The organism is Isoptericola sp. NPDC056605, from assembly GCF_042792795.1.
Classification (GTDB): Bacteria; Actinomycetota; Actinomycetes; order Actinomycetales; family Cellulomonadaceae; genus Isoptericola.
Map to the genome: position 1 here is coordinate 204,096 of NZ_JBHTVT010000002.1, position 105,374 is coordinate 309,469.

At 74.8% G+C, this 105,374-nt stretch carries 90 protein-coding genes; 51 read left to right on the plus strand and 39 right to left on the minus strand.

The window, feature by feature from the left end:
• Positions 1-69: 69 nt before the first annotated feature.
• Entirely contained in the window at positions 70-1,347 is a 1,278-nt protein-coding gene (locus ACFQ8Y_RS03750) for a class I SAM-dependent methyltransferase (RefSeq protein ID WP_430548859.1), read from the minus strand.
• A 68-nt stretch (positions 1,348-1,415) separates the two neighbouring features.
• On the opposite strand from ACFQ8Y_RS03750, the gene ACFQ8Y_RS03755 reads away from it, so the two are divergent.
• Positions 1,416-1,751 (plus strand): SelT/SelW/SelH family protein, encoded by a 336-nt coding sequence (locus ACFQ8Y_RS03755; RefSeq protein WP_430548860.1) that lies wholly within the window; start codon positions 1,416-1,418, stop codon positions 1,749-1,751.
• Between the two features lie 88 nt (positions 1,752-1,839).
• On the opposite strand, the gene ACFQ8Y_RS03760 is transcribed toward ACFQ8Y_RS03755, so the two are convergent.
• Positions 1,840-2,247, minus strand: coding sequence for a DUF5997 family protein (locus tag ACFQ8Y_RS03760; RefSeq protein ID WP_430548861.1), 408 nt, complete (start codon positions 2,245-2,247; stop codon positions 1,840-1,842).
• 54 nt (positions 2,248-2,301) lie between these two features.
• Here ACFQ8Y_RS03760 and ACFQ8Y_RS03765 point away from each other — a divergent pair, with 54 nt between their 5' ends.
• Positions 2,302-3,246 (plus strand): LysR substrate-binding domain-containing protein, encoded by a 945-nt coding sequence (locus tag ACFQ8Y_RS03765; RefSeq protein ID WP_430584654.1) that lies wholly within the window; start codon positions 2,302-2,304, stop codon positions 3,244-3,246.
• Between the two features lie 34 nt (positions 3,247-3,280).
• On the opposite strand, the gene ACFQ8Y_RS03770 is transcribed toward ACFQ8Y_RS03765, so the two are convergent.
• A complete protein-coding gene (locus ACFQ8Y_RS03770; RefSeq protein WP_430548863.1) occupies positions 3,281-3,877 on the minus strand; it encodes a biotin transporter BioY in 597 nt (198 codons plus the stop codon).
• 301 nt (positions 3,878-4,178) lie between these two features.
• Between ACFQ8Y_RS03770 and ACFQ8Y_RS03775 the strand changes: the two genes are divergently transcribed.
• Positions 4,179-5,075, plus strand: coding sequence for a hypothetical protein (locus ACFQ8Y_RS03775; RefSeq protein ID WP_430584655.1), 897 nt, complete (start codon positions 4,179-4,181; stop codon positions 5,073-5,075).
• A 13-nt stretch (positions 5,076-5,088) separates the two neighbouring features.
• Here ACFQ8Y_RS03775 and ACFQ8Y_RS03780 read toward each other — a convergent pair whose 3' ends face one another.
• On the minus strand, positions 5,089-6,645 hold the full coding sequence (locus ACFQ8Y_RS03780) for an ATP-dependent DNA ligase (RefSeq protein ID WP_430584656.1): 1,557 nt from the start codon (positions 6,643-6,645) through the stop codon (positions 5,089-5,091).
• On the opposite strand from ACFQ8Y_RS03780, the gene ACFQ8Y_RS03785 reads away from it, so the two are divergent.
• Positions 6,616-7,551 (plus strand): metallophosphoesterase family protein, encoded by a 936-nt coding sequence (locus ACFQ8Y_RS03785; protein WP_430548866.1) that lies wholly within the window; start codon positions 6,616-6,618, stop codon positions 7,549-7,551. The genes ACFQ8Y_RS03780 and ACFQ8Y_RS03785 overlap by 30 nt on opposite strands.
• On the opposite strand, the gene ACFQ8Y_RS03790 is transcribed toward ACFQ8Y_RS03785, so the two are convergent.
• Positions 7,548-8,309, minus strand: coding sequence for an ABC transporter permease (locus tag ACFQ8Y_RS03790; protein ID WP_430548867.1), 762 nt, complete (start codon positions 8,307-8,309; stop codon positions 7,548-7,550). The two genes, ACFQ8Y_RS03785 and ACFQ8Y_RS03790, sit on opposite strands and share 4 nt — an antisense overlap.
• Positions 8,310-8,352: 43 nt before the next feature.
• Positions 8,353-9,312, minus strand: a complete 960-nt coding sequence (locus tag ACFQ8Y_RS03795) for an ATP-binding cassette domain-containing protein (RefSeq protein ID WP_430548868.1) — start codon at positions 9,310-9,312, stop codon at positions 8,353-8,355.
• Between the two features lie 63 nt (positions 9,313-9,375).
• Here ACFQ8Y_RS03795 and ACFQ8Y_RS03800 point away from each other — a divergent pair, with 63 nt between their 5' ends.
• The gene (locus tag ACFQ8Y_RS03800; RefSeq protein WP_430548869.1) at positions 9,376-10,044 is read left to right on the plus strand and encodes a TetR/AcrR family transcriptional regulator; all 669 of its coding nucleotides are present in this window, start codon (positions 9,376-9,378) and stop codon (positions 10,042-10,044) included.
• Positions 10,045-10,063: 19 nt separating this feature from the next.
• Here ACFQ8Y_RS03800 and ACFQ8Y_RS03805 read toward each other — a convergent pair whose 3' ends face one another.
• The gene (locus ACFQ8Y_RS03805; RefSeq protein WP_430548870.1) at positions 10,064-10,921 is read right to left on the minus strand and encodes an aldo/keto reductase; all 858 of its coding nucleotides are present in this window, start codon (positions 10,919-10,921) and stop codon (positions 10,064-10,066) included.
• Positions 10,922-10,980: 59 nt separating this feature from the next.
• On the opposite strand from ACFQ8Y_RS03805, the gene ACFQ8Y_RS03810 reads away from it, so the two are divergent.
• Entirely contained in the window at positions 10,981-11,865 is an 885-nt protein-coding gene (locus ACFQ8Y_RS03810) for an aminoglycoside phosphotransferase family protein (protein ID WP_430584657.1), read from the plus strand.
• A 78-nt stretch (positions 11,866-11,943) separates the two neighbouring features.
• Here ACFQ8Y_RS03810 and msrA read toward each other — a convergent pair whose 3' ends face one another.
• Entirely contained in the window at positions 11,944-12,618 is a 675-nt protein-coding gene (msrA, locus tag ACFQ8Y_RS03815) for a peptide-methionine (S)-S-oxide reductase MsrA (protein ID WP_430562350.1), read from the minus strand.
• A gap of 106 nt (positions 12,619-12,724) precedes the next feature.
• Between msrA and ACFQ8Y_RS03820 the strand changes: the two genes are divergently transcribed.
• The 3 genes from ACFQ8Y_RS03820 to ilvA all read left to right on the plus strand — a co-directional run bounded on the left by ACFQ8Y_RS03820 (position 12,725) and on the right by ilvA (position 15,988).
• Positions 12,725-13,339, plus strand: a complete 615-nt coding sequence (locus ACFQ8Y_RS03820) for a YdeI family protein (RefSeq protein ID WP_430562349.1) — start codon at positions 12,725-12,727, stop codon at positions 13,337-13,339.
• A gap of 162 nt (positions 13,340-13,501) precedes the next feature.
• Positions 13,502-14,761 (plus strand): AI-2E family transporter, encoded by a 1,260-nt coding sequence (locus ACFQ8Y_RS03825; RefSeq protein WP_430548874.1) that lies wholly within the window; start codon positions 13,502-13,504, stop codon positions 14,759-14,761.
• Entirely contained in the window at positions 14,762-15,988 is a 1,227-nt protein-coding gene (ilvA, locus tag ACFQ8Y_RS03830) for a threonine ammonia-lyase (RefSeq protein WP_430548875.1), read from the plus strand.
• Between the two features lie 31 nt (positions 15,989-16,019).
• On the opposite strand, the gene ACFQ8Y_RS03835 is transcribed toward ilvA, so the two are convergent.
• Complete coding sequence (locus ACFQ8Y_RS03835; protein WP_430584658.1) at positions 16,020-16,868, minus strand: helix-turn-helix domain-containing protein; 849 nt, start codon at positions 16,866-16,868, stop codon at positions 16,020-16,022.
• Between the two features lie 89 nt (positions 16,869-16,957).
• On the opposite strand from ACFQ8Y_RS03835, the gene melA reads away from it, so the two are divergent.
• The 8 genes from melA to ACFQ8Y_RS03875 all read left to right on the plus strand — a co-directional run bounded on the left by melA (position 16,958) and on the right by ACFQ8Y_RS03875 (position 23,920).
• Positions 16,958-18,391, plus strand: a complete 1,434-nt coding sequence (melA, locus tag ACFQ8Y_RS03840; protein ID WP_430584659.1) for an alpha-galactosidase — start codon at positions 16,958-16,960, stop codon at positions 18,389-18,391.
• A gap of 97 nt (positions 18,392-18,488) precedes the next feature.
• Positions 18,489-19,802 (plus strand): ABC transporter substrate-binding protein, encoded by a 1,314-nt coding sequence (locus tag ACFQ8Y_RS03845; RefSeq protein ID WP_430584660.1) that lies wholly within the window; start codon positions 18,489-18,491, stop codon positions 19,800-19,802.
• Complete coding sequence (locus ACFQ8Y_RS03850; protein ID WP_430548879.1) at positions 19,786-20,757, plus strand: carbohydrate ABC transporter permease; 972 nt, start codon at positions 19,786-19,788, stop codon at positions 20,755-20,757. Before ACFQ8Y_RS03845 ends, ACFQ8Y_RS03850 begins: the two co-directional genes overlap by 17 nt.
• Positions 20,754-21,653, plus strand: a complete 900-nt coding sequence (locus ACFQ8Y_RS03855; RefSeq protein ID WP_430548880.1) for a carbohydrate ABC transporter permease — start codon at positions 20,754-20,756, stop codon at positions 21,651-21,653. The genes ACFQ8Y_RS03850 and ACFQ8Y_RS03855 overlap by 4 nt, the downstream gene beginning before the upstream one ends.
• A 71-nt stretch (positions 21,654-21,724) precedes the next feature.
• Positions 21,725-21,883 (plus strand): hypothetical protein, encoded by a 159-nt coding sequence (locus tag ACFQ8Y_RS03860; RefSeq protein ID WP_430548881.1) that lies wholly within the window; start codon positions 21,725-21,727, stop codon positions 21,881-21,883.
• Positions 21,883-22,272 (plus strand): YciI family protein, encoded by a 390-nt coding sequence (locus tag ACFQ8Y_RS03865; protein ID WP_430584661.1) that lies wholly within the window; start codon positions 21,883-21,885, stop codon positions 22,270-22,272. The genes ACFQ8Y_RS03860 and ACFQ8Y_RS03865 overlap by 1 nt, the downstream gene beginning before the upstream one ends.
• Entirely contained in the window at positions 22,272-22,616 is a 345-nt protein-coding gene (locus ACFQ8Y_RS03870; protein ID WP_430548883.1) for a YciI family protein, read from the plus strand. The genes ACFQ8Y_RS03865 and ACFQ8Y_RS03870 overlap by 1 nt, the downstream gene beginning before the upstream one ends.
• Positions 22,613-23,920: an RNA polymerase sigma factor gene (locus tag ACFQ8Y_RS03875; protein WP_430584662.1), complete on the plus strand. Its 1,308-nt coding sequence runs from the start codon at positions 22,613-22,615 to the stop codon at positions 23,918-23,920. Before ACFQ8Y_RS03870 ends, ACFQ8Y_RS03875 begins: the two co-directional genes overlap by 4 nt.
• A gap of 86 nt (positions 23,921-24,006) precedes the next feature.
• Here ACFQ8Y_RS03875 and ACFQ8Y_RS03880 read toward each other — a convergent pair whose 3' ends face one another.
• From ACFQ8Y_RS03880 to ACFQ8Y_RS03900, 5 genes are all read right to left on the minus strand, one after another.
• Positions 24,007-24,411: an ectoine synthase gene (locus ACFQ8Y_RS03880; protein ID WP_430584663.1), complete on the minus strand. Its 405-nt coding sequence runs from the start codon at positions 24,409-24,411 to the stop codon at positions 24,007-24,009.
• Positions 24,412-24,456: 45 nt separating this feature from the next.
• Entirely contained in the window at positions 24,457-25,716 is a 1,260-nt protein-coding gene (gene ectB / locus ACFQ8Y_RS03885; RefSeq protein ID WP_430549033.1) for a diaminobutyrate--2-oxoglutarate transaminase, read from the minus strand.
• Between the two features lie 170 nt (positions 25,717-25,886).
• Positions 25,887-26,522 (minus strand): diaminobutyrate acetyltransferase, encoded by a 636-nt coding sequence (gene ectA / locus ACFQ8Y_RS03890; RefSeq protein ID WP_430584664.1) that lies wholly within the window; start codon positions 26,520-26,522, stop codon positions 25,887-25,889.
• A gap of 286 nt (positions 26,523-26,808) precedes the next feature.
• Positions 26,809-27,291: a transcription elongation factor GreA gene (gene greA / locus ACFQ8Y_RS03895; RefSeq protein ID WP_429764557.1), complete on the minus strand. Its 483-nt coding sequence runs from the start codon at positions 27,289-27,291 to the stop codon at positions 26,809-26,811.
• Between the two features lie 193 nt (positions 27,292-27,484).
• Entirely contained in the window at positions 27,485-27,928 is a 444-nt protein-coding gene (locus ACFQ8Y_RS03900; protein ID WP_430548887.1) for a DUF4307 domain-containing protein, read from the minus strand.
• A 107-nt stretch (positions 27,929-28,035) separates the two neighbouring features.
• On the opposite strand from ACFQ8Y_RS03900, the gene mca reads away from it, so the two are divergent.
• From mca to ACFQ8Y_RS03915, 3 genes are read left to right on the plus strand one after another with little or no spacing between them, the layout of a single operon-like run.
• A complete protein-coding gene (gene mca / locus ACFQ8Y_RS03905; protein WP_430549034.1) occupies positions 28,036-28,911 on the plus strand; it encodes a mycothiol conjugate amidase Mca in 876 nt (291 codons plus the stop codon).
• On the plus strand, positions 28,908-29,270 hold the full coding sequence (locus ACFQ8Y_RS03910; RefSeq protein ID WP_430548888.1) for a hypothetical protein: 363 nt from the start codon (positions 28,908-28,910) through the stop codon (positions 29,268-29,270). The genes mca and ACFQ8Y_RS03910 overlap by 4 nt, the downstream gene beginning before the upstream one ends.
• Positions 29,267-30,232 (plus strand): carbon-nitrogen hydrolase family protein, encoded by a 966-nt coding sequence (locus ACFQ8Y_RS03915; protein WP_430548889.1) that lies wholly within the window; start codon positions 29,267-29,269, stop codon positions 30,230-30,232. The genes ACFQ8Y_RS03910 and ACFQ8Y_RS03915 overlap by 4 nt, the downstream gene beginning before the upstream one ends.
• 45 nt (positions 30,233-30,277) lie before the next feature.
• Here the strand turns inward: ACFQ8Y_RS03915 and ACFQ8Y_RS03920 are convergent, their stop codons facing one another.
• Entirely contained in the window at positions 30,278-31,051 is a 774-nt protein-coding gene (locus ACFQ8Y_RS03920; RefSeq protein ID WP_430548890.1) for a hemolysin III family protein, read from the minus strand.
• 258 nt (positions 31,052-31,309) lie between these two features.
• Here ACFQ8Y_RS03920 and ACFQ8Y_RS03925 point away from each other — a divergent pair, with 258 nt between their 5' ends.
• The 4 genes from ACFQ8Y_RS03925 (at position 31,310) to hemQ (ending at position 34,690) form a co-directional block, all read left to right on the plus strand.
• A complete protein-coding gene (locus ACFQ8Y_RS03925) occupies positions 31,310-32,071 on the plus strand; it encodes an isoprenyl transferase (RefSeq protein ID WP_430548891.1) in 762 nt (253 codons plus the stop codon).
• A gap of 79 nt (positions 32,072-32,150) precedes the next feature.
• Positions 32,151-32,645: a MarR family winged helix-turn-helix transcriptional regulator gene (locus ACFQ8Y_RS03930; RefSeq protein ID WP_430548892.1), complete on the plus strand. Its 495-nt coding sequence runs from the start codon at positions 32,151-32,153 to the stop codon at positions 32,643-32,645.
• 115 nt (positions 32,646-32,760) lie between these two features.
• A complete protein-coding gene (locus ACFQ8Y_RS03935; protein WP_430548893.1) occupies positions 32,761-33,906 on the plus strand; it encodes a ferrochelatase in 1,146 nt (381 codons plus the stop codon).
• Positions 33,907-33,925: 19 nt separating this feature from the next.
• Complete coding sequence (gene hemQ, locus ACFQ8Y_RS03940; protein ID WP_430548894.1) at positions 33,926-34,690, plus strand: hydrogen peroxide-dependent heme synthase; 765 nt, start codon at positions 33,926-33,928, stop codon at positions 34,688-34,690.
• A gap of 7 nt (positions 34,691-34,697) precedes the next feature.
• On the opposite strand, the gene ACFQ8Y_RS03945 is transcribed toward hemQ, so the two are convergent.
• The 3 genes from ACFQ8Y_RS03945 to ACFQ8Y_RS03955 form a co-directional block, all read right to left on the minus strand.
• Positions 34,698-35,579 carry a putative protein N(5)-glutamine methyltransferase gene (locus ACFQ8Y_RS03945; protein WP_430549035.1) on the minus strand — a complete coding sequence of 294 codons (882 nt, stop codon included), beginning with the start codon at positions 35,577-35,579 and terminating at the stop codon, positions 34,698-34,700.
• Entirely contained in the window at positions 35,576-36,877 is a 1,302-nt protein-coding gene (locus ACFQ8Y_RS03950) for a Glu/Leu/Phe/Val dehydrogenase (protein ID WP_430548895.1), read from the minus strand. The genes ACFQ8Y_RS03945 and ACFQ8Y_RS03950 overlap by 4 nt, the downstream gene beginning before the upstream one ends.
• A gap of 246 nt (positions 36,878-37,123) precedes the next feature.
• Complete coding sequence (locus ACFQ8Y_RS03955) at positions 37,124-37,717, minus strand: biotin transporter BioY (protein ID WP_430584665.1); 594 nt, start codon at positions 37,715-37,717, stop codon at positions 37,124-37,126.
• Between the two features lie 216 nt (positions 37,718-37,933).
• Here ACFQ8Y_RS03955 and ACFQ8Y_RS03960 point away from each other — a divergent pair, with 216 nt between their 5' ends.
• Positions 37,934-39,220 carry an Nramp family divalent metal transporter gene (locus ACFQ8Y_RS03960; RefSeq protein ID WP_430562338.1) on the plus strand — a complete coding sequence of 429 codons (1,287 nt, stop codon included), beginning with the start codon at positions 37,934-37,936 and terminating at the stop codon, positions 39,218-39,220.
• Positions 39,221-39,228: 8 nt separating this feature from the next.
• On the opposite strand, the gene ACFQ8Y_RS03965 is transcribed toward ACFQ8Y_RS03960, so the two are convergent.
• The gene (locus ACFQ8Y_RS03965; RefSeq protein WP_430584666.1) at positions 39,229-40,074 is read right to left on the minus strand and encodes a helix-turn-helix domain-containing protein; all 846 of its coding nucleotides are present in this window, start codon (positions 40,072-40,074) and stop codon (positions 39,229-39,231) included.
• A gap of 53 nt (positions 40,075-40,127) precedes the next feature.
• Between ACFQ8Y_RS03965 and ACFQ8Y_RS03970 the strand changes: the two genes are divergently transcribed.
• The 6 genes from ACFQ8Y_RS03970 (at position 40,128) to ACFQ8Y_RS03995 (ending at position 49,203) form a co-directional block, all read left to right on the plus strand.
• On the plus strand, positions 40,128-43,670 hold the full coding sequence (locus ACFQ8Y_RS03970) for a proline dehydrogenase family protein (protein ID WP_430584667.1): 3,543 nt from the start codon (positions 40,128-40,130) through the stop codon (positions 43,668-43,670).
• A gap of 142 nt (positions 43,671-43,812) precedes the next feature.
• Entirely contained in the window at positions 43,813-44,394 is a 582-nt protein-coding gene (locus tag ACFQ8Y_RS03975; protein ID WP_430584668.1) for a hypothetical protein, read from the plus strand.
• Positions 44,388-45,389 carry a hypothetical protein gene (locus tag ACFQ8Y_RS03980; RefSeq protein WP_430584669.1) on the plus strand — a complete coding sequence of 334 codons (1,002 nt, stop codon included), beginning with the start codon at positions 44,388-44,390 and terminating at the stop codon, positions 45,387-45,389. Before ACFQ8Y_RS03975 ends, ACFQ8Y_RS03980 begins: the two co-directional genes overlap by 7 nt.
• A gap of 69 nt (positions 45,390-45,458) precedes the next feature.
• On the plus strand, positions 45,459-46,328 hold the full coding sequence (locus ACFQ8Y_RS03985; protein ID WP_430548902.1) for a patatin-like phospholipase family protein: 870 nt from the start codon (positions 45,459-45,461) through the stop codon (positions 46,326-46,328).
• Entirely contained in the window at positions 46,325-47,368 is a 1,044-nt protein-coding gene (locus tag ACFQ8Y_RS03990; RefSeq protein ID WP_430584670.1) for a 1-acyl-sn-glycerol-3-phosphate acyltransferase, read from the plus strand. The genes ACFQ8Y_RS03985 and ACFQ8Y_RS03990 overlap by 4 nt, the downstream gene beginning before the upstream one ends.
• 209 nt (positions 47,369-47,577) lie before the next feature.
• Positions 47,578-49,203, plus strand: coding sequence for an APC family permease (locus ACFQ8Y_RS03995; RefSeq protein ID WP_430584671.1), 1,626 nt, complete (start codon positions 47,578-47,580; stop codon positions 49,201-49,203).
• Positions 49,204-49,270: 67 nt separating this feature from the next.
• Here ACFQ8Y_RS03995 and ACFQ8Y_RS04000 read toward each other — a convergent pair whose 3' ends face one another.
• The 7 genes from ACFQ8Y_RS04000 to ACFQ8Y_RS04030 form a co-directional block, all read right to left on the minus strand.
• Complete coding sequence (locus ACFQ8Y_RS04000) at positions 49,271-52,426, minus strand: hypothetical protein (protein ID WP_430584672.1); 3,156 nt, start codon at positions 52,424-52,426, stop codon at positions 49,271-49,273.
• 246 nt (positions 52,427-52,672) lie between these two features.
• Complete coding sequence (locus ACFQ8Y_RS04005; protein WP_430549036.1) at positions 52,673-53,677, minus strand: LacI family DNA-binding transcriptional regulator; 1,005 nt, start codon at positions 53,675-53,677, stop codon at positions 52,673-52,675.
• Positions 53,678-53,692: 15 nt separating this feature from the next.
• On the minus strand, positions 53,693-55,249 hold the full coding sequence (locus ACFQ8Y_RS04010; protein WP_430584673.1) for a glycoside hydrolase family 1 protein: 1,557 nt from the start codon (positions 55,247-55,249) through the stop codon (positions 53,693-53,695).
• Positions 55,250-55,339: 90 nt separating this feature from the next.
• The gene (locus ACFQ8Y_RS04015) at positions 55,340-56,263 is read right to left on the minus strand and encodes a carbohydrate ABC transporter permease (RefSeq protein WP_430565062.1); all 924 of its coding nucleotides are present in this window, start codon (positions 56,261-56,263) and stop codon (positions 55,340-55,342) included.
• Complete coding sequence (locus ACFQ8Y_RS04020) at positions 56,260-57,405, minus strand: carbohydrate ABC transporter permease (RefSeq protein WP_430584674.1); 1,146 nt, start codon at positions 57,403-57,405, stop codon at positions 56,260-56,262. The genes ACFQ8Y_RS04015 and ACFQ8Y_RS04020 overlap by 4 nt, the downstream gene beginning before the upstream one ends.
• A gap of 110 nt (positions 57,406-57,515) precedes the next feature.
• Positions 57,516-58,841: an ABC transporter substrate-binding protein gene (locus ACFQ8Y_RS04025; protein WP_430548909.1), complete on the minus strand. Its 1,326-nt coding sequence runs from the start codon at positions 58,839-58,841 to the stop codon at positions 57,516-57,518.
• Positions 58,842-59,049: 208 nt separating this feature from the next.
• Positions 59,050-59,571: a DUF2505 domain-containing protein gene (locus ACFQ8Y_RS04030; protein ID WP_430548910.1), complete on the minus strand. Its 522-nt coding sequence runs from the start codon at positions 59,569-59,571 to the stop codon at positions 59,050-59,052.
• Between the two features lie 63 nt (positions 59,572-59,634).
• Between ACFQ8Y_RS04030 and ACFQ8Y_RS04035 the strand changes: the two genes are divergently transcribed.
• On the plus strand, positions 59,635-61,113 hold the full coding sequence (locus ACFQ8Y_RS04035; protein WP_430549037.1) for a sensor histidine kinase: 1,479 nt from the start codon (positions 59,635-59,637) through the stop codon (positions 61,111-61,113).
• A 109-nt stretch (positions 61,114-61,222) separates the two neighbouring features.
• On the opposite strand, the gene ACFQ8Y_RS04040 is transcribed toward ACFQ8Y_RS04035, so the two are convergent.
• The 6 genes from ACFQ8Y_RS04040 to ACFQ8Y_RS04065 all read right to left on the minus strand — a co-directional run bounded on the left by ACFQ8Y_RS04040 (position 61,223) and on the right by ACFQ8Y_RS04065 (position 72,229).
• Positions 61,223-61,471, minus strand: a complete 249-nt coding sequence (locus tag ACFQ8Y_RS04040) for a WhiB family transcriptional regulator (protein ID WP_166849954.1) — start codon at positions 61,469-61,471, stop codon at positions 61,223-61,225.
• A 262-nt stretch (positions 61,472-61,733) separates the two neighbouring features.
• The gene (locus ACFQ8Y_RS04045) at positions 61,734-66,350 is read right to left on the minus strand and encodes an FtsK/SpoIIIE domain-containing protein (RefSeq protein ID WP_430584675.1); all 4,617 of its coding nucleotides are present in this window, start codon (positions 66,348-66,350) and stop codon (positions 61,734-61,736) included.
• 57 nt (positions 66,351-66,407) lie between these two features.
• Positions 66,408-69,044: an ABC transporter permease gene (locus ACFQ8Y_RS04050; RefSeq protein ID WP_430584676.1), complete on the minus strand. Its 2,637-nt coding sequence runs from the start codon at positions 69,042-69,044 to the stop codon at positions 66,408-66,410.
• A complete protein-coding gene (locus tag ACFQ8Y_RS04055; RefSeq protein ID WP_430584677.1) occupies positions 69,041-69,835 on the minus strand; it encodes an ABC transporter ATP-binding protein in 795 nt (264 codons plus the stop codon). Before ACFQ8Y_RS04055 ends, ACFQ8Y_RS04050 begins: the two co-directional genes overlap by 4 nt.
• 310 nt (positions 69,836-70,145) lie before the next feature.
• Positions 70,146-70,871, minus strand: a complete 726-nt coding sequence (locus tag ACFQ8Y_RS04060) for a response regulator (RefSeq protein ID WP_430548914.1) — start codon at positions 70,869-70,871, stop codon at positions 70,146-70,148.
• On the minus strand, positions 70,868-72,229 hold the full coding sequence (locus tag ACFQ8Y_RS04065; RefSeq protein WP_430584678.1) for a sensor histidine kinase: 1,362 nt from the start codon (positions 72,227-72,229) through the stop codon (positions 70,868-70,870). Before ACFQ8Y_RS04065 ends, ACFQ8Y_RS04060 begins: the two co-directional genes overlap by 4 nt.
• Positions 72,230-72,461: 232 nt before the next feature.
• Here ACFQ8Y_RS04065 and ACFQ8Y_RS04070 point away from each other — a divergent pair, with 232 nt between their 5' ends.
• Genes ACFQ8Y_RS04070 through purE form a run of 4 tightly spaced genes read left to right on the plus strand, consistent with a single transcriptional unit; the run spans position 72,462 to position 76,376 of the window.
• Complete coding sequence (locus ACFQ8Y_RS04070; RefSeq protein ID WP_079569979.1) at positions 72,462-73,145, plus strand: response regulator transcription factor; 684 nt, start codon at positions 72,462-72,464, stop codon at positions 73,143-73,145.
• A gap of 24 nt (positions 73,146-73,169) precedes the next feature.
• Positions 73,170-74,513 carry an ATP-binding protein gene (locus ACFQ8Y_RS04075; protein ID WP_430548916.1) on the plus strand — a complete coding sequence of 448 codons (1,344 nt, stop codon included), beginning with the start codon at positions 73,170-73,172 and terminating at the stop codon, positions 74,511-74,513.
• A 55-nt stretch (positions 74,514-74,568) separates the two neighbouring features.
• Positions 74,569-75,843 carry a 5-(carboxyamino)imidazole ribonucleotide synthase gene (locus ACFQ8Y_RS04080; protein WP_430584679.1) on the plus strand — a complete coding sequence of 425 codons (1,275 nt, stop codon included), beginning with the start codon at positions 74,569-74,571 and terminating at the stop codon, positions 75,841-75,843.
• On the plus strand, positions 75,840-76,376 hold the full coding sequence (purE, locus tag ACFQ8Y_RS04085; RefSeq protein WP_430548918.1) for a 5-(carboxyamino)imidazole ribonucleotide mutase: 537 nt from the start codon (positions 75,840-75,842) through the stop codon (positions 76,374-76,376). Before ACFQ8Y_RS04080 ends, purE begins: the two co-directional genes overlap by 4 nt.
• A gap of 86 nt (positions 76,377-76,462) precedes the next feature.
• On the opposite strand, the gene ACFQ8Y_RS04090 is transcribed toward purE, so the two are convergent.
• Both ACFQ8Y_RS04090 and ACFQ8Y_RS04095 read right to left on the minus strand, forming a co-directional pair.
• Positions 76,463-77,851 carry an LCP family protein gene (locus tag ACFQ8Y_RS04090; RefSeq protein ID WP_430584680.1) on the minus strand — a complete coding sequence of 463 codons (1,389 nt, stop codon included), beginning with the start codon at positions 77,849-77,851 and terminating at the stop codon, positions 76,463-76,465.
• A gap of 13 nt (positions 77,852-77,864) precedes the next feature.
• Positions 77,865-79,241: an LCP family protein gene (locus ACFQ8Y_RS04095; protein ID WP_430548920.1), complete on the minus strand. Its 1,377-nt coding sequence runs from the start codon at positions 79,239-79,241 to the stop codon at positions 77,865-77,867.
• A 195-nt stretch (positions 79,242-79,436) separates the two neighbouring features.
• Between ACFQ8Y_RS04095 and ACFQ8Y_RS04100 the strand changes: the two genes are divergently transcribed.
• The 5 genes from ACFQ8Y_RS04100 (at position 79,437) to ACFQ8Y_RS04120 (ending at position 85,153) form a co-directional block, all read left to right on the plus strand.
• Positions 79,437-81,128 (plus strand): ArnT family glycosyltransferase, encoded by a 1,692-nt coding sequence (locus ACFQ8Y_RS04100; RefSeq protein WP_430584681.1) that lies wholly within the window; start codon positions 79,437-79,439, stop codon positions 81,126-81,128.
• Complete coding sequence (locus ACFQ8Y_RS04105) at positions 81,125-82,132, plus strand: glycosyltransferase family 2 protein (protein ID WP_430564271.1); 1,008 nt, start codon at positions 81,125-81,127, stop codon at positions 82,130-82,132. The genes ACFQ8Y_RS04100 and ACFQ8Y_RS04105 overlap by 4 nt, the downstream gene beginning before the upstream one ends.
• Positions 82,129-83,292, plus strand: a complete 1,164-nt coding sequence (locus tag ACFQ8Y_RS04110) for a glycosyltransferase (RefSeq protein WP_430584682.1) — start codon at positions 82,129-82,131, stop codon at positions 83,290-83,292. The genes ACFQ8Y_RS04105 and ACFQ8Y_RS04110 overlap by 4 nt, the downstream gene beginning before the upstream one ends.
• Complete coding sequence (locus ACFQ8Y_RS04115; RefSeq protein WP_430584683.1) at positions 83,289-84,257, plus strand: lysylphosphatidylglycerol synthase domain-containing protein; 969 nt, start codon at positions 83,289-83,291, stop codon at positions 84,255-84,257. The genes ACFQ8Y_RS04110 and ACFQ8Y_RS04115 overlap by 4 nt, the downstream gene beginning before the upstream one ends.
• Positions 84,258-84,397: 140 nt before the next feature.
• Positions 84,398-85,153 (plus strand): class I SAM-dependent methyltransferase, encoded by a 756-nt coding sequence (locus ACFQ8Y_RS04120; RefSeq protein WP_430564268.1) that lies wholly within the window; start codon positions 84,398-84,400, stop codon positions 85,151-85,153.
• A 39-nt stretch (positions 85,154-85,192) separates the two neighbouring features.
• Here the strand turns inward: ACFQ8Y_RS04120 and ACFQ8Y_RS04125 are convergent, their stop codons facing one another.
• A complete protein-coding gene (locus tag ACFQ8Y_RS04125; protein ID WP_430584684.1) occupies positions 85,193-85,957 on the minus strand; it encodes a TIGR03089 family protein in 765 nt (254 codons plus the stop codon).
• A 162-nt stretch (positions 85,958-86,119) separates the two neighbouring features.
• On the opposite strand from ACFQ8Y_RS04125, the gene ACFQ8Y_RS04130 reads away from it, so the two are divergent.
• From ACFQ8Y_RS04130 to ACFQ8Y_RS04140, 3 genes are all read left to right on the plus strand, one after another.
• Positions 86,120-86,455, plus strand: coding sequence for a WhiB family transcriptional regulator (locus ACFQ8Y_RS04130; RefSeq protein WP_429733639.1), 336 nt, complete (start codon positions 86,120-86,122; stop codon positions 86,453-86,455).
• Positions 86,456-86,543: 88 nt separating this feature from the next.
• Entirely contained in the window at positions 86,544-89,936 is a 3,393-nt protein-coding gene (locus ACFQ8Y_RS04135; RefSeq protein WP_430584685.1) for a glycosyltransferase, read from the plus strand.
• Positions 89,933-91,603: a DUF5719 family protein gene (locus ACFQ8Y_RS04140; protein ID WP_430584686.1), complete on the plus strand. Its 1,671-nt coding sequence runs from the start codon at positions 89,933-89,935 to the stop codon at positions 91,601-91,603. Before ACFQ8Y_RS04135 ends, ACFQ8Y_RS04140 begins: the two co-directional genes overlap by 4 nt.
• Before the next feature lie 27 nt (positions 91,604-91,630).
• On the opposite strand, the gene ACFQ8Y_RS04145 is transcribed toward ACFQ8Y_RS04140, so the two are convergent.
• Entirely contained in the window at positions 91,631-92,110 is a 480-nt protein-coding gene (locus ACFQ8Y_RS04145) for a metallopeptidase family protein (protein WP_430548929.1), read from the minus strand.
• Positions 92,111-92,241: 131 nt separating this feature from the next.
• Here ACFQ8Y_RS04145 and ACFQ8Y_RS04150 point away from each other — a divergent pair, with 131 nt between their 5' ends.
• The gene (locus ACFQ8Y_RS04150; protein ID WP_429764601.1) at positions 92,242-92,598 is read left to right on the plus strand and encodes a DUF3499 domain-containing protein; all 357 of its coding nucleotides are present in this window, start codon (positions 92,242-92,244) and stop codon (positions 92,596-92,598) included.
• A 27-nt stretch (positions 92,599-92,625) separates the two neighbouring features.
• Here ACFQ8Y_RS04150 and manA read toward each other — a convergent pair whose 3' ends face one another.
• A complete protein-coding gene (manA, locus tag ACFQ8Y_RS04155) occupies positions 92,626-93,834 on the minus strand; it encodes a mannose-6-phosphate isomerase, class I (RefSeq protein ID WP_430584687.1) in 1,209 nt (402 codons plus the stop codon).
• 104 nt (positions 93,835-93,938) lie between these two features.
• Between manA and ACFQ8Y_RS04160 the strand changes: the two genes are divergently transcribed.
• Together ACFQ8Y_RS04160 and ACFQ8Y_RS04165 are read left to right on the plus strand one after the other, a co-directional pair.
• A complete protein-coding gene (locus ACFQ8Y_RS04160) occupies positions 93,939-95,381 on the plus strand; it encodes a phosphomannomutase/phosphoglucomutase (RefSeq protein ID WP_430584688.1) in 1,443 nt (480 codons plus the stop codon).
• Positions 95,378-95,566, plus strand: coding sequence for a Trm112 family protein (locus ACFQ8Y_RS04165; RefSeq protein ID WP_430548932.1), 189 nt, complete (start codon positions 95,378-95,380; stop codon positions 95,564-95,566). Before ACFQ8Y_RS04160 ends, ACFQ8Y_RS04165 begins: the two co-directional genes overlap by 4 nt.
• A gap of 12 nt (positions 95,567-95,578) precedes the next feature.
• Here ACFQ8Y_RS04165 and ACFQ8Y_RS04170 read toward each other — a convergent pair whose 3' ends face one another.
• Positions 95,579-96,925, minus strand: a complete 1,347-nt coding sequence (locus ACFQ8Y_RS04170) for a SpoIID/LytB domain-containing protein (protein ID WP_430584689.1) — start codon at positions 96,923-96,925, stop codon at positions 95,579-95,581.
• 225 nt (positions 96,926-97,150) lie between these two features.
• Here ACFQ8Y_RS04170 and ACFQ8Y_RS04175 point away from each other — a divergent pair, with 225 nt between their 5' ends.
• The 4 genes from ACFQ8Y_RS04175 to glf all read left to right on the plus strand — a co-directional run bounded on the left by ACFQ8Y_RS04175 (position 97,151) and on the right by glf (position 104,078).
• Positions 97,151-99,112: a peptidoglycan recognition protein gene (locus ACFQ8Y_RS04175; RefSeq protein WP_430584690.1), complete on the plus strand. Its 1,962-nt coding sequence runs from the start codon at positions 97,151-97,153 to the stop codon at positions 99,110-99,112.
• A gap of 62 nt (positions 99,113-99,174) precedes the next feature.
• Positions 99,175-101,049 carry a glycosyltransferase gene (locus ACFQ8Y_RS04180; protein WP_430584691.1) on the plus strand — a complete coding sequence of 625 codons (1,875 nt, stop codon included), beginning with the start codon at positions 99,175-99,177 and terminating at the stop codon, positions 101,047-101,049.
• Positions 101,050-101,059: 10 nt separating this feature from the next.
• Complete coding sequence (locus ACFQ8Y_RS04185; RefSeq protein ID WP_430584692.1) at positions 101,060-102,928, plus strand: glycosyltransferase; 1,869 nt, start codon at positions 101,060-101,062, stop codon at positions 102,926-102,928.
• Positions 102,929-102,941: 13 nt separating this feature from the next.
• On the plus strand, positions 102,942-104,078 hold the full coding sequence (gene glf / locus ACFQ8Y_RS04190; protein WP_430564259.1) for a UDP-galactopyranose mutase: 1,137 nt from the start codon (positions 102,942-102,944) through the stop codon (positions 104,076-104,078).
• A 74-nt stretch (positions 104,079-104,152) separates the two neighbouring features.
• Here glf and ACFQ8Y_RS04195 read toward each other — a convergent pair whose 3' ends face one another.
• A complete protein-coding gene (locus ACFQ8Y_RS04195) occupies positions 104,153-104,890 on the minus strand; it encodes a hypothetical protein (RefSeq protein ID WP_430584693.1) in 738 nt (245 codons plus the stop codon).
• Positions 104,891-105,374 lie beyond the last annotated feature (484 nt).

A 105,374-nucleotide genomic window follows, 5' to 3' on the forward strand; every position in this document is an offset into this window, starting at 1 on the left:
CGCCGAGGTAGTTCGTGACACCGTGTCACGAACTACCTCGGCGCGACCCGGACTACCTCGCCGTTCGGGTCAGCGGCGGCGCGACCGCGTGACCGTGAACTTCGGGTTCTGCGCGACGTGCACGGTGGGCCCGGCGGCGCGGGTCAGCGCGTCCCGGTAGTGCAGCGCGGTGTTGAAGACGCACCACAGCTCGCCGCCCTGGCGCAGCGCGCGGCCGGCCGCGCGGAACATGCGGTGGGCGGCGTCGGTGCGCACAGCCGTGCGGTCGTGGAACGGCGGGTTGAGCAGGATCAGGTCGACGCTCGCGGGCTCGAGGTCCTCGCCCGCGTCCCCGCGCAGCGCGACGACGCGCCCGCCGACGCCGTTCGCCTCCGCCGTCGCCCGGGTCGACGCGACGGCCGCGGCGGAGCGGTCCGTCCCGACCACGCGGGCCTCCGGGTACCGGAGCGCGAGCACCGTGGCGAGCAGGCCGCTGCCGCTGCCCAGGTCGACGGCGTCGTGCACGCGGTCGGATCCCGGCCACTTGTCCGCCGTCGTGAGCAGGAAGCGGGTGCCGAGGTCGAGGGTCGTGCCCGCGAACACCCCGCCGTGCGCGACGACGGTGACGCCGTCCGGGGGCGGCCCGCCGGCCGGGGTCGCGGCCGCGAGCAGCTCCCGGTCGCGCAGCACGGCGCGCGCGGGGAAGGCGGGGGCGGCGTCGCGTGCCTCCGGCCGGACGCCGGTCGCGACGAGCACCCGCGACTTCTGTCGCGCCAGCGTGGCGCGCACCTCGGTGAACGACGCCGCCAGCACGTCGTTCATCGCGCGCGTCATGTGCTTGACCCGCCCGCCGGCCAGCACGACGACGTCGTCCGCGGCGTGCCGGGCGATCGCCTCCGCGATCTCCGTGAGCTCGGCCAGCGAGCTCGGCAGCTGCAGGAGCACCAGGCGCGCGCCGCCCAGCAGGTGCTCGTCGACGCGGTCGCGGACGGCGATCTCCACGGTGGGCCGGTCCCCGCGCACGACGTCGAGGAGGTCGGCGTCGGCCATGTTCCGGTCGAGCGCCGCCTCGGCGGTCACGGTGTCGGCGCACGACCGCACGTCCGGGGCGCCGAGCGTCACGGCGCCGAGGGTGAGCGCGCCGAACCGGTCGCCGATGACGACGACGTCGCCCGGCCCTGCCGTGGCGAGCTGCGGAGCCGCTTCGTCGAGCAGCAGCCGGTCGGTCGCGTCGACGGCGACGGGGCCGTCCGGCCGCGAGCCGTCCTCGGGCCACGGGACGAGCGCGCCGAGGACGGCGGCCAGCCGCGCGGCGGGGTCGAGGGGTTCGGAGGGGGCGGGGGAGTCGGGCTCGGAGGCGTGGTGCACCCGACCAGTCTCCCCGACCCGGCCGGAACCGCCCGACGGTGCCCGGACCGGCGCCCTACCCTGGCGCCATGAGCGAAGCCACCGTGCCGGAGCAGACGTCGACCGCGCGCGTGTCGATCACCTACTGCACGCAGTGCCGGTGGCTGATGCGCGCGGCGTGGGTGGCGCAGGAGCTGCTGCAGACGTTCCGCACGCGGCTCGGCGAGGTCGCGCTGGTGCCGGGCACCGGCGGCGTCTTCCGCGTGGAGCTCGACCCGGGCGACGGCCGCGCGCCGGTGCTGCTGTGGGACCGCGCCGCCGAGGGCGGCTTCCCGGAGATCCCGCCGCTCAAGAAGGCGATCCGGGACGCCGTCGCGCCGGACCTCTCGCTGGGCCACACCGACCAGGTCCGGTCGACGCGATGACCTGATCAGTTCGGCAGGAGATCAATCTCTTCGGCACGACGAGCTGCCGAAGAGATCGATCTCCTGCCGAGCTGATCGAGAACAGGGGTCAGCGCGTGCGGCGGGCCTGGCGCTCGGCCTGCTCGGCTTCCCTGGCCTTGACCCGGTCCTCCTCCTCGCGCACCTTCGCGGCGGTCTCGCGCTCGGCGAGGAGCCACGCGGGCGGCTCGTCGCGCAGCTCGTCGATCTGCTCGGTGGTCAGCGGCTCGGTGATGCCGCCGCGCGCGAGGCCGGCGATGGAGATGCCGAGGCGGCCCGCGACGACGGGCCGCGGGTGCGGCCCCTGGCGGCGCAGCTCGTCGAGCCACTGGGGCGGGTTCTTCTCGAGCTCCTCGAGCTCGGCGCGCGTGATGCCGTGCTCCTGGAACTCGGGCGGGGTCGCGGGCAGGTACACCCCGAGCTTCTTCGCCGCGTTCGTCGGCTTGAGGACCTGCTGGGAGAAGGGTGTTCCGGCCATGGGCACCAGGGTAGTCGCGGCGGGCGGCGCGGCACGCCCACGTAGCCTGGTGCCGTGACCGACCAGCCGGGCGAGGCCCCTGACGACGCCATCGACGACGCCTTCGACGACGCCATCGACGACGCCATCGACGACGCCATTGACGACGGGCCCGACGACGGGCGTCCCGCCTTCCGTCTGGGGTACGTGCCGGGCGCGACGCCGGGCCGGTGGGCGCGCACGTGGCGGGACCGGCTCCCGGGCGTCCGGCTCGTCCTGGTCCAGGTCGACGCCGCCGACGCGGCCGCGGCGCTGGCCGAGCGGCAGGTGGACGCGGCGATCCTGCGGCTCCCGGTCGACGGCGAGGTGCTGCACGCCATCCCCCTGTACACGGAGCTGCCGGTGGTCGCCGTCTCGCGCGACCACCTCCTCGCGGCGACGACGGAGGACGAGGTCGTCACGGCCGACGACGTCGCGGACGACGTCGTCTGGTTGCCCGCGGACGACGTCCTGTACCCGGACGAGCCCGCGCCCGGGCGGACGCCGGAGGCGTACGACGACGGCGCGGGCGGCGTCGTCGAGCCGGAGCGGCCGGCGACGGCGGCCGACGCGATCGGGCTGGTCGCGACCGGGGTCGGCGTCACGGTGGTGCCCATGTCCCTGGCGCGCCTGCACCACCGCAAGGACGTCACGTACCGGGTGCTCGACGGCGGGCCCGGGGCGCCGGTCGGCCTCGCGTGGCTCGTGGACGGCCTGACCGACGACGTCCGCGACCTGGTCGAGGAGATGATCGGCATCGTGCGCGGCCGCACGGCGAACAGCTCCCGGGGCCGCGCCGCGGCCGGGCGGACGGACGCGAAGCCCGTGGAGGTCACGAAGCCGGCGAAGGGGCAGGGCCAGCGGGGCGGGGGCGGTTCCTCCGCCCAGGGGCGCGGCGGCGGTCAGCGCGGCGCGGCGCGGCGCGGCGGGGGCTCGCGGGCGTCGTCGCCGCGCAAGGGCCGCAAGCGCGGCGGCCGCTGAGGGAGCCGACCGCCGCGCCCGGTGGGCGCCCCGCTCAGCCCCTGCGCCGGGCGGCGAGCCGCTCCGCGCCCTTCCATGCCACGGGCAGCAGGCCGGCGACGACGGCGGCCTTGAGGAGGCCCGGCAGCACGAACGGGTAGAGCCCGTTGGCCAGCGTGCCCTGGAGGTCGAGCCCAGCGACGACGGCGAGCCACGGCAGACCGACGACGAACGTCACGCCGGTCCCGGCGACGAACGTGACGAGCGCCTTCGGGAACGTGCGCTCCCAGCTCCGCTCGGCGAGCCGGCCGACGAGGGCGGCGGCCGCGACGAAGCCGACGATGTAGCCGCCGCTGGCGCCCAGCACCACCGACATCCCGCCGCTGCCGTCGGAGAAGACGGGCAGTCCGGCCATGCCGAGCAGCGCGTACAGGCTCATCGACGCGGCCCCCCGGGAGGCGCCGAGCGTCGCACCGACGAGGAGCACCGCCATCGTCTGCCCGGTGATCGGGACCAGCGGCAGCGGCACGGTGACCTGGGCGAGGAGCGCCGTGAGCGCGGCGCCGCCGATCACGAGCCCGACGTCGGTGGCGAGGCTGCGCGGCAGCACCCTGTCGGCGAGCAGGACGGTGGGCGTGGCGACGGTGGTCACGGGGGACTCCTTCTCGGCGGGGTGGTGGACGCGGGCGACGTGCGGCTCGCACCGCAGCACCGACCGTCGACGCTAGCGGCCTGGGGCACGCGGCACAGAGGTGGGGATCCTCCGAGGTTCGTGCTGATTCGTTGTGGGCATCGCTCCCTGCGTCGCTCCCTGGTGCGGTCGGACGGGTCCGGTCGAGTCGTCCGGAAATTTCACCCTTCCGCCCAAAGGTCGGAATCGCTAGCATTCCGGCGCGGCCGGAGGCCGTACCACCTGCTGAAGCGGTCGATCCCGCCTGCCCCTTGGAGCGTTCGTGCGCACACCCGCCGTTCTCGGAGCCTCGCTCCTCCTCGTCGTCGGCCTCGCAGCCGGCCCCGCCGCCGCGCTGCCCGCGGGCCACGGGGACCGGGACGGCTGGGGCGGGACCGGGGACTCGCGCACGGGTGCGTCCTGGGACGGGGGCTCGGGCTGGGCCGACGGCGAGCGCTTCTCGTGGCCGGACGACACGCGATCCTGGGACGGCAACGTCTGCCCGGACATGGACGAGCCGAAGACGGACGTCGACGGCGAGAAGCAGACGATCACGCTGGTGGCGCCCGAGGGCTCGCTGATCTCCGCGTACTGCGTGAAGGCCGGGTCCGCGAGGCGGGGCGAGGGCCCCAAGATCGTGGAGCTCGACAAGCCCGTCGCCGAGGTGACGATCGCCTACCCGACCGGCGGCAAGTGTCGGGCGATCAGCCACTACGCCGTCGAGTACGTCGACGCCCCGAAGCCCTCCCCGAGCCCGTCGCCTTCGACGACGACCACGCCTCCCGCGACGCCGACCCCCACCCCCGCGCAGGAGACGACGGCCCCCGCCGAGGAGTCGCCCACCCCGGAGGTCACCACGCCGGCGCCGCCGGTGGAGCCGTCCCCGACGGCGTCGGAGACCGCGCCCGCCGTCGTCGCCGAGGAGGGCCCGTCCGACGGCGGGACGGTGGGCATGGGCGGTGCCGACTACGTGGACGACGAGACCGAGCCCGTCGAGGCCCGCACGCAGACCGTGGGCGGCAGCTCCGGCCGCGTGAGCGCGGACCTCGAGGCCGCGGCCGCCCCGGAGTCGCTGCCGGTCACGGGCGCGCAGCTGCTCGGCATCGTCATGGCCGCCGTCGCGCTCGTGGGTGCCGGCGTCGGCGTGCTGATCTGGACGCGCCAGCGCCGCACGAGCTGACGACCCCGCCGGCTCAGCCGGCGGTGCTCCCGGAGGCCGCCGCCAGGGCGCGCACGGTGTCCACCGTGTCCGCCTCGGCGGCGGTCTTGTCGTCCCGGTAGCGCACCACCCGCGCGAACCGCAGCGCCATGCCGCCGGGGTAGCGGGTGGAGCGCTGCACGCCGTCGAAGGCGATCTCGACGACCTGCTCGGGGCGGACCTGCACGACGTACGACGACCCGTCGGCGGGCGTCGTCGCCAGCTCGGTGAACCGGTCCGTCTGCCACGCCAGCACCTGGTCGGTCATGCCCTTGAACGTCTTGCCGAGCATGACGAAGCCGCCGGTGCCGGGGTCGCGCGCGCCGAGGTGGATGTTGGACAGCCAGCCCTGGCGGCGCCCGGAGCCCCACTCGACGGCGAGCACCACGAGGTCGAGCGTGTGCCGGGGCTTGACCTTGACCCAGCCGGCGCCGCGGCGGCCGGCGGCGTAGGGCGCGTCGAGGTCCTTGAGCACCAGGCCCTCCTGCCCGGCGGCGACGGTGTCGGCGAAGAACCGCTTGACCTCCCCGACGTCGGCGGAGACCAGCCGCGGCACCACGACCTCGGGTGGGAGCACCCGGTCCAGCACCTCGAGCCGCTCGGCCGCGGGCGCGTCGATCAGGTCGGTGCCGTCGTGGTGCAGCACGTCGAAGAACCGCACGCTGAGGGGCACGGCGGCGCTGCCCGCCTCGGCGTCGTGGCTGCCGGTGCGGGCGGCGGTCTCCTGGAACGGGCGGGGCCGGCCGGCGTCGTCGAGGGCGATCGCCTCGCCGTCGAGCACCACGGTGCGCACGTCGAGCGAGCGCGCGACGGCGACCACCTCGGGCAGCCGTTCCGTGACGTCGTCGAGCGAGCGCGTGAACACCACGACGTCGTCCCCGCGGCGGTGCACCTGCACGCGGATGCCGTCGAGCTTGGTGTCGGCGGCGACGGCGGCCCCCTCGAAGCGCTCCAGGGCGGCGGCGACGTCGGGCGCGGACGACGCCAGCATGGGGCGCACGGGGCGGCCGGGCTCGAGGCGGAACGCCTCCAGGGCGGGGGCGCCGCCGTCCAGCGCCGCCCGCGCGATGGGGCCGGTGAGGGCGCTGAACATCGCCGCGCGGCGCACCACCGGCAGCGGGACGTCGGCCGCGGCGGCGACGGCGTCCAGCAGCAGGGAGTCGAGCGCGCCCTGCCGCAGCTCGCCCAGCACGAGGCGCCGCACGAAGTCCTGCTCGTCGGCGGTGGCGCGCCCGAACAGCTCGTCGACGGCGGACCGGCGGGCGGCCTGGGAGCCGGCGCCCGCGAGCCGCTCGAGCCGGCCGAGGGCCGCGTCGACGGCGGCGGGGCTCAGGGTGGGCTCGGCGGCGGGCTCCGGCAGGCTGCCCAGCGTGCGCCAGCCCAGGCCGGTGCGGCGCTGCCGCGGCCTGCCCGAGAGGAACGCCGCGACGACCTCCACCTCGTCGCCGGGCTCCGCGGCGCGCAGCGCGTCCGCGAGCAGCTCGCGCTTGCGCAGCCGCGAGCGCGTCCCGGCGACGGCGGCGTGGGTGGTGACCAGCTCGGCGAGCAGCACCCGTCGATCGTCGCACCCGCCCCCGACGCTGTCGCGGCGCCGACGTGCCGCCGCCTGCTGCTGCGGGCGGAACCGCGTGCGTCCACGCCGTCGGGCTGGGAGCGTGACGGCATGGACGTGCGGAGGGGCGAGCTGGGCACCGTGGCGGTGCTCTCGGACGTGCACGGCGTGCTGCCGGTGCTGGAGGCGGTGCTGGACGAGCCGGACGTGCGCGCGGCCGACGCCGTCGTCGTGACGGGCGACCACGCCGCGGGGCCGCAGCCGGTGGAGGTGCTCGACCGGCTGCGCGCGCTGGGCGACCGGGCGGTGCTGGTGCGCGGCAACGCCGACCGCGAGCTCGTCGCGCACGCCCGCGACGGCTCCGGCGCGGTGCCCGACCCGATCGCCCCCTGGGCGGCGGCGCGGCTCCGGCCCGCGGACGTGGAGCTCCTGGCCGGCCTGCCGCACCCCGTCGAGCTGCGGGTGCGCGGGTTCGGGCGGGTGGTGGCGTGCCACGGGACACCGCGCGACGACGAAGAGGTCGTGCTCGTCGACTCCTCGCTCGAGCGGTGGGCCGAGGTGCTGGGCGGCCTCGACGACGACGTGACCACGGTGCTGTGCGGGCACACGCACATGCCGTTCGTGCGGCTGGTGGACCGCCGCCTGGTGGTGAACCCGGGCAGCGTCGGGATGCCGTACGGCCGCCCCGGCGGGTCGTGGGCGCTGCTGCGCGACGGCCAGGTGGAGCTGCGGCACACCGACCTCGACGTCGATGCCGCGGTGGAGGCGGTGGCGGCCGGCTCTGCCTACCCCGACGCGCGGGCGTGGGCGGACGAGTACCTGCGGTCGGCGGCGAGCGACGCCGACGCGCTGCGCGTGTTCGGACCGCGGGACGGGCGGCCCGTTCGCCGCGCCGGCGACCACTAGGCCCGGAGCCGCCCCATCGCCCGCACGCCGAGGACGATGCCGATCAGGGCCATGACCAGCGAGACCGCCAGCCCGATCGCGATGCTCGGGTCGGTGAGGTCGCCGGCGAACAGAGCACGCTGGGCGTCCACGGTGTGCGCCATGGGGTTGACACGCGACAGGGCGTACAGCCAGTCCGGGGCGAGGTGCATCGGCAGCAGCGCACCCGACGTGACGATCAGCGGCGTGTAGACCAGCGTGACGACGCCCCAGAACGCGTAGGCGTTGCGCAGGCCGACGCCGGCGGCCAGCGACAGCAGCGCCAACCCGGCAGCGAGGGCGGCGAGCTCGACGGCGGCCAGCAGCGCGCCGGCCACCGGCACCCGGAGGCCCATGGGCGCCGTCACGGCGACGATGACGAGCGCCTGCACCAGCACGGTCGCCATCACGCGCAGCACTCGTCCGGTGAGGATGGCGGTGCGGTGCGTGGGCGTCACGAGCAGGCGCTCCAGGGAGCCCGCGGCCCGTTCCTCCTGGATCCCGGAGCCGATGAACGCCGAGGTGCTGAAGGTCATGATCACGAGCATGCCGGGCACGAACCACTGCATCGTGCTTCCTGATGCGCCGTCGGGCGCAGCGCCTACCGCACCCGCCAGCGGGGCGAAGAGCAGCAGGAGCAGCAGCGGGTCGGCGAGGGACTCCACGTACGGCCAGGGGGTGCGCAGCTTCGCGCGGACGTCACGGTCGAAGAGGGTGGCGGTGTCGCTCAGGGCGGTCATGGGTCCTCCGTCGTGCGGTCGTGAGGGGTCGGGAGCGGGGCTCTCAGGCCACGGCCTCCTCGCGCAGCCGGCGCCCGGTGAGGGTGAGGAAGACGTCGTCGAGGGTGGGCCGCTGCACGCGGGTGCCGAGCATCCGCACGCCGGCGGCGTCCAGGGCCCGCACGACGTCGGGGGTCACGGTGTCGCCGGCCGCGATCCGGAAGCGCACGCCGTCGCCGTCGCGCTCGACGTCCTGGGCGCCGGGCAGCCGCGCCGCGACACCGGCGGCGGCGGGCACGTCGGCGGCGTCGGCGAGCTCCACCGTCACGAGGTCGCCGGACACCTTGCCCTTGAGCTGGTCCGGCGTCCCGTCGGCGATGATCTCGCCGTGGTCGACGACGACGACGCGGTCCGCCGCAGTGTCGGCCTCGTCGAGGTAGTGGGTGGTGAGCACCACGGTGGTGCCGTGCTCGGTGCGCATCCGGGCGACGTGGTCCCACAGGTGGGCGCGGCTGTGCGGGTCGAGCCCGGTGGACGGCTCGTCGAGGAATACCACGGGCGGGCGGTGCACCAGGCCGAGCGCGAGGTCCAGCCGCCGGCGCTGTCCGCCGGAGAGCGTGGCGACGTCGCGGTCGGCCAGCCCGGTCAGCTCCAAGTCGTCGATCAGCTCCTCACCCCGGCGCCGGGCCGCGCGCCGCGACAGGCCGTAGAGCCGGGCCTGCGCGGTGAGCTCCTCGATGACGCGCAGGCCGTCGAACGAACCGTTGCCCTGGCCGATGGACCCGATGCGGCGGCGCACCGCGACCGGCTCGCGGGAGACGTCGTGCCCGGCCACGGTCGCGGTGCCGCTGGTGATCGGGAGCAGAGTGGTGAGCATGCGCAGGGTCGTGCTCTTGCCCGCGCCGTTGGGTCCGAGCAGGGCGACGGTCTCGCCCTCCGCGACGTCGAGGTCGATCTCGCGCACGGCCTCGACCGTCTCGTGGTCGGTGCGGAAAGTGCGGGTCAGGCTGCGGGTGCGAATCATCGTCGGTCCCCTCGTCCTTGATCCATTACGTGGCGTAACGAAACTAAACTGTAGGGTGGGGGGATGTCAACGGACTTCTTCGAGACGTCGTCCGCCCGGGTCGGCCGGCCGCGGGACGCCGGGATCGACGACGCCGTGCTCACCGAGACCCTCGCCGCGCTCGACGACGTCGGGTACGCCCGCCTGTCGCTCGGCGAGGTCGCGCGGAGCGCTGGCACGTCGAAGCCGGCGCTCTACCGGCGCTGGCCCACGCGGCAGCGCCTCGCGCTCGCCGCGCTGGAGCGGCGGATCGGGCGCGTGGACCCGCCGGACACGTCGTGCACCATGTGCGACCTCGCCGAGTGCCTCGGCCTCTTCGTCGAGGCCTTCGAGCAGCTGCCGCCCGGCGTCCTCGCGCCCCTCCTCGCGGACACGGCCGACGACCCCGCGCTGCGCACCGAGTTCATGGCGCAGCTCTTCGACCCGCCGCGCGACGCCGTGCGGCGCACGCTGTCCGGCGCGCGTGAGCGCGGCGACCTACGGGCCGACCTCGACCTGGACCTCGCCGTCGACCTGCTCGGGTCGTTCGTGCACTACAGGGCGCTGTTCGGGCACGCGACGACGACGCCGGCCGAGATCGAGTCCGCCGTCGAGACGCTGCTGCAGGGGATCGCGGCCGACTACCCCGCGCTGTTCCGCGAGGCCACGGGGCACGATGTCGACGCTGAGGCCCACGCCCTGCACCACCCGTGAGGGCGCGACCGAAGCGGCGTCAGAGCTCCTCGTAGACCGCTGGGTCCTGGTCGGCGGTGCGGCCGTCGGGGCGGCCGAGGCCGGTGATGCGGGCCATCTCGTCGTCGGTGAGCTCGAAGGAGAACAGGTCGAGGTTGTCGGTCTGCCGCTGAGGGCTGGACGCCTTCGGGATCGGCACGACGCCGAGCTGCACGTGCCAGCGCAGGATGGCGCGCACGGGCGAGACGCCGTGGGCCACGGCGACCTCCGCGATCACCGGGTCCTCCAGCATGTCGCTCGCCCGGCCCAGCGGACTCCACGCCTCGGTGACGATGCCGCGCTCGGCGTCGGCCGCGCGCTGGGCGGCCTGCGGGAAGTACGGGTGCAGCTCGACCTGGTTCACGACCGGCGTCACGCCGGTGGCCTCGATGACGGCGTCGAGGTGCTCGGGCAGGAAGTTGGACACGCCGACGTGGCGGATCAGGCCGCGCTCGCGGCAGTCGACCAGCGCCTGGTACGCCTCGACGTACTTCCCGATCCGCGGGTTGGGCCAGTGGATGAGGTACAGGTCGAGGTGGTCGAGGCCGCTGCGGTACACCGACTCCTCGACCGTGGCGACGGCGTCGTCGTAGGCCTGGCGGCGGCCCGGCAGCTTCGACGTGATCAGCAGCTCCTCGCGCGGCACGGACGCCGCGCGGACGGCGCGGCCGACGGTGCCCTCGTTCTCGTAGCTGAACGCCGAGTCGATCAGGCGGTAGCCGGCGTCGATGGCGCGGGCGATCGCGTCGGCGCCGCCCGCGCCCTTGAGCTTGTACGTGCCGAAGCCGACGGCGGGGATCGCGGTGCCGTCGGCGGCGGTTCGGGTGGGGATGTCGGGCGTCGTGCGCTGCTCGCTCATGCCCCCATTCCACACCCGCGGCCCCGTCGGCCGTCCAGCGGGCGCCCTAGGGTGACCCCGTGATCACCGTGCCGCCGTCGTTCCGCGCCATGCCGCGCTGGTGGCACGACGACGCCGGCCGCGGCTGGCTGGAGGACCTGCCCTCCCGGGCGGCGGCGCGGTGCGCGGCCTGGGGTCTCTCCGTCGACGGCGAGGCCGCGCACGGCTCGAACGCGCTGGTCGTGCCCGTGCGCCGGGGCGACGAGCGGCTGGCCCTGCGGCTGACGCCGCCCGGGGACGACGTCGCGGCGGAGGTGCGCGCGCTGCGGTGGTGGGCCGGCCGCGGCACGGTGCTGCTCGTCGACGCCGACGAGGACGAGGGCGCCACGCTCCTGGAGCGGCTGGACGGCCGCCGGTCCCTGGCGGACGAGCCCCTGGACGCCGCGACCGAGGTGCTCGCCGGGCTGACGCGGACGCTCGCGGTGCCCGCCCCCGACGACGCGCCATCGACCGCCGCGATCGCCGCCGGCATGGCGGAGTCCTTCCCGCGCGAGTGGTCGGCGCTGGGCGAGCCGCTGCCGGCACGGCAGCTCGACGCCGCGACCGCGCTGGCCGCGGAGCGCGCGGCGTCGCCGACGTCGTCCCTCGCCGTCGACGGCGACCTGCACCACGCGCAGGTGCTGGCCGGCACGCGCGCACCGTGGCTCGTCGTCGACCCCGTGCTGTGGCGCGGCGACCCGGAGGCCGACCTCGCCCGCGTGCTGTGGACCCGCCTCGACGAGCTGCCCACCGAGGCCGCCGTCGTCGTCGCCTTCGACGCCTTCGTCCGTGCCGCCGGTGTCCCGCGCGAGCGGGCGCGCGCCTGGGTGGTGCTGCGCGCGACGTCCTACCTGCTGTGGGGGCTGACGCACGGCCTCACCGAGGACCCGGTGCGCTGCCGGCGGCTGCTCGACGTGTTCGCCTGACGCGCGGACGGCCCGCCCCCGGTGCGGGGACGGGCCGTGCGGGGACGGGCGGTGCGGTGCGGGCTCACCCCGCGCCTGTCAGGCGGCGTCGGGGTACGGGACGCCCGTCGTCGCGTGGCAGCGGTACCCGTGCGGGTTCTTGTCGAGGTACTCCTGGTGGTAGTCCTCGGCGTAGTAGAACGGGCCGGCCTCGACGGCCGGTCGCAGCTCCGTGGTGATCGGGTCGTAGCCCTTCGCGGCGAGCACCGCGGAATACCGCTCGGCCGTCTCGCGCACCGCCTGCTCCTGCTCCGGCGTGGTCCAGTAGACCGCCGACCGGTACTGGGTGCCGACGTCGTTGCCCTGCCGGAAGCCCTGCGTCGGGTCGTGCCGCTCCCAGAAGATCTTGAGCAGCTCGGCCTCGGAGACCCGCTCCGGGTCGTACGCCACCAGGGTCGTCTCGGTGTGCCCGGTGCGGGCCGTGCACACCTCCTCGTAGGTGGGGTTCGGCGTCGTGCCGCCCATGTAGCCGACGGCCGTGCTCACCACGCCCGGGACCTGCCAGAAGATCTCCTCGGCGCCCCAGAAACAGCCCATCGCCAGGTACAGCACCCGCGTGCCCTCGGGCCACGGACCCGTGAGGGACGTGCCGAGCACCGTGTGCGGGCGGGCGGCGGGCAGGACGGGCGACTCGCGCCCGGGCAGCGCGTCCTCCGGCGCCACCATGGTGGTCCTGCCGGAGCGGCCGAGCAGCTGGTCGAAGATCGAGTTCATCGGGTTACCTCCTTGGTCGGGACGTGTCCGTCCCGACATGCGCAACGACGGCGCGGGAGCAGGTGTTCCCTCGCTGGGACGGCACGAGTGGCGCTACGGTCCCGTCATGGCCGACGACCGCCCTGACCTGCCCGACCAGCTCGTGCTGCCCGACCCGGCGGGGTGGCGGGCATGGCTGGACGAGCACGAGGACGACACCCCCGACGGCGCGTGGCTGGTGCTGGCGAAGAAGGGCCGCCCGGCGCCGACGACGCTCACGCACGCGTCGGCGCTCGAGGAGGCGTTGTGCAGCGGGTGGATCGACGCGCAGATGCGGAGCCTGGGCGCCGACACGATGCTGCAGCGGTTCTGCCCGCGCCGGCCGCGCAGCCGGTGGTCGGTGCGCAACCAGGAGATCGTGGCCCGGCTGACCGACGAGGGCCGGATGCGGCCCCGCGGGCAGGCGGAGATCGACGCCGCGCGGGCGGACGGGCGCTGGGAGGCGGCCTACCACGGGTCCGCGCGGGCCGAGGTGCCTCCCGACCTGGCGGCGGCGCTCGCGGCCAGCCCGGCGGCGACGGCGATGTTCGAGGTCCTCACGTCCCAGAACCGGTACGCGATCCTGCACCGCCTGGGCGCCCTCAAGACGGCCGAGGCGCGCGAGCGGAACGTGGCGAAGTACGTCGCCATGCTGGAGCGCGGCGAGACCGCGTACCCGCAGCGCCGGCGTCCGACGGGCTGAGCGCGGGCGCCCGGCCCGACGCCCCGTCGCGCGGCTCACCGTGCGCCGGGGCGACCGATCTGTGGACGCGCCGTGAAGATCCCGGTCGGTGCCTGGGCACGCCGGCCCGGCGCGCGGGGGCGTCCTCGCGCGTTGTGACCGCAGGACACCTAGGGTTTCCGCGTGAGCTCGGAACGCACCTCTCCCTCCGGCGCGGACACCGTCCCGCTGAGCGTCCGCGCCGCGGCCTCCTGGTCGTGGCGCGTCCTGCTGATCGCCGCCGCCGTCGCCGCCTTCCTGTGGCTGCTCGCGGCGCTCAAGACGATCGTCGTGCCGGTCGCCATCGCGCTGCTGCTGACGATCCTGCTGGCGCCCGTGCGCCGGACCTTGCAGCGGTGGCACCTCAGCAAGGGCCTGGCGACGGCCGTGTCGATCGTCGGGCTGATCGTGCTGGTGGGCGGTCTCGTCACGCTCGCCGGCACGTCCATCGTCAGCGGCTTCCAGGACCTCGCCGACCAGGCCGTCGAGGGCTTCCGCCAGTTCACGACCTGGCTCGCCGAGGGCCCGCTGAAGCTCGACTCCGACCAGCTGTCCCAGTACGGCCAGCAGCTGCAGAGCTCGCTCGTGGAGAGCTCTGGCCTCGTCTCGGGGGCGCTGGGCGCCGCGACCACCGTGGGGCACGTTCTCGTCGGTGCGCTCATCGCCCTGTTCTGCACGATCTTCTTCCTGCTCGACGGCCGCACCATCTGGACGTGGCTCGTCAACCTGCTGCCCGTGCGGGCCCGGGAGAACGTGCACCAGGCGGGCCGTCGTGGGCTCGTCACGCTGTCGGCCTACGTGCGCACCCAGATCCTCGTCGCGTTCGTCGACGCCGTCGGCATCGGGATCGGGTCGGCGTTCTTCGTCCCCGCGCTCGCGCTGCCGATCGGCATCCTCGTCTTCGTCGGCTCGTTCGTGCCGATCATCGGCGCGATCGTCACCGGCGCCATCGCCACCGCCGTCGTGCTGGTGGCGAACGGCTGGGTCGCGGCCCTCATCATGCTCGGCATCGTGCTGCTGGTGCAGCAGGCCGAGAGCCACATCCTGCAGCCGTTCCTCATGGGCCACGCGGTGTCCCTGCACCCGGTGGCGGTGGTGCTCGTGGTCGCGGCCGGTAGCCTCGCGGCCGGCATCGTCGGCGCGCTGTTCGCGGTGCCGCTGGCCGCCGTGCTGAACACGATCCTGCTGTACCTGCACGGGCACGACAAGTTCCCCGAGCTCGGCACCGAGGACCATGTGCCGCTGCTGCGCAAACGCTCGCAGCTGCCCGGTACCCTGCTCTGGTCGGGTCGGGCGTCGTCGCAGGAGACGACGACGGGCGGCACCACGGACGCCAGCACGACCGGCAGCACGACCGTCGCCCCTGCCTCGCCCGACCCGGGCCCGGCAGGAGAGAACAGGTAAGTGGCAGCAGCACACCCCCCGATCGACCACGTCACCCTCGACGACGTCCGCGCCGCCGCGCGGCTGCTCGACGGCGTCATCACCCGCACCCCGGTGCAGGCGTTCCGCGCGATGTCCGAGGCCGCCGGCGCGCCGGTCGTGCTCAAGTGCGAGAACCTGCAGCGCGCCGGGTCGTTCAAGATCCGCGGCGCGTACACGCGCCTGAGCCGGATGTCCGACGAGGAGAAGGCGCGCGGCGTCGTCGCCGCCAGCGCGGGCAACCACGCGCAGGGCGTGGCGCTCGCGGCCCAGATGCTCGGCATCCACGCCATCGTCTACATGCCGGTGGACGCGTCGGTGCCGAAGCTGCGGGCCACCCGCGGCTACGGCGCCGAGGTGCGGCAGGTCGGCGAGAGCGTGGACGACGCGCTCGTCGCCGCCCGCGCGGAGGCCGCCCGCTCCGGGCGCACGCTCATCCACCCGTTCGACCACCTCGACGTCGTCACCGGTCAGGGCACGGTGGCCCTCGAGATCCTCGAGCAGGTGCCCGACGTCGGCACGGTCGTCGTGCCGCTCGGCGGCGGCGGCCTGGTCGCGGGCATCGCGACCGTCCTCGCCGAGGCCGCCCCGCACGTGAAGGTCGTGGGCGTGCAGGCCGAGACCGCCGCCGCGTACCCGGGGTCGCTGGCCGCGGGCCGCCCCGTGCCGCGGGCGCTGGGCGCGACGATGGCGGACGGCATCGCCATCGGCACCCCCGGCGACGTGCCGTTCGAGGTGCTGGCGCGCCTCGGCGTCGAGGTGCGCACGGTCTCCGAGGAGGAGATGTCGCGCGCCCTGCTGCTCGTCGCCGAGCGGGGCAAGCTGATCGTGGAGCCGTCGGGCGCCGCCGGGGTCGCGGCGGTGCTGGCCGCCGAGCCCGGGTCGCTGCCGGGCACCATCGTCCCCGTCCTCACCGGCGGCAACATCGACCCGCTGCTGCTGCTGCGCGTGGTGCAGCACGGCCTCGTCGCCGCGGGCCGGTACCTCCAGCTGCGCGTGTGCATCGACGACAAGCCCGGCTCCCTCGCCGAGCTGCTCGACGTCGTCGCGCGCGCCGGCGCGAGCATCGTGCAGGTGGAGCACACCCGCACCGACACGTCGCTCACCGTGGCGCAGGTGCTGGTGAACCTGCAGCTCGAGACCAAGGGGCAGGAGCACTGCGAGGCGGTCGTCGAGCGTCTGCGCGCCGCGGGGTTCGCGGTCGCGTGACCCGACCGGCGGTGACCCGGGCCCGCCCGGGTCACCGCAGCGCGCGCCGGTAGTCGCCGGGCGCGTACCCGCAGATCTGGCGAAAGGTGTCGTAGAAGCTGCTCTGCGACGTGAACCCCGCCGCGTGCCCCACCTCCACCGTGGTGGCGTCCGTCGTGATGAGCAGACGCTGCGCCTCCGCCACCCGGCACCGGGCGATGTAGGTGCCGAGGGTGGTGCCCACCACCCGCTTGAACAGGGTCATCGCGTGGCTGGGGGAGAGGTGGACGGCGCGCGCGACGTCCGACGGCGCGATGGGGGAGCGGTAGTGCTCCGCCACGAACTGCGCCATCGCGGTGGCGCGCGCGGCCGCGCCCGACGGCTCCGGTGCGCCCGTCGCGTCGCCCGCGGGGCCGGGCGCGCCCGCGGCCTCCGCGGCCGCGAGCGTCCGGCGCACGAAGGCCTGCACCTCGAGCATGACGACGGCGTGGTCCCCGCCCGCGAGGACGTCGCGGTGCCACGTGGCGAAGAGCGCGTCGACGTCGCGGGCGAGCGCGGCGGCGGGCACCACCACGGGCCGGGCACGCAGCAGCACCGCGATCTGATCGGCCCGCAGCGCCCAGCCGAGCACCTCGGTGAGCGGCACGTGCACCCACGACACGGCCGACTCCACCGCGTCGGGGTCGACGAGCTGGTGCGGGGTGCCGCCCCAGAAGAGCGCGACCTGGCCCGCCTCGACCCGCAGCGTCGACCCGCCGAAGAGGTACTCGAGGCGTCCGGCGTGCACGAGGTTGAGCTCGAGGTCGTCGTGGCGGTGCGGGTGCTCCATCACCGGGGGCGCACCGTGGCGCACCCACAGGGCGGCCTCCTCCAGGCGGACGTCGTCGACCGTCAGCGTCATGCGGGGAGCCTAGGGCGATCGAAGGATCCCGGAAAGCGGGGCGACCGATCCGGAGGATCGACCGCCATCCTCGGGCCTAGCGTCGCTGCATGGCTCATTCCCCGAAGATCACCATCATCGGTGCCGGCGGCTTCGTGTTCCCGTTCCGGCTCATCGGTGACCTGCTCAGCTTCCCCGCCCTGCGCGACGCGACGCTCTGCCTCATGGACCTCGACGCCGACCGGCTGGACCGGGTGGCGGGCGCGGCCCGTGAGCTCGTGGACCACCACGGCCTGCCCACCGTCGTCGAGCAGACCACGGACCGGCGCGCGGCCCTCGACGGGGCCGACTTCGTCATCATCACGTTCCAGGTGGGCGGCGTGGAGTCCTACCGGCACGACGTCGAGATCCCGCGGCGCTACGGCGTCGACCAGACCGTGGGCGACACCGTCGGGCCCGGCGGCGTGTTCCGCTTCCTGCGCTCGGTGCGCGCGTACCAGGAGATCGCGGCCGACGCGCTGGAGGTCTGCCCGGACGCGCAGTTCATCAACTACGCCAACCCGATGGCGATGGCCACCGCCTATCTCAACGCCCTCGGCCTGCGCACCGTCGGCCTGTGCCACAGCGTGCAGGGCACCACCCGCATGCTCGCCCGCACGCTCGGCGTCCCCTACGACGAGGTCTCCTACCGGTGCGCCGGCATCAACCACCAGGCCTGGGTCCTCGAGTTCCGCCGGGGCGCCGAGGACCTGTACCCGCGCCTGCGCCAGGTCATGGCCGAGCGCCACGTCCGCGGCCGGGCGGCGGCCGACCTGCTCGCCGACGACGGCGACCACTCGGAGGCCGCGCTCGCCGCCAGCACGTACGAGGGCGGCAACGAGCAGGTGCGCACCACGCTGATGAACCACTTCGGGTACTTCGAGACCGAGTCCAGCCACCACGCGTCGGAGTACGTCCCGTGGTTCCGCAAGGATCCCGAGACCGTGCTCGAGTACCTCCCGGAACGCTGGGACTACTACGAGATCTGCTCCGCCCACGACGAGCAGGGCGACGTGGACGAGCAGCTCGAGCGGCTCAAGGCCGACCTCAGCCCGTCCGTCGAGTACGGGGCGTCGATCGTCAACGCCGTCGTCACGGGCGTGCCCGCCGTCGTCTACGGGAACGTGCCGAACGCGGGCCGGGTCATCACCAACCTGCCCGACGACGCGTGTGTCGAGGTGGCGTGCCTCGTCGACGCCAACGGGGTGCAGCCGACGTCCTTCGGGGAGCTGCCGCCCCAGCTCGCGGCGATCAACCGCACCAACGTCAACGTGCAGACCCTCGCCGTCCGCGCGGCCCTCACCGGCGACGTCGAGCACGTGCACCACGCCGTCGCCCTCGACCCGCTGACGTCCGCGCACTGCACGCTCGAGCAGGCCCGGGCGATGACGGACGAGCTGCTCGAGGCCCACGCCGCGCTGCTGCCCGCCGCGCTGCGCCCGGCCGGCGACGCGTCGTCGTCGGCGTCGTCCGCGGTGGATCGGGACCCCGTCCTGGCGCGCTGAGCGACACCGGGTGCCCCGGCGACGTCGCCGGGGCACCCCGCGGGGCCGCGCGCCGTGCCGCCCCGACTCGACGATCCCTCGACGAAGAGGAGACGACATGCCGACCCCCTCGGTGCCCGGCAGGCACCCGGTCTCGCGCCGGCTGTCCCGGCGGAGCTTCCTGGCGGTGGCCGGGATCAGCGTGGCCGGGGCGCTCGCGGCCTGCTCCGGCGCCCCGACCGGCACGAAGCACCTGCGCCTGTCCTCGTGGAACATCCCCCTGGACCTGGAGTCGTACCAGGCGCTCGCCGACGAGTTCGTGGCCGCCCACCCGGGCACCAGCGTCGCGGTCGAGGTCACGACCGGGCAGTTCCACCAGTGGTTCATCACGCGGCTCGCGGCCGACCTCGCGCCCGACATCATCCGCATCACGCCGCAGCAGATCGGCCGCTACGCCGCCAACGGCAGCCTGGTCGACCTCACGGGCGCCGTGCCGCCGGAGTACCAGGACGACTGGTCGGAGCCGTTCTGGGCGATCGGCGCCAAGGCCGACGGCCTGTTCGGCGTCTTCCAGCACACGGACAACTTCATCACCTACTACGACAAGCGCGTGATCGAGCAGATCGGCGTGGACGTGCCGCAGACCCTCGACGAGGCGTGGCAGTGGGACGAGTTCCTGGAGATCGCCACCGAGGCACGCAAGATCACGGGGCGGTACGGCTTCGGCTACGGCTGGAGCGGGCCCGAGACGGCGTACCGCTGGATGCCCGTCGTCTACCAGAACGGGGGAGCTTTCCTCGGCGAGGACGGCGAGACGCCGAGCATGGACACCGACGCCGCCGTCGGCGCCCTGGACTTCGGCCGCCGCTGGTACGCCGACGGGCTGGTCTCGCCGGCGAACATGAGCAAGTCGGGCGGCGGCGCCGTCGGGCGCGACCTCTTCGCCACCGGCCAGACCGGGCTGCTGCTCGACAACCCCGAGGCGATCGCCGCACTCGACGAGGCCCGCCCCGACGAGTGGGGCACCACCTACATGATCCGCAACGGCGGCGAGGCGTCCGACCTCGGCGGTAACGCGCTGGCCGTGACCCGGTCCAGCAAGCACCCCGAGCTGGCGGCCGAGCTCGTCGCGTTCCTCACGAGCCGTACCCACGTCGCCGAGTTCTGCCGGCGCGGCAACTGGCTGCCCGCCCGCTCCTCGCTGGACGCGGCGGACATCGGCTACGACCGGCACGAGGCCACGATGCAGCAGTTCATCGACCAGGCCGCGACCATCCCGCTGTCCATGGTGCGCGCCCAGTCCGGGCCGTACTTCAGCTCCCTCAACTCGGTCTTCGCGGACTACCTCGACCTGTGCTTCCTCGGTGAGCTCACGCCCGCCGAGTGCGGCGCCCAGATGACGGAGGCGATGCGCAGTGTCACCACGCGGTGAGACCCTCACGGCCCCGGAGGCGCCCCCGGCGGCCTCCCCGACGGCCGACGTCGCGCGCGCGGCGTCGCGGACGGACGGGCCCGCGGGCCGCCGTCGCGGCCGCTGGGCGCCCTACCTGTTCGTCGGCCCCGCGGGGCTGCTCTTCCTCGCGTTCTCCCTGGTGCCGATCGTCATCGCGGTCGCCCTGTCGTTCCAGGACACCGCCACGCTCGGCGACGGGCAGTGGGTGGGCGCGGACAACTACCGGACCATGCTGTCCGACCCGCTGCTGCGCACGGCCCTGCTCAACACGGTGGTCTTCACCGTCGGCACGGTGCCGACGGCGATGGCGGTCGGGCTGGCGCTCGCCGTCGCGCTCAACCGCCCGCTGCCGGGACGGGGCCTGCTGCGGGCGCTGTTCTTCGTGCCGATGGTCGCGGCCGGCGTCGTGGTCGGCGTGATCATGTCGTGGATCTTCAACCCGGACTACGGGGTCGCGAACAACGCGCTCCGGGCGGTCGGGCTCGACGGGCTGCCGTGGCTGACGTCGCCGCGCACGGCGATGCTCACGCTGGTGCTCGTCGTCGTGTGGACCCGCATCGGCTTCTGCATGGTGATCTACCTGGGCGCGCTGCAGTCGATCCCGTCCGAGCTGCGCGAGGCCGCCGCCATCGACGGTGCGAGCCGCTGGCAGCGGTTCCGGCGCCTCACCGTGCCGATGCTCGCGCCGACCACGTCGATCCTGCTCATCCTCAACGTGGTGTTCTCGCTGCAGGCCTTCGACGTCATCTACGTGATGACCGGCGGCGGGCCCGGCTTCTCCACGACCGTCCTCATCCAGTACGTGTTCCGGTCCGCGTTCGCCGACGCCCGGATGGGCTACGCCGCCGCGCTGGGCCTGCTGCTCGTGCTGATCCTGCTGGTCTTCACGCTGTTGCGGCAGCGCGCGACGAAGAAAGCCGAGGAGCTCCTGTGACCACCACCGCCGTCCCCGCGCGCACCGCTCCCGGCACCGGGCCGGCAGGGTCCCGCCGCTCCCCGCGCGAGCGCCGGACCCACCGCCGCCGCTGGTTGCTCACCGCCGGCCTCACCGCCGTCGCGATCCTCGTCGTCTTCCCGCTGTACTGGATGGTCGTCTCGGCCCTCACCCCGGGCGGGCAGTCGCAGAGCAGCGAGTTCTACCTCTGGCCCGACGCGCCGACCACCGGCAACTTCACCGAGGTCTTCGCGACGCAGCCCGTGTGGCACTGGCTCGGCAACTCGTTCCTCGTCGCCACGGTCGGCACGGCGCTGTCCGTGTGCGTCTCGCTCGGCGCGGGGTACGCGCTCGCGAAGTACCGGTTCCGCGGGCGCGGGCTGCTGTACGCGGTGTTCCTCGTGACGATCATGATCCCGATCCAGGTCACGCTGGTGCCCGCGTTCCTCGTCGTGGCGCGGCTGGGCCTGGTCGACTCGCCGTGGGCGGTCATCCTGCCCACGCTGTTCGACGTCGTCGGGATCTTCATCGCCCGCCAGTTCATGCTGGGCGTGCCGGACGCGCTCATCGAGGCCGCGCGGCTCGACGGCGCGGGGGAGCTGCGCACCTTCTTCCGGGTGGTGCTGCCGTCGTGCGGCCCCCTGGTCGGCGTCCTCGTGATCCTCGGGTTCATGAACCGCTGGAACGACTTCCTGTGGCCCCTGGTGGTGCTGCAGGGCAACGAGAGCCTCACCGTGCCGGTCGGGCTGTCCACCCTGACCAGCAACCCCGCCTTCAGCTCGCCGTGGGGCGCGGTGATGGCCGTGGCGACCGTCGCCGTCGTGCCCCTGCTGGTCGTGTTCCTGGTCTTCCAGAAGACGTTCGTGCAGGGCATCGCGAGCACGGGGATCAAATAGGTGTCGGTCCGGGTCGCCCCCGTTCGTCGTGCTCATGACGCGGCCGCCGGCCGCGGGAAGAGAGGTGGACGATGCGCTTCCTGGACACGATCCTGAAGGATGACCTGGCGGCGAGGCGGTTCCTGGCCGAGGTGCGACGCGAAGGACTGGGCATCGGCGCCTACCGCCCGGTCGACGTGGCGTTCTTCGGACCGATGGTGTTCTTCAACGGCTTCCACGAGGAGATCTGATGCGGTATCTGATGCTGGTGCTGTCCACCCCCGAGGACCCGCAGCTGCGGCCGGAGGACGTCGCGGGCGCGCCGCCCATCGAGGGCTGGGTGGAGAAGTACTACGGCAGCGGCACCGCCGTGCTGGGCGACCGGCTCCGCCCGCCCGCCGACGCGGTCGGGGTGCGGGTCCGGGGCGGGCGCGCACTGGTGACCGACGGCCCGTTCTCGGAGACCAAGGAGGCGATCGGCGGGTTCGACGTCATCGACGCGCCCGACCTCGACACGGCGATCACCATCGCGTCCGAACACCCCATGGCGCACGAGGGCGCCATCGAGCTGCGGCCGTTCTGGCCGCTCGGGCTCGAGGGAGACGGCGTTGCCGACGAGACGCGCGAGGGAGGCGCCTGATGCGGTACCTGCTGCTGGTGGTCGAGCCGGACGTCCCCGACCGCGGCCCGACGCCCGACATCGTCGACTGGGTGCGCCGGCACGACGCCGACGGGTCCCGGGTGCTCGGGGAGCGGCTGCGCCCCGCGGCCGACGTGCGCCGGGTGCGCGTGCGCGACGGTCGCCCCCTGGTGACCGACGGGCCGTTCACCGAGACCAAGGACGTCATCGGCGGGTTCGACGTCGTCGAGGCCCCCGACCTCGAGGCTGCGCTCGCGATCGCCGCCGAGCATCCGGGCGCCTGGGGCGGCGGCACGGTCGAGGTGCACCCGTTCTGGCCGACCGACGGCGTCGAGCCGGCGTGACGACCACGAACGCCGTCGAGGACGCGTTCCGCAGCGAGTGGGGACGCGTCCTCGGCGCGGTGGCGCGCGCCACCGGCGACCTCGACCTCGCGGAGGAGTCCGCGCAGGAGGCGTTCGCCACGGCGCTGCGCACCTGGTCGCGCGACGGCGTCCCCGACCGGCCGGGCGCGTGGCTCACGACGACGGCGCGGCGGCACGCCCTGGACGTGCTGCGCCGCCGGCAGGTCGAGGCGGAGAAGAGCGAGGCCGCGGTGCGGCGGGGCGAGCGCGTCGCCGGGCCCGGACGGGCCGCCGACGGCGTGCACGACGAGGTGGAGCGCGGCCTCGACGACGAGGGGTGGTCGCCCGACGACCCGGACGGCGACCTGGTCCGGCTGCTGTTCACGTGCTGCCACCCGGCCCTGCCGCTCGACGGCCGCGTGGCGCTCACGCTGCGCTCCCTCACGGGGATGACGACGGCGCAGGTGGCCCGTGCGTTCCTCGTCCCCGAGGCGACGATGTCCCAGCGGCTCGTCCGGGCCAAGCGGCGCATCCGGGCCACCGGCATCGCGTTCCGGGTGCCGCCGCCGGGGCTGCTGGCCGAGCGCACCGACGCGGTGCTCGCGGTGCTCTACGTGCTCTTCACCGAGGGCTACGACGCCTGGGCCGAGCCCGCCGACGAGGTGGATGGGTGCGCCGACCGCCGCGCGCTGGCCGGGGACGCGGTGCGGCTGGCCCGGCTCGCCGCCCGGCTGCTGCCCCAGGAGCCGGAGGCACGCGGCCTCCTCGCCCTCCTGCTGCTGCAGCACGCGCGGCGCGACGCGCGGAGCGGGGGCGACGGCGTCGCGCTGACCCTGGAGGAGCAGGACCGCTCGAGGTGGCGCCGCGACGAGATCGACGAGGGGCTGGCCGTGCTCGACACGGCGCTCGCGGCGCGCCGGCCGGGGCCGTACCAGGTGCAGGCGGCGATCGCGGCGTTGCACTGCCGGGCGGCGACCGCGGGGGACACGGACTGGGTCGAGGTGCTCGCGCTCTACGACGTGCTGCTCGACCTGGCGCCGTCGCCCGTCGTCGCGCTCAACCGTGCGGTGGCCGTGGCCGAGGTGCGCGGCGCCGACGCCGCCCTGGCCGCCGTCGACGCCGTCGCGCAGAACCCGGCCCTGGCGGGCTACCACCTGCTGCCGGCCCTGCGGGCGGACCTGCTGACACGCGCCGACCGGCCCGCCGACGCCGTCGTCGAGCTGCGCCGCGCCCTCGACCTGGTCGACCGCGAGGGCGATCGCCGCCTGCTGCGCTCCCGCCTCGCGGCCCTCGCGCCGAGGTAGTACGAAAACTGCCGAGGTAGTAACGAGCCCTCGCGAGGGCACGTACTACCTCGGCAGATTCGGTCCTACCTCGGCGGCGGGGCGGGTCAGACCGTGGCGGCCTCCGGCTCGGTGACGAGCGGGTAGACGCCGTTCTCGTCGTGCACCTCGCGGCCGGTGACCGGCGGGTTGAACACGCACACGCACGTGATGTCGGTGCGCGGGCGCACCTTGTGCTTGTCGTGGTCGTTGAGCAGGTACAGCGAGCCGGGCCGCAGCTGGTGCACCTCGCCGGTGCCGAGGTCCTCGATCTCGCCCTCGCCGGACGTGATGAAGACGGCCTCGATGTGGTTGGCGTACCAGAAGAAGCTCTCGGTGCCGGCGTACAGGGTGGTCTCGTGCACGGAGAAGCCGACCCCTTCCTTCGCCAGGATGATCCGCTTCGAGCGCCAGTTCTCGCTCTTGACGTCGGCGTCGGTGTCGGTGATCTCGTCGAGCGTGCGCACGAGCATGGGTGGTACCTCCGGTGGTTCGGGAGCGGTGGGTTCGGGTGCGGGTCAGGCCGTCGGCGCGGGCAGGACGGCGGCCACGGAGTCGCTGATGATGCGCAGACCGCGCTGCAGCTCGTCGTACGTGATCGTCAGCGGCGGCAGCAGCTTGACGACCTCGCCGTCGGGGCCCGAGGTCTCCATGAGCAGCCCGCGGGAGAACGCCTCGTCGCAGATGCGGCTCGCGGTCTCGCCGTCCGGCGTCTGCAGGCCGCGGGCGAGGCCGCGGCCCTTGGCCACCAGCACGTCGTCGCCGTAGCGGGCGACGAGAGAGTTGAAGTGCGCCTCGACGAGCGCGCCCTTGTCGATCGTGGCGGTCTCGAGCGTGTCGTCCGTCCAGTAGGTGCGGATCGCCTCGGCGGCCGTGGCGAAGGCGGGAGCGAAGCCGCGGAACGTGCCGTTGTGCTCGCCCGGCTCCCAGATGTCCAGCTCGGGGCGCACGAGGGTGAGCGCCATCGGCAGGCCGTAGCCGGAGATCGACTTCGACAGGCAGATGATGTCGGGCACGATGCCGGCCTCCTCGAACGAGAAGAACTTGCCGGTGCGGCCGCAGCCCATCTGGATGTCGTCGAGGATCAGCAGGATGTCGTGGCGCTTGCACAGGTCGGCCAGGCCGCGCAGCCACTCGGCACGCGCGGCGTTGATGCCGCCCTCGCCCTGCACGGTCTCGACGATGACGGCGGCGGGCGCGTTGAGGCCCGAGCCGCTGTCCTCGAGCAGCCGCTCCAGGTACACGAAGTCGGGCACGTCGCCGTCGAAGTAGTCGTCGTACGGCATCGGGGTGGCGTGCACCAGGGGGATGCCGGCGCCCCCGCGCTTCATCGAGTTGCCCGTCACGGACAGCGCGCCCAGCGTCATGCCGTGGAAGGCGTTGGTGAAGTTGATGACCGACTCGCGGCCCGTCACCTTGCGCGCCAGCTTGAGCGCCGCCTCCACCGCGTTGGCGCCGCCCGGGCCGGGGAACACGACCTTGTGGTCCAGGCCGCGGGGCTCCAGGATCACCTCGTTGAACGTCTCGAGGAACTCGCGGCGCGCCGAGGTGAACATGTCGAGCGTGTGCACCATGCGGTCGTCGGTGAGGTAGTCCAGCAGCACCTGCTTGAGCAGCGGGTTGTTGTGCCCGTAGTTGAGCGTGCCGGCGCCGGCGAAGAAGTCGAGGTACTCGGTGCCGTCCTCGGCGTGGACCGTCGCTCCCGAGGCCCGGTCGAACACGACGGGCCAGGAGCGCGAGTAGCTGCGGACCTCCGACTCGAGGGCGGTGAAGCCCATCGGGTCGTCGGCGGCGGACGCCTCGGTGGTGGGGACGGTCGGGGTTGTCACGAAGGACACTCCTTGAGGTGGTGCGCGCCGGTGCGGTGTTGTGGTGGAGAGGGCTGCGTCGTCACCTGCGCGCCGAACCGGCGCAGCCCGAGGTCTGGGGACCTGAATGGTGGAGTCGGTCAACGGGGAGGGCGGATGCCCTCGATCACCAGCAGCGGCTCGGCCTCGTGGCCGTCCGGGAAGTGCGCGGCCTCGTAGCCCGTCGTCTCGCGCAGGGTCGCGCCGCGCTCGGCGGCCCACCGCGCGAACACGCGCCGCGACGACACGTTGTCCGTGGTCACGGTGGTGTGCAGCCGGGTGACGGCGGGGCCGTCGCCCGCCGCCGTCGCGTCGACGACGGCGTCCAGCAGCCGCCCCGCGACGCGGCGGCCGCGGGCCCGCGGGTCGACGGCGACCTGCCACACGAAGAGCGTGGCCGGGTCGGCCGGCAGCCGGTACGCGGAGACGAAGCCCACGGGCTCGCCCTCCGTGTCAGAGCCGTCGGGGCCGCCGGGGCCGTCGGGGAGGAACGCCAGGCGGCAGGTCGCGGCGAAGTGGTCCGCGAGCAGCAGGTAGGCGTAGGAGGAGTTGAGGTCGAGCGAGCCCGAGTCGCGCGCCAGGCGCCACATCGCGGCACCGTCCGCCGTCGTGGGCGGGCGCACCGTGAGGCCCGGAAGGGGCTCCGCGGCGCGGGACGACGCCGTGGCGTCGGTCGGGCTGTCGGTCGAGCTGTCGTCGGTCGAATGGTTGGTCGTTGCGGTGTCCGTCGTGTCCATACCGCCATCGACCATAGACGCATCGCGGGGGAAAGTTCACCTCGGCCATGACCATTCCTCGACCGGCCGGCGCCGGCGGCGGGTCCCCGATCGTTGGCAGTGCAACGAAAGGTCGCGTTGACCATCGACGGATCATCGACGGTTCTACGGATCGCCATCCGTCTCGGATGCTGAGACCGACGGGGTGAAGTCGCGGATGGCGTCACCCCGGGGACGACGATGGGCGTGCCCGTCGGGACGGGCACGCCCATGGCATGCGTCGGTGCCGGGCGCGGCCCGGGGGAGGTCAGCCCGCGAAGGGCGTGGCCTTGAGGATCTCGACGGGGATCTCGCGACCGTTCGGCGCGGTGTAGGCCACCTTCTCGCCGATGCGGTGCCCGTCGATCGCGGCACCGAGCGGCGACGTCGGCGAGTACACGTCGAGGTCGGTGGTGCCGGCGATCTCGCGGGAGCCGAGCAGGAACGTCATCTCGTCCCCGGCCACGACCGCGGTGACGACCATGCCGGCCTCCACGACGCCGTCGTCCGCGGGCGTGCCGATCTGCACGTGCCGCAGCTTCTCGGTGAGCTCGCGGATGCGGGCCTCGTTCTTCGCCTGCTCCTCGCGGGCGGCGTGGTAGCCACCGTTCTCCTTGAGGTCGCCCTCGTCGCGGGCGGCGGCGATGCGCTCGGCGATCTCGGTGCGGGCGGGGCCGGAGAGGTGCTCCAGCTCGGCCTGCAGCCGGTCGTGAGCCTCCTGGGTGAGCCAGGTGACAGTGCTCTCGGTCACGAGGGCTCTCCTTTCGTGGTGCTCGATGGCCTGTTTCGGCCGTGCGCGGGCGACCGACGGGCGTCGGCACGCGCGTCGGCTGGGGCAGGACTGCGTGTGAATCCCTCAGGATAGCCCGGGGAGGCGCCAGAACCCAGGCCTCTGCCCTGGGCGAACAGCGTGATCCCGGTCGAGACACGGGATCGAGGCGGTGTCAGGGCGCGTCGGGGACGTCGCAGGACTCGACGACGGCGGTCGTGGCCTCCTCGGACGTGCGGACCGTCACCGAGTACGTCGAGGTCTGCTGCTCGGCAGGCCCGACGGGCACGTCGACGGTGCCGACCTGGGCGTAGCTCTGCGCGAGCGCCTCGACCTCGCAGACCGCCGTCGTGCCGGGCGGCATGTGGACCTGGAAGGTGACGTCCACCTGCTCGGCGTCGCGGACGTCGAAGCCGACCATCTCCACCGTCACCGGGTCCCGGCGGGTCTGCTCGACCGAGAACCAGGCGGCCACGCCGACGGCCGCCGCGAGGGCGACGCCGATCGCCACCTTGGCCCCCGTGCCGAGCGGGCGTCGGCCGTCCTGGCGACCGTCCTGTCCAGCACGCGACGTGCCGTACCGGTCGGCGGGCGGAGTGGGGCTGACGGGCTCGCTCATGGTGCACCATTGTCCCTGAACCTCGCTGCCGACCCGTCACCCCGGGAGGGACCTTGTCCTCCGCCTCCTCCGTGCCGCCCACCCCGCGGTCCGAGCCCCTGCGTCTGATGGCGGTGCACGCGCACCCGGACGACGAGTCCAGCAAGGGAGCCGCGACCACCGCGCGGTACGCCGCCGAGGGCGTCGAGGTGCTCGTGGTGACCTGCACGGGCGGCGAGCGGGGCGACGTCCTCAACCCGAGCTTCCAGGTGCCCGAGGGGCACGAGTTCGACACCATCGAGGGCCGCCTGGCGGTGCGCCGCCTGGAGATGGCGGCCGCGGCCGAGGCGCTCGGCGTGCGGCAGACGTGGCTCGGCTTCGTGGACTCCGGGCTGCCGGAGGGCGACCCGCTGCCGCCGCTGCCCGAGGGCTCGTTCGGCCTGACGCCGCTCGACGAGGCGGCCGCGCCCCTCGTGGAGCTCGTGCGCGAGTTCCGCCCGCACGTCATGACGACCTACGACCCGTCCGGCGGGTACCCGCACCCCGACCACATCAAGTGCCACGAGGTGGGGTTCGAGGCGTACCACGCGGCGGGCGACGCCTCCCGGTACGTCGTCGAGGGCGGCGCGGAGCCCTGGGAGCCGCTCAAGCTCTACTACAACCACGGCTTCTCGATGGCGCGCATGCGCGCCGTGCACGAGGCGATGCAGGGCGCCGGCCTGGAGTCGCCGTTCGGCGACTGGATCGAGTCGCGCGCGGCGCGCGAGATCCCCGAGCGGGAGGCGACCACGCACGTGGCCGTCGCGGACTTCTTCGCCCAGCGCGACGCGGCCCTCGTGGCGCACGCGTCGCAGATCGACCCGGACGGGTTCTTCTTCGCCGTGCCGCGCGACCTCGAGGCCGACGTGTGGCCCACCGAGGAGTTCGAGCTCGCGGACTCCCGCGTGCCGACGTCGCTGCCGGAGGACGACCTGTTCGCCGGCCTGCGGGAGGGCGACCGATGAGCGCCGCCTGGGCGACCCTGCTCGCCGCCGCGCCGAGCCCGAGCCCCAGCCCGACCCAGGGGCCGGACGAGCTCCAGGTGACGCCGGGCCTCGCCGGGTTCGTCGCGACGTTCGCGGTGGCCGTGGCCTGCGTGCTGCTCTTCCTGTCGCTCACGCGGCACCTGCGCCGCGCGCAGCGCAACGCCGAGGAGCAGGGCATCCCGCTCGAGGAGCCCAAGCACTTCGGTCTCCAGGGCCCGGGGCGGGGCCCCGGGGCGCCCGACGGGGGGCCGCGCGACGATGGCACGGGCGACGGTGGCGACGACGGTACCGACGACGACGGCAGGAGCGGCGGCACGGACGGCGAGCCCGGGCGATGAGCACGAGCGTGCGTGTCACGGTCGGACAGCTCGCGATCACGGCCGACCACGACGCCAACCGCGAGGCGGTCGCCGAGGCCTTCCTCGCCGCCGGCCGCGTCGGCGCCGACCTGCTGGTGCTGCCCGAGTACTCCTCCGGCTACGACCCGCACGGCGTCGGCGTCGAGCACGCGGAGCCGCTCGACGGCCCGTTCGTCACGGCCCTGCGCCAGCACGCCGCGCGGTACCGCATCGCGGTGGTGGCCGGCACCACCCTGCCGGCCTACGGCGCGCCGGCGGCGAGCACGGGCCAGCACCCGACGGTGACGGGCGCGTTCCCCGCCGTCAGCGGGGCCTTCCCGGCCGTGACCGGGTCGTTCCCGGCGGTCACGGGGTCGCTGCCCGCGATCACGGGGACGACGCCGACGGTCGGCTCGGCGCCCGAGCCGCCGACGCGCGCCTTCAACACCGTCGTCGCGGTCGACGCGACGGGCTCCGTCGTCGGCGCGTACCGCAAGGTGCACCTGTACGACGCGTTCGGCACCCGCGAGTCCGACCGCCTCGAGGCCGGTCCGGCCGGCGTGCCCCCGCTCGTGCTGCGGCTGGGGGACCTCACGTTCGGCGTCGTCACCTGCTACGACCTGCGCTTCCCGGAGTCGGCGCGCCGCCTCGTGGACGCCGGCGCGGACGTCATCGTCGTCCCGGCGGCGTGGGTGGACGGTCCGCTCAAGGCGGACCACTGGCGCACGCTGCTGCGCGCGCGGGCGATCGAGAACACGGCGGTGGTGATCGGTGTCGGGATGTCCGGCCCCGGGCTGGTGGGCCGGTCGCTCCTGGCCGGGCCGGACGGCGTCGTCGGCCTCGAGCTCGACGAGACCCCGCAGGTGCGCACCGTGGACCTGGACCCGGAGCCGCTGGCCCAGGTGCGTCGGCAGAACCCGTCGCTGGCGAACCGGCGCTACCTGGTGGTGCCCGCGGGCTGAGCCCGCCGGGCCCGGCCGCGTGCGGCGACGTGCGGCGACGTGCGGCTACAGGGCCGCCAGGTAGATCGCCACGGTGTGGCAGGTGAACCCGACCACGGTGAGCGCGTGGAAGATCTCGTGGAACCCGAACCAGCGGGGCGACGGGTTCGGGAACTTGGTGCCGTAGACGACGGCGCCGAGGATGTACGCGATGCCGCCCGAGGCGACCAGCCACGCGACGGCGGCGCCGCCCGCCGCGGAGAACTGCGGGATGTAGCCGACGGCGACGCAGCCCAGCGCCACGTACACCGGGACGTAGAGCCACCGCGGCGCGCTCATCCACAGCACGCGCCCGACGAGGCCGAGGATCGCGCCGCTCCAGACGACGGCGAGGAGCACGGTGGCGGTGCCGCGCGGCAGCAGCATCACGGCCAGGGGCGTGTACGTGCCGGCGATGATGAGGAAGATGTTGGCGTGGTCCAGGCGCCGCAGGACGGCGGCGGTGCGGGGCGACCAGGTGCCGGTGCCGAGGTGGTAGACGGCGCTGGTGCCGAACAGCATGACGGCGGTGAGGCCGAAGATCGCGCACGCGACCTTGTCGGCGGCGGTGTCGGCGAGGACGACCAGCACGATCGCGGCGGCCAGCGCCAGCGGGGTCGTCACGGCGTGGATCCAGCCGCGCAGGTGCGGCTTGAGGAGCGCCGGCTTCCCGGCGGCCGCCGCCGACACGGTCTGCACGGCGTCGCCCACGACGCCCTTCGCCTCGCGGGCCACCTCCGCGACGTCGGACGCGTCGAGGCGGTCGGCCCGGTGGCCGTTCGGCTGGGCGGCTGCTGCCACGGGTGCTCCTTCTCGGTCGGACGGCGAACCTACGCATCCGTAGGTTACGCCAGCGTAGGGGACGCGGCGCGGACACGAGGACCCCGCGCCGTGAAGATCGTGCGCAGGGGTTGCGGGGCGTCGCCGAGCGTCGCCCAGGCCCTGGACCTGCGGGTCCACGGGAGCGGTACCGTTGTCCCGCTCTCCGTCCGTCCTGCCCCCGCCGGGTGCCCGCGCTGTCGCGCGCCCGCGGTCCGGCCCGAACCCCCGAGGTCCCGCGTGCGCATGCCCCACCTGCTCTACGGCCTGTACGAGCGGCGCCTGGCCGCCTCGCTGCCGACGGCGCAGACGCCCCGGCACGTGGGCGTCATCCTCGACGGGAACCGGCGGTGGGCCCGGTCGTTCGGCGAGACCGCTGCCACCGGGCACCGGCGGGGGGCGGACAAGATCGCGGAGTTCCTCGGCTGGGCGGAGGAGCTCGGCGTCGAGGTGGTCACCCTCTGGATGCTGTCCACCGACAACCTCGCGCGCCCCGCGTCCGAGCTGGCCGACCTGCTCGACATCATCCGCGACGCCGTCCAGGACCTCGCCGAGTCGGGCCGCTGGCGGCTGCGCGTCGTGGGCCGCCTCGACCTGCTGCCGGGCGAGCTCGCGGACGCCGTGCGCGGCGCGGCGGAGGCCACGAAGAACGTCCAGGGGCTGCAGGTGAACGTCGCCGTCGGCTACGGCGGCCGGCACGAGATCGCCGACGCCGTCCGGTCGTACCTCAAGCAGGAGTCCGCGACGGGTGCGTCGCTCGAGGAGCTGGCCGAGCGGATCGACGTCGACGACATCGCGGCCCACCTCTACACGAAGGGCCAGCCGGACCCGGAGCTCGTCATCCGCACGTCGGGCGAGCTGCGCGTCGGCGGCTTCCTCATGTGGCAGAGCGCCCACTCGGAGCTGTACTTCTGCGAGGCGTACTGGCCCGACTTCCGCCGGGTGGACTTCCTGCGCGCCCTGCGCGACTTCTCCCGGCGGGAGCGCCGTCTCGGCCGCTGAGCGGTGCCCGGCGGTGCCGACCGCCCGGACCCGGCGCTTCGACAGGCCTGACCGGCGGGGAGTGCGGCACACTGCCACGGTGACCCCGCCCGAGCACGAGACCCGCCCCACGGCCGACGTCCGCCTCGCCGCCGAGGCCTGGGAGTCGCTGTTCCGGGCGCAGGTCACGCTCATGCGCCGCTTCCAGGCCGACGACATCTGGCGCGACCTGTCGATGCGGGAGTACGACGTGCTGTTCACCCTGTCGCGCGCCCCGCGGGGCGAGCTGCGGCTGCGCGACCTCAACGAGGGGATGCTGATCGCGCAGTCGTCGTTGTCGCGGATGGTCGAGCGGCTCGAGGGGCGCGGCCTCGTGGCGCGGTCGGTGCCCGCCGACGACGCCCGCGGCACCCTGGTGCGGCTCACCGCGGAAGGCGCGCGGCGCCAGCGCGAGACCGGGCTCGCGCACGTGCGCACCATCGCGGAGTACGTGAGCCCGGCCCTGCCGGGCGAGGAGCTCGAGCACCTGCGCGACCTGCTGGACCGGCTGCGGCTCGCGCAGGCGGACATCCCCGACCGTCCGGCGTCGGGCTGACGGGACGGTTGTGCGGGACGTCGGCGACGAGATGACAACGCGTTCCTTCAACGTCACGTCGGCCGGAGCACGTTCTCGGCGGGCCGGGCCCTGAGCCGGTGCCATGATGGCAGTCATGTCGCTGACCCCCCAGTCGGCCGATGCCGGCCCGTACGACGCCCTGCTCCTGTACTCCTTCGGTGGCCCGAACAAGCCGGAGGACGTCGTCCCGTTCCTCCGCAACGTGACCGCCGGCAAGGGGATCCCCGACTCGCGGCTCGAGGAGGTCGGCGAGCACTACTACGGCTTCGGCGGCAAGAGCCCGATCAACGAGCAGAACCTCGCGCTGAAGGCGGCGCTCGAGGCCGAGCTCGCCGACCGCGGTATCGACCTGCCCGTCGTGTGGGGCAACCGCAACTGGGAGCCCTACACCACCGACGCCATCGACGAGCTGGAGCGTCTCGGCGCGACGCGTGCCGTCGCGCTCGTGACCTCCGCGTACTCCTCGTACTCCGGCTGCCGCCAGTACCGCGAGGACCTCGCGGTGACGCTGGAGAAGCGCGGGCAGCTCGGCTCCGAGGGCTCCACCGGCGTGCAGTTCGACAAGATCCGCTCCTACTTCAACCACCCCGGCTTCGTGGCGGCCAACGCCGAGGCCGTGCTCGAGGGCTACGAGGCGCTCGAGGCGAAGGGCGGCGACCCGGCCGCGGCCAAGCTCGTCTTCGTCACGCACTCCATCCCCGACACGATGGAGGCCGCGTCCCGCGTCTCGCACGCCACGTACTCGGCTCAGCACCTGGACGTCGCCGCCGTCATCGCGGCCGTCGTCTCCGAGGTGCGCGGGCACGCCGTCGAGTGGGAGCTCGCGTACTGCTCGCGCTCCGGCCCGCCGTCGCAGCCGTGGCTCGAGCCGGACGTCAACGACCTGCTCACCGAGCGGGCCGGCGAGGGGCTCAAGGACGTCGTCCTGTCCCCGATCGGCTTCGTCTCCGACCACATGGAGGTCGCCTACGACCTCGACACCGAGGCGATGGCCACCGCGGCCGAGCTCGGCATGACCGCGGTGCGCGCGGGCACGGTCGGCACGCGCCCGGTGTTCGTCTCCGGCCTGGTGGACCTGCTCCTCGAGCGCGCGGCGATCGCCCGCGGCGAGGAGGTCGCGGAGGAGACGGTGGGCAACCTGCCCGCGTTCCGCTCCGTGTGCGCCCCCGGCTGCTGCCTGCGGCGGGACGAGGAGCCCAGCGGCATCCCCGCCCTGTGCAGCGTCGACCTGCACTCCTGACCCGGACCGAGAGGACGTCATGACCGACAGCCACATCCACGGCGACACCGGCGAGACCGTCGACGCCGCCGCGATCAACGAGTCGATCCGGTACGCGATGATCGCGGTCTTCTCCACCGCCGAGCCGCTGCCCGTGGGCGACGCCGAGCGCGCCGAGATCGCCGCGGAGGCGGAGGCCGCCCTCTGGGACGGCCAGCCCGACGACGCCCGCGACCCCGCCCGCGCCGAGGGCGACGTCGTCGTGCGCGGCGTGTACGACGTCGCCGGCCTGCGCGCCGACGCCGACCTCATGGTGTGGGTGCACGGCCCGACCGTCGAGTCGGTGCAGGGCGCCTACCAGCGGCTGCGCGCCTCCCGCCTGGGGTCGGCGCTCGCGCCGGAATGGTCGGTCGTGGCGCTGCACCGCGCCGCCGAGTTCAACAAGGGCCACGTGCCCGCGTTCCTCGCCGGCGAGCGTCCCCGCGACTACCTCTCGGTGTACCCGTTCGTGCGTTCCTACGACTGGTACCTGCTGCCCGACGCCGAGCGCCGCACGATGCTGCGCGACCACGGCATGGCCGCGGCGGGCTACAAGGACGTGCGCGCCAACACGATGAGCACGTTCGCGCTGAGCGACTACGAGTGGCTGCTGGCCTTCGAGGCCGACGAGCTGCACCGCATCGTCGACCTCATGCGCGACCTGCGCGCCACCGAGGCCCGCCGCCACGTGCGCGAGGAGGTGCCGTTCTTCACCGGCCCGCGCGTCACCCTCGCCGACTGGGCGGAGAAGCAGCCCCGCGCCTGACCGCGGGTCAGGTGACGGTGGCGACGACGACGGTGCCGCCGGTGGCGTCGTCGGCGTCCGGGTCGTCGTCGGTGACGACGGTCGCCCGCAGCCCGTGCGCCTCGACGAGCGCGGTCGCGCCCTCGACCTGGCCGGTGCCGACCTCGAAGAGCAGCGACCCGCCCGGGGCGAGCCAGCCCGGGGCGGCCGCCACCACGCGGCGCAGCACGTCGAGGCCGTCGGCCCCGCCGTCGAGCGCGACGGCGGGCTCGTGGTCGCGGGCCTCGGGCGGCATGGTCGCGATGGCGCCGGTGGGCACGTAGGGCGCGTTGCACAGCAGCAGGTCGACGCGTCCCCGCAGCATCGCCGGCACGACGGACAGCAGGTCCCCCTCGTGCACGGCGGCACCGAGCGGCCCGAGGTTGCGACGGGCGTGCACGACGGCGGCGGGCTCGACGTCGCTCGCGTGCAGCACCGGCGCGGCGCCCGCGGCCCGGAGCCCCAGCAGCACGGCGCCGCCCACCGCGCCGCAGCCGCAGCACAGGTCGAGCACCGTGGCCGGGGCGGGGAGCGCGAGCGCCGCGCCGACCATCAGCTCGGTGCGGCGCCGGGGCACGAACACGCCGCGCCCCACGGACCAGGAGCGGCCGGCGAACTCCACCCGGCCCAGCACGTGCTCCAGCGGCTCGCCCGCCACGCGCCGGGCGACCAGCTCCTCGAGGCGGTCGCCGTCGACGGCGTCGGCACCTCCGCTGCGGCGCCGAGCGGCCGGCTCCGGGCGCGCGGCCGCCTCGAGCAGCAGCGCCGCCTCGTCCTCCGCGAACACGCAGCCGGCCGCCCGCAGCCGCGCGACCAGGGGTTCCAGGTCGCCGGCCGCGGGCGCCGCGGGGTCCGTCCGGTCGGTGCTCAGGGGTACAGCCCCCGGATGCGGTGCGCCTCCGCGGTGCGCTGCACGCCGATGACCAGCGCGGCGTCGCGCAGCGACAGGCCCTCGCGCTTGGCGAGCGCGGAGACGTCCCCGTACGCGGAGGTCATGCGGTGCTCGAGGCGGTCGGCGATCTCCTGCTCGGACCACCAGTAGGTCTGGTTGGCCTGCACCCACTCGAAGTAGGAGACGACGACGCCACCGGCGTTGGCGAGCACGTCCGGCACGACGGTGACGCCGTTCGCGGCGAGCACGCGGTCGCCGTCGGTGGTGGTCGGGCCGTTGGCGCCCTCGACCACCCAGCGTGCCCGGACGCCCGCGGCGGTGACGCCGTCGAGCACGCCCTCGACGGCGGCCGGCACGAGGACGTCGACGTCGAGGCCGAGCAGCTCGGTGTTGGACAGCGGGTCGGCGCCGTCGAAGCCGACGACGGAGCCGGTGGCGGCGACGTGCGCGAGGAGGCGGGGGACGTCGAGGCCCGCGTCGTTGCGGAGCCCGCCGTACTGGTCGCTCACCGCGACGACGGTCGCGCCGCGCGCGGCGAAGATCGCGGCGGCGTGCGAGCCCACCTTGCCGAAGCCCTGCACGGCGACGGTGACGTCCGTCAGCGGCACGCCGGCCTCGCCGAGCGCGGCCGCCGTGGCGTGCACGATGCCGGCGCTGGTGGCGGTGCCACGGCCGCGGGAGCCGCCCAGCGCCAGGGGCTTGCCGGTGACGACGGCGGGGATCGTGTACCCGCGGTTCACGGAGTAGGTGTCCATGACCCATGCCATCGTGTGCTCGTCGGTGCCCATGTCGGGCGCCATGATGTCGGTGTCCGGGCCGATCATCGGCATGATCTCGGAGGTGTACCGGCGGGTGACGCGCTCCAGCTCGGCCGTCGAGTAGTCGCGCGGGTCGATGGCGACGCCGCCCTTGGCACCGCCGTACGGCAGGTCGACGATGGCGCACTTCCAGGTCATCCACATGGCGAGGGCGCGAACCTCGTCGATGTCGACGCCGGGCGCGTAGCGCAGCCCGCCCTTGCCGGGGCCGCGGGTGATGTTGTGCTGCACGCGGAAGCCGTGGAAGAGGACGGTCTCGCCGTCGTCGCGCCGCAGGGGCACGGCCACGTGGATCTCGCGGCGGGGGGTGGCCAGCATCTGTCGCTGGCCCTCGTCGTAGCCGAGCACGGCCACGGCGCTGGCGAGCTGGCTGTGCGCCGTGTCGAGCGGGGAGCTCGCCCTCGGCGCGGGGGCGGCGGCCGGTGCGGCCGGGGTGTCGGGCAGGGGTGTCGAGGTCATCGACGTCGTCGTCGTCACGGGTCCTCCAGGACACGGTGCCGAGGGCCCCGGTCAGGGGCCCCGGCAGGGGTGGCGCGGCCCGGGATGGTGGGCCTCGGCGCCCACCGTAGCCGCTCCCGCGCACCCTCCAGCGGGCGAAACCCGCCGCCTTACGGAGCCGTGTCCGGGCGTTGACCCGACGATGCCGCCGGTTGAGCGTGTCGAGACCGAGGGACGGCGTTTTCGACACGCTCGACCGGCGGTGCGTCAGCGCACGAACCGCCAGGCGGTCGGCAGCAGGGCGGCGGCGAGCGCGGCCTTGAGCGCGTCGCCGGGCAGGAAGACGACGGCGCCGGAGAGCAGTGCGGCGCCCACGGGCATCCCCGTGCTCACCGCGAGCCACGGCACGCCCACCGCGTAGACGGCGAGGGTGCCGAGGGCGTAGGTGCCGACGGTGGACAGCACGCGGCGGTCGGCGCCGCGGCGCGCGAGCGCCCCGACGACCACGCCCGCCAGGAGGAAGCCGACGAGGTAGCCGCCGGACGCGCCGGCGACCGACTCCCAGCCCGCCGTCGCGCCGGCGAACACGGGCAGGCCGGCGACGCCCGCGGTGAGGTACACCGCCTGGGCGGCGGCGCCGCGCCACGGCCCGAGGGCGGCGGCGCCGAGCAGGACGGCGAACGTCTGGCCGGTGAGGGGCACCGGCAGCCCGGGCACGGGGATCACGACCTGCGCGGCCAGGGCGGTGAGGGCGGCCACCGCGACGACGAGCACGGCGTCGCGGGCGAGGGCCCCGGGCAGCAGGTCCGCGAGGACGCGGCGCGGGCGGGCGGGGGAGAGGGAGAGGGTGGCTGCGGTCATGACGACGACGCTAAGGGCTCGGCCCGGCCGCGGTCATGGCCGGACGTCGCCAAGACCGCAGGGCCCGGATTTGTACGACTCATACACAGGCGCGGTGTGCATCGGCGTGCTGGGGCCGTCTGGTTGTGGGAATCGTGCACGGCCCGGGACGGCGAGATCGGACCTGCCCGACATGTTTCCGATGCCCGCAACACCCGTGCGGTAGCCTCCGGCGACATGGCTGACAAGGACGTCGCATCTCCCGCCCTCGACCACGAGCTCAGGGACGAACGCCCACGCTGGCGCATCGTCGGCCCGGGCCTCGTCGTCGCCGCCACCGGCATCGGCGCCGGCGACCTGGTCGCGACGCTCGTCGCGGGCAGCCGCTTCGGCTACACCCTGATGTGGGCCGCCGTCCTCGGCGTCCTCATCAAGATCGTGCTCGTCGAGGGCGCCGGGCGCTGGTCGCTCGCCACGGGCCGCACGATCTTCGACGGCTGGAAGTCGCTGGGCGCGTGGGCCAGCGTCTACTTCGGCATCTACATCGTGGTGTGGGGCTTCAGCTACGGCGCCGCGGCGATGTCGAGCTCGGCCCTGCCGCTCGTCGCGCTGTTCCCGCAGGTCGACCTGATCTGGTTCGCGATCATGTCCGGCCTCATCGGGGCAGCGGTCGTCTGGCTCGGCAAGTACAAGATGTTCGAGTACGTCATCGCGGTGCTCGTCGGCGTGATGTTCGTGACGATCGTCGGCTCGGCGGTCCTCACCCTGCCGAACATCGGCGAGATCCTGGGCGGCCTGGTGCCGCGGATCCCCGAGGACTCGATCATCTACACGCTCAGCCTCGCCGGCGGCGTCGGCGGCACGATCACGCTCGCGGCGTACGGGTACTGGCTCAAGGAGAAGGGCTGGCACACCCCGCGCTGGATGAAGGTCATGCGGATCGACAACGCCATGGCCTACGTGATCTCCGGCGTCTTCGTGATCTCCATGCTGATCGTCGGCGCCGAGCTGCTCTACTCCTCCGGCATCACCATCGCCGACGGCGAGGGCGGCCTCGTCGACCTCGCCGACGTGCTGGCCGAGCGCTACGGCGCGTTCATGGCGCCGCTGTTCCTCGTGGGGTTCTGGGCGTCGTCGTTCTCCTCGGTGCTCGGCGTGTGGAACGGCGTGTCGCTGATGTTCGCCGACTTCGTCGCCACCGCGCGCGGGCTCTCGGAGGACGACCCGCGGCGCAAGGCGGGCGGCTCGTACTACCGGCTCTACATCCTGTGGCTGACGTTCCCGCCGATGCTGCTGCTCCTGCTCGACCAGCCGATCGCCCTCGTCGTCGCCTACGGCGTGCTCGGCTCGCTGTTCATGCCGTTCCTCGCGATCACGCTGCTGTTCCTCATGAACTCCTCGCGGGTGCCGGAGCGGTGGCGCAACCGGCCGCTGACCAACGTGGCGCTCGTCGTCATCGCCGGCATGTTCGTCGTGCTGGGCGTGCAGCAGCTCGTCCAGGCGCTGGCGCCCGTCTTCGGCTGAGGCGCCGGTCAGCCGGCGGCGCGGGCGCGCCGGCGGAACGACGACGGCGTCTCGCCCGTGAGCCGGGCGAAGGTCCGCGTGAACGAGGGCTGGTCGTAGAAGCCCGCGGCGGCGGCGACCTCGGCGAGCGGCGTCGTCGTGGACGTGAGCAGGTGCGCGGCGCGGTCCACGCGCGTGCGCAGCACGAGCTGGCGCGGGGAGAGCCCGAAGACCTTGCGCACCCGGCGGTCCAGGACGGCGGGCGTGCTGCCCGACAGGCGCGCCAGGTCGGCCACGGACAGCGGGTCGCCGGGCGAGTTGTCGAGGTGCCGCTCGACGGCGGCGACCAGGCGGGCCATCGCGTCCATCGTCGCGTCGTCGGCGTCGCCCGAGCGCAGGTCCTGCGACACGGAGACGAGGCCGACCACGCGCCCGGCGCGGTCGCGCACCGGGAGCTTCGCCGTGAGGAACCAGCCGGGTGTGCCGCCCACGCGGCGGATGAGCTCCAGCTCGTTGCGCAGCGGGCGGCCCGTGCGCACCACCTCGGCGTCCTGGGCCTCGTAGCGCTCGGCCAGCTCGGGTACGAACAGGTCGACGGCGCGGCGGCCCAGCACCTGGCGGCGGGAGCGCTCGTTGGTGCGGCGCACGAACACCTGGTTCACCGCGAGGTAGCGCCCGTCGGCGTCCTTGGCGCAGAACATGACGTCGGACAGCTCGTCCATCAGGTCCACCATCACGGGGGACAGGGCGGCCATCAGGGCGGCGGTGCCGGGAACGTCCGTGGACGCGTCGTCGCGGGCCGGCGAGGGGTCGCCGAGGGCGCCGCTCGAGGTGTCGCCCGAGGCGTCGCCGGTGTTGTCGGAATCTGCGCCCATCGCGGGCCCGATCGTACAAGACGGGCCCTGGGCCGAGGGCGCACCCTGGTGGCATGAGTACCTCCGTTCCGGCGCACGGCGGCGCCACCCCCTCCGCCGTGCGCAGCGCCGACACCGTCGCAGGCCAGCAGGGCGCCGAAGCCCTCGTCGAGGACGCCGTCGCCCTCGCCCACCACTGGATCGCCGTCGCCTCCGGCTCGTCCGGCCAGACCGGGTCGACCACCCGCGCGGACCGGAAGACGCGCGCCACCGCCGAGCGGCTCGGCTCGCTCGTCTCCGACCCGGCCGGGCTGGAGCTCGCCGTCGGGTTCGTCGACGACGTCGCGCGCCCCCAGGACGTCGGCGTCGCCGCCACCGCGCTCGCCCGCCTCGGCCGGGACGCCGGCTCGGCCACCTTCCTCGGCCCCGTCGACCGCACGCTGTTCAAGGTCGGCGCCGTCGTCGCGCCCGTGCTGCCCTCCGTCGTGGTGCCCGCCGCCCGGGTGCGCCTGCGCCAGCTCGTCGGCCACCTCGTGGCCGACGCCGGCAAGGGGCTCACCCAGCACCTCGCCCGCACCCGCGCCGAGGGCTACACCCTCAACGTCAACCTCCTGGGCGAGGCCGTGCTCGGCGACGACGAGGCCGCCGCCCGCCTGCAGCGCACCATCGACCTCGTGCGCCGGCCCGACGTCGACTACGTCTCCGTCAAGGTGTCGTCCGTCGCGGCCCAGCTCGTCACCTGGGACCTGGACGGCTCGCGCGAGCGCGTCGTCGAGCACCTGCTGCCCCTGTACCGGGCCGCGCGCGACCACGGCGTCTTCCTCAACCTCGACATGGAGGAGTACAAGGACCTCGCGCTCACCACCGCCGTCTTCACGCAGGTGCTCGACCGCGACGAGTTTCGCGACCTCGAGGCCGGCATCGTCCTCCAGGCGTACCTGCCCGACGCGATGGGCGCGCTCGACGAGCTCACCGAGTTCGCGCAGAAGCGCGTGGCCGACGGCGGCGCGCGCATCAAGGTGCGCCTCGTCAAGGGCGCCAACCTGGCGATGGAGCACGTCGAGGCCGAGCTGCACGACTGGGCGCAGGCGCCCTACCCGACCAAGCCGGACGTGGACGCCAACTACGTGCGCATCCTCGACCACCACCTGCGCGCCGACCGCACCGCCGCCGTCCGCCTCGGGGTCGCGTCGCACAACCTCTTCGACGTGGCGCTCGCGGTGCTGCTCGCGCGCGGCCGCGGCGTCACCGAGGGGCTCGACATCGAGATGCTGCAGGGCATGGCCCCCATCGAGGCGCGCCTCGTGCGCGACGAGGTGGCCAAGGACGGCGGCCACGTCGTGCTGTACACGCCGGTGGTGCGCGACGAGGACTTCGACGTCGCGATCTCCTACCTGGTGCGCCGCCTCGAGGAGAACGCCGCCGAGCAGAACTTCCTGCACGCCGCCTTCGCTCCCGCCGGCGGCGACGACGGCGTCGAGGCCACGGCCATGGAACGCCAGGAGCTCGCCTTCCGCGCGTCCGTGAGGCACGGCGTGCACTACCAGCCGGTGGACGTCGCGCCGCGCCGTCGCGACCGGTTCTCCGGCGGGGGCACCGCGCCCACCGCCGCCGGCTGCCCCTCCGCGGAGCCGTTCCGGAACGCCGTCGACACCGACCCGGCCGTGGCCGGCCACCGCGCGTGGGCCCGCAGCGTCGTCGGGCCGGACTCCGGGTTCGTCCCCGTCCAGGCCCCCGAGGTCACCTCGACCCAGGCGATCGACGACGCCGTCTCCCGCGCCGTCGCCGCCCAGCGCGCCTGGGCCGCCGTCGCGCCCGCCGACCGCGCGCGCGTGCTGCGCGCCGCCGCCCGCGAGCTCGAGGCGCGCCGCACGGACCTCGTCGCCGCCATGGTGCACGAGCCGGGCAAGACGGTCGCCGAGGCGGACCCCGAGGTCAGCGAGGCGATCGACTTCGCGAACTACTACGCCGCGATGGCCGAGGCCCTGGAGCAGGTGGACGGCGCCACGTTCACGCCCGACGGCGTCACGCTGGTCACCCCGCCGTGGAACTTCCCCGTCGCCATCCCCACGGGCGGGGCCCTCGCGGCGCTCGCGGCCGGGTCGGCCGTGCTCGCCAAGCCGGCGCCGACGACGCCGCGCTGCTACGAGCTCGCGATCGAGGCCGTGCACGTGGCGCTGGACGAGGCGGCGCCGGAGATCGGGCTCGACCCGCGGGTCGCGCGGGACGTCGTGCAGTTCCTGCGGGTGCCCGACGGCGACCTCGGCCAGCACCTCGTGACCCACCCGGACGTGGCCCGCGTGATCCTCACCGGCTCCATCGAGACGGCAGAGCTGTTCGCCTCCTGGCGGCCGGAGCGCCCGGTGCTCGCGGAGACGTCGGGCAAGAACGCGCTGGTCGTGACGCCGTCGGCGGACCTCGACCTCGCCGTCTCCGACCTGGTCAAGAGCGCCTTCGGCCACGCCGGGCAGAAGTGCTCGGCCGCGTCGCTGGTCATCCTGGTCGGCTCGGTGGGCGACCCGTCCACCGAGACCGGCGAGCGGTTCCGCCGCCAGCTCGTCGACGCCGTGCAGTCGCTCGCGGTGGGCTCGCCCACCGAGCTGTCGACCGTGATGGGGCCGCTGACCGAGCCCGCGCAGGGCAAGCTGCTGCGCGCGCTGACGACCCTCGAGCCGGGGGAGTCGTGGCTCGTGCGCCCGCGTCGCCTGGACGACGCCGCCCGCGCCGCGGGGATCGAGGAGGACCGGCTCTGGTCGCCGGGCCTGCGCGACGGCGTCGCGCCCGGGTCGTTCTTCCACCTCACCGAGGTGTTCGGCCCCGTGCTCGGCATCATGACCGCCCAGGACCTGGACGAGGCGATCCGCCTGCAGAACCAGGTGGACTTCGGTCTCACCGCGGGCATCCACTCCCTCGACGACGACGAGATCGCCACCTGGCTCGACCGCGTCGAGGCGGGCAACGTGTACGTGAACCGGCACATCACCGGCGCCATCGTGCAGCGGCAGTCGTTCGGCGGCTGGAAGGCCTCGGCCGTGGGCCCGGGCGCCAAGGCGGGCGGCCCCAACTACGTCGCCGAGCTCGGCGCGTGGGCGGACGCCGACGGCGTGCCGTCGCGCACCCACGACCCCGAGGGCTGGCTCGCCGCGGCGCAGGCGTCGGACGACGCCGCGTGGGCGGCCGAGATCGGCGTCGGGCACGACAAGTCCGGCCTGCGGGTGGAGGAGAACACCTTCCGCTACCGGCCCATCGACCGTCTGACCGTGCGCGTCGGCGACGGCGCCCTGCCGATCGAGGTGCGGCGGGTGCTCGCCGCGGCGAAGCGGGCGGGTGTGCCCGCGGTGGTCGTGCCGGACACCGACAGCGGCTGGGGCGTGCCGCACGAGGCGCCGACGTCCCACGCGGACTTCGCCGCCGCCGTCGCGGCCGGCCGCGTCACCGGCCGCGTCCGCGTGGTCGGCCGTGCGCCGGGCCTGCGCGAGGCGGCCGCGACCCGCCTCGGCACCGTGACCGTGCTCGACGCGCCGGTGGTCGCCAGCGGCCGGCGCGAGCTGCTCGCCGTCGTGCGCGAGCAGGCCGTCAGCCGCACCCGCCACCGGTACGGGCACGTGCACGCCTGAGCGGCCCCGCCGCGACCCCGCTGCGAGCCCGCCGCGGGACGGACACCTCCGTCCCGCGGCGGGCTCGCGCGCTATCCTGGCGCGCGACACACCCCCACGACGTGTCCGCGCGCATCGAGCGGCACCCGAGCCGAGGATCCCCATGCACCAGACCCGGACGCGCGCTGCCCTCGTGGCCGGCGCGCTCGTCGTGGCTGTCGGTGTCCTCGGGGCCTGCTCGCCGGAGGCCGACGAACCCGCCGCCGTCCTGCCGGCCGGCCCGAGCCCCTCGCCCACCGTGGACGCGGCCGAGCAGCAGGCTGTCGAGGCCGCCGAGCAGACGCTGCAGGACTTCTACGACCTCGGTGCGAAGGTCGGCAACGACGGCTTCGCGAGCTGGCAGATGATGCAGGGCTTCTGGACCGACGACGAGCAGTGGCAGGCCCAGCGGACGACGTACGAGCAGCGCGTCGCCGACGGCTGGAAGACCGAGGGCGCCGCGACCTTCACGGACGTGCAGGCCAGCGACTTCGACCCGGGCGGGGACTCGCCGGGCGACGAGCGGGTGACCCTCGAGGTCTGCAACGACACCTCCGGCGTCACGACCCTCGACGAGGACGGCGCGAAGGTCCCCCGGGCCGAGGGCGTGCCGGAGCGGTTCACGGTCGTCTACACGATGAGCGCGCGCGGGGAGGACCGATGGGGCATCGACAGCCGCGAGGCGGACACGGAGCAGTCGTGCTGAGGCGGGTGGCGCGGGTCCTGGCCGTGCTGATGCTGTTCACCGGCGCGGCCGTCGCGCCGACGGTCGCGACCTCTGCGCCCGCCGTCGCCGCCCCCTGCACCGGTAATGGCGGCACCGACAACGACGGCAACGTCGTGGTCGACGGGCAGTGCCCGGGGGAGGACGGCGACGACGGTGACGGAGGCGGCGGCGGAGGCGGCGACGGCTCCGTCCGCGAGTGCAAGTACGGCTCGCACGTCATCCCGTGCATGAAGAGCGGCGCCGTCTACAACAGCGAGCGCGGGTGCTACATGAAGCTGATCTCCCCGCCGCCGCCGAAGGACGACAAGATCTGGGACGGCAAGACGGAGGGCTACATCGTCGCCTGCGTGCCGCCCGAGGACGAGTGCCTCGACGACGTCGAGAACTACACGTACCTGTGCGCGCCGTTCCGCCTGTGGCAGGAAGACCCGCCGCCCACGGAGGTCGGCCCGTCGCCGCTGGAGCTGGCGGAGCGCGCGGTGGCGCGCATGCAGCTGACGATGGGCGAGATCGGCTCGACGCCCCCATCGACGGAGGTCGACGGGGCCGCGATCGGGATCGTCGGGATGCCGGTGTGGCTGTGGGTGTCGAACCCGGCGGACAACACGACGGGGCCGATCACGCGCAGCGAGACGGACGGCGGGCTGACCGTCACGGCCGACGGCACGCTGAGCCGGATCGAGTGGACCCTGACCGACGCCGACACGGGGACCGTGTACGCCCGCACGACCTGCGCGGGCGACCGCGCGCCCGGCACACCCTGGTCGGACGCCGTGAGCAACGACGCCCGCCCGTCCCCGACGTGCGGGTTCGACGGGGCGCAGAGCCATCGCTCCGGCAACATCACGGTGACGGGGACGGCGTACTGGACCGTGGAGTGGGCCGGCGGCGGGGTGACCGGCACGATCGACGTGCCCGCCCAGACGCGCGAGTCGACCCTCGCCATCGGCGAGGCGCAGGTCCTCGTCCAGTAGCGCGACCCGTGGTGCGGCGCTGACGCCGTCCCGATGCCGTCGGTGCGACGTCGTGGCACGATCGCGGCCATGACGGTGGCGTTCGTGCTCGGCGGCGGCGGGGTGCGCGGGGCGGTCCAGGTGGGCATGCTGCAGGCGCTGTTCGAGGCGGGGGTGACGCCCGGCCTCGTGGTCGGCACGTCGATCGGCGCGATCAACGGCGCCGCGGTCGCCGCCGACCCGAGCATCGCCGTCGTCGACCGCCTCGGTGCCGCGTGGGCGTCCCCGACGGCGAACGAGGTCTACGGCGAGGCCTGGTACCGACAGCTCGGCCGCCTCGCCAAGTCCCGCACGCACCTGTACGACCCGGCCGCGCTGCGCCGGCTCATCGCGGGCACCTTGGGGGAGCGCACCACCTTCGAGGACCTGACCGTGCCCCTCGTGGTCGCCGCGGCGAGCATCGAGCGTGCGTCGGAGCACTGGTTCGACTCCGGGCCGCTGGTCGAGGCGGTGCTCGCCTCGGCGTCGGTGCCGGGCGCGCTGCCGCCCACCGAGATCGGCGGCGAGCACTACGTGGACGGCGGCATGGTGAACTCCATCCCGCTCGGCGAGGCCGTGCGCCGCGGCGCGACCACGGTCTACGTGCTGCAGGTGGGGCGGGTCGAGGAGCCGCTCACCGTCCCGTCCAAGCCGTCCGACGTCGCGCGCGTGAGCTTCGAGATCGCGCGGCGGCACCGCTACTTCCGGGAGCTGGAGGAGGCCCGCCGGGTCGCGACCGTGCACGTGCTGCCGACCGGCGGCGCGCTGCCGGGGGACGAGAAGCTCGGCGCGTTCCGGCGCATGGACTCCACCGCGTCACGCATCGCCCAGTCGTACGCCGCCGCGCGGGACTACCTTGCGGCAGCGCCGCCGGGACCCGCACCGGGGCCGACGCCGCCGGACGCGGCAGGGCAGCCGTGATCGCGCCACCGCCCCGCTGGGTCCGGCGGGTCGTGCTGGCGCCGCTCGTGGTGCTGCTGGCGGTGCTCCTGGTGCCGACGTCGATCATGCTCGCCCTGGTCGTCGGCGCCGCGCTGACCTGGCTGCTGCCGGGCCGGCTGCGGGTGGTGCGCCTGCTGTGGATGCTGTCGTTCTACGTGCTGTGGGACGCCGCCGCGCTGGTGGTGCTGTTCGGGCTGTGGGTGGCGTCCGGGTTCGGCCTGGCGATGCACCGCTCCTGGGTGCAGCGGGCGCACGTCGCCGTGGCGCGGGCCGCGCTGGCCGTCCTCTTCTGGCAGGTGCGGTGGACGCTGCGGCTGACCATCGTCGTCGAGGTCGAGAAGGGGGCGAGGCTGCCCGACGTCCCCGTCCTCGTGCTCAGCCGGCACGCCGGTCCGGGGGACTCGTTCATCCTGGTCGACGTCCTCCTCGGTCGCGCCCACCGCGCGCCCGCCATCGTCCTCAAGGACACGCTCCAGTGGGACCCGGCGATCGACGTCCTCCTGGGCCGGCTGCCCGCGGCCTTCGTCACGCCCGTCGCGCGCCGGAGACCGGGGCAGCCCGGCGCCGCGGAGACCATCACGCGCATCTCGGCCGACCTGGGGCCCGGCGACGCCCTCGTGCTGTTCCCCGAGGGGGGCAACGTGACGCCCCGGCGCCGCGCGCAGCGGATCGACGCGCTCCGTGCCCACGGCAAGGACGCCCTCGCCGACCGGGCCGAGCGCATGCCGCACGTCATGGTGCCGCACGCGGGCGGTTTCCTGTCCGCGCTCGACGCCGTCGCGCCCGACGCCGCCGTGCTGGTCGTCGCGCACACGGGCCTGGACCGTCTCGTCACGGTCAAGGACATCTGGCGCGAGCTGCCGATGGACAAGACGATCGTGCTCGGCGGCACCCTGGTGCGCGTCGGCGACCTCCCTGCCGACGTCGAGGGTCGGGAGCTGTGGCTCTTCGAGCAGTGGGAGCGCGTGGACGCCTGGATCACCGCACGCTCCGCGGACCTCGACGCCGCCAGGCCGTGACCGTCGTGGTGGCGCCCGTCGCCCCGCGCCTCGTCCGGGCCGACCACGCCACGCACGCCGTTCTGCGCGCCGGGAGCGGCCGACTGGGGGATGGTGGTGACAAGGCGAGCAGCGCTGAACACCCCGTTCACGGAGGCAGCCGGGCGGTGTAAGGTCTCCCGGCCGCCGAGACCCGGTGGTACAGACCACTCCAGTAAGGAGCCTCAACGATGCAGCTCATGCGGAGGCGCTCGATCGAAGCCACGATCGCGGCGTCCGACGAGCCCCAGCGCCAGCTCAAGCGGACCCTCGGCGCCTGGGACCTCATGGTCCTCGGCATCTCCGTGGTGATCGGCGCCGGAATCTTCTCGAAGGCCGCGCAGGTGTCGGCCACGCAGACCGGCCCGTCGGTCGTGATCTCGTTCGTCATCGCCGGCGTCGTGTGCGCCCTGGCGGCGTTGTGCTACGCCGAGTTCGCGTCGTACATGCCGGTGGCGGGCTCCGCGTACACGTTCTCGTACGCGTCGATGGGCGAGCTGCTCGCGTGGATCATCGGCTGGGACCTCATCCTGGAGATGTTCTTCGCCGCGTCCGTCGTGGCGAAGGCGTGGGGCCTCTACTTCGACAACTTCCTCAACGTCTTCGGCCTCGGCGGCGTCGACTCCGAGGGCGTCGCCTCCGGCATCCACAACACCGTGAGCCTCGGCGGCGTCTCCTTCGACTGGGGCACCGCGATCCTCATCGTCGTGCTCGCGACGCTGCTCGCCGTCGGCACCAAGCTCTCGACGCGTGTCACCGGCGTCCTCACGGCCATCAAGGTCGCGATCGTGCTGCTCATCATCGTGGTCGGCTTCGCGTTCTTCAGCGCATCCAACCTCAGCCCGTTCGTGCCGAGCCCGGAGTCGTTCGGCGAGTCCACGACGCACAACACCACGATGACGCAGACCCTCTTCTCCTGGATGGCCGGCGCCGAGCTTTCCGTGGGCGGCGTGATGGGCATCCTCGCGGGTGCCGGCACCGTGTTCTTCGCGTTCATCGGTTTCGACGTCGTCGCCACCGCGGCGGAGGAGACCAAGAACCCGCGGCGGAACGTCCCCCGCGGCATCCTCGGCGGCCTCGCCATCTGCACCGGCCTCTACATCGCCGTGTCGATCGCGCTCTCCGGCATGGCCACCCCGCAGCAGCTGCGCGACGCCACCCCCGACGGCGGCGCGTCCGCGACGATCATCACCGCGTTCCAGCTGCAGGAGAACGCCCCCACCTGGGCCACCCAGGTCATCACGGTGGGCATCCTCGTCGGCCTCACCACCGTGGTCATGGTGCTCATGCTCGGCCTCACCCGCATCGTCTTCGCGATGAGCCGTGACGGCCTGCTGCCCCGCGGCATGTCGAAGACGTCGGAGAAGCGCGGCACCCCCGTGACGATCCAGGTCGGCACCGCCGTGCTCCTGGTCGTCGTCACCTGCTTCTTCTCCGTCGACGTGCTCGGCAACATGGTGAACATCGGCACCCTGTCGGCCTTCGTGCTGGTGAGCTTCGGCATCCCGATCCTGCGTCGTCGCCAGCTCAAGGCCGGCGGCGGGGAGGTCAAGGCCGACCACTTCAAGGTGCCGTGGTCGCCGGTGCTGCCGATCGTCTCGGGCGTGCTGTGCCTGTGGCTGATGCTGCAGCTGGACGTCGAGACGTGGCTGCGGTTCCTGGTGTGGCTCGCGCTCGGCTTTGCGATCTACTTCCTGTACGGCTACCGCAACTCGCAGCTGGGCAAGAACCCGTCGCAGCTCGCCGCCGACTACCGCGAGGCCCTGCAGACGGCCATCGGTGTGGACGACGACACCCCGCGGCGCGATCGCGACTGATCTCGGCCCGGCCGGTGACCGCACTTGAATCCGTGGCGGTCGCCGGCCGGGTGACGTCGCCGCCGCGTCAGCGGATCGTCGACGTCCGGTAGCTCGTGACCGACCTGGTCACGTACCCGGTCCGGGAACCGACCACTGTGACGGTCAGGTGCTTGCCCCGCGCCCGTGCGGGGACGACGAACCGCTTGCTCTCCCGCGTCGCGATCCTCACGCCGTCCGCCTTCCACACGTAGGTCACCGACGACGGCGCCGGGGACCACGTCCCGCGACTGACGGTCAGGGTCCTCCCGACCCGCTTCGTCCCCGTGATCGTCGGCCGCGGCGCCATCATGGTCCCCCGCACGACGGCCGCGGTCGCGGTGCTGGTCACCGACCTCGTGGTGTATCCGGCACGCGACCCGGTCACCGTGACCGTCAGCCGCTTGCCGCGCGAGGAGGCGGGCACCACGAACGTGCTCGACGTCCGCGTCGAGATCGTCGTCCCGTTCGCCTTCCACACGTACTTCACCGACGACGGTGACGGCGACCAGGTCCCGCGGCTCACCGTCAGCGTCCTGCCGACCTTGACGGTGCCCTTCACGGTCGGTCGCGGTGCCGCGAACGTGCCCGGCACGACGGCGGCCGTGGGGGCGCTGGTCACCGAGGTCGTCGGGTAGCCCCCGCGCGTACCGGTGACGCGCACGGTGATCCGCTTGCCCACGGCCGAGGCCGGGACCTTGAGCGTCGAAGTCGTCGCGCCCGTGATCGTCACTCCGCCCGCCTGCCAGGAGTACGCCACGCTCGACGGAGTCGGCGACCAGGTACCGAGCGCGGTCGTGAGCGTGGACCCCACTCGGGCGGTGCCGACGACCGAGGGCGCCGGGGCGACGAACGCCCTGGCGATGTGTGACCAGGAGACCGGGTCCGCCTCGCTGGGGGAGTGCCAGGCCGACCCCGAGTACCGCGCGCCGACCGTGAGCACGCCGAGGGGCAGGGCCGCGGCGTCGAGCCGGAACGAGGTGTCACCCAGTCCTTCGGTGGTCTGCGTGGCGACGTCGGTCCCGTTGACGCTCAGCACGACCTGGGCGGGCCGGCCGAGCTCCTCGCCCGGTCCGTGCACGGCGACATCGACCCGGACCTTGCCTGCCGCGGCGTCTTCCGTCACGCCGGTGATGGTGGTCGTCGTCTCCGCCCGGCGGATGGTGAACGGCAGCGGCAGGGTCTCCGACGCGAGCGTCGGCCCCGCGTCGGCCGAGGTGGCGTCGGACGGCCGCGTACCCTCCCAGCGCACCACCACCTCGTGGTCGCCCGGGGCGAGCCCGAAGGTGTGCGCCGACCCGCTGAGCTCGAGCGACGATGTGGTCGAGCAGCCCTGCGCCACGGGGCCGAGGTCCGTGCCGTCCGTCAGCTCAGCGACCACCGACCCGCACTCGACGGCCGATCCGTCGAGCGTCTCGACGCGCGCCTCGACGTCGATCTGGTTCTCGTAGTGGACGGTCTCGTCGACCAAGGTCGCCGCGACCCTCGTCGCCGACGGCGGGCGGACGGTGACGGGACGGACCACCGGGTCCGACGAGGCCGCCGCGTAGTCCGCGACGTACCGGACCTCGAGCTCGTGCGGGCCGGGTGCCAGGCCCGACACATCGAGGGAACGATCGGAGCCGTACCCGGTGGTGGACAGGCGCCCACCGGTGGCCCGGTCGACGACCCGGATCGTCCCGGACACGGCAGGGGTCCCGTCGACCGTGCCGACCGTGGTGACGAACGGGACGAAGTCGGTACCCGTCCGCCACGACTCCGGGCTTTCCACGCCGACCGTCGTCCGGGACGGCTCGGGCACCGTGAACGGACGCTGCGCCTCGGCGCCACGGAACGGCGGCCCGTCGAAGCGGACCTCCAGGGTCCGGGTCCCGGGCCAGGTCATCCGCAGCTCCCTCTCTGCGTGTCCCGTGCGGTCGAGGGGCAGGTAGTGATCGGCGTGGAACTCGCCGTCGGCGTCGCGGTATCCGACGCTCGCGGTGCCGCGCGGCGTGACCCCGCTCGACGAGGTGACGTCGATGCGGACTGTCGCCGAGCTATCCATGTGCCATGTGTCCGGAACACCCGTCACCGTGATCTCGGTCGGCAGCAGGGGCCCGTCCATGAGCAGCCAGGTCGCCGTCTCGCCGCTCGCCATGGCCCGGTAGGCCGCGCGTGCGCCGGGCACCGCGGGCACGGCCCGTCCGCCGCCCCAGGTGAGCAGGGAGCCGTCGTCGAGCAGGGCCGCCCCGCCGGGCTCGTCGTCGCCGGTGGGCAGGCTGACCTCGCTCGTGGACAGGGCGACGACGGAACGACCGCTCGGCACGACCGGCGGCGTCGGCGCCTCACCGAGCGGCACGACCGTGCCGTCGCTTCGGGCCGCGTACCCGTACCGCCGCGCGGTGTCGACCCCGACGAACCGGGTGCCGGCCGCAGGCGTCGTCACCCGGGCCTTCGTGTCGATGCCCTGCAGGCACGAGACCACGGCACCGTCGGACCGCACGGCCATCCAGCTCACGTTCGTGACGTTGACCGCCACGTATGCGGTCCCCGTCGGCGGCACGAGGGCCTCGGGGCAGGAGACCGCGATCGACGTCCGCTGCCGCTCGGCGACCAGCGCACCGTCGGACCGCACGGCCATCGTGATGGTCGTGCCGGAGTCGATCGAGAGGTATCGCATCCCGGCCGGAGGGCCGACGAACGTCGGTGTCGAGGATGCGCTCGCGCCCGTCCCGACGATCGACCCGTCCGAGCGGAGCAGCGCTGCGGAAGGCTGGCCCATCCCCGCGATGAGCGAGACGCCGGTGTAGTGCATCCCCGCGGGCAGCTCCGGGATCGGGAGCGGGCCCCAGTGCTCGTCGAGAGGAACCGCGGTGACCTGCCCGTCGCTGCGCAGCGCGAGCAGCGAGCTGCCGTCCGCGTCGATCCCGGTGTGCTGCACCCCCTCCGGCAGCTCCCAGGGCCGCGACCCGTCAGGTTGAGCGAGCCCCCAGCCGTTGTCCCACGGCACGAGTCGTCCGCCTTGCGACGCGGGGGTCCCTTCCTGGACGAAGCCCGACGAGACCGCGGCCACGGTGTCGGCCGTCGCCGCCGGCGCGACCTGAGCGGGCACCGCACCCGCGGACGTCGTGCCGAGCCCGAGCCCAAGCACGAGCCCGGTCGCGACGAGCGACGCGCTTGTCCGCCGGGCGGCGGGGACGAACAGTCGGAGAGCTGAGGTCGACATCGAACGCTCCAGCTGGAAGGGCGCAGGTCCGTGCGCCAGGACAACAGGTCGCACGGACTGTATCGGTCGCAATGCCGCGTTTCTGTCGAAATCAGCACCGGCCGCCCTTTTCACCCGGTGCGTCTGGGTGGCCGATTCCTGGTCCCCGTCAACGCCGCAGGCCGCGAGCGCCGCGCCGCGAGATCCTTGACCCCCTGGCGTCTGGTCTTGGCGCGCTGCCGCCGGGTGCCCGCACGGTGGCGACGGCTACGCCGACTCGCCCTCGACGAGGCGCGGCACGAAGATCTGGGGCTCGGCGGGCACGTCGGCCCCGCCGAGGACGTCGAGCAGGGTCGCGGTCGCGGCCGTGACCATCTCGACGACGGGCTGCAGCACGGTCGTCAGTCGCGGCGTCGTCCGCTCGGCGCCGAGGGCGTCGAACCCCACCAGGGCGACGTCGTCGGGCACCCGCCGGCCGGACTCGCGCAGCACCTGGAGCGCGCCCGTGGCCATGAGGTCCGACGCGGCGAACACGCCGTCGACGTCGGGGTGCCGCGCCAGGATCCGCTCCATCGCGGCCGCGCCGCCCGCCACGGTGAAGTCGCCGTTCTCGACGGCGGTGGCCGGCAGCCCGGCGTCCTCGAGCGTGTGCTGCCAGGCGTCGTGACGGTCGACGGCCGCGGTCATGTCGAGCGGGCCGGTGATGGTGGCGACCCGGGTGCAGCCTCGGTCCACGAGGCGCTGCGTGGCGGTGCGCCCGCCAGAGGCGTTGTCCACGTCGACGAAGTGCAGGGACTCGGTGTCGAACGGCCGCCCCACGAACACCGACGGCAGGTGCGAGCGCATCAGCTCGGACTCGAGCTGGTCCTCCCGGTGGTGCGACGCCACGATGACGCCGTCCACGTGCCCCGACCGCAGGTAGCGCGCGATGTGGCCCGGCGGCTCGCCCGGCCGGGCGAGCAGCAGCACGAGCTGCAGCTCCGTGCCGGTCAGCCCCTCGCTGACGCCGCGCAGCACGCCCGCGAGGAACGGGTCGGTGAGGATGCGGGCGTCGGGCTCGGGCACCACGAGGGCGATCGAGTCGGTGCGACGGGTGACCAGCGAGCGGGCCGCCCGGTTCGGGGCGTACCCGAGCCGGGCGACGGCGTCGTCGACGGCGGTCTGCGCCTCGGGCGACACCCGGTCACCGCCGTTGATGGCGCGCGAGGCCGTGGACCGCGAGACCCCCGCGGCCCTGGCGACGTCGTCCAGCGTCGGGCTGGCATGCTCGATGACCACGTCCGGAGACTACTCTGCGTCCGCGCCGTCGCGTGCCGGCACGACGCCCGTGCGGGCGACCTCGCCGTACCAGTGTCCGGAGGACTTCACGGTGCGCTCCTGCGTCTCGTAGTCGACGTGCACCAGGCCGAAGCGCTTGGAGTAGCCGAGGGCCCACTCGAAGTTGTCCAGGAGCGACCAGGCGAAGTAGCCGCGCACGTCGACGCCGGCGTCGATCGCGTCGCGGACGGCGCGCAGGTGCACGTCGACGAACGCAAGGCGGTCCGGGTCGTCGACGCGGCCGTCGGCCTGCACGACGTCGGGGTACGCGGCGCCGTTCTCGGTGACGTACATCGAGGTGCCACGGGGGCCGGTGTAGTCGCGCTGCAGCCGCGTCAGCAGACGGGTGAGGCCCTCCGGCTGCACCTCCCAGCCCATGTCGGTGAGCGGCAGGCCGCGGCTGTGGTGGTAGATGCCGTCGGGCACCGGGTTGGGGGAGCGGGTCTCCCACACCGCGGCGTCGACGCGCTCGCCGCCGGGGTCGGCCGTGCCCGCGGGCGTCTCGCCCGCGGCACCCTGGGGTCGGGCGGAGACGGCGCCGCCGTTGTAGTAGTTCACGCCGAGCACGTCGATCGGCGTGGAGATCACGTCGAGGTCGCCCTCGCGCACGACGTCGGCGAACCCGAGGTGCGCGACGTCGTCGAGCAGGTCCTGCGGGTAGGCGCCGCGCAGGATCGGGTCGAGGAAGAAGCGGTTGAACATGCCGTCGTCGCGGCGCGCGACGTCGACGTCCGCCGGGTCCGTCGGGTCGACGGGGTCGGAGACGGTGAAGTTGAGCGTGAGGCCGAGCACGGCCTCCGGGTCGCGCTCGCGCAGCGCCCGGACGGCGCCGCCGTGGGCGAGCATGAGGTGGTGGGCCGCGGCGAGGCCGTCCGCCGGAGACTTGCGACCGGGGGCGTGCGCGCCCGCGGTGTAGCCGAGGAACGCGGAGCACCACGGCTCGTTGAGCGTCGTCCAGACCTTCACCCGGTCGCCCAGGGCTTCGTGCATCGTCACGGCGTAGTCGACGAAGCGGGCCGCGGTGTCCCGGTTCGGCCAGCCGCCCAGCTCCTCCAGCGCCTGCGGCAGGTCCCAGTGGTACAGCGTCAGCCAGGGCAGCACGTCGGCGGCGAGCAGCTCGTCGACGAGGCGCGAGTAGAAGTCCAGGCCCTCCTGGTTGACCGTCTTGCCGTCCGGGACCACCCGGGCCCACGACGTCGAGAACCGGTACGCGTCGAGGTTCAGGCGCCGCATGAGCGCCACGTCCTCGCGGTAGCGGTGGTAATGGTCGTCGGCCACGGAACCGTCGTCGCCGTTCACCACGGCGCCGGGGATGCGGCAGAACGCGTCCCAGACCGAGTCCTCGCGGCCGCCCTCCGTGGACGCGCCCTCGATCTGGAAGGCGGCCGTGGCGGTGCCCCAGAGGAAGCCGTCGGGGAACGTGACCGCCCCGGTCGCGTGCGGGGAGCTCGTGAGGGGGGTGCTGGGCGTGAACGGCACGGTCGTGCCGGGGGCCGCCCGGCGCGCGCCGGGGGTGGGGAGGGTCATGAATTCGGATCTTTCCATCGGTGGTGGGCCCACGCAGCCGCACGACGGTGCGGCTGCGTGGGCGTGACGTCAGGCGGGGGCGCCGGCGGATCAGCCCTTGACGGCGCCGGCCATGATGCCCGCGACCAGCTGCTTGCCGACGAAGGCGAAGATCACCAGCAGCGGCAGCGTCACGAGGAAGATGCCGGCCATCACGAGCGAGTAGTCGACGAAGAAGTTGGCCTGCAGCGACTGCACCACCAACGGCAGGGTCGGGTTCTCGCTGTTCAGCACGATGGACGGCCAGAAGAAGTTGGTCCACTGCTGGACGAACGTGAACAGGCCGAGCATCGCGGCGGCGGGTCGCGCGGCCGGCAGGGCCACGGACCAGAACGTGCGGATCATGGACGCGCCGTCCACGCGGGCCGCCTCGATGAGCTCGTACGGCAGCGCCTCGGACAGGTACTGCGTCATCCAGAAGACGCCGAACGCGGTGACGAGGGCGGGCACGATGACGGCCTGCAGCTTGCCGATCCAGCCCAGGTCCGTCATGAGGATGTACATCGGGATGACGCCGAGCTGGGTGGGCACGGCCATCGTGGCGATGACGAAGACCAGCAGGGGGCCACGACCGCGGAAGCGCAGCTTGGCGAACGAGTAGCCGGCGAGCGTGGAGAACAGCACCACCGACAGCGAGGTGAGCACGGAGACGATCACCGAGTTGGTGAGGGCCTTCCAGAAGTTGATCCGGGTGGACTCGATCACGGTCGCGAACTGCTGGAACAGGCTCGTGTCGGGCAGCCACTGCGGCACCGCGTTCTTCGCGATCGTGACCGGGTCGGACGACCCGAGCAGCAGCGTGAAGTACAGCGGGAAGATCGAGATCAGCAGCGTGACCCCGAGCAGGGCGTAGGTGACCCAGCCGGGACGGCGCTGTGCGCTGCGGGTGGCCCGCGAGCCGCGGTTCCGGCGCTTGGTGGCCGCGCGGGCGGCGCCCCGGCCGGCGGTCTGGGCGGTGACGGCGACGGAGCTCATCGGCGGTCCTCCCGGTCGGTGGTCGAGGTGGTCGGGGGGAAGGTGGGCGGTCGCGGGGGCCCCTGGTTCGCGCCCCCGCCCGCGGGGGCGGTCGCACCGGTCGCCTGCGCGACCCGGGCGTCCGCCGCGAGGCGACGGGTGTGCCGGCGGCCCACCTTCTCCTTCTTCGGGCCGGAGGTCGCGATCCGCTGCGTGATGAGGAAGTTGACCATGCCGATGACGATGATCAGCAGGAAGAGCAGCAGCGCGACCGCCGACGCGCGGCCGAGGTTCTTCTGGTTGCCCCACGCGACGTCGTACAGGTAGACGACGGTGGTCATCCAGTCCTGGTCCGGTCCGCCGAGGCCCTTCGGGTCGAACATGCGGACCTCGTCGAAGATCTGCAGGCCACCGATGGTCGAGGTGATGACGACGAAGATGATCGTGGCGCGGATCTGCGGCACGGTGATGGAGAAGAACTGCCGCGCGCGGCCCGCGCCGTCGATGACGGCCGCCTCGTAGAGCTCGCGGGGCACGGCCTGCATGGCGGCGAGGAAGATGAGCGCGTTGTAGCCGGTCCAGCGGAAGTTCACCATGCTGGCGATGGCGACGTGGCTGGCGACGCGGTCGGTGTGCCAGCCGATCGGGTCGACGCCGACGAACCCGAGCAGCTCGTTGATGAGGCCGTAGTCGTCGGCGAACAGCCGTCCGAAGATCATGGAGACCGCGACCGGCGCGACGACGTAGGGGATCAGCACGCCCATGCGCCAGAAGGTGGCGGCGCGCAGGTTCTGGTCGAGCAGGGCCGCGATCGTGATCGCGAGGATCACCTGCGGGATGCTCGAGAAGACGAAGATCGAGAACGTGTTGACCAGGGACTTCCAGAACAGGGGCTGCGCCAGGACGGCGGCGTAGTTCTCCAGCCCCGTGAACTCGCCCTGGCCGCCGAGCAGGTTCCAGTCGTACAGCGACACGAACAGCGTGTACCCGAGCGGGAACAGGCCGGTGAGCGCGAACAGCAGGAAGAACGGCGAGATGTACAGGTACGGGGAGACCTTCACGTCCCAGCGGCCGAGGCGCTGGGTGAAACCGACGCGTCGGGGAGGACGTGGCCCGGTCGCACCCCGTCGGTGCGTGGGCTGGGTGGGGGAGAGGACGGCCATCTGCTGCTTCCTGTGCTCGCCGGTCCGCCGGCCGCCGGGCGGGCCCGCCGAGAGCGTGTCTCGGCGGGCCCGCCCGGCGGTGCGGCGGGGGTCAGGGACTGGTCAGGGGGTCAGAGCCCGAGCGAGGCGTACTCGTCGAGGGCGCCCTGCCAGCTCTTCTCCGCGTCGTCACCGTTGAGGTCCACGCGGTTGAGCGCGTTCTGCACGGCCGTGTGGATCGCGAAGTAGTTCTTGCCCTTGAACGGGGCACCCTCGATCGCCTGGGCGCGGGCCGAGAAGATCGGGCCGACCGGAGCGTCGTTGAAGAAGTCGTTCGTCGAGTCCTGCACGGCGTCGGACGCCTGGGCGTCGAGCTGCGACGGGAACGTGTTGGCGTTCTCGTACGCCTGGGTCTGGACCTCGGGCGAGGTCAGCCAGGCAGCGAGCTCCTTGGCCGCCGCGGCGTTGTCGCCGGAGGAGGGGACGGTGAGGAACGAGCCGCCCCAGTTGCCGCCGCCGCCCGGGAAGACGTCCGCGACGTCCCAGCCCTCGACGCCGCCGGCGTTCTGCTCGATCGACGCGGTCATCCACGGCGGGCAGAGCATGGTGGCCCAGGCGTTGTTCTGGAAGCCGGCGACCCAGTCGTCGCCCCACTGCTCGAGGCCCGCGGACAGGTCGTCGTCCACGGACGCGGTCAGGACCTGGTCGTACAGGTCCTTGATCTCCTGGTTGGTCTTGAGGTCCTTGGGGTCACCCGTCGCCGGGTCCTCGTAGGCGCCCTCGAGCTGGTTCACCATGCCCTGGTACGTCGGCACCGCGCCGTCGAACCAGGCCGAGTCCGACTTGGCGACGAACTTCTTGCCGGCCTCGAAGTAGTCCTCCCACGTGGCGTCCGCGCCACCGAGAAGGTCGGCGACCTCCTCGCGGTCGGTCGGCAGGCCGGCCTTCTCGAAGAGGTCGGCGCGGTAGCAGATGGCCTCGGGGCCGATGTCCGTGCCGTAGCCGATGAGCTTGCCGTCGGGCGTCGTGGCCTGCTGGACCTTCCAGTCCACCCACCGGCCGTCGAGGGCCGGGTCGCCCAGGTCCTCGAACAGGTCGGGGAACTGCATCAGCTCGGGCAGCCAGTCGACCTCGATGCCCTCGATGTCGGCGAGGCCCTCGCCGCCGGCGGCCAGCTTGGTCGTGAGGTTGTTGCGCGCGTCCTCGGACGTCGCGGCGGTGACCTGCTTGACCGTGACGTTCGGGTGGTCCTCGGTGTACGAGGCGAGGAGCTCGTCGGTGTACCCGAACTGGTTGAAGGTGGCGACGGTCAGGGTGATCTTCTCGTCACCGGAGGCCGCGTCGTCGCCGTCGTCCGAGCCGCCGCAGGCGGTCAGGGCGAGGGCGAGGGTCGCGACGCCGGCGGTCGCCGCGACGACGCGACGGGTTCGGCGGGTGGGTCGGGTGCTGCTGAGCACGGTGACTCCCTTGTCTGGGTCGGGCAAAGACGGAGGTTTGGTAGCGCTCCCACCTCCATGGTGGTAGCGCTCCCACGGCCAGGTGATGATGCTGGCCGTCGGTGGTGACGAAAGTCAAGCCCGCTGAGGGCGTCGATGCCGTTCTGTGACGGAGCGCGCGCCGTCTGTGCAGGTCAGGGGCTTGCGCGCCGAGCGCGTGTCCGGATCGTTACCCGTCTTCACCCGGTCCGGTCGACGCCGCGAGCCACTCCTGGCCGGCCGCGCCCTCGGCCTCGAGGGTCGAGCGGACCGCCCGGGCGGCGGCCTCGGCCACCGCGGCGCCGAACAGGGGAACCGTCGCGCGGACCTCGCCGTCGTACACCTGGCGCGTGCCGCCGTCCGCCGTCGACTCGAGGCGCACCGTCCCGGTCACCCGCACGGGTGCCCCGGCGATCTCGACGGCGATGGTCCCGGTGCGCAGACCGCCGGAGGGGGCCTCCCACACCTCCGCCTGGCGCACCTCCAGGTGGTCGCCGACGAACGGTCGCACCTGCGCGGGGATGAGGTCCGTGGGCAGGGTGCGCCGCACCGCGATGGTGAAGCCGTCGGCCGGGCTGCCGGTCACGTCCGCCTGCTCGACGCGGCCGCCGGGGCCGCGCAGCGCCCGCCAGCGGATGAACGCCTCGTCGGCGAGCATCGCGACGACGGCGTCCGCGTCCGCCGCGTAGGTCAGCTCCACGGTCAGGTGCACGAGGTCACCCTACCGAGGCGGGGGCGGGGGGAGAGCGCCCGTAGGCTGGTGGGCGTGTCCGCCATGAGTGACCTCATCGCCCAGAACGCCGACCTCTCCGAGGAAGACGCCGAGTGGCTGCACCTCCTCGTGGGCGACTGGCAGCTCGTGTCCGACCTCGCCTTCGCCGACCTGGTGCTGTGGCTCCCCACGTCCGACGGCGGCTTCGTCGCGCTCGCCCAGTGCCGCCCGTCCACCGGGGCGACCGTGCACTACGACGACATCGTCGGGTCGTTCGCGCCCGACGGGCAGCGTCCGCAGCTCGCGGCCGCCATGACGGAGGTGCGCGCGCAGCGCTCCCGCGAGCCGCGCTGGTTCGGCGCCTACGCCGTCCGCGAGGAGGCGGTGCCGGTGGTGCACGACGGGCGGCCGATCGCGGTCGTCGCGCGGCAGACCAACCTGGGGTCCGGGCGCACGCCCAGCCGGCTCGAGCTCAACTACGTGGAGTCGGCCGACGACATCCTCGCGATGATCGCGCGCGGCGAGTACCCCGCGACCAACGCCGCCACCGGGCCCCGCCGCGGCGCACCGCGCGTCGGCGACGGGCTGATCCGCCTCAACTCCGAGGGCGAGGTGCTCTACGCCAGCCCGAACGCGCTGTCCTGCTTCCACCGGCTCGGGGTCATCGGGCCGCTCGTCGGGCAGTCGCTGGTCGAGGTGACCGCCGACATCGTGCAGTACCAGGACACGGTGGACGAGTCGCTGCCGCTGGTGGTCATGGGCCGCGCGCCGTGGCGCACCGACATCGAGGCCAAGGGCGTGGCGCTGTCCCTGCGCGCACTGCCGCTCACGGACCACGGGCAGCGCATCGGCGCGGTCCTGCTGTGCCGCGACGTGTCCGAGCTGCGCCGTCGTGAGCGCGAGCTCATGACCAAGGACGCGACCATCCGCGAGATCCATCACCGCGTGAAGAACAACCTCGCCACCGTGGCCGCGCTGCTGCGGCTGCAGGCCCGCCGGATGGACGTGCCCGAGGCACGGGCCGCGCTGGAGGAGGCGATGCGCCGGGTCGCGACCATCTCGATGGTGCACGAGTCCCTGTCGCAGACCCTCGACGAGAACGTGGAGCTCGACGGCATGCTGAGCCGCGCGCTGCGGCTCGCCGCCGACGTCGCCTCGACGCGCACGCAGGTGCGCACCCGCCAGTCCGGGTCGTTCGGGATGGTGCCCGCCCAGGACGCGACCCCGCTCGCGCTCGTGCTCACCGAGCTCGTCACCAACGCCGTCGAGCACGGCTTCCCCGGCCGGGAGTCGGGCAACGTCGAGATCGACGTGCAGCGCGACGGCGCGTCGATGCGCGTGGTCGTCGCCGACGACGGCGTGGGGATGCCGGAGGGCATCGCGAGCCTCGGCCGCGCGTCGCGCAGCGGCCTGGGGTCGCAGATCGTGCAGACGCTCGTGACGAACGAGCTGGGCGGCACCATCGACTGGGAGGCGCGCGAGGGCGGCGGCACCCAGGTGGTGCTGGAGCTGGAGCTGCGCGACGGCCAGGCGCCGCGATAGAGAAGCTCCGCGCGAGACGCAGAAGGCTCCCCGCACGAGAAAGGGGGCGGACCGCAGGCCTGCGGTCCGCCCCCTCTCGCGGGGAGCCTTCTCCGTCTCGCGGAGGTGCTCAGCCGGCGCGGCGGGCGCGGGCGGTACGGCGCTTGAGCGCGCGGCGCTCGTCCTCGCTCATGCCGCCCCAGACGCCGGCGTCCTGGCCGGACTCGATGGCCCACTTCAGGCACGTGTCGACGACGTCGCAGCGACGGCACACGGCCTTGGCCTCCTCGATCTGCAGGAGGGCGGGGCCGGTGTTGCCGATGGGGAAGAAGAGCTCAGGGTCCTCGTCGAGGCAGGCGGCCTTGTGGCGCCAGTCCATGTCATCTCCTCGGTGCAGGGGGACCTGGTCCGTCAGAGGGGCGCGCGAGGGCGCGCCAAACCGGGTCCGGTGGGTGGGGGTTGATCTGCCGTCCAGCGTCACACCTCGTGAAGCGCCGCACAAGGGGTTACGTGAAAGTTTCTCCTGCGTGAAGCGTGAGTGCTTCATCACACTGTCGTGAAACCGCAGGTCGCACGTATTCTGACGTGTCATGCGCGCTTCTGTCACCCCCTCGTCCGACGCCGACGGTGTCCCGGAGGGCTCACGCCCGCCGGGCCTGAAGGTCGTCGCCGCGGGAGTCGTGATCGAGGCCGTCCTCCTCGTGGGCGGGGCCCTGCTGGTCGGGGTCGAGCTCGTCCGCGGCGCCTCTCACAGCGTAGCCGTGAGCGTGTTCCTCGTGCTCTTCTTCCTCGGGCTCGCGTGGCTGCTCGTCGGGTCCAGCCGAGCCCTGTGGGCGGGGCGTCACGGCGGCCGGGCGCCCATCGTGGTGTGGCAGATCATGCAGGGCCTCGTCGGCGTCAGCCTGCTCACCGCGGGCGTGCTCTGGGCGGTGCTCGCCGGCCTCGGCCTGCTGCTCGTCGCCGCCACGGTGCTCGTCGCGGTGATGTCGCGCCGGGTCGTCGAGTCGACGTCCGGCTGAGACCGCCGGGGCCGGGTCCGCGTCCGCCGGCCTGGCCACCTGCACGACCCGTACCCGCCCCGCCTCCACGAGCGCGCCGCGCCCCGCACGAGCCGGTCCGGGGTCGACGGCGTCCGCGAGCGGGACGCCCCACAGGTCGTCCGCCCCGCGCTCGCCCGGGTGCAGCACCACCCCGGTGCGCCGCGCGCGGAGCTCGGCGAGGGCGCCCCGGTGCGCCAGCGCCGTCCCCGTCGAGCTCGCCGCCGTCACGAGCGCGAGGCCGGTGCCGTCGGTCAGCGCGGCGATCCGTTCCGCCTCGAGCGGGTGCTGCTGGGCGAGGACGTCGAGGTCGTCCACCACGAGCACGTCGTGACCCCGGTGCGTGACGGCGGCGTGGTCGACGAGCCCTTCGCCGGTCGCGCGGCCCGTCAGCCCGTCCTGAAGCCCGTCGAGGAGTCCGGGCAAGGACGCCGGCGACGGCGCCACGGCCGGCGCGTCGCCGGCGTCGCGGCGCAGTGCGGCGTCCCGCGAGACCACGCCGGCCAGCCGTCCCGCCGCCGCCAGCCGTCGGACGACGAGGCGCAGGACGGTCGTGCGGCCGCTGGCGCGCGGTCCGGTGACGAGGGCTCCCTGCGCGACGTCGAGCGCGACCGGGGCTGCCGCGTCGCCCCCGATCCCGACCGGGACGAGGAGCGCGCCGCCGTCGGGCGGGTCGGCGGCGCGGTGGCGGGGCCCGCGCCCGGGCGCCGGGGCCAGATCGGCCTCCTCGACCGTCGTGGGCAACGGCCGGACCCGCAGCGGCGCAGGGGTCGCGCGTTCCGTGCGGCCGCCGGGACCGGCGTCCGGGACGGACGGTTCGCCCGGCAGCAGGACCTGGCACAGGACCGGCTCGCGCGCGAGCCACGCGGCGCGACCCGCGAGCCCGCCGCGTCCGGCCAGCCCCGACGGCGCGCCGAGGAGCACGTCGGCGTGCGCCTCGCTGCCGAGCAGCACCAGCCGCGGCCCGACCCGCGCGGCGAGCCCGCCGAGGGTCGCGCCGTCGGACGCGAGCGCGAACGCGACGCCGACGGCGGCCAGCGCGCGCACCAGCGGGTCCCACGGGTCCGGCCCGGCGAGCGCGGTGCGCAGCTCCTCGACGCCGTCGACCACGACGAGCGTCCGCGGCCGTGCGGGCACCGCGTCCGCCGCCAGCAGGCGCAGCAGCCGTGCCGCGCGCCGGGGCGACGCGGGGCCGGCGAGGGTGCCGAGGCCCGGGTGCCCCGTGAGGGCGGTGTACCGGGGGAGCGCGGCGGCCGGTGCCAGCACGTGCACGTGCCAGCCCTCGTCCAGCGCCGCCCCCGCCAGCGTCAGGAGCGTCGTCGTCCTGCCCGAGCGCGCCCGTCCCACGACGCCCAGGTGCCCCGTGTCCGGGTCCCAGCGCACGACGGTACGGCGCTGGCGGTCGGGGTCGTCGCCGAGCGCGAGGCGGAGGCCGGCGGAGTCGTCGTCGACCTCGGGGAGGTCCCGCGCCCGGACGCGGCCGGGCAGCGGGGGCAGCCACGGCGGGGCGCCCGGGCGGAGTCCGCGCGCGGCGGCGGCGTCCACGCAGGCGTCGACGAGCGTGCCGACGCAGCACGACCGCGCGCCGGCCTCCGCGAGGCGCTCGTGCGGGTCCGGCCCCGACGGTGCGGCCGCGGGCGGCGTCCCCCAGGCCGGGGCGTGGCGCACCCGGCCCTCGGGCGTCGTGGGGTGCCCCGCGGCGTGGGCGCACTGGAGCGCCACCGGGGGTTCGGCCCCGCGGCGCAGGACGGCGCGCCCCGGCGTGCCCGGCAGGATCCGGGCGGCCGCGGGCGTCTCGACCACGTCGAGCGAGTCCGCGGCGTCCACGACCCGCAGCGCGAGCCGCGCCGAGACGTTGGCCCGCACGTCGGCGCTCACGGCGCCCGCGGGCCGTTGCGTCGCGAGCACGAGGTGCACGCCCAGGGAGCGCCCCTGCGCCGCCACGCGCAGCAGGCCGGGCAGGAAGTCCGGCAGGTCGTCGGCGAGGGCGCGGAACTCGTCCACCACCACGACCAGCCGCGGCGGGGCGTCGGGCAGCCCCGGGGGCAGGGCGGCGAGGTCCGCGACCCCGTGCCGGGCGAGGACGCGCTCACGCCGGCGCAGCTCCGCCCGCAGACCGGCCAGGGCGCGTCCCGCGAGCCCGGGGTCGAGGTCCGTGACCTGGCCGACGACGTGCGGCAGCCGCCCGCACGCGCCGAACGACGCGCCGCCCTTGAAGTCGACGAGCGCGAGCGCGACGTCGCGCGGGGACCGCCGCGCCGCGAGCCCCAGCACGAGCGACTGCAGCAGCTCGGACTTGCCCGCTCCCGTCGTGCCGGCGACCAGCAGGTGGGGGCCGTCCGCCACCAGGTCGAAGGTCACGGGGCGGCCGCGGGCGTCACGCCCGAGCGGCACGGCCCAGCCGGCGGCGGTGTCCCAGGCGGGGCCGGGGTCGGGCCGGCCTGCGAACAGGTCGACCAGCGGGACGGCGGCCGGGAGCCGCGGGTCGGTCGGGTCGCCGTCGTCGCCGGGCCCGACCACGTCGTCGTGACCGTCCGCCGAGTCCAGCGCGCCCAGTGACCGTCGCAGGCCCGCCAGGCCCGCGACGAGCCGCGCGGCCTGCTCCGCCCAGGCCGGGTCGACGCCGACGAGCGGGCCGGCCGTGGCCGAGCCGTCGGGCGCGGCCCTCCGGACCCTGCCCGCGCGCACCCGCCACGTCGTGCGGCACCACGACGGCACGGGCGCCCCGTCGGGCAGGCACAGCAGCACGGCGCCGCCTCGCGCGAGCACGTCGTCGGGTCGCCCGACCGCGGCGAGGTCGGACACGTCGGGCACGTCGACGACGAGCAGGGGCGGGCCGGCGGTCGGCAGCCAGCGGCACCACGACCAGGCGTCGAGCGCCCCGACGACCTCCACCGCCGCGCCCGCCGCGGCGAGCTCGGCGACCACCGACCGTGCGGCCGCGAGCACCTCCGCGCGCGGCCCCACCACGGCGACCGAGCCGTCGGGGACCAGCCGGGCGAGCGCACCGGCCGCCACCCCTCCCGCCCGGCGTCCACGACCGGAGGTCCCGGCGCCGGCGCCCCGGGGTGTCGTCCCCGCGAGGGGGCCGCCGGCGCGGGCCCGGGACGCGGCCCGCGCGCACGCGTCGTCCCACGCGCCGTCGGACGCCTGGTGGGCCGCGACCAGCCGGGCGAGCAGGGGACCGGGGGCCTCGCCCACGACGCGGGGCGGCGCCGCACCGGGCTCCGGCGCTCCACCGGGCACGTGGGCGGCGGCCGGGCCGCCCGGGGTGGGCGACGCGCCGGCCCCGCCGCGGCGCCGCCGTCGCGCGGCGAGGAGCTGGGGCACGAGGGTCGCGACTCCGAGCAGGGAGAACAGCGCGTAGGCCGGCTGCCGCAGCACCGCGGCGAGGACCAGCGAGCCCACGACGGGCAGCGCCGCGGTGGCGAGCATCCCGGCGCCGGGCCCGGACGGCGACGCGCCCTCGGCGGCCTCGGCACGGCCGGGGGTGGCGTCGAGCCAGGCCGCCACGGTGCCCGAGCGGTGCAGCGTCCACGAGCGCGTCCCGTGCGGTCCGGTCACCTCGAGCACGCCGCCGGGGCGCCAGCGGCGCGGCCGACGCCCCACCGCCCGCGGACGCCGTCGCGCCGGGCCCGTCCCGCGGACGAGCCGCGCGGTCGGGCGCGGCCCGCGGGCACGCCCGTCGCCGGACGGTGGCGTACCGCTCCTCGCGCCCGGGGACGCCGTCCTGCCCGTGCCGCGACGGGTGCGCCGCACGGTGACACGGTCCGGCCGCCGAGGGTCCGCGCGCACCACGACGCCGTGCTCGGGAGGCGGGCCGGCGTCGTCGGGCAGCGCCGTCGACGTGCCCGGTGAGAGGGCGACGGTCGCCCCGGCGGCGGGGCCGTCGGCGCGGGCGGCGAGCCACGGCCCGTCGAGGATCGCGGCCGCCGGGCGGGCGGTGTCGTCGCGCAGGGCGACGACGGCCCCGGGCAGGAGCGGGCGGTGCCCGACGACGTCGTCGTCGGACACGAGGACGCCGCCGGCGCGCACCGGGACGTGCCGCAGCTCGGGCCGGCGCAGCAGGTCGGCGAGCCCGGCCCGGCACGCGCCGAACGGCAGCCCCGCGGGCAGGAGCACGTCCTCTCCCGGGCGCACGGTGACGCGGACGTCGCCCGCCCGCCCCCGGCGGAGGCCGGGCGCGGGGACGACGAGGGCGGGCACCGCGGAGGTCGACATGACCTCCAGGGTGCCCGCCCGGGACGGCCGTCGCGGACGGCCTGTGGACAACTCCCGCTACTCGCTCGCCAGCGCCTCCACCGGCGAGGTCTTCACCGCCGTGCGGGCGGGGGCGACGGACGCCACCAGCCCCGCCACGGCGGCCACGACGAGCATCACCAGCACGTCGCGCCACGGGACCACGATGACGGGCGTGCCCGCCCAGCCGAGCGCCGCCGCGGCGCCGGCCCAGCCGTAGACCAGGCCGAGCAGCACGCCCAGCACGGCGCCCACCAGCGCGATGAGCAGGCCCTCGACGGCGAGCATGCCGCGCAGCTGGCCCTTCGACAGGCCGATCGCCCGCAGCGTGGCGGACTCCCGGCGTCGCTCGATGACCGACAGCGACAGCGTGTTCGCCACGCCGATCAGCGCGATCACGACCGCCGCCGCGAGCAGGCCCACGACGATCCCCAGCGCGGTGTCGATCACCTGCTGGAAGCCGGCGCGCTCGACCGCCGCGCCCATGACGTCGGCGGGCGCCTCGGTGTCGGCCACGGCGTCCTGGATCGACGGCACCACGGAGGCCGCGTCGGACGGGTCGTCGAGACCCACCCACAGGCTGGTCACCGGGGCGTCGGGGTCGAGGGCGGACAGGTCGTCCGGCACCACGACCAGGCTGCCGTCGGCGAGGTCGGTGACCGCGGCCGTCACGTCGAGCGACCCGTCCGGGCCGGTGAGCGTGAGGGTCTGGCCGTCGTCGACCCCCCAGACGTCGGCGACGTCCTCGGGCACGACGACCGTGCCCTTCGCGAGCGGCGCGACCGTCTCCGTGCTGCGCATCACCGACGCCGCGTCGTCCGGCGTCACGCCCCGGACCGTGAGGGCGAGGCCCTCGTCCACGCCGTCGCCGGTGACCGTGGCGGCCGTGGCCGGGGTCTCGACGACGCGGGAGACGCCGGTGACGTCGCCCACGGTGCCGGCGAGCGCCGACGGGACGGGGGTCACGGCGGAGTCGCCGGCGGCGACGCTCGTCGGGTCGCTGGACAGGTCGGTCGAGACGGTGACGTCGACCGGGTAGCGAGAGTCGAGCTCGGAGTCCATCGTCACGCGGGCGCTCGCGGCGCCCGTCGACATCATCCCGACGAGGGTGACGCCGATGAGCAGGGCGGTGGACGTCGCCGCGGTGCGGCGCGGGTTGCGCAGCGTGTTCGCGGCCGCGAGCCGCGCCGTCGGGCCCGACGCCCCGACCAGGCGACCGGCGAGCGCCACCACGCGGGGCAGCCAGAACACCGCGCCCACGAGTACGCCGACGAAGGACAGGACACCACCCGCGAGGGCGACCAGGAGTCCGGTGGTGGGCTCCTGGCCGACCGTGCTCAGCGCGACGCCGCCGCCCAGCAGGGCGAAGCCGATCACGGAGACGAGGATCGACAGCACCAGGCGCACGCGGCCGGCGCCGCGGGCCGCCGACGGCGCGTCGGCGGGGCGGAGCGCCTCGAGCGGGGCCACGCGCGTCGCGGCCCGGGCGGGGGAGAGCGCCGCGACCAGCGTCACGAGGGTGCCCACCGCCAGCGGGATGAGGACGACGGCGGGGGTGATCGTGACCGTCGCCGGCAGCGGGACGCCCAGGTCCATGCCGCGGCCGATCGTGAGCGCGGCCTGCGCCAGCCCGACGCCGGCCACCAGGCCGACCGCGGAGGACAGCAGACCCAGCACCGCCGCCTCGAACAGCACGGACCGGCGCAGCTGGCCCTTGTCCGCGCCGACGCAGCGCAGCAGGGCGAGCGTGCGGGTGCGCTGGGCGACCAGCACCTGGAACGTGTTCGCGATGACGAGCGCGGCGACGAGCAGCGCGACGGCCGCGAAGACCAGCACGAACAGCGTGAACATGACGTTCTCGCCGCCGGTCATCTCGCTGGCGACCGCCTCGGCGTGCTCCTCGGGCGTCACGACCTTGAGGTCCGCGGTGTCGGCGCCCGACGTCGCGGCCGCGTTGGTGAGCGCGCCGGTGATGGCCGTGCGGGCCTGCTCGACGTCGGCGGGGTCGTCGAGGGTGACGAGCACGGTCGTGGGCTCGAGGACCTCCTCGCCCGGGGCGTAGAGGTCGGCCTCCCAGCCGGAGACGTCCGACGCGGGGGCGACGGCGGCGCCGCCCTGCATCGAGTACGCGCCGAACGGGTCGGTGAGCGTGCCCGACACGGTGAGCTGCTCGCGGACCTCGGTCCAGGCGTCCTCCTCCGAGCTCTGGTCGCCCTCGAGGACGTTGCGCACGAGGGTGACGGTGTCGCCCGGGGACGCATCGAGGCGCTCGGCCACGTCGACCGGCAGCGCGATCTCGCCGGAGGCCCCGGGCAGCGCGCCGTCGGCGACCTCGAGCGGCAGCACGCTCGTGTCCGTGGGCTCGGCCAGCACGCCCTGGTAGATGGTGCGGCCGCCGGACTCGAGCTGCTGGTACGTCATGAGCTGCGGGTCGGCCGTCGCCACGCCGTCGGCGCCGCGCACCGCGTCGAGGGCGGCGTCGTCCGCGGGGACGCCGCGGACCACGAGGTCGGCGCCCGTGAACTGGGCGGCGATCGAGTCGTAGGTGGTGCGGGTGATGACGTTGCCCGCCACGAGAGTGATCGCGACGAACGCGGTGCCGATGACGATCGCCAGGCCGGCGGCGGCGAGCCGGCCGGCGCTGCGCCGCATCTGCGACAGGGTGAGGCGGATCATCGCGAGGCCACCGTCCGCAGCGCGTCGAGGCCGGCCAGGGCGGACTCCGGCGTCGGGTCGGTGATGTCGCCCGCGATCTTGCCGTCGGCGATGAGGACGACGCGGTCCGCGTACGCGGCGGCCGCCGGGTCGTGCGTGACCATGATGATCGTGCGGCCGAGCTCGCGGACCGAGCGGCGCAGGAAGCTCAGCACCTCCGCGCCGGAGCGGGAGTCGAGGTTGCCGGTCGGCTCGTCCGCGAACACGACGTCGGGCTGGGCGATGAGGGCGCGTGCGATGGCGACGCGCTGCTGCTGGCCGCCGGACAGCTCGCTGGGGCGGTGCGTGAGCCGCTTGCCGAGGCCGAGGGTGTCGACGAGGGTGCCGAGCCACTGCTTGTCGACGGTGCCGCCGGCCAGCTCGACCGGCAGGGTGATGTTCTGCTCCGCCGTGAACATCGGCAGCAGGTTGAACTGCTGGAACACGAAGCCCACGCGGGTGCGCCGCAGCGCGGTGAGGGCCTTGTCGTTCAGCCCGGTCACCTCGGTGGAGCCGATGAACGACTGCCCGCTCGTGGCCGAGTCCAGGCCGGCGAGCAGGTGCATGAGGGTCGACTTGCCGGAGCCCGACGGGCCCATGATCGCGGTGAAGCGGCCGGCCGTGAAGTCGACGTTGACGCCGTCCAGCGCGCGCACCTGCGCCTCGCCGCGGCCGTACGTCTTGGTCAGGGCGCGCGCCCGCACGGCCGGGGTGACGGTCGGTCGGGCTGCGGTGCCCTCGTCGGGGATCGGGACGTACACGGTCGTGTCCACGGAAGCTCTCCGGTGTCTCGGGGTGGTGGCCCGGGAGCTCCGTGGAGCACTCGGACCAGGACACCACCGACGCTACGGAGGGCCCGGGTCGCCGACATCGGCCCGGGGGTGGGTCCTCGCGTGCTTCCAGGTCATCCTCAGGTATGACACCGACCCTGACCGGCCCCTGAACCGTCCCTGACCTGCACCCTCGCGACGTGTCAGGACCGGTGCGGGGTATACGTCGCGCCCATCCTGACAACTCGTAGGCGCCAGGACGTGTCAGGGTGGGCGCGGCCTATACCCCGCGCTCGTCCTGACAGGTCGGGGGTCAGGAGCCGGGGCGGACCAGGCCGGTCTCGTAGGCGGTCACGACGGCCTGCACGCGGTCGCGGGCGTCGAGCTTGGCGAGGATGCGCCCGACGTGCGTCTTCACGGTGGCCTCGGCGACGAACAGGTCGGCGGCGATCTCCGTGTTGGACCGGCCGCGGGCCATGAGCACCAGCACCTCGCGCTCGCGGTCGGTGAGGCCGGCGAGCGCGTCGCGCTGCGGCGCGGCCTCGTCGGCGGGCAGAGCGGTGACCAGGTGCTCCAGGAGCCGGCGGGTGGACGACGGCGCGATGACGGCGTCCCCGGCGTGCACGGTGCGGATCGCGGCGAGCATCTCCTCGGGCGGGGCGTCCTTGAGCAGGAACCCCGACGCCCCCGACCGGATGGCCTCGAGCACGTACTCGTCCAGGTCGAACGTGGTGAGCACGATGACGCGCGGCGCGTCGGGCGCGGCGGTGAGGCGGGCGGTGGCGGTGAGCCCGTCGAGGTGCGGCATGCGCACGTCCATGAGCACGACGTCGACGCGGTGGTCGGCGAGGAGTCGCAGCGCCTGGGCGCCGTCCCCGGCCTCGAGCGCGACCTCCAGGTCGGGCTGCGAGTCGATGACCATGCGGAACCCGGCGCGCACGAGCTGCTGGTCGTCGACCAGCGCGACGCGCACGACGCCCCCCGCGGGTCCGGGCGTGGGGCCGGGCGCGGGCGGCGCGACGTCGGCGGGCGGGGTCATGCGTCCTCCTGGGTGGTGGTCGGTGCGGGCGGGGCGGTCACCGGCGCCCCGGGCAGCGGCAGCTCGAGGTGCACGCGGAACCCGCCGCCCCGGCGGGGCCCGGTCTCGAGCGTGCCGCCGTACAGGTTGGCCCGTTCGCGCATCCCGCGCAGCCCGAACCCGGGGTCGTTCCCCGTCGCGGCGGCGCCGCGGCCGTCGTCGAGCACCTCGAGCTCGACGGTCGAGGTCGTCCAGCGCACCGCGACCGTCACGGCCGGGTCGGGGCCGGCGTGCTTGCGCACGTTGGTCAGCGACTCCTGGCACACGCGGTACAGGGTGAGCCCCATGCCCGCGGGCAGCGTGCGCGGCTCGCCGACGCGCACCAGCGACACGCGCTGCCCGCCGTCCCGCGCCTGCGCGACGAGGTCCTCGATCTCCTCGACGCCGGGCTGCGGCGCGGGGCGCGCCTGGCGCGGCTCGTCGGCGGCGGCCGACGCCGGTCGTGCGCCGCCGGCCGCGGGGCCGATGGTGAGCGCGGGCGTCGCCCCCGAGCCGGGCGACGCCTCGTCGCGGGCGGCGTCCTCGTCGTCCTGCGAGCGCAGCACGCCGAGGAGGCGGCGCATGTCGGTGAGGGCGGTGCGCCCGGTCTCGCTGATGGTGCCCAGCGCGCGGACGGCGGCCTCGGGGTCGGACGCCGCGGCGTACCGGCCGCCGTCGGCCTGCGCGACGACGATGGACAGGGAGTGCGCGACGATGTCGTGCATCTCGCGGGCGATGCGGGCGCGCTCGGCGGCGGCGCTGATCCGGGCCTGCTGGTCGCGCTCGATCTCCAGGCGGTGCGCGCGGTCGCGCAAGGCGTCCATGGTGACGCGGCGGGACCGCCGCACGAGGGCGAACGCCCACACGGCGAGGCCCGTGACGAGGCAGAAGATGCCCACGGGCACCATCTCCGCGACGCCGGAGGCGCCCAGCCCGCCGCGGACGGCGACGGCCACGGGCAGCACGATCACGCTCCCGACCGCCGTCGAGCAGATCGCGGTGACGTGCGACCAGGTGGGCCCGTAGACGGTCACGGACCAGAGCGCGACGAGCACCAGCAGGTCGCCGGGCATGATCATCGGGTAGCCGGCGAGGATGTGGGCGAGCGCGACGCCGAAGACGCCGACGGCCGACGCCACCGGCCGGGTCCGCCGCCACGGGAGCGGGGCGAGGAGAGCGACGGTCCAGGCGATGGACTCGCCCCGGCCGAGGTCGGGCTGGGAGGAGTACAGGTCGGTGGCCGCGACGAGCATGACGCCCGCGAGCAGCACCGTCGTCGTCAGGTCGACGCCGAAGCGGTGCGCCTCGAACCAGCGCCCCATCCTCTCGATCCAGCTCATGTCCGCCAGGGTAGGTGGGCGCCGGAGCGGCCGCGTCCGCCCGGGGGCGGACCGTGGGCGCCGCGCGTCGTCCCCCAGGGGGACCGGCCGTCGTCGCAGGTCGACGACGGCACGGGTGCCGCCGTCGTGGACGACGACGTGCCGGGGCGTCATCTCCATGTCACACCCGACTGGCCCCGGCGCGGCGTGGGGAGGGGTCCAGGACCAGCGACGTTGCCGCTAGCATGAGGGAATGACCCACGTACTGCTGGCCGAGGACGACCCGGCTATTGCCGAGCCTTTGGCGCGGGCTCTCACGCGTGAGGGTTACGACGTCATCGTGCAAGGAACTGGTCAAGGAGCCGTCGACAACGCCGGGAACGCGGACATCGTCGTCCTCGACCTGGGCCTTCCGGACATGGACGGCCTGGACGTGGCGCGGGAGATCCGCGGGTCCGGCCTGACCGTGCCGGTGCTGGTGCTCACCGCCCGCGCGGACGAGGTGGACCTGGTCGTCGGGCTCGACGCGGGCGCCGACGACTACGTGACGAAGCCGTTCCGCCTCGCGGAGCTGCTCGCCCGCGTCCGGGCGCTGCTGCGACGCACGCACGGCGAGACGGGCGAGGACGAGGAGCTGCGCGCCCAGGACGTGCGGGTCGACGTCTCCGCCCACCGCGCGTTCCAGGGCGACCGCGAGCTGCACCTGACCACCAAGGAGTTCGACCTGCTCAAGGTGCTGGTCGCGAACGCCGGGTCGGTCGTGGTGCGCGACACCCTGATGCGCGACGTCTGGGGCTCCGACCCGGTCGGCTCGACCAAGACGCTCGACATGCACGTGTCGTGGCTGCGCCGCAAGCTCGGCGACGACGCCAACGCCCCGCGCTACGTCTCCACCGTGCGAGGGCTCGGGTTCCGCTTCGAGCTCGGCGCGAGCTGACGCCGACGGGACAGGGCTGACCTCGTGCGTCGCCGCGTCCTGCTGGCGACCATCTCCGCGGTCGCCGTCGCCGTCCTCCTGCTGGGCGTCCCCCTGGGCATCTTCGGTGCCCGGTACGTCCTGGCCACCGAGGAGCAGCGCGTCACCAACCGGGTGGACACGCTCGCGCGCAGCGTCGACAACACCCTCGAGCGGGGCGACGTCGTCGAGGAGGCGACGGTGCAGCGCGCGGCCGAGGGCAGCGAGGGCGACCTGCCGGCGTACGTCGTCGTCACCCTGCCCGACGGCACCCAGCTGACGGCGGGCGAGCCGGTCTCCCCGCCCACGATCGACAAGGCGAAGCTCACCGACAAGAACGTCGGTGTGTCGATGACGGTGTCCGCCATCGGCGCCTACGTGAAGTCCGCGCAGACGGTGGTGCTCGTCATCATCGCGGGCATCGTCGCGATCGCGGCCGGCATCGCCGTGGCGGTGTGGCAGGCGAACCGGCTGTCCGCGCCGCTGGTCTACCTCGCGGCGTCCGCGGAGCAGCTGGGGTCGGGCCAGGTGCGCCCGCGTCTCGAGCCGTCGGGCGTCGAGGAGATCGACCTCGTCGCCGCGGAGCTCGCGCGGTCGGCCGACCGGCTCGCCGGTCGGCTCGCGGCCGAGCGGCAGTTCACCCAGGACGCGTCGCACCAGCTGCGCACGCCGCTGACCGCGCTCACGATGCGGCTCGAGGAGATCACGCTCGCCTCCGACGACCCCGAGATCGTCGAGGAGGCGCGCATCTCGCTCGAGCAGGTCGAGCGGCTCGTCACCGTGGTCGACGACCTGCTCGCCGCGTCGAGGCGGTCGCAGGGCGGCACGACGGAGGCCGTGGTGCTGGCGGACGTCGTGCACCAGCAGGAGGAGGAGTGGGCGCCGACGTTCGAGCGGGCGGGGCGCCGGCTCGTCATCGAGGTGCCGGACGGGATGCAGGTGCTCGCCACGCCGGGTGCCCTGGCGCAGATCATCGCCACCCTGCTGGAGAACTCGCTCAAGTACGGCGACGGGACGACGACGGTGCGCTCGCGCCCGTCGGGCACGACCGGCGCGGTCGCGATCGAGGTCTCCGACGAGGGGGAGGGCGTGGCCGACGACGTCGCCACCCGCATCTTCGAGCGCGGCACGACGACGGGCGGCAGCACGGGCCTCGGTCTCGCCCTGGCGCGCGACCTGGCCGCCGCCGACGGCGGTCGGCTCGACCTCGTGCAGCGCCGGCCCCCGGTCTTCGCGCTCTTCCTCGCGGGCGTGCCGCGCACGCTCGACCCGCACCTGGTGCTGCCGCCGGGCACGACGATCTCGTCGCGCGGTCGCCGGCGGGGCTGGCTGCACCACCACGGCGACTGAGCCGGCCGGTCCGCTGCGGACGGCCGGTGACCGGCGGCCGGTATCCTCGGTGCCCGTGACCGGACCCACCTCAGCCCCAGCCAGCCCTGCCAGTGCCGCCCCTGTCGTCGCCGTCGTCGGCGGCGGCCAGCTCGCCCGCATGATGGCCCCCGCCGCCGCCGAGCTGGGCGTCGGCCTGCGGGTGCTGGTCGAGGACCCGGCGTCGTCGGCCGCGCAGGTGGTCACCGACGCGCCGGTCGGCGTGGCGAGCGACGACGGCGCGATCCGTGCCCTCATCGCCCCGGACGACGGGCGTGCCCCCGCCGCGGTGCTCACGTTCGAGCACGAGCACGTGCCCAACGCCCTGCTGCAGGACCTCATCGACCACGGCACGCCCGTGCGCCCCGGCCCCGACGCGCTGGTCCAGGCGCAGGACAAGATCGTCATGCGGCGCCGCCTCACCGAGCTGGGGCTGCCGTGCCCGCGCTGGGCCGCGCTGCCGACCGACCCGGCCGCCGCGCGCGACGCGCTCGCCGCCTTCCTCGCGGACGAGGCCGGGCACGAGGCCGTGGTGAAGACGTCCCGCGGCGGCTACGACGGCAAGGGCGTGCGCGTCGTGTCGTCGCCCGACGACGTCGCGGACTGGTTGCAGGCTGCGGCCGACGGTGCCCCGCCGCTGCTCGTGGAGCGGAAGGTGCCGTTCGTGCGCGAGCTCGCGGCGCTCGTCGCCCGCCGCCCGTCCGGCGAGGTGCGGACCTGGCCGGTCGTCGAGTCGGTGCAGCGCGACGGCGTCTGCGCGGAGGTGGTCGCCCCGGCGCCCGACCTCGACCCGGCGGTGGACGCCGAGGCGCGCCGGATCGCCGTCGAGGTCGCGGAGGGGCTGGGCGTCACGGGCGTCCTCGCCGTCGAGCTGTTCGAGACCCGGGAGGACGACGGCACGGCCGCGGTGTGGGTCAACGAGCTCGCGATGCGTCCCCACAACTCCGGCCACTGGACCATCGACGGCGCGGTGACGAGCCAGTTCGAGCAGCACCTGCGCGCGGTGCTCGACCTGCCGCTCGGCGACACCGCCGCCCGCGCCCCCTGGACCGTGATGGCGAACGTGCTCGGCTCGAGCCTCGACGCCCTCACCGACGCGCTGCCCGACGTGCTCGCGCGGTTCCCCGAGGCGCGCGTCAACCTGTACGGCAAGGGCATCCGCCCGGGCCGCAAGCTCGGGCACGTCAACGTCAGCGGCTCGGACCTCGACGAGGTGCGCCGTCGCGCCCTCGACGCGGCCGCGCTGCTGCGCGGAGAGAGCACCACCACGGCGACCGCCACGAGCACCGCCACCACCAAGGAGCACGCATGAGCACGCCTGCCGTCGGCATCGTCATGGGGTCGGACTCGGACTGGCCGGTCATGGAGGCCGCCGCCGACGCGCTGGCCGAGCTGGGCGTCGAGGTCGAGGTCGACGTCGTCTCGGCGCACCGCATGCCGACCGAGATGATCGACTACGGCCGCACCGCGTCCGAGCGGGGGCTGCGCGCGATCGTCGCGGGCGCCGGCGGCGCCGCGCACCTGCCGGGCATGCTCGCCTCGGTGACGCCGCTCCCGGTGATCGGGGTGCCCGTGCCGCTGCGCTACCTCGACGGCATGGACTCGCTGCTGTCGATCGTGCAGATGCCCGCCGGCGTGCCGGTCGCGACCGTCTCGATCGGCGGCGCGCGCAACGCGGGCCTGCTCGCGGCGCGCATCCTCGCCGCGGGCACGGACGCCGGGTCGCTCGCGCTGCGGGAGCGGATGGTCGCGTTCCAGGCCGAGCTCGCCGACGTCGCCCGGGCCAAGGGGGACAAGCTGCGGGCCGCCCGCGAGGGCGCGCGCCGCACGGGCTTCTCGGCCTGACGCCGCACGCAGAAGGCCCCGCGAGCCGTGCAGGCTCGCGGGGCCTTCGTCGTGCTCGCGGCCGCGGTCGGTGGGCCGCCGCGACCTCAGCCGGGCATGCCCCCGACGGTGCTGCCGGGCTTCAGCTCGCCGTCGCGGACGTCGGCCCAGAACTGGTCGACCTCGTCCTCGTCGAGCAGCACCGTCGAGCCGACGCCGGTGCCCGGGTCGTACCCCGGGTTGGCGATCGGCGGGGTGCCGGTGACGCCCTCGGGGCCGGTGGCGGCCTTGAAGGCCAGGCCGAGGCGGCCGAGGTCGACGATGCCCGTCTTCTCGTCCACGGTGAGGGCGTCGGTACCGGCGTTGACGAGCTGCACCTGGTTGACCGGGTTGAGCAGCACGCTGGGCTTGACGACCTTCGCGGCGACGGCGGCGATGACCTGCTGCTGCCGCTCGGCCCGGCCGATGTCGCCCTTCGGGTCGGAGTAGCGCATGCGGGAGAACGCGAGCGCGGTCTCGCCGTCGGCCATGTGGCAGCCGGCCTCCCACGTCAGTTCGCTCTTCGGGTCGTCGACGTCGCGGTCGTAGCAGAGCTCCACGCCGCCGACGGCGTCGACGATCTCCTCGACGCTGCCGAACCCGACCTCGACGTAGTGGTCGATCGTCAGGCCCGTGAGCCCCTCGACCGTCTCGACGAGCAGCGGGGCGCCGCCGAACGAGTACGCGGCGTTGATCTTGTTCGGGTCGTGGCCCGGGATCTCCGTGTACGTGTCGCGGGGGATCGAGATGAGGGAGGCGGGCCCGCTCCGCGGCTTCTGGAGCACCATGATCGTGTCGGTGCGGGCGCCCTCGGTGCCGTCGTCGGCGACGCTGCCCGTGCCGCGCGCGTCGGACCCGGCGAGCAGGTAGGTGGTGCCGGGCGTGCCCTTGGCGTCGGACAGGGCGTCGACGTGCTGGATCTTGCCGTTCGCCCAGACGACCAGACCGATCGGCCAGGCCAGGAGCAGCACCAGGAGCAGCACGAGGACGAGGGCCGCGATGCGGCCCTTGCGCACGCGGAACCCGCCGCCCCCGGAGGTGGCCGCCGCGGCGCCCCCGTCCCTGCCGGGCGGGGGAGTGCGGCGCGCCGGGCCCGGGGCCGACGCGGGCATCACGCGCGTGCCCGAGCCCTGCCGGGCCTGGGGAGCGCGCGACTGGGGCGCGCGGGAGGCCGGGGCCGACGCCGAGGATCCGCGGGGCGCGAACGACCGGGGCTTCTGCTGGGCGCCGCCGCGCCGCTCGGGCGGCGTCGTCGGGATCTCGCGCGACGACTGGCGGCGCACGCGCGGCTCGACCGGGGCGGCGTCGTCCCGCCGGCCCACGCGGCCGCCGGTGGGCGGGGCCGAGGGCCGGGAGCCGCCGCCCACGGGGATGGCGTCGCCGGAGCCGCTGGGCCGGTCGGACCGGCCGCCGGACGGCGTGAAGCTCGGCGGGATGCGCTGGTCGTCGTTGCTCATGGTTCCCCCGCGCTCATCCGCACACCGACGTCACGTCGGCGCCCGTGAACGCCTCTTCGCCGGCGTCGCGGGTCCGCTTCGGCTCGGGGTCCTTCTTGCCGTCGCCGGACCCGTCCGTCGTGTCCTCGGTCGACCCGGTGTCGTCGTCGGCCACCGGGGTGGCGTCGACGTCGTCGGTGGACTCGGCGTCCTGCGTGCCCGTGCCGGCGTCGTCCTTCGCGCCGTCCTTCTCGCTGTCCTTCGCGCCGTCCTTGGCGTCGTCGGCAGGCTCCTCCGCGATCGCGTCGCTCAGGGGCTCGTCGTTGTACAGGTTCTTCCAGACCTCGTCCGCCTCGTCCGTGAGCAGGACGTTCGCCGCGTTGTTCGGGTCGTACTGATACGGCGCGGTCATGAACGCGATGGTGTCAGGGCGGACGTTGCGCGCGCTGTACGCGAGCCCGGCGAGTCCCTGGATGGACGCGAAGTTGCTGCTCATCGTCATCGAGCCCGTCACGGCGCCGAGGAACTTCAGCGACTTGGTCGGGTCGGCGAGCGTGCCGGCGCTGAGCACCTGGCGGGCGACGGCGGCCAGCAGCTCCTGCTGGCGCGCGATGCGGCCGAGGTCCGAGCCGTCGCCGAGCCCGGGCCCCTTGCGCGCTCGCGCGTACTTGAGCGCTGTCTTCCCGTCGAGCTCCTGGAGGCCGGCCGACAGCACGAGGTGGTCTGCCTGCGGGGCGTCGATGTCGTTCGGGATGCACAGCTCCACCCCACCGAGCGCGTCGACCATCTTCTCGAAGCCGGCGAAGTCCACGACGACGAACCCGTCCATCTGCACGTCGGTGATCGTCTCGATCGTCTTCATCGTGCACAGCGCCCCCGACTCGACGTCGCCGCCGGTCATGACGCCCTGGGCGAAGGCCGCGTTGAACTTCGAGCCGGACAGCGGGGAGGTCTGCCCGCCGGAGGCGGTCGGGCACGACGGGACGTCGACGGTGGTGTCGCGCGGGATCGACAGCATCTCCACGCGGGACCGGTCGGACGAGATGTGCATGATCATCGTCGTGTCCGAGCGGGCGCCCTGGGTGCCGTCGCCCACGATGTCGGCGTTGTCGCCGCCGCGGCTGTCCGAGCCCATCAGGACGATGTTCAGCGGCATGTCCGCGTTCGGGTCCTCCGGCATCTTCTTCTCGGGCCGGGCCTCACCGAGCAGCTTGTCGGAGTCGACGGCGGTGATGTTCCCGGTGAGCTTCACCGCCGCGGTCGCGCCGCCGACGGCGACGAACGCCAGGACCGCGGTCAGCCCCATCCCCAGGGCGCGCGCGACCGTGTGCCGGCGCAGCGCGCGGGCGTGCGAGGGCCCCGTGGTCGTGCCGGGGCGCGAGGCGACGTGGCGTGGGGTGGTGCGGGTCACGGGAAGCGAGCATAGAGGGTCGGTGTTACGCCGCTGCGGTGCCCGAGGACCGGGACGGTAGAGGAAATGTGTGGGTCGAACGTCGGCGCTGGTCCGACGGTCCGCCGGCGGACAGCAGATGAAGAGCGGGCGAACCCTCGCGGCCGGGCGCGGCGGCACGGGGCCGGCGGCCACCAGGTGGGGGACACTGTGGTCGTGACGGACACGACGCCGCACGCGCGCCCGGCCCCCGCGGCGACCGGCACCCCTGAAACCCGCACGGGCGCCGCGCGGCCCCCCGCCGGCGTGCGCTACCGGCGCGCCGTCGCCGCGCTCACGCTCGCCGTGGCGGCGTGGACGGTGGTGTGGGCCGCGGTCACGCCGATGTTCCGGTCGCCCGACGAGCAGAACCACGTCAACAGCGTGCTGCGGATCGCCTACGGCGGCGGCTGGCCCCCGCCCGGGGACGCCTACTTCTCCCCGGCGATCACGGCCGCGGTGGACGAGGCCGCCTACCCCGCCGACCTGCCGGGCCGGTGGCAGCACCGCGAGGACGCCCGCCAGTTCGTCGACGTCGTCCCCGTGCCGCGCGAGGACCGCACCCGCGTCGACGCCGGCAACGCGCTGGGCGACGCGTCGTCGGGCACCGAGGTGGACCAGATGACGCAGCACCCGCCCGCCTACTACGCGCTCGGCGCGGGCATGCTGCACGTCACGGGCCTGACGGACGCCCGCTGGGACCAGGTCACGCTCGCGCTGCGGCTGCTGGACGCTCTGCTGCTCGCGCTCGTCGTGCCGCTCGCCGCCGAGTCGGCCCGGCGCGCCACAGGGTCGCCGTCGGCGGGGCTGGTCGCCGGGGCGTTCCCGCTCCTCCTGCCGCAGCTCGGGCACGTCATGGGGTCCGTCAACAACGACGCCCTCGTCGTCCTCGCGTGCGCCGCCGCGACGTACCTCGCCGTGCGGGTGGTGACGGGCGACCTGCGCTGGCGCGTGGCCGTGGCGATCGGCGTCGTCCTCGGCCTGGGGCTGCTCACCAAGGTGATGCTCGCGTTCGCGGTGCCCATGGTCGTCGCGGCGTACGCGCTCGCGCGCGGCCGCCGCTGGCCCGGTCGGCTCGGCCGCCTCGCCGTCGCCGGCGCCGTCACGCTCGCCGTCGGCGGGTGGTGGTGGGTGCGCAACGTGATCACCCTGGGCGCCGTGCAGCCGGTCGGGCGGCCCCGCGAGCTGAACATCCTCGCGACCGTGCCCGACGCCGACGTCCCGTCGATCATCGCGGGCCGCCTCGCGCAGTCGTTCTTCGGCAACCTGTCGTGGCTGGAGGTGCACCTGGCCGGCGCGTGGGTGGTCGGGGGCACGGTGGCGCTCATGGCCGCGGCGCTCGCGGCGCTCGTCCTGCCCGGCGCGCGCCGGGCCGCCGTCGTCGTGCTGCTCACCCCCGCGGCGCTCGCGGCGGGCGTCGCCTACAACGCGTGGGACTTCCACGCCGAGACCGGGCGCCTGGTCGCGATCCAGGGGCGGTACGTGTTCGGCGGCGTCGTCGCGCTCGCGACGGCGGTGGCGATCGCGGCCTGGCAGCTCGCGCGACGGTCGGACCGGCGCCTCGCGCGCGGCGTGCCCGTCGTCGTGACGCTGGCCCTCGCCGCCGCGGTCGGCGGCCTGCTGTGGGCGTTCGACGCGTTCTACCGGGGGCCCGGCGAGGCGTTCGGCGACGCCGTCGACCGGTGGCTGGCCTGGAGCCCGCTGCCCGGGCCCGCGCTCGTCGTGCTGCTGGCGGTCGCGGCCGCCGTGCTGGTCGGGGGTCTGGTCGTCGGCCTCCTCTGGCCCCGTAGACTCGCGGCGTCGTCGACCGACGCGGCCCCCGGCGCCCTGCCGTCGGCGGCCCCTGGCGCCCCGAAGGATGCGCGATGAAGCTCTTCGTCCAGATCCCGTGCCTCGACGAGGCCGGGACGCTCCCGCTCGTGCTCGCGACGATCCCGCGCGAGGTCGAGGGGTTCGACAGCGTCGAGGTCCTCGTGATCGACGACGGGTCGACGGACGGCACGGCGGAGGTGGCGCGCCGCCTCGGGGTGCGGCACGTCGTGCGGCACACCAGCACGCGCGGGCTGGCGCGGTCGTTCCGCGACGGCGTCGACTACGCGCTCGCCCACGGGGCCGACGTCGTGGTCAACACGGACGGCGACAACCAGTACCCGTCGGAGCGCATCGGCGACCTCGTCGCGCCGATCGTCGAGGGCGAGGCGGACATCGTCGTCGGGGACCGCCAGACCGCGACGATCGAGCACTTCTCCCCGTTCAAGAAGCGGATGCAGCGGTTCGGCAGCCGCGTGGTCAGCGCGGCCGCCGGGACGTCGCTGCCCGACGCCGCGAGCGGCTTCCGCGCCTACTCGCGGGCGGCGCTGCTGCGGCTGAACGTCGTGACCCAGTTCAGCTACACCATGGAGACGATCATCCAGGCGGGGAACAAGCGCCTGCGGATCGCGAGCCTGCCGATCACCACCAACGCGAAGACGCGCGAGTCGCGCCTGTTCACCAACATCTGGCAGCACATGAGCAGGTCCGGGCGGGCCATCGTGCGGTCGGCGATCATGTTCCGGCCGCACCTGGTGTTCCTCACGCTCTTCGCCGTGTTCTTCGTCGCGGCGGCCGTGCCGGCGGTGCGCTTCCTCGTCTTCCTCGCCCAGGGAGACGCCGGCGGCCACGTGCAGTCGCTCGTCTTCGCCGGCGCGATGCTCGTCGGCGCGCTGCTCTGCCTCGCCCTGCTCGTCATCGCCGACCTGCTGCGGACCAACCGCACCCTGATGGAGGAGACCCTCGAGCGGGTCAAGGAGCTCCAGTACCGCCCGCGGCCCGACGACGGCGCCCGCGACGCGGAGCGGCGCGCGGCGCGGGACGACGAGGACGCGCACGCGTGATCGTCGCGTTCGGCACGTACGACGCCGCCCGGCACCCCCGCGTCGGCGTGCTCGTCGCAGGCCTGCGCGACCAGGGGTACACGGTCCACGAGCTCGACCGGCCGCTCGGCCTGAGCACCGCCGAGCGCGTGCGGATGCTGCGCCAGCCGTGGCGTCTGCCCGGCCTGCTCGTGCGGCTGCTGCGCTGCTGGGTGCTGCTCGCGGGGGACGTCGCGGCGCACCGGCGGGCGCACGGCCGCCCGGACGCGGTGCTCGTCGGCTACCTCGGCCACTTCGACGTCGTGCTCGCGCGCCTGCTGTTCGGCCGTACGCCCGTGCTGCTGGACCACCTCGTCTTCGCGGGCGACACCGCCGCCGACCGGGGCGCCCGCGGGGCACGGGTCACGCTGCTGCGCGGCCTGGACCGCGTCGCCACGTCGTGCGCCGACGTCGTGCTGCTGGACACCCCCGAGCACCTGCGGATGCTCGGCGAGCTCGTGCCCGCCCGCGCCCGCCGCGGGCTCGTGGTCCCGGTCGGGGCGCCGCAGGCGTGGTTCGACGCCGCGCCCGTCCGCACCGGCCCGGCCGGCGACGCCGCGACGGACGACGGCCGACCCCTGCGCGTCGTCTTCTTCGGCCTGTTCACCCCGCTCCAGGGCACCGACGTGCTCGCCGAGGCGCTGGCCGTCGCGCTGCCGCGGGCGGCCGAGGAGGCCGCGCGCGGCGGGCGGGGCCTGGAGGTCACGCTCGCCGGGTCCGGCCAGGACCTGCCCGCCGCGCGCGACCGGCTCCGCGACACGCCCGGCATCACCTGGCACGACTGGGTGGAGCCCGCCGACCTGCCCGCTCTCGTCGCCGCCCACGACGTCTGCCTCGGGATCTTCTCCGCCACCCCCAAGGGGCTGCGCGTCGTGCCGAACAAGGTGTTCCAGGGCCTCGCCGCCGGCTGCGTGGTGGTCACCTCCGACACCGAGCCGCAGCGGCGGCTGCTGGGCGACCACCTGGAGCTCGTCCCGCCCGCCGACCCGACGGCGCTCGCCGACCGGCTGCTCGCCCTGCGCGACCCGGACGCCCTGGCCGCCGCGCGTGGCCGCGCGGCGGCCGGGCGGGACCTCGCCCGGCCCGAGGCCGTCACCCGTCCGCTGGTCCGGCTGCTCGCGGCGCGCGGGGTCCGGCCGTGACGGGCGACGCCGCCGGGGACGCGGCGGGGGAGGCCGGCGCGTCGTCCGGGCGGCTCGGCCGGGCGCTCGCGGTGCTGCGGTCGCCGTGGGTGCGCTGGGGCTTCCTCGTCCTCGCGCTCGGGCTCGCGGTGTACGCCGTCGTGGCCGCGGGGGACGACCTCGCCCGCGCGGCGACCGAGCTCTCGTGGCAGCGGCTCGCCGTCGCGCTCGTGCTGTCCGTCGCCTTCGTGGGGTGCACCTTCGTGTCGTGGCGCGTCGTCCTCGCCGACCTCGGCGCCCCGACCTCGCTGCGCGTCGCGCTGCGCGTGTTCGGGCTGAGCCAGCTCGGCAAGTACGTGCCCGGCGGGGTGTGGAACGTGGTCGCGGCGGCCGAGCTCGGCGTCGACCACGGCATCGCGCGCCGTACCTCCGTGACGACGACGGCGGTCGCCACCCTCGTCGGCGTCGTCTCCGGGGCGGTCGTCGGCCTGGTCGCGCTGCCGTTCGTCGCGACCGGCTCGCTCGGTGCCGCCGGGCCGGTGCTGTGGGCGCTGCCCGCCGTCGCCGTCGTCCTGCTGCCGCCCGTGCTGAACCGCCTGGTCGCGTGGGCGCTGCGCGTCGCGCGCCGGCCCCCGCTCGACCGCCCGCTCGGGTGGCGCGGGCTCGGCGCCGCCACGCTGTGGTCCGTCGCCGGGTGGCTGCTCGCCGGCGCGCAGGTGTGGGTCCTGGCCGTCGGTCTCGGGATGCCCGCCGACCCGCGAGGCGTCGCGCTCGCCGTCGGCGGCTACGCGCTGGCGTGGGTGGTCGGGTTCCTCGTCGTCGTCGTGCCGGCGGGCGCCGGTGCGCGCGAGCTGGTGCTGCTCGCGGTGCTGGCCGGGGCGCTGCCGCACGCCGCGGTGCTGCTGCTGGTGCTGGTCAGCCGGGTGCTGGTGACGCTCGCCGACCTCGCCCTCGCCGGCCTGGGGGCGCTCGCCCGGCCCAGGTAGCACCCCGGGAGAGGCGCCGCCCCTCGGCGGGGCGTGGTGCCGCCACGGCCGACGCGCTGGCAGGCTGGCCCCGGCCGTCGTGCAGCCGCACGGAGCCGCTGGACACCGCCGCCCGAGCCGTCGAGGACGAAGGAACGCCCGTGCCGAACCCCGCCGCCGCCCTGCCCCCGCTCACGCTGTACGGCAGCCTGCGGTGGGACGTCGTGGAACCGCTGCTGCCGGGCGCCGCCGGCCGCGTGCTCGAGGTGGGCTGCGGCCAGGGCGCCGTCGGCGTCCGGCTCGCCGCCCGCGCCGCGGCGTACACGGGCGTCGAGCTCGACGCGGACAGCGCGCGCACCGCCGAGCAGCGCCTCGTCGAGGCGGGCGTGCCCGGGACGGTCGTCCAGGGCCCGCTCGACTCCCTGCCCGCCGCCGAGCGCTTCGACCTCGTGTGCGCGTTCGAGGTGATCGAGCACATCGAGGACGACGCCGCGGCGCTCCGCGAGTGGGCCGCGCGGCTGCGGCCCGGTGGCACGCTGCTGCTGTCCACACCTGCCTGGCAGCGCCGGTACGGACCCATGGACGAGGCCGTCGGGCACTACCGCCGCTACGACCCGGCCGCCCTCGTGGCCCTGCTGCGCGACGCCGGCCTGGCCGACGTCGGCCTGCGCCTGTACGGCGTGCCCCTCGGGTACGCGCTGGAGGCGGCGCGCAACCAGCTCGCGCGACGTCGCCCCGGCCTGCGCGAGGAGGGCAGCACCGCCGACCGCACCGCCCGCAGCGGGCGCCTGTTCCAGCCGTCGACGGCGGCGCAGGGCTCGCTCGTGGCCGCCGCGACCTGGCCGTTCCGGGTCGCGCAGCGCGCGTTCCCGCGCACGGGCACGGGGCTCGTCGCCTGGGGCCGCGCCGCCTCCTGACGCAGGAGGAGACGGGCGCTCACCCGAGCACCGTGGCCGTCAGGCCGTGATGCGCTCGCTCTCGCGCAGGCGGTCGAGGCGGGCGGGGTCGGCGGCGAACCCGGCCGCGGTGGCGGCGGACGCGAGCACGACGGAGCCGCCGGCGGCCCAGACGGCGAGCAGCTCGCGCAGCAGGACGCCGAGCGGGCGGGCTCCGTCGACGAGCACGCGGGCTCCCGGCGTGCCGTCGGCGGGCACCAGGTCCGCGAAGGCGACCGGGCCGGTGCCCGTGCCGTCGTCGAGCGCCACGGCGGTCGGGTCGGTCTCGGGGGCCCACCCGATGACGTCGCCGTACGTCATCACCGCGCCCGCGGCGTCGACGGCACCGGGGGGCAGGTCGCCGTCGAACGACCGAGCGAGGGCGGGCAGCGCGACCGCCACGAGGTCGGCGGCACCCGGTCCGGACAGCACCTCGGCCCAGGCGGCGGGCCGGGAGGTGACGACGACGTCGCCGCCCGCGGCGGGGGAGTCGCCCACGAGCTCCACCGTGGCGCCGCAGCGCCACGCGGCCAGCGCCCAGAGGACGCCGCGCCAGTGCGCCGGCAGGTCGAGCGTCACGACCGTGCCGGGCGCGGCGTCGAACTCCTCCACGAGCAGGTTCACGGTCTTGCTCACCCAGTTCTGCAGGACGGCGCCGGACAGCTCGACACGTTCGCCCTCGTCGCCGTACCAGGTGAGGCGGGGACGCCCCGGGTCGGACAGGACGAGATCCATCACCTGAGAGATCGTCGTGGGGGTGCGACCGGCGGCGGGGAGCGGATTCACGCAGGTCAGCCTACGAGTGCCCGGGCTAGCACAGGACGCCAGGCTTGTGAATGGGCAGTGGAGATCGCAATCACTAGCACATTTCGACTTGACGCCTCCGAAGGACACGCGTGTAATTCCAGGTATGCAGTTTCCCTAGAGAACGGCATGGAGGGGCACGCCATGTGGAACTTGCTCGATGGGGACCGGGGGGTCTTCCCGTCAGACGTCGGCCGAGAGCCCGAGCGCGTCGCGCCGGTGCTTCCGCTGTTCGGCGACGCTACGACCGACGACGAGACGCTCCTGGGATGGCAGGAACGGGCGCTGTGCGCCCAGACCGACCCGGAGGCCTTCTTTCCGGAGAAGGGCGGGTCCACGCGTGAGGCCAAGAAGGTCTGCACGTCCTGCGAGGTCCGGGCCGAGTGCCTGGACTACGCGCTCGCGAACGACGAGCGGTTCGGCATCTGGGGCGGGCTCTCCGAGCGGGAGCGCCGCAAGCTGAAGCGCCGCGCCGTCTGACCCGACGCTCGACGGGATGTCCGGCCCGACACGCTCGGGACGGATATCCCACGACCGGATCGGGGCCCGTCGCATCATGGCGGGCAGGATGACTGCTGCGCACCCGATCCCAGCCCGCCCCGGCGGGGAGGTCGCCCCCACGGGCGCGACCGTCGCCGTCGCGCCCGACCGCACGCTCGACGGCACCGGCGCCGTCCCGCTGGTCGTCACGGTGACGGCCGTGGTCGTGACCCGTGGCCGCACCCGCTTCCTCGACGCCACCCTCGACGCGCTCGCGCGGCAGGAGCGCGGCGCGGACGAGGTCGTCGTGGTCGACGTGGGCGCGTCGGAGTCCACCGCGCACCCGGACCTGCGCCTCGGCGGCGCCCGCTTCGTCACGGCGTCGGGGGTCCGCAGCCTCGGGGAGGCGGTGGACCGCGCCCAGGAGGTCGTCGGCGTCCCGGAGACCGGCTGGCTGTGGATCCTGCACGACGACTCCGCCCCCGAGCCCGACGCCCTGTCGCGCCTGCTCCGCGCCGTCGAGCACTCGAGCGCCGTGGCCGTCGCGGGCTGCAAGCAGCGCCGCTGGCCGGTCGCCGCCGACGGCACGCCCGCCCCCGACGCGAGCATGCTGATCGAGGTGGGCAGCACCGTGTCGCCGCTCGGCCGCCGCATGACCGGCATCGACGACACCGAGATCGACCAGGGGCAGCACGACGCCCGCGAGGACGTCCTCGCCGTCGGGCTGGCAGGCGCCCTGGTGCGGGCCCACGTGTGGGCCGAGCTGGGCGGCACCGACCCGGAGCTCGGCCCGTTCGGCGACGGCCTCGACCTGTGCCGGCGGGCCCGGCTCGCCGGCCACCGCGTGGTCGTGGTGCCCGACGCCGTCGTGAAGCACGCGCAGGCCTCGCTGCTCGGCCTGCGCGGGCGCGAGGCCACGACGCCCGACCTCGAGGCGTCCCGCTACGCCCGCCGCCGCAGCCAGCTCTACCTGCGGCTCGTCGAGACCCCGCTGCCCCTGCTGCCGTTCGTCTGGCTCGCCACCCTCCTGTGGGCGCCGTTCGCGGCCATGTACCGGCTGGCGCTCAAGCGGCCCGCGCACGCCCGCGACGAGCTCGTGGCGGCCGTGGTCACGACGCTGCGCCTGGTGCCGCTCTACCGCGCCCGACGGCGCGCGGCCCGCACCCGGCGCCTCCCGCGGCGGGTGCTGACGCCGCTGCTCGGCACGTGGCGGCAGGTGGCCGGCGAACGCCGGGACGCGCGTCTGGCCCGCGCCGAGGCGCAGCGCGCCCGATGGGCGCCGAGCGAGCTGGAGCGCGCCGACCTGCGTCGGCTCGGGCGCACGCGCCGCACGGTGCTGGCGGTCGTGGTGGTCGCCGTGGTGGCGCTCGACGTCGCCCTCTTCGGCCCGTGGCAGGGCGTGCTGGCCGACGGCGGCCGGGTCGTGGGCGGCGGGCTGCTGCCGGCCCCCGGCACCGTGGGGGACGTGTGGGAGGCGGCGACGTCGGGCTGGGTGCGCGACGGCCTCGGGGTCCGCGCGCCGGCCGACCCGCTGCTGCTGCCGCTGACGGCGTTCGCCGTGCTGGCCGGCGGCGGGCTGCAGACGGCGGTGAACGCGCTGGTCCTCGTCGCGCTGCCCCTGGCGGCCCTCGGCGGCTGGTTCGCGGCCGGCGCCCTGACGCGGTCGGTCGTGGTGCGGGCGGTGGCCGCGCTCGCCTGGGCCGCGGCGCCCGGCTTCCTCGCGTCGCTCGGCTCGGGACGGCTGGGGGCGGTCGTCGTGCACCTCACGCTGCCGTGGCTGCTCGTGGCCGTGCTCCGCACCGTGGGGGTGCACGCGCGGGACGTCGCGCTCGCGCCCGGGCGGCGGCGCGGCTCCCTGGGCGCGGCCGGCGCCGCCGGTCTGCTGCTGGCCGTCGCCGTCTGCGCGGCCCCGGTGCTGCTGCCCGTGGCCGCGGTGCTGATCGGGGTCGGCGCGCTGCTGGTGCGCCGCGCGTGGCGCGCCCTGCTGCTGGTGCTGCTGCCGGCCGTGGTGGTGCCGCTGCCGTTCTGGGGCGAGGTGCTCGGCACGTGGTCGGACGGCGGCTGGCGGCTGCTCGTGGCCGAGCCCGGGGTCCCGCTGGTCGCGTCCGGCACGCCCACGGCCGTGGAGCTGCTGCTCGGCCTGCCCGGGGACACCGCGTGGTTCGAGACCTGGCTCGGGACCGACGGCGCGCTCGGCCGCGCGGCCGTGGTGGGCCCGGCCCTGCTGGGCGGCGCCGTCCTGGCGCTGGCGGCCGTCGCGCTGGTCCGGCCCCGGGCGGTGCGCGGGGTACGCCTGGCGTGGCTCGCCGGGGCCGCGGGGCTGACGACGGCGGTGCTCGCCGTCGCGACGGCGGTGGCGAGCGGGTCGGCGGCCGACGGCACGGCCGCGAGCGTGACCGGCTGGCCCGGCGTCGGGCTGTCGGTGCTGCTGCTCGGGCTGGGCGCCGCCGCGATCTGCGCGCTGCCGTCGGCCGGGCGGGTGCCGACGGCGGAGCCGGTCGCCCGGGAGACGCGCGGGGCAGGGCGGGCCGCGACCGCGGGCGTCGTCGTCGTCGCCGTCGTGGCCCTCGCGCTGCCGGTGGCTCAGCTCGCCTCGTGGGCGCTCGGCTCCTCCGGCGGCCGGGTGGGCGACCTGCGCGCGGCCGAGACCGCCGTGGTGCCCGCCGTCGGCACCCAGATGCAGGCGCCGCCGCGGTCCGCCCGGGTGCTGCAGGTCGACCGGGTGCAGCCGGGCGGCGAGGCCGACGCGTCCGGCACGGCGGTGGTCGACTACGCGCTGCTGCACGCGGACGGCACCCGGCTCGAGGACTCCTCCACCGTGGTGCGTGCCCGGGCCGCCGGCCTGGTGGGCGGCGCCGAGCGCACCGACACCGCGCTGCTGGACCAGGTCGTGGCGGAGGTCGCGACCGGGCGCTCGACCGACGTCGTCGACCGGCTCGCGGCGCTCGGCATCGGTGCCGTGCAGGTCCCCGCCGGCGGCGACGCGGAGCTCGCGACCACGCTCGACCTCGTGCCGGGCCTCGCGCGCGTGACCGAGGAAGGCACGCTCGTCTGGCGCGTCACGACCGACGGGCCCGCGCCGGGCTGGGCGACCGTGCTGAAGGACGGTGGCACCGACGACGGCACCGGCGACGCTGCGCAGGACGGCGCGCCCACCCCGTTCTTCGCGCCGAAGGACGCGGTGCGGACGGTCCCGTCCGACGGGACGAGCGCCGGCGGCCGGCTCGCCGAGGGCGGCGAGGACCGCACGCTGCGGATCGCGGAGACGGCGGACGCCGGCTGGCACGCGACGCTCGACGGGCGGCGGCTCCCGGCCGTGGACGCCGGGGGGACGCAGACGTTCGCGGCCGGCCCCGAGGCTGGCCACGTGCGGGTGTGGTTCGAGGCGCCGCACCGCACGGCCTGGCTGGCCGCGGCCGGCCTGGTGCTCCTGGTGCACGCGCTGCTGGCGCTGCCGGTCGGACGGCGGCGGGGACGATGACGGCGCCACGGAAGCGCGCCGGGAAGGCGGACGAGGACGTGCGGACCACCCGGGTGCGGCGCGGCGTGCGCGCGACGGCGGCGGCGGTCACCGGGGTGGCGGCCGTCGGGGCGCTGGCGGCCGTGGCCGTGCTGGGCGACCAGTGGGCGCAGTCGTGGACGGGTGCGGAGCAGCAGGCCGTGGCCGCGGGGACGCGCACCGTCGGGGTGCAGCCGGCGGACGCCACGCTCGTCTGCCCGACGCCGGTCGCGCTGCCGGACGGTGCCGACGTCGGCGACCAGCAGTTCGACGCCACGCCCGTGCCGACGACCAGCGGCCTGGGCGCGCTCGTCCTGGGCGACGCGGAGGACGGCGCGCGCACCACCGCCCTCGGCGGCAAGGACCAAGAGGCGCTCACCACGGGCGAGGCCGCGGCCGCCTGGCAGGGTGGCGTGGACGCCACCCGCGTGCTGCGGGCGACTCCGGTGGCCGACGAGCCGTTCCGCGCGGCCGGGACGCTGGGGTCGGTGACGACGCAGGGCGACCTGCGCGGGCTCGGGGCGGGCGTCTGCACCGCCCCGTCGACGTCGCAGTGGCTGGTGGGCGGCAGCACGGAGGTGGGGTCGACCGCCACGCTCACGGTGCAGAACCCGTCGGAGCAGCCGGCCACGGTGGCTCTCGACGTGTACGGGCCGGGCGGCCCCGTGGCCCTCGGCGGCCAGGGGACGTTCACCGTCGCGCCGCACGAGCAGGTCACGACCCGGCTGGAGTCGGTGGCGCCGGAGCAGGACCGGCTCGCGGTCAACGTGCGCGCGGCCGGGGCCCGGGTCAACGCGAGCCTGCAGACCCAGGCCATCGACGGCCTGCTCCCGGCCGGGGTGGACCTGCTGACGGCCGGCGCGTCGCCGCGGGAGTCGCTCGCGGTCGGGGCGGTGCAGAGCCGGGGCGAGGCCGTGGACGACCCGCACGCCCCGCGGCTGCGGCTCCTGGCGCCCGGCGCGCAGGGCGGGACGGCGCGGGTCACCGTGTACGGGCCGTCGGGGCCGGTCGTGCTGCGCGGCGCCGACGAGGTGGAGCTGGATCCCGGCGTGGTGACGGACGTGCCCCTCGGCGGCCTTCCCGAGGGCTGGTACACGATGGTCGTGGACGCGGACGTGCCGGTCGTGGGCGCCGCACGGACGGACCAGCCGGGACGGCAGCCGGACGACGCCGTGGTGGACGGCACCCCGTACGACGTGGCGTGGTCGGCGGCCCAGCAGGTCCGCCGCTCGGACGGCGCCGGGCCCGCGGGCCAGCTGGCGGTGCCGGGGGGCGTGCGGGCCGGCCTCACGCTCGCCGCCGCGCCGGACGACCGCGGCCCCGACGTGGACCCCGAGGGCACGGCGGGCGTCACGGTGAAGGTCTACGACGCGTCGGGGGACGAGATCGGCAGCGAGGACGTCGAGCTCACCGCAGGGGTGACGACGCCCGTCGCGCTCGAGGACGTGGCGGCGGAGGGCACGGTGCCCGCCGGGGTGAGCGTCGACCGCGCCGACGGGGGCAGCGGCGACCTGGCCGTCACGTGGGCCGCGGTGCTCCGCGCCGACGACGGCACCGACGACTCCGGGACCCTGCTGGCCGCCGTCGCGCCGACCGCGGCCGTCACCACCCCGGGCGCCGTCGAGGTGCGCACCGTCGACGCCGGCTGACGACCCGGCCCGACGGACCCCGCGCGGTCAGGAGTCGTAGCCGGGGTCGATCTCCTCGGGCGTGCGTGCCAGCAGGTGCGCCACCTGCTCGACGACGACGTCGCGCACGAGGTCGGCGCGGTCGGTGTCGTCGGCGGCGCGGAAGTCCACCGGGCGGCGGTACACCACGACGCGCGCCGGCCGGCCGGACTCGGCCGGGAAGCAGCGGCCCAGCGGGACGCCGTCGGACTCCCACGGCGCGGGCTCGGACGGCGGCACGTCCTCGACGGCGAACTCCGTGCCCGCGAGCTGCGGGCCCCAGCGGCGCTGCAGCAGCTCGACGACGTCGAGCACCAGGTCGTCGAACTGCTCCGCGCGGGTGCGGTACGCCGGCATCCCGGGCGGCAGGAGCGGCCCGCGCACCCCGCGCCCGCGGCGGTCGCGGCGACGTGTCGGCGGCACGACGGGAGCGGGTCCCGGCTCCGGACGGGGCTCGGGGCGGTCGTCGGGGCGGGAGGCGTGGTGCACGCGTCGAGCCTATGCCGGTGCCGATCCCGGTGCCGATGCTGGTGCCGCTGCCCGGGTCACGGTGCGGTCACGACCCGCACCGACCGGCGAGCCCCGCGCACGCGCCCCCGACCGCGGCGTATTCTCCCCGCGTGAGATCGGTGAGGCAGTGCTCGCGCACGGCATGCACGCATGCCGCGGTCGCGACGCTCACGTACGTGTACGCGGACTCCACGGCCGTGCTGGGTCCGCTCGCGCAGCACGCCGAGCCGCACAGCTACGACCTGTGCGCCCAGCACGCCGAAGGGTTGACCGCGCCCCGCGGGTGGGAGGTCGTGCGCCTCACCCCTGCGTTCGAGGAACCGGCGCCGTCCCCCGACGACCTGTCCGCGCTGGCGGAGGCCGTCCGCGAGGCGGGGCGGGTGCGCCAGGAGCCGGCGGGCGAGCCGTCGTCCGTCACCGAGACCGCCCGTCGTGGCCACCTGCGCGTGCTGCGCGAGGCCGACTGACGCGTCCCGGTCGTCCGCACGGTCCCGTCAGGGGACCCACGCGCACACCGCGTGCCCGGAGCCGGACAGCCGCAGCTCCCCGGCGTCGTGCGGCACGAACACGGAGCCGCCGCGGTGCAGCGTCGCGGGGGCGGGGCAGGCCTCGGCGGTGAGCTTGAGGTCGCCGGAGAGGCACAGCACGATGCGGGGCCCCTCGGCGGGCAGGTCGACGTCCTCGGCGGGGTCGACGTCGGCGACGGTGAGCGCGAACTCCCGCACCGGGGCGCGGTAGGTGGTCACCTGACCCCGCCCGCCGGCGGGTCGCGTGCGGGGCGGCTGCGGCGGTCGCGGCACGAACGACGCGCACTCGACGAGCGCGACCTCGTCGACCAGCTTGGTGGTGAGGCCGGCCCGCAGCACGTTGTCGGACGACGCCATGATCTCGACGCCGAGGCCGGACAGGTACGCGTGCACCTCGCCCGCCGGGAGGAAGAGGCCCTGGCCGGGGTCGAGGGTGACCCGGTTCAGCAGCAGCGACGCGAGCGCGGCCGGGTCTCCGGGGTGCTGCTCGGCGAGCTGCAGCACGGTCGCGTCGGCGCGCGACGACGGCGAGCCCCCGGCCAGGCGCGCGGAGACGGACGCGACCGTCGTCGAGACGTCGGCCGGCGCGCCCGGGTCGCGGCGCGCGGCGACGAGGCGGGAGAACGCGGCCTTCACGCCGCCGGGGGAGCGGTCGGCCCGCAGGACGGCGCGAACGGCGTCCACGAGGTCGCCGTCGAGCCCGTCGAGCAGGTCGAGCACGGCGCGCGGCGCCCGGAAGCCGGCCAGCCCGTCGAACTCGGTCAGCGCAACGACCATCTCGGGCTTGTGCTGGTCGTCGTGGAACGAGCGCCCCGGGTCGCCCGGGGGCAGCCCCCGCCGGTTCTCCCGGTTGAACCCCGCGCGTGCCGCGTGCGGCTTCGGGTGCACCTGGAGCGACAGCGCCCGCTCGGCCGCGAGGACCTTGAGCAGGTAGGGCAGCCGCGGCCCGTACTCGTCGGCGACCCGTCGGCCCAGCATCGCGTCCGGGGCCGAGCGCACGAGCTCCAGGAGGGAACCGTCGCCGTTCACCCGGGACGGTGCGCTGGGATGGACGCCCAGCCAGAGCTCGGCGGCCGGCGTGCCGTCGGGCTCGGTGCCCAGCAGCTCCTGGATCCGCGTGCGCGACCCCCAGTCGGCGTGCTGGACGGTGTTCTCCAGCGGGTAGAGCTCGGGCACGGGACCACCCTTCCACACGCGCGCCCCCGCGGCGCCGCGCGGGGCGGAACTCCGCCCGCAGAACCACCCGCCCCGGGGAGCGGCAGGCACGTACGCTGTGGGTCGTGACGATCGACCTGGCCCGAATCATCAAGGCGTACGACGTGCGCGGCACCGTGCCCGACCAGCTCTCGCCGGACGTGGCCCGCGCGATCGGCGCCGCCTTCGCCCGTGTGGTGGCGGCGCCGGAGGGCGCGACCCGGGTCGTCGTCGGGCACGACATGCGCGAGTCCGGGCCGGAGCTGGTCGACGCGTTCACCGCGGGCGTCACCGCGGCCGGCGTCGACGTCGTGCGGATCGGCCTGTGCTCCACGGACGGGCTCTACCACGCGTCGGGCGCGCTGGACGCCCCGGGCGCGATGTTCACGGCGTCGCACAACCCCGCCGTCTACAACGGCATCAAGCTGTGCCGCGCGGGTGCCCGACCGGTCGGGCAGGACACCGGCCTGGCCGACGTCCGCGAGCTTGCGCAGCGCCTCCTCGACGACCCGCCGGCCCCCGCCTCCGACGACGACGCGACGGCGACGCCGGGGTCGGTCGGCGACGGCGACACCCTCGCCGACTACGCGGCGTTCCTGCGCGGCCTCGTGGACGTGTCGGGGATCCGGCCGCTCAAGGTCGTCGTGGACGCGGGCAACGGCATGGCCGGGTACACCGTGCCGGCGGTGCTGGGCACGGCCGCGGGCCTGCCGGCGCTGCCCCTCGACGTCGTGCCCCTGTACTTCGAGCTGGACGGCAGCTTCCCGAACCACGAGGCCAACCCGCTGGACCCGAAGAACCTCGAGGACCTGCGGGCCGCCGTCGTCGAGCACGACGCCGACCTGGGACTCGCGTTCGACGGCGACGCCGACCGCTGCTTCGTCGTCGACGAGCACGGCGACCCGGTCTCGCCGTCCGCGGTCACGGCGCTCGTGGGGCTGCGCGAGGTGGCCAAGGAGCTCGAGGCGGGCCGCACGCCCACCGTGATCCACAACCTCATCACCTCCCGCGCCGTGCCCGACCTGCTGCAGGCCGCGGGCGCGACGACGGTGCGCACCCGGGTGGGCCACTCGTTCATCAAGGCGCAGATGGCGCAGCACGACGCCGTGTTCGGCGGCGAGCACAGCGCGCACTACTACTTCCGCGACTTCTTCTTCGCGGACACGGGCATGCTCGCCGCCCTGCACGTGCTGGCGGCGCTCGGCGGCCAGCCGCACCCGCTGTCGGTGCTCGCGGAGATGTACTCGCCGTACGTGGCGTCCGGCGAGATCAACTCGACGGTGGCGGACGCCGCCGCGGCGACGGCGAGGGTGCGCGAGGCGTACGCCACGGCCTACCCGCAGGCGGACGTGGACGAGCTCGACGGCCTCACCGTGGCGCACTGGGACGGCCACCCGCAGTGGTGGTTCAACCTGCGCGCGTCGAACACGGAGCCGCTGCTGCGGCTCAACGTCGAGGCCGCCGACGACGACATCATGGTGAAGGTGCGCGACGACGTCCTGTCGCTCGTGCGGACGGAGGACGCATGACCATCTCCATCGACCCCTGGGTGCGGAGCATCCTGCGCTGCCCGGTGACGGGCGCCGAGCTGGTCGACGCCGTCGGCCCGGACGGCGAGCCCGAGCTGCGCTCGACCGACCCGGACCGGCCCCTGGCGTACCCGGTGCGCGACGGCGTCCCCGTGCTGCTGGAGAGCGACGCCCGCCCCCTGTGACGAGGCCGGTCGCTAGGACACCGCGGTGATCTTCGTGATCCACGCGGCGGGCATCGAGCCCGCCGTGGTGCGCTTGCCCACCGTCGACCGGATCGTGTCGGCCTTACCGGTCACCTTCGCCGTCTTCCCGGTCGACGACGTCGCCGTGAGCGTGCGCGCCTGACCGCTGGACCACTTCGTGGTGACCTTGATCGACTGCACGTTCGACAGCCCGAAGAGGGCGCGGGCCTGCGCCTGCGTCAGCTTGCGGGTCCACGACGCGTACGAGTTGCCCGGCGCCGCCTTCGAGTACGGGTCGGACACCGACCGCTCGTAGGCGATCTTCGACGACCACACGTCCTCCGAGTTCGCCGTCCGCCCGCCGCTGGAGGAGAAGTAGTGCGCGGCGACGGCCTTGCCGCCGTAGGTCAGCACCCGGGCCCGGGTGCGGCTCGAGGTGGTGGCGTCGACGCCCTTCTTCCAGACCTTGCCGTACCGGGCGTCCGTCCCCTCGCTCTCCTTCTTCCAGCCGGAGTAGTACTGGTCGCGCACGTCGTCGACGACGTTGCACCGGCACGCGGCGAGGAGCGGCTTGGTCATGACGTACGAGCGGGCGGTGATCGCCTGCGCCGCCAGGGCGGACAGGCCGCCGTTGAGCCCCCACGACGACGGCATCTCCGCGATCCCGTAGAGGTACTCGGTGTTGAGCAGCACGTCGTTGGTGATGTTGGGGACGCCGCCGTGGGCCGTCGTCGTGAGGCGGCCGTGCTTGTACGAGCCGTGCGCCCCGGACACCGTCGCGACCGCCGTCTTCCCCGTGGGCTTGTAGTACCGGGTGCCCGACCAGGTGATGCGCAGCAGCTGGTCGTAGTACTTGTCGCCGTTCACCGTGATCCGGGACCGGCCGCCGGCCGTGACCGTGACCGCGAAGGTCTCCGTGCCGGAGCCGGAGGCCAGCGTCTTGCCGTCCTCGTCCGCGAGGCGCCAGTCACCGCCGCGCACCGTGACCGTGGTCGTCGTCTTCGTGTCGCCGTACCCGGACCGCCCGAGCGGGTCCTTGCCGTAGACCTGGACCAGGATGTTGTTGCCGGTCGTGTCCTTCCAGGCGACCTTCCCGCCGGCGTAGTAGTGCTGGAGGACGTCCCAGCTGGGCGCCCCCCGTCGCGCCATCTCGTAGGCGCCGTACTGCGACATCCCCACGCCGTGGCCGAAACCCGAGCCCGTCAGCGTGAAGGACGACGGCACCGCGGCCTCCGCGGACGTCGCCGCCACGACGGTGCCGCTCACCGCCAGGACACCGGCGACGACCGCGGCGAGAGCGGTCCGCGCCCGGCGCGGTCGGCGGGTCGCGGCCCGCCCGGTCGAGAATTCTTGCGTCATGGTCATGCACCCCCTCAAGCACTGTGCACCAGGGGCCGCGCGCCAGCATCCGGAGGCGCGGAGCAGCCCGAGCTCCCGGGTTCGAGGTGCTGACAGGCCGATCCGTCCCTATCGTCGTGCGGGTCAGGTGCCCGGCGCGACGATGCGCCACGCGGGTCGACCGAGGCCCGTCGGTCCGGTCAGACCGATCGGCGATCGACCAGAGCTGGACGAGCGGAGACGAGCATGACGACGACACCCAGGGCTCGACGGGCGGCACGGACCGCCGTCACGACGTCGACCGTCGTGGCGCTGGCCCTCGCGGGGGTCGTGCTTCCCACGGTCTCCCTCCCGGTCCCGAAGGCGCACGCCGTCGCCCCGGACGTGGAGGACGTCCTGGTGCGGGGCATCGACCCCGACGCCCGGCAGGAGAAGGGGGCGCTCGACGACGCCGTCGGGCACGAGCACGACGCCGCGGCCGAGACCGCCGGGGACACCGCCGCGGTGGAGGGGGCGGAGACGCTCAGCGACGTCCCCGCGCCCGAGCCGGACGAGGGGGCGCTCGCGGCGCTGAGCGAACGCACCACCACGCAGGACTTCATGGTGGCCGGGGTGACGTGGGACGAGGCGTCGACCGCGACGGTGACCGAGGTGGCGGTGCGGGTGCGGGAGTCCGGGACGTGGAGCGAGTGGCAGTCGCTCGGGATCGACGACACCGACGTGGCCGGCGGGCGCGCGGGGACCGAGCCGCTCGTGACGGCGGGGGCCGACGGCGTCCAGGCCCGGGTGCGCACCGACAGCGGGGCACCGCCCACCGGCCTGAAGGTGGACGTCGTGGACCCGGGGACCTCGCGGGCCGACGCGTCCGTGGGCCAGGAGTCGGCCCCCGCGGCGTCGGCCGACGCCGGCACCGGGACCGAGATCCGTCCGAAGATCGTCAGCCGTTCCGGGTGGGGGGCGGACGAGTCCCTCTCCGGCCGGTGGCCGGAGCTCTCGGGCAAGCTCAAGGCCATCTACATCCACCACACGGCAGGCACCAACAGCTACAAGGAGAGCCAGTCCGCGGCGCTGGTGCGCGGCGTCTACGCGTACCACACGAAGTCCCGGGGCTGGCCGGACATCGGCTACCAGTTCCTCGTGGACAAGTTCGGCAACATCTTCGAGGGACGCAAGAAGTCGCGGTGGGACAACCCGGTCGGCGCGCAGGCAGGCGGCTACAACACCGGCACCATCGGGATCTCGGCGATGGGGAGCTTCGACACGGCGCAACCGTCGAGCGCCCTCGTCACCGCGCTCGCCCGGGTCGTCGCCTGGAAGAGCTACACGTACGGGATCAACCCGCGCGGGACCGTGGTGCTCCCGACCGGCGGGAGCACGGGCTCGGGGACGCGCGCCAAGCCCGGCACCGACGTCCGGGTGCCGACGGTGCTCATGCACCGCACCACCAACCTGACGGCCTGTCCGGGGCAGTACCTGGCGGCCAAGATGGGCACGATCCGCGCGGGCGCCGACTCGCGGCGCGACGCCGCGATCAAGAAATACGGCTCGATCGTCCCGAAGGTCAAGGCGCCCACGCGCGTCGATCCGACGTCCAACCAGGTCCCGGTGCAGTGGAACGGCAGGTCGACCTACCGGTGGAAGCCCGTCTCGGGCGCGGTGAGCTACCAGGTGCTGCAGCGCTACGCGAAGTGGAACGAGGGCATGCCGTACACGTACTACTGGCGGGAGGTGAAGCTGACGTCCGCGACCTCGATCACGCTCAGCCAGAGCACCGGTCAGTCCCGCGAGCTCGCCGTGCGCGCCGTCGACTCGGACCATCGCCGTGGACCGCTCACCAGCCTGGCGCGGACCAACAGGGCGGTCAGCCCCTCCAGCTGGAAGCGGTCGTCCGGGTGGAAGAAGGTCACCAGCTCGTCCTACTTCGGCGACTACGCGTACCGCACCACGACGAAGGGCGCCTACGTCCAGCTCCCGGGCGCCAAGCAGGTGCGTCGCGTCGTGATCCGCGGGGCGACCAGCCCTTCGGACGGACGCCTGCAGGTGCGCGTCGGCGGGAAGGCGATCGAGACGCTGGACTTCGGCAGGGCGTCCGACGGGGACCGGATCTTCACGGTGTGGGTACCGAGGACGAGCGGCACGGTCACGCTCAAGACGCTGGACTCCGGCAAGCCGGTGCGGATCAGCAAGATCGCCGTGGCGAGGTGGTAGCGGGCGGGGCATGAGGGGCCGGGAGGCCGGCCCGGCCGGCGGCGGACGCTAGGGTCGGGCGCGTGCACCTGGCGCAACAGCTGATCCTGACGCTCCCACCCGACCGCCGAGCCCTGACCGTGGAGGAGGGGCCCGCCGTCGTCGACGACGGCGCGGTCCGTGTCCCGGCGGGCGCGAGCCAGGGGTTCGCCACGTACTTCTCCGCGTTCCCCGCCTCGTACTGGGTGCGCTGGGCCGGCGTGGGCACCGTGCGGCTGGAGGCCGCGGCCGCCGGCGCCGGCACGCTGCGCCTCGTCCGCTCGGACGCACGGGGCGTGGCGTCCGTCGTGGCGTCCTCGCCGGTCGACGGCGGCACGGTGGTGCTCGACGCCGACGTCTCGGGCATGGCCGACGGCGGCTGGCTCTGGTTCGAGGTGGACGCGGTCGACGCCGACGTCGTGGTCACCGGCGCGCGCTGGCTCGTGGACGTCGCGCCGCGGCGGACGGGCGACGTGTGCCTGTCGATCACCACCATGGACAAGCCGGAGTACTGCGTCGCGACGCTGCGCCGGATCGCGTCGTCGCAGGTGCTCCGTGACGCGGTCGGGACGGTGTTCGTGGTCGACCAGGGCACGCGACGCCTGGTCGACCACCCCGACTACCCGGAGGTCGCCGCGGCCCTCGGCGACCAGCTCACGGTCGTCGAGCAGCCCAACCTCGGCGGCTCCGGCGGGTTCTCTCGCGGCATGCTCGAGACGCTGGACCACGACGGCGCGGACGCCGTCCTCATCCTCGACGACGACGTCGAGGTGGAGCCCGAGGCGCTGCTGCGCGCGATCCGGTTCCACCGCGCCGCGCGCGAGCCCGTCGTCGTGGGCGGGCACATGCTCGACCTGAACCGCCCCACGGTGCTCAACTCGTTCAGCGAGGTGGTGCACGAGCGGAGCTTCAACTGGGGCCCGCCCGAGGCCGACCAGCAGTGGCACGACCTCGCCGCCGCGCCGCTGCGCGACACCCCCTGGCTGCACGCGCGTGGCGAGAGCGACTTCAACGGCTGGTGGATGTGCCTCATCCCCACCGCGGTCCTGCGCGACGTCGGTCTGTCGCTGCCGCTGTTCCTCAAGTGGGACGACGCCGAGTTCGGCCTGCGCGCGCGCGACGCCGGCCACGCCACCGTGTCCCTCCCGGGCGCGGCGCTGTGGCACGTGGCGTGGACGGAGAAGGACGACACCGTCGAGTGGCAGGCGTACGTGCACGTGCGCAACCGCATCGCGGCCGCGCTGCTGCACGCCCGGCGCCCCCGCGGCGGCCTGCTCCTGGCGACCCTGCTCGCCACCGACCTCAAGCTGCTGCTGGGGATGCGGTACTACCCGGTGGACCTGCACGTCCGGGCGCTGCGCGACCTGCTCACCGGCCCTGGCGACCTGCACGCGGGGCTCGGCGACGTCGTCCCCGCCTCGCGCGCGGTGGGCGCGGCCTACCCCGAGACGATCACCTACCGGCCGGGGGAGGCGGTGTTCGACGCCGCGGCCGCACGGCGCTGGACGGCGCCGGCCCGGCCGAAGCCCACCTCGGCGGGGGCGCTCGTGCGGCTCACGCTGCGCGGCCTGGCGCGCAACCTCCGCCCCGCACCCCGGGGGATGCCGCGGGGCGCGCTGAGCCGCGACCAGGCCACCTGGTGGGAGGTGCCCGAGCACGACTCCGTGCTGGTGCTGGCGGGCGACGGCGCCTCCGGGACCTGGCTGCGCCACGACCGGCGCCGCGCGTGGCGCCTCGCGGGCGCGACGGCGGTGGCCCACGTGCGTCTCGCGGCGCGGTGGGGCGCGGTGTCCCGGCGCTGGCGCGCCGCGGCCCCGGCACTGGCGGCACCGGCGACGTGGCGCGCGACCTTCGCGCGTTCCGCGGACGCCGCGCACGACGGACCGGGCGGGGACCACCGCCCCTCCGAGCACCACTAGGATGTGCGGGATGTCCACTCCCACCGTCGTCGCGGTCGTCGTGTCGTACAACAGGGCCGCCCTGCTCGTCGCGGCCCTCGACGCGCTGGCCGCCCAGAGCCGGCCCGTCGACCGCGTGGTCGTGGTCGACAACGCGTCGACCGACGACGCCCTCGAGGTCGCCCGCACCCATCCCAGCGCCCCCGACGTCGTGGCGCTCCAGCGCAACACCGGCGGCGCGGGCGGGTTCGCCGTCGGGCTCGCGACCGCCGTCGCCGACCTCGACGCCGACCTCGTGTGGCTCATGGACGACGACACCGTCCCCACCGAGACGGCGCTCGAGGCCCTGCTCGGCGCGCGCGACGCCTACGCCGGCGACGTCACCGCGATGGCCAGCCGCGTCGTGTGGACCGACGGCAGCGACCACCCGATGAACACGCCGCGCAGCCGGCCGGGCGCGTCGCCGGCCGAGCTGGCGCGGGCGCGCGCCGCCGGCGCGATGCCGGTGCGGTCCATGTCGTTCGTGTCGATGCTGGTCGACGCGCACGCGGTGCGCGAGCACGGCCTGCCCGTCAGCGACTTCTTCATCTGGAACGACGACTTCGAGTACTCGACCCGCCTGCTGCGCCGCGGCACCGGTCTGTACGTCCCGGGCAGCGTCGTCGAGCACCGCACCGCCCGGCTGGTCGGCACCGACCACGACCCCGGCCCGCGCTTCTACTTCGAGGTGCGCAACAAGGTGTGGACGTTCACGCGCTCCTCGGCGCTCGCGCCCTCCGAGCGGCTGCTCTACGGCGGCTCCACGCTGCGGCGCTGGGCCCGCACCGTCGTGCGCTCCTCGGCCCGCGGCACCCTCCTCAAGGCCGGCGGCCGGGGGCTGTGGCACGGGATCGTGCGCCGGCCGCGCGCCGACACCGAGGTGCTCGCCGGGGTGGGGCCCGCCGCCCTCAGCGTGGCGCGGCTGGAGCTCGGGCAGGACGACGCCGCCGGGCGACCGGCCGCCCGCAAGGCCGCGGCGACCACCGTGCCCGCCGTCGTCCGCGGCGCCCTCGACGACCACCGGTTCTCCGTGCTGCTGCCCGTGTACGCGGGCGACGACGCCGCGCACCTGGAACGCGGCTTCCTGTCCGTCACGCGGGACCAGACGCTGCGCCCGGACGAGGTCGTGGTCGTCCGCGACGGGCCCGTCGGCGACGACGTCGCCGCCGTGCTCGGCCGCCTGCACGAGCTCACCGACGTCCCCGTGACCCTGGTGCCCCTGGAGAAGAACGTCGGCCTCGCCCGCGCGCTGGAGGCCGGGCTCGAGGCGTGCAAGCACGAGATCGTGGCGCGCGCCGACGCGGACGACATCTCCCGGCCCGAGCGGTTCGCCGTGCAGGTGCCGCTCGTGGCCGCCGGGTGCGACATCGTCGGCTCAGCGATCCAGGAGTTCGACGACGACGAGCACGCGCCCGGCATGGTGCGCGTGCCGCCGACGGGCGCCGACATCGCGACCACGGCCCGGTTCCGCGACCCCTTCAACCACCCGTCGGTCGTGTACCGGCGCTCCGCCGTCGCCGCCGCGGGCGGGTACGAGCACCTGGACCTCATGGAGGACTACCTGCTCTTCGCCCGCATGATCGCGGGCGGCGCGGACGCGGAGAACGTCACCCGGCCGCTGGTCCTGTACCGCGTCGGCGCCGGGGCGTACGCGCGCCGCGGCGGCCGCCGTCTCCTGGCGTCCGAGCTCGCGCTGCAGCGCACGCTGCACGCCGAGGGCTTCCTCACCGGGCCGCAGATGGTGCGCAACGTCGTGGTGCGCGCCGGCTACCGCGTGGTGCCGGAGTCGGTGCGCAAGGCCGGGTACCGCGCGTACACCCGCCTGCGCGGCGGCTACGAGCCCGACCGACCGACCCCCTGACCAGGAGGACAGCATGACCGACCTCGTCGTCGTCGGTACCGGGCTCTTCGGCCTGACCGTCGCCGAGCGGATGGCCGAGCAGGGGCGCAAGGTGCTCATGATCGACCGTCGTGACCACCTGGGCGGCAACGCGTACAGCGAGACCGACCCGGACACGGGGATCGAGGTGCACCGGTACGGCGCGCACCTGTTCCACACGTCGAACGAGCGGGTGTGGGAGTACGTCAACCGGTTCACGTCGTTCACGTCGTACGTGCACCGCGTGTACACGACGCATCGGGGCGAGGTGTTCCCGATGCCGATCAACCTGGGCACGATCAACCAGTTCTTCCGGTCGGCGCACGGGCCGGACGCGGCGCGGGCGCTGGTGCGCGAGCAGGCGGCGGAGCTCGAGGGCCGACGCCCGACGAACCTGGACGAGCAGGGCGTGTCGCTGATCGGTCGGCCCCTGTACGAGGCGTTCATCCAGGGGTACACGGCCAAGCAGTGGCAGACGGACCCGCGCGAGCTGCCGGCGTCGATCATCTCGCGCCTGCCGGTGCGGTACACGTACGACAACCGGTACTTCAACGACACGTACGAGGGCCTGCCGACGGGTGGGTACACGGCGTGGTTGGAGCGGATGGCGGACCACCCGAACATCGAGGTGCGGCTGTCCACCGACTTCTTCGACGACGCGCAGCCGGTGAGCAAGCAGGCCGTGGTGGGTCAGGTGCCGGTGGTGTACACGGGGCCGGTGGACCGCTACTTCGACGACGCCGAGGGGTCGTTGTCGTGGCGGACGCTGGACTTCGAGCGCGAGGTGCTGCCGGTGGGGGACTTCCAGGGCACGCCGGTGATGAACTACGCGGACACGGAGGTGCCGTACACGCGCATCCTGGAGTTCCGCCACTTCCACCCGGAGCGGGAGTACGCGGGCGACAAGACCGTCATCGTGCGGGAGTACTCGCGCTTCGCCGAGCGTGGTGACGAGCCGTACTACCCGGTGAACACGCCCGCCGACCGGGACCGGCTCAAGCGGTACCGCGAGCTCATGGCCGACGAGCCGGACGTGCACTTCGGCGGCCGGCTGGGCACGTACCAGTACCTCGACATGCACATGGCGATCGGCTCCGCCCTGTCCATGGTGGACAACAAGCTCACCGCCTGACACCGAACGAACCTTCCTGCTGCCGAACAGGCGGTTGACACCGTTATGGGCGCCACTCGACACCCGTAACGGTGTCAACCGCCTGTTCGGCGGGCCGCAGCGAGAGCATGGCGGACCGCGCTGCCGACCACCCCGCGGGCGACGTGCCCGCCGTCGAACCTCAGCAGGTGGATCCCCAGCACGGTGAGCGAGTTGTCGCGGTCGCGATCCCTCCGGTCGCCGCCTGGGAGGTCGTCGTGCCAGGCACGCCCGTCCATCTCGACGACGAGCCATCCGCCGGGCACCCGCCATGCGAGGTCGCCGACGGCGAGGAGACGACCCGACCGACCGTGCAGGGGAAGCTGGAGCGTGTCCGGCGGCACGCCCTCCTCGAGGCACTGCCAGCGAGCCATCGACTCCATCGGTGACGCGGCGCGCGGGTCGGCCAGGTCCCACAGGTCGTGACGGGACGCGACGCCGCGGCGCCCGCGGGCGTGGTCATGGGAACGCCCGAGGTCGTGGCGGTCGACGGCCCCGAGCCGCAGCGCCGAGTCCAGTACCGCGAGCGCATGCGCCATCGGCAGCTCGGGTACCGCCTGGGCGAGGGCCCACTCCGCCGTCACGATCCGGCGCGGCCCGGTGCGGCGGTCGCCGAACGCCACCGTCGAGAGGCCGTCGTCGAACTGGCGCAGGGGCACTTCGGGACGCGAGACACGTCGGGAGGCCGACGGCAGCGCTGCTTCCGGACGGGTCACGATCGGCAGCCCTTCCACCCCGTGCATCGCGAGCGCGGACGTCCCGACAGCGATGGCGTCGGGTCCGTAGGCGAGCATGCCGATCCACGCCTCTCTGCGACGCAGGTGGCCGTGCAGGATGTCGCCCGGTGACTTCGGCGGCCATGGCGCCAGGAGCGGCACACGGGCGGTGGCGAGCGGTGGGACCGCGCGCCGGGGCACGTCGGACGCGGTCCGCGCACGCGGGGGGACAGGCACGACGTCGAACACCCCACGCACCACGGCGTGCCATCGGCCGGCGGCGACGAGCCGCGAACGGCGCGCCGCACCGACACCGTGCCGTTCGCACTGGGAGGAGCCGAGCAGTCCCTCCTGGGCGTCAGCCACGTCCTGGAGCAGAGGGGGGATCCCGGCGAATGTGCGCATCCCGCCACCGCACCACCTGTAGCGAGACGTCAGCGGTGGCCGGGCGCGATCTGTGGACGGTCGGTACCTGTGGGCAGCCTCCGCACCTTGCTGCCGAACAGGCGGTTGACACCGTGATGGGCGCCGAGGAGCGTCCAAAACGGTGTCAACCGCCAGT

Coding starts and splice junctions, on each gene's coding strand:
- ACFQ8Y_RS04090 (WP_430584680.1), bottom strand. CDS start 77,851: ATGAGCAACGACGACCAGCGCATCCCGCCGAGCTTCACGCCGTCCGGC.
- mca (WP_430549034.1), top strand. CDS start 28,036: ATGGCGGTGCACGCGCACCCGGACGACGAGTCCAGCAAGGGAGCCGCG.
- ACFQ8Y_RS04165 (WP_430548932.1), top strand. CDS start 95,378: ATGACCATCTCCATCGACCCCTGGGTGCGGAGCATCCTGCGCTGCCCG.
- ACFQ8Y_RS03760 (WP_430548861.1), bottom strand. CDS start 2,247: ATGGCCGGAACACCCTTCTCCCAGCAGGTCCTCAAGCCGACGAACGCG.
- ACFQ8Y_RS03950 (WP_430548895.1), bottom strand. CDS start 36,877: ATGACCTCGACACCCCTGCCCGACACCCCGGCCGCACCGGCCGCCGCC.
- ACFQ8Y_RS03800 (WP_430548869.1), top strand. CDS start 9,376: ATGTCAACGGACTTCTTCGAGACGTCGTCCGCCCGGGTCGGCCGGCCG.
- ACFQ8Y_RS03900 (WP_430548887.1), bottom strand. CDS start 27,928: ATGAGCGAGCCCGTCAGCCCCACTCCGCCCGCCGACCGGTACGGCACG.
- purE (WP_430548918.1), top strand. CDS start 75,840: ATGAGCACGCCTGCCGTCGGCATCGTCATGGGGTCGGACTCGGACTGG.
- ACFQ8Y_RS04130 (WP_429733639.1), top strand. CDS start 86,120: ATGTGGAACTTGCTCGATGGGGACCGGGGGGTCTTCCCGTCAGACGTC.
- ACFQ8Y_RS03880 (WP_430584663.1), bottom strand. CDS start 24,411: ATGCTCGTGCGCACGCTCGACGAGATCACCGACACCGACGCCGACGTC.
- ACFQ8Y_RS04045 (WP_430584675.1), bottom strand. CDS start 66,350: ATGTCGACCTCCGCGGTGCCCGCCCTCGTCGTCCCCGCGCCCGGCCTC.
- ACFQ8Y_RS03860 (WP_430548881.1), top strand. CDS start 21,725: ATGCGCTTCCTGGACACGATCCTGAAGGATGACCTGGCGGCGAGGCGG.
- ACFQ8Y_RS04140 (WP_430584686.1), top strand. CDS start 89,933: ATGACGGCGCCACGGAAGCGCGCCGGGAAGGCGGACGAGGACGTGCGG.
- ACFQ8Y_RS03795 (WP_430548868.1), bottom strand. CDS start 9,312: ATGATTCGCACCCGCAGCCTGACCCGCACTTTCCGCACCGACCACGAG.
- ACFQ8Y_RS03985 (WP_430548902.1), top strand. CDS start 45,459: ATGACGGTGGCGTTCGTGCTCGGCGGCGGCGGGGTGCGCGGGGCGGTC.
- ACFQ8Y_RS03835 (WP_430584658.1), bottom strand. CDS start 16,868: ATGACGCTGACGGTCGACGACGTCCGCCTGGAGGAGGCCGCCCTGTGG.
- ACFQ8Y_RS03870 (WP_430548883.1), top strand. CDS start 22,272: ATGCGGTACCTGCTGCTGGTGGTCGAGCCGGACGTCCCCGACCGCGGC.
- ACFQ8Y_RS04015 (WP_430565062.1), bottom strand. CDS start 56,263: ATGAGCTCCGTCGCCGTCACCGCCCAGACCGCCGGCCGGGGCGCCGCC.
- ACFQ8Y_RS04040 (WP_166849954.1), bottom strand. CDS start 61,471: ATGGACTGGCGCCACAAGGCCGCCTGCCTCGACGAGGACCCTGAGCTC.
- ACFQ8Y_RS03960 (WP_430562338.1), top strand. CDS start 37,934: ATGGCTGACAAGGACGTCGCATCTCCCGCCCTCGACCACGAGCTCAGG.
- ACFQ8Y_RS03955 (WP_430584665.1), bottom strand. CDS start 37,717: ATGACCGCAGCCACCCTCTCCCTCTCCCCCGCCCGCCCGCGCCGCGTC.
- ACFQ8Y_RS03805 (WP_430548870.1), bottom strand. CDS start 10,921: ATGAGCGAGCAGCGCACGACGCCCGACATCCCCACCCGAACCGCCGCC.
- ACFQ8Y_RS04195 (WP_430584693.1), bottom strand. CDS start 104,890: ATGCTCGCCTACGGACCCGACGCCATCGCTGTCGGGACGTCCGCGCTC.
- ACFQ8Y_RS04010 (WP_430584673.1), bottom strand. CDS start 55,249: ATGACCCTCCCCACCCCCGGCGCGCGCCGGGCGGCCCCCGGCACGACC.
- ACFQ8Y_RS04185 (WP_430584692.1), top strand. CDS start 101,060: ATGTCCACTCCCACCGTCGTCGCGGTCGTCGTGTCGTACAACAGGGCC.
- ACFQ8Y_RS04000 (WP_430584672.1), bottom strand. CDS start 52,426: ATGTCGACCTCAGCTCTCCGACTGTTCGTCCCCGCCGCCCGGCGGACA.
- hemQ (WP_430548894.1), top strand. CDS start 33,926: ATGACCGACAGCCACATCCACGGCGACACCGGCGAGACCGTCGACGCC.
- ACFQ8Y_RS03865 (WP_430584661.1), top strand. CDS start 21,883: ATGCGGTATCTGATGCTGGTGCTGTCCACCCCCGAGGACCCGCAGCTG.
- ACFQ8Y_RS03995 (WP_430584671.1), top strand. CDS start 47,578: ATGCAGCTCATGCGGAGGCGCTCGATCGAAGCCACGATCGCGGCGTCC.
- ectB (WP_430549033.1), bottom strand. CDS start 25,716: ATGGGCTTCACCGCCCTCGAGTCGGAGGTCCGCAGCTACTCGCGCTCC.
- msrA (WP_430562350.1), bottom strand. CDS start 12,618: ATGAACTCGATCTTCGACCAGCTGCTCGGCCGCTCCGGCAGGACCACC.
- ACFQ8Y_RS04175 (WP_430584690.1), top strand. CDS start 97,151: ATGACGACGACACCCAGGGCTCGACGGGCGGCACGGACCGCCGTCACG.
- ACFQ8Y_RS04105 (WP_430564271.1), top strand. CDS start 81,125: ATGAAGCTCTTCGTCCAGATCCCGTGCCTCGACGAGGCCGGGACGCTC.
- ACFQ8Y_RS03755 (WP_430548860.1), top strand. CDS start 1,416: ATGAGCGAAGCCACCGTGCCGGAGCAGACGTCGACCGCGCGCGTGTCG.
- ACFQ8Y_RS04050 (WP_430584676.1), bottom strand. CDS start 69,044: ATGATCCGCCTCACCCTGTCGCAGATGCGGCGCAGCGCCGGCCGGCTC.
- ACFQ8Y_RS03915 (WP_430548889.1), top strand. CDS start 29,267: ATGAGCACGAGCGTGCGTGTCACGGTCGGACAGCTCGCGATCACGGCC.
- ACFQ8Y_RS04170 (WP_430584689.1), bottom strand. CDS start 96,925: ATGACGCAAGAATTCTCGACCGGGCGGGCCGCGACCCGCCGACCGCGC.
- ACFQ8Y_RS04135 (WP_430584685.1), top strand. CDS start 86,544: ATGACTGCTGCGCACCCGATCCCAGCCCGCCCCGGCGGGGAGGTCGCC.
- ACFQ8Y_RS03845 (WP_430584660.1), top strand. CDS start 18,489: ATGCCGACCCCCTCGGTGCCCGGCAGGCACCCGGTCTCGCGCCGGCTG.
- glf (WP_430564259.1), top strand. CDS start 102,942: ATGACCGACCTCGTCGTCGTCGGTACCGGGCTCTTCGGCCTGACCGTC.
- ACFQ8Y_RS04070 (WP_079569979.1), top strand. CDS start 72,462: ATGACCCACGTACTGCTGGCCGAGGACGACCCGGCTATTGCCGAGCCT.
- ACFQ8Y_RS03935 (WP_430548893.1), top strand. CDS start 32,761: ATGTCGCTGACCCCCCAGTCGGCCGATGCCGGCCCGTACGACGCCCTG.
- ACFQ8Y_RS04020 (WP_430584674.1), bottom strand. CDS start 57,405: ATGGCCGTCCTCTCCCCCACCCAGCCCACGCACCGACGGGGTGCGACC.
- ACFQ8Y_RS03790 (WP_430548867.1), bottom strand. CDS start 8,309: ATGACCGCCCTGAGCGACACCGCCACCCTCTTCGACCGTGACGTCCGC.
- ACFQ8Y_RS04060 (WP_430548914.1), bottom strand. CDS start 70,871: ATGACCCCGCCCGCCGACGTCGCGCCGCCCGCGCCCGGCCCCACGCCC.
- ACFQ8Y_RS03965 (WP_430584666.1), bottom strand. CDS start 40,074: ATGGGCGCAGATTCCGACAACACCGGCGACGCCTCGGGCGACACCTCG.
- ectA (WP_430584664.1), bottom strand. CDS start 26,522: ATGGACACGACGGACACCGCAACGACCAACCATTCGACCGACGACAGC.
- ACFQ8Y_RS04035 (WP_430549037.1), top strand. CDS start 59,635: ATGAGTGACCTCATCGCCCAGAACGCCGACCTCTCCGAGGAAGACGCC.
- ACFQ8Y_RS03975 (WP_430584668.1), top strand. CDS start 43,813: ATGCACCAGACCCGGACGCGCGCTGCCCTCGTGGCCGGCGCGCTCGTC.
- ACFQ8Y_RS03970 (WP_430584667.1), top strand. CDS start 40,128: ATGAGTACCTCCGTTCCGGCGCACGGCGGCGCCACCCCCTCCGCCGTG.
- ACFQ8Y_RS03820 (WP_430562349.1), top strand. CDS start 12,725: ATGGCCGACGACCGCCCTGACCTGCCCGACCAGCTCGTGCTGCCCGAC.
- ACFQ8Y_RS03910 (WP_430548888.1), top strand. CDS start 28,908: ATGAGCGCCGCCTGGGCGACCCTGCTCGCCGCCGCGCCGAGCCCGAGC.
- ACFQ8Y_RS04065 (WP_430584678.1), bottom strand. CDS start 72,229: ATGAGCTGGATCGAGAGGATGGGGCGCTGGTTCGAGGCGCACCGCTTC.
- melA (WP_430584659.1), top strand. CDS start 16,958: ATGGCTCATTCCCCGAAGATCACCATCATCGGTGCCGGCGGCTTCGTG.